Source organism: Xylanibacter sp. (assembly GCF_057607445.1).
Genome location: NZ_DBLZAX010000004.1, coordinates 1 through 83771, shown reverse-complemented (window position 1 = coordinate 83771; position 83771 = coordinate 1). Strand labels below are relative to the sequence as shown.

59 protein-coding genes, 2 tRNA genes and 2 pseudogenes are annotated in these 83771 nt (G+C 49.7%); 34 read left to right on the top strand and 29 right to left on the bottom strand.

Translation table 11 applies throughout. The features are described from left to right. Positions 1 to 720 precede the first annotated feature (720 nt). The 3 genes from nadD to ACZMIG_RS04865 all read right to left on the bottom strand — a co-directional run bounded on the left by nadD (position 721) and on the right by ACZMIG_RS04865 (position 3599). Positions 721 to 1305 (bottom strand): nicotinate (nicotinamide) nucleotide adenylyltransferase, encoded by a 585-nt coding sequence (gene nadD, locus ACZMIG_RS04875; protein WP_021853818.1) that lies wholly within the window; start codon positions 1303 to 1305, stop codon positions 721 to 723. Between the two features lie 587 nt (positions 1306 to 1892). Beyond that, entirely contained in the window at positions 1893 to 2462 is a 570-nt protein-coding gene (gene gmk / locus ACZMIG_RS04870; protein WP_021854027.1) for a guanylate kinase, read from the bottom strand. Between the two features lie 261 nt (positions 2463 to 2723). Beyond that, complete coding sequence (locus ACZMIG_RS04865) at positions 2724 to 3599, bottom strand: YicC/YloC family endoribonuclease (protein WP_021854028.1); 876 nt, start codon at positions 3597 to 3599, stop codon at positions 2724 to 2726. A gap of 90 nt (positions 3600 to 3689) precedes the next feature. Between ACZMIG_RS04865 and tsaB the strand changes: the two genes are divergently transcribed. The 6 genes from tsaB (at position 3690) to rseP (ending at position 9695) form a co-directional block, all read left to right on the top strand. Next, entirely contained in the window at positions 3690 to 4379 is a 690-nt protein-coding gene (gene tsaB / locus ACZMIG_RS04860; protein WP_053398249.1) for a tRNA (adenosine(37)-N6)-threonylcarbamoyltransferase complex dimerization subunit type 1 TsaB, read from the top strand. Between the two features lie 84 nt (positions 4380 to 4463). Next, positions 4464 to 5060: a DUF4290 domain-containing protein gene (locus ACZMIG_RS04855; RefSeq protein ID WP_021854030.1), complete on the top strand. Its 597-nt coding sequence runs from the start codon at positions 4464 to 4466 to the stop codon at positions 5058 to 5060. A 36-nt stretch (positions 5061 to 5096) separates the two neighbouring features. After that, the gene (murA, locus tag ACZMIG_RS04850; RefSeq protein WP_487889169.1) at positions 5097 to 6404 is read left to right on the top strand and encodes a UDP-N-acetylglucosamine 1-carboxyvinyltransferase; all 1308 of its coding nucleotides are present in this window, start codon (positions 5097 to 5099) and stop codon (positions 6402 to 6404) included. Between the two features lie 25 nt (positions 6405 to 6429). After that, entirely contained in the window at positions 6430 to 6954 is a 525-nt protein-coding gene (gene rimM, locus ACZMIG_RS04845; RefSeq protein ID WP_487889168.1) for a ribosome maturation factor RimM, read from the top strand. Between the two features lie 101 nt (positions 6955 to 7055). Then, positions 7056 to 8213 carry a 1-deoxy-D-xylulose-5-phosphate reductoisomerase gene (locus ACZMIG_RS04840; protein ID WP_021854033.1) on the top strand — a complete coding sequence of 386 codons (1158 nt, stop codon included), beginning with the start codon at positions 7056 to 7058 and terminating at the stop codon, positions 8211 to 8213. Between the two features lie 102 nt (positions 8214 to 8315). Then, a complete protein-coding gene (gene rseP, locus ACZMIG_RS04835) occupies positions 8316 to 9695 on the top strand; it encodes an RIP metalloprotease RseP (RefSeq protein WP_418874958.1) in 1380 nt (459 codons plus the stop codon). Between the two features lie 107 nt (positions 9696 to 9802). Here the strand turns inward: rseP and ACZMIG_RS04830 are convergent, their stop codons facing one another. The 3 genes from ACZMIG_RS04830 to ACZMIG_RS04820 all read right to left on the bottom strand — a co-directional run bounded on the left by ACZMIG_RS04830 (position 9803) and on the right by ACZMIG_RS04820 (position 14081). Further along, positions 9803 to 10348 (bottom strand): hypothetical protein, encoded by a 546-nt coding sequence (locus ACZMIG_RS04830; protein ID WP_418874957.1) that lies wholly within the window; start codon positions 10346 to 10348, stop codon positions 9803 to 9805. Positions 10349 to 10717: 369 nt separating this feature from the next. Further along, a complete protein-coding gene (locus tag ACZMIG_RS04825; protein ID WP_125104987.1) occupies positions 10718 to 11041 on the bottom strand; it encodes a DUF4890 domain-containing protein in 324 nt (107 codons plus the stop codon). Positions 11042 to 11303: 262 nt separating this feature from the next. After that, on the bottom strand, positions 11304 to 14081 hold the full coding sequence (locus tag ACZMIG_RS04820; RefSeq protein WP_418874956.1) for a TonB-dependent receptor domain-containing protein: 2778 nt from the start codon (positions 14079 to 14081) through the stop codon (positions 11304 to 11306). Positions 14082 to 14270: 189 nt separating this feature from the next. Here ACZMIG_RS04820 and ACZMIG_RS04815 point away from each other — a divergent pair, with 189 nt between their 5' ends. Together ACZMIG_RS04815 and ACZMIG_RS04810 are read left to right on the top strand one after the other, a co-directional pair. Beyond that, positions 14271 to 15293 (top strand): sensor histidine kinase, encoded by a 1023-nt coding sequence (locus ACZMIG_RS04815; protein WP_021854038.1) that lies wholly within the window; start codon positions 14271 to 14273, stop codon positions 15291 to 15293. 24 nt (positions 15294 to 15317) lie between these two features. Further along, positions 15318 to 16046, top strand: a complete 729-nt coding sequence (locus ACZMIG_RS04810; protein WP_487889167.1) for a LytR/AlgR family response regulator transcription factor — start codon at positions 15318 to 15320, stop codon at positions 16044 to 16046. A 128-nt stretch (positions 16047 to 16174) separates the two neighbouring features. Here the strand turns inward: ACZMIG_RS04810 and ACZMIG_RS04805 are convergent, their stop codons facing one another. From ACZMIG_RS04805 to gltB, 5 genes are all read right to left on the bottom strand, one after another. After that, a complete protein-coding gene (locus tag ACZMIG_RS04805) occupies positions 16175 to 16993 on the bottom strand; it encodes a carboxypeptidase-like regulatory domain-containing protein (protein WP_288949435.1) in 819 nt (272 codons plus the stop codon). A gap of 142 nt (positions 16994 to 17135) precedes the next feature. Continuing rightward, the gene (locus tag ACZMIG_RS04800) at positions 17136 to 19304 is read right to left on the bottom strand and encodes a hypothetical protein (protein ID WP_487889166.1); all 2169 of its coding nucleotides are present in this window, start codon (positions 19302 to 19304) and stop codon (positions 17136 to 17138) included. Next, positions 19282 to 20214 (bottom strand): hypothetical protein, encoded by a 933-nt coding sequence (locus ACZMIG_RS04795; protein ID WP_487889165.1) that lies wholly within the window; start codon positions 20212 to 20214, stop codon positions 19282 to 19284. The genes ACZMIG_RS04800 and ACZMIG_RS04795 overlap by 23 nt, the downstream gene beginning before the upstream one ends. A gap of 440 nt (positions 20215 to 20654) precedes the next feature. Then, positions 20655 to 21995 (bottom strand): glutamate synthase subunit beta, encoded by a 1341-nt coding sequence (locus tag ACZMIG_RS04790; RefSeq protein ID WP_487889164.1) that lies wholly within the window; start codon positions 21993 to 21995, stop codon positions 20655 to 20657. Between the two features lie 283 nt (positions 21996 to 22278). After that, entirely contained in the window at positions 22279 to 26751 is a 4473-nt protein-coding gene (gltB, locus tag ACZMIG_RS04785; protein ID WP_487889163.1) for a glutamate synthase large subunit, read from the bottom strand. A gap of 429 nt (positions 26752 to 27180) precedes the next feature. Here gltB and ACZMIG_RS04780 point away from each other — a divergent pair, with 429 nt between their 5' ends. Next, positions 27181 to 27777 (top strand): hypothetical protein, encoded by a 597-nt coding sequence (locus ACZMIG_RS04780; protein WP_021854045.1) that lies wholly within the window; start codon positions 27181 to 27183, stop codon positions 27775 to 27777. Between the two features lie 1333 nt (positions 27778 to 29110). On the opposite strand, the gene ACZMIG_RS04775 is transcribed toward ACZMIG_RS04780, so the two are convergent. Together ACZMIG_RS04775 and ACZMIG_RS04770 are read right to left on the bottom strand one after the other, a co-directional pair. Next, a complete protein-coding gene (locus ACZMIG_RS04775; RefSeq protein WP_487889162.1) occupies positions 29111 to 31123 on the bottom strand; it encodes a protein-disulfide reductase DsbD family protein in 2013 nt (670 codons plus the stop codon). After that, on the bottom strand, positions 31123 to 32418 hold the full coding sequence (locus ACZMIG_RS04770) for an L-cysteine desulfidase family protein (RefSeq protein WP_487889161.1): 1296 nt from the start codon (positions 32416 to 32418) through the stop codon (positions 31123 to 31125). The genes ACZMIG_RS04775 and ACZMIG_RS04770 overlap by 1 nt, the downstream gene beginning before the upstream one ends. A 710-nt stretch (positions 32419 to 33128) precedes the next feature. On the opposite strand from ACZMIG_RS04770, the gene greA reads away from it, so the two are divergent. Both greA and ACZMIG_RS04760 read left to right on the top strand, forming a co-directional pair. Beyond that, entirely contained in the window at positions 33129 to 33596 is a 468-nt protein-coding gene (gene greA, locus ACZMIG_RS04765) for a transcription elongation factor GreA (RefSeq protein ID WP_021854048.1), read from the top strand. 128 nt (positions 33597 to 33724) lie between these two features. Further along, entirely contained in the window at positions 33725 to 34123 is a 399-nt protein-coding gene (locus ACZMIG_RS04760; protein ID WP_125104994.1) for an HIT family protein, read from the top strand. Between the two features lie 113 nt (positions 34124 to 34236). On the opposite strand, the gene ACZMIG_RS04755 is transcribed toward ACZMIG_RS04760, so the two are convergent. Continuing rightward, the gene (locus ACZMIG_RS04755; protein ID WP_053398255.1) at positions 34237 to 35331 is read right to left on the bottom strand and encodes a mannose-1-phosphate guanylyltransferase; all 1095 of its coding nucleotides are present in this window, start codon (positions 35329 to 35331) and stop codon (positions 34237 to 34239) included. Positions 35332 to 35458: 127 nt separating this feature from the next. Between ACZMIG_RS04755 and ACZMIG_RS04750 the strand changes: the two genes are divergently transcribed. Beyond that, positions 35459 to 35540 (top strand) — tRNA-Leu (locus tag ACZMIG_RS04750). Between the two features lie 141 nt (positions 35541 to 35681). After that, positions 35682 to 36527: a hypothetical protein gene (locus ACZMIG_RS04745; RefSeq protein ID WP_418874504.1), complete on the top strand. Its 846-nt coding sequence runs from the start codon at positions 35682 to 35684 to the stop codon at positions 36525 to 36527. Between the two features lie 415 nt (positions 36528 to 36942). On the opposite strand, the pseudogene ACZMIG_RS04740 reads toward ACZMIG_RS04745, so the two are convergent. Continuing rightward, positions 36943 to 37465: pseudogene (locus ACZMIG_RS04740) on the bottom strand (ISAon1 family transposase); the annotation flags it as partial. Between the two features lie 846 nt (positions 37466 to 38311). On the opposite strand from ACZMIG_RS04740, the gene ACZMIG_RS04735 reads away from it, so the two are divergent. From ACZMIG_RS04735 to ACZMIG_RS04725, 3 genes are read left to right on the top strand one after another with little or no spacing between them, the layout of a single operon-like run. Further along, positions 38312 to 39139, top strand: coding sequence for a hypothetical protein (locus tag ACZMIG_RS04735; RefSeq protein ID WP_302698122.1), 828 nt, complete (start codon positions 38312 to 38314; stop codon positions 39137 to 39139). An 11-nt stretch (positions 39140 to 39150) separates the two neighbouring features. Continuing rightward, positions 39151 to 39549 (top strand): hypothetical protein, encoded by a 399-nt coding sequence (locus ACZMIG_RS04730; protein WP_302698123.1) that lies wholly within the window; start codon positions 39151 to 39153, stop codon positions 39547 to 39549. Between the two features lies 1 nt (position 39550). Beyond that, positions 39551 to 39946: a hypothetical protein gene (locus ACZMIG_RS04725; protein ID WP_302698124.1), complete on the top strand. Its 396-nt coding sequence runs from the start codon at positions 39551 to 39553 to the stop codon at positions 39944 to 39946. Positions 39947 to 40232: 286 nt separating this feature from the next. On the opposite strand, the pseudogene ACZMIG_RS04720 reads toward ACZMIG_RS04725, so the two are convergent. The 6 genes and pseudogenes from ACZMIG_RS04720 to ACZMIG_RS04695 form a co-directional block, all read right to left on the bottom strand. After that, positions 40233 to 40438 (bottom strand): annotated as a pseudogene (locus ACZMIG_RS04720) (site-specific integrase); the annotation flags it as partial. A gap of 117 nt (positions 40439 to 40555) precedes the next feature. Then, a complete protein-coding gene (locus tag ACZMIG_RS04715) occupies positions 40556 to 41221 on the bottom strand; it encodes an ABC transporter ATP-binding protein (protein ID WP_302698125.1) in 666 nt (221 codons plus the stop codon). Continuing rightward, positions 41212 to 42147 carry a hypothetical protein gene (locus ACZMIG_RS04710; protein WP_487889160.1) on the bottom strand — a complete coding sequence of 312 codons (936 nt, stop codon included), beginning with the start codon at positions 42145 to 42147 and terminating at the stop codon, positions 41212 to 41214. Before ACZMIG_RS04710 ends, ACZMIG_RS04715 begins: the two co-directional genes overlap by 10 nt. 34 nt (positions 42148 to 42181) lie before the next feature. Next, on the bottom strand, positions 42182 to 42352 hold the full coding sequence (locus tag ACZMIG_RS04705) for a glycine zipper domain-containing protein (RefSeq protein WP_021854053.1): 171 nt from the start codon (positions 42350 to 42352) through the stop codon (positions 42182 to 42184). Positions 42353 to 42475: 123 nt separating this feature from the next. After that, positions 42476 to 44455, bottom strand: coding sequence for an NPCBM/NEW2 domain-containing protein (locus ACZMIG_RS04700; RefSeq protein ID WP_487889159.1), 1980 nt, complete (start codon positions 44453 to 44455; stop codon positions 42476 to 42478). Continuing rightward, positions 44455 to 51357 (bottom strand): LamG-like jellyroll fold domain-containing protein, encoded by a 6903-nt coding sequence (locus tag ACZMIG_RS04695; protein ID WP_418874499.1) that lies wholly within the window; start codon positions 51355 to 51357, stop codon positions 44455 to 44457. Before ACZMIG_RS04695 ends, ACZMIG_RS04700 begins: the two co-directional genes overlap by 1 nt. Positions 51358 to 51900: 543 nt before the next feature. Between ACZMIG_RS04695 and ACZMIG_RS04690 the strand changes: the two genes are divergently transcribed. After that, complete coding sequence (locus ACZMIG_RS04690; protein ID WP_487889158.1) at positions 51901 to 52050, top strand: hypothetical protein; 150 nt, start codon at positions 51901 to 51903, stop codon at positions 52048 to 52050. 174 nt (positions 52051 to 52224) lie between these two features. Continuing rightward, complete coding sequence (locus tag ACZMIG_RS04685; RefSeq protein ID WP_487889157.1) at positions 52225 to 54486, top strand: TonB-dependent receptor plug domain-containing protein; 2262 nt, start codon at positions 52225 to 52227, stop codon at positions 54484 to 54486. Positions 54487 to 55055: 569 nt separating this feature from the next. On the opposite strand, the gene ribD is transcribed toward ACZMIG_RS04685, so the two are convergent. Continuing rightward, positions 55056 to 56024 carry a bifunctional diaminohydroxyphosphoribosylaminopyrimidine deaminase/5-amino-6-(5-phosphoribosylamino)uracil reductase RibD gene (gene ribD / locus ACZMIG_RS04680; RefSeq protein WP_487889156.1) on the bottom strand — a complete coding sequence of 323 codons (969 nt, stop codon included), beginning with the start codon at positions 56022 to 56024 and terminating at the stop codon, positions 55056 to 55058. 209 nt (positions 56025 to 56233) lie between these two features. On the opposite strand from ribD, the gene ACZMIG_RS04675 reads away from it, so the two are divergent. From ACZMIG_RS04675 to ACZMIG_RS04605, 15 genes are all read left to right on the top strand, one after another. Next, positions 56234 to 57205 carry an SPFH domain-containing protein gene (locus tag ACZMIG_RS04675; protein ID WP_487889155.1) on the top strand — a complete coding sequence of 324 codons (972 nt, stop codon included), beginning with the start codon at positions 56234 to 56236 and terminating at the stop codon, positions 57203 to 57205. A gap of 101 nt (positions 57206 to 57306) precedes the next feature. Next, on the top strand, positions 57307 to 57819 hold the full coding sequence (locus tag ACZMIG_RS04670) for a hypothetical protein (RefSeq protein WP_487889154.1): 513 nt from the start codon (positions 57307 to 57309) through the stop codon (positions 57817 to 57819). Positions 57820 to 57853: 34 nt separating this feature from the next. After that, a complete protein-coding gene (locus ACZMIG_RS04665) occupies positions 57854 to 58387 on the top strand; it encodes a hypothetical protein (RefSeq protein ID WP_487889153.1) in 534 nt (177 codons plus the stop codon). 49 nt (positions 58388 to 58436) lie between these two features. Then, complete coding sequence (locus ACZMIG_RS04660) at positions 58437 to 58640, top strand: type II toxin-antitoxin system antitoxin (RefSeq protein ID WP_021853714.1); 204 nt, start codon at positions 58437 to 58439, stop codon at positions 58638 to 58640. After that, the gene (gene prmC, locus ACZMIG_RS04655; protein ID WP_302023486.1) at positions 58637 to 59470 is read left to right on the top strand and encodes a peptide chain release factor N(5)-glutamine methyltransferase; all 834 of its coding nucleotides are present in this window, start codon (positions 58637 to 58639) and stop codon (positions 59468 to 59470) included. The genes ACZMIG_RS04660 and prmC overlap by 4 nt, the downstream gene beginning before the upstream one ends. A 73-nt stretch (positions 59471 to 59543) precedes the next feature. Continuing rightward, positions 59544 to 60008, top strand: coding sequence for a regulatory protein RecX (locus ACZMIG_RS04650; protein WP_021853716.1), 465 nt, complete (start codon positions 59544 to 59546; stop codon positions 60006 to 60008). A gap of 770 nt (positions 60009 to 60778) precedes the next feature. Beyond that, the gene (gene argS / locus ACZMIG_RS04645; RefSeq protein WP_418874491.1) at positions 60779 to 62596 is read left to right on the top strand and encodes an arginine--tRNA ligase; all 1818 of its coding nucleotides are present in this window, start codon (positions 60779 to 60781) and stop codon (positions 62594 to 62596) included. 196 nt (positions 62597 to 62792) lie between these two features. Continuing rightward, positions 62793 to 63266, top strand: a complete 474-nt coding sequence (locus ACZMIG_RS04640) for an RNase H family protein (RefSeq protein WP_053398226.1) — start codon at positions 62793 to 62795, stop codon at positions 63264 to 63266. Positions 63267 to 63345: 79 nt separating this feature from the next. Beyond that, complete coding sequence (locus ACZMIG_RS04635) at positions 63346 to 63921, top strand: serine acetyltransferase (protein ID WP_418874490.1); 576 nt, start codon at positions 63346 to 63348, stop codon at positions 63919 to 63921. Positions 63922 to 63940: 19 nt separating this feature from the next. After that, the gene (locus ACZMIG_RS04630) at positions 63941 to 64501 is read left to right on the top strand and encodes a sugar O-acetyltransferase (protein ID WP_418874489.1); all 561 of its coding nucleotides are present in this window, start codon (positions 63941 to 63943) and stop codon (positions 64499 to 64501) included. A gap of 54 nt (positions 64502 to 64555) precedes the next feature. Further along, positions 64556 to 65047 (top strand): low molecular weight protein-tyrosine-phosphatase, encoded by a 492-nt coding sequence (locus tag ACZMIG_RS04625; protein WP_418874488.1) that lies wholly within the window; start codon positions 64556 to 64558, stop codon positions 65045 to 65047. A 359-nt stretch (positions 65048 to 65406) separates the two neighbouring features. Next, positions 65407 to 66660 carry a hypothetical protein gene (locus tag ACZMIG_RS04620; RefSeq protein ID WP_418874506.1) on the top strand — a complete coding sequence of 418 codons (1254 nt, stop codon included), beginning with the start codon at positions 65407 to 65409 and terminating at the stop codon, positions 66658 to 66660. 71 nt (positions 66661 to 66731) lie between these two features. Further along, complete coding sequence (locus tag ACZMIG_RS04615) at positions 66732 to 67991, top strand: imelysin family protein (RefSeq protein ID WP_287602644.1); 1260 nt, start codon at positions 66732 to 66734, stop codon at positions 67989 to 67991. A gap of 143 nt (positions 67992 to 68134) precedes the next feature. After that, positions 68135 to 69844 (top strand): di-heme oxidoredictase family protein, encoded by a 1710-nt coding sequence (locus tag ACZMIG_RS04610; RefSeq protein WP_487889152.1) that lies wholly within the window; start codon positions 68135 to 68137, stop codon positions 69842 to 69844. Between the two features lie 310 nt (positions 69845 to 70154). Continuing rightward, a complete protein-coding gene (locus tag ACZMIG_RS04605) occupies positions 70155 to 72395 on the top strand; it encodes a cytochrome c biogenesis protein (RefSeq protein WP_487889151.1) in 2241 nt (746 codons plus the stop codon). A gap of 663 nt (positions 72396 to 73058) precedes the next feature. On the opposite strand, the gene ACZMIG_RS04600 is transcribed toward ACZMIG_RS04605, so the two are convergent. The 7 genes from ACZMIG_RS04600 to ACZMIG_RS04570 form a co-directional block, all read right to left on the bottom strand. Beyond that, on the bottom strand, positions 73059 to 75248 hold the full coding sequence (locus tag ACZMIG_RS04600) for a glutamine synthetase III family protein (protein WP_125105013.1): 2190 nt from the start codon (positions 75246 to 75248) through the stop codon (positions 73059 to 73061). A gap of 281 nt (positions 75249 to 75529) precedes the next feature. Then, entirely contained in the window at positions 75530 to 76765 is a 1236-nt protein-coding gene (locus tag ACZMIG_RS04595; RefSeq protein ID WP_053398219.1) for an LL-diaminopimelate aminotransferase, read from the bottom strand. Between the two features lie 150 nt (positions 76766 to 76915). Then, complete coding sequence (gene dapF, locus ACZMIG_RS04590; RefSeq protein WP_487889150.1) at positions 76916 to 77758, bottom strand: diaminopimelate epimerase; 843 nt, start codon at positions 77756 to 77758, stop codon at positions 76916 to 76918. Positions 77759 to 78171: 413 nt separating this feature from the next. Further along, positions 78172 to 78978, bottom strand: a complete 807-nt coding sequence (locus ACZMIG_RS04585) for a CPBP family intramembrane glutamic endopeptidase (protein ID WP_487889149.1) — start codon at positions 78976 to 78978, stop codon at positions 78172 to 78174. A 73-nt stretch (positions 78979 to 79051) separates the two neighbouring features. Next, positions 79052 to 79990: a riboflavin biosynthesis protein RibF gene (ribF, locus tag ACZMIG_RS04580; protein WP_302330967.1), complete on the bottom strand. Its 939-nt coding sequence runs from the start codon at positions 79988 to 79990 to the stop codon at positions 79052 to 79054. A gap of 22 nt (positions 79991 to 80012) precedes the next feature. Then, entirely contained in the window at positions 80013 to 80645 is a 633-nt protein-coding gene (locus ACZMIG_RS04575) for an HAD family hydrolase (RefSeq protein WP_302023500.1), read from the bottom strand. Continuing rightward, on the bottom strand, positions 80609 to 83221 hold the full coding sequence (locus ACZMIG_RS04570; RefSeq protein ID WP_487889148.1) for a calcium-translocating P-type ATPase, PMCA-type: 2613 nt from the start codon (positions 83219 to 83221) through the stop codon (positions 80609 to 80611). Before ACZMIG_RS04570 ends, ACZMIG_RS04575 begins: the two co-directional genes overlap by 37 nt. 287 nt (positions 83222 to 83508) lie before the next feature. Between ACZMIG_RS04570 and ACZMIG_RS04565 the strand changes: the two genes are divergently transcribed. Further along, a tRNA-Ile gene (locus ACZMIG_RS04565) sits at positions 83509 to 83582 on the top strand. The last annotated feature ends 189 nt before the right edge of the window (positions 83583 to 83771 follow it).

The following is an 83771-nucleotide window of genomic DNA, read 5'->3' as shown; positions in this document are numbered from 1 at the left end:
GTTCTGTCGGATATGCACGTGTTGTTGAGCGCAGCGAAAAATTCGACAGCATCGAATATCAGGATCTGTGATCCGAAATTCATACCTATTAATCAAAAAAATAGGAAGCAAGCGGATTGAAAATTCTGATACTATATTCCGGCAGATTGAAAATCAGCCGGCACATTAGCTTTGTTGGTATATGCCGTTTGTTTTTAAGCCACAAGACATTTGACTTTAACTTCTTTAACTACTCTAACTCCTTTAACTACTAAAATAAACTTTTAACCTCTCCAGAATTGCCATGCTCATCACGAAACCGTGGTTTGGTGCGAAAAATTGCACAAAATTGACATTTCCGGTAAAGTGTTGATATATCGGCTTTTACCAAGATTACGAAGCAAGAAGGCAATAGTTAAAAAACATTACTCGGCCACTTTTCACCCGTAAACGATAGGTTTAGCATCACAAAAGCATACGTTTACGACATTAAAAGCAGGCATTTGTGAACGAAAAAGGGCTGATTTTGATGTTGAAAATAGGCATAAAAATAAACGTATGTTAAAGAAGCGTGGTATCAATGCCATCATCTTTAACATACGTTATAAGTTGATTTTCTAGAATGAAAAATATTTTTGTCCTGAGTTTTTACCTATTTCATGCTGTGTTTTAACAATTAGCAATGCAATAAGAACAATATCAGAATTACGGAAAAACAGCTCCGATATGTTATCCACCGACTTAAACTTTAGGAGCATACAGACCGTTGTCGCTGATATAACGGGCCACGCTGTCGGGCACAAGACCGTTTATCGGACGGCCGGCGGCAATGAACTGCCTTACCTGCGTGCTGCTGATGTCTATCAGACGGGTGTCTACGAGACTGACTCCTTCGGGCAGCGACGCGGCATCTACGGCAGAACCGCCGCGGGGATATATCACTATGCGATAATGACTGAGGATGTCGCGCCAGGCATACCACTCGCTGAAGCGCTCCCAGTTGTCGGCACCTATGAGCAGGACGAACCGGCGGTCGGGATAGTCGCGGCTCATCGACTGAAGGGTGTGCCACATATACGACGGACGGGGCATGCGAAACTCATAGTCGGAGGCATGCATACGCGGCTCGCCTTTGAGCGCAAGCTCTACCATCTTTAGCCGCTGTTCGTCGTCAAGCAGGTCGGCAGCACGCTTAAACGGGTTCTGCGGCGACACGACAAACCATATTTCATCTAGTCCCGCACTTGCCAACAGCAGGCGCGCCAGCTCTACGTGTCCGTTGTGTATGGGGTTGAAAGAGCCCCCGAAGATGCCGGTGGTGATCATTTTTATTCTTTAGGAGTTAGAGTAGTTAAAGAAGTTAAAGTCAAATGCTTTGTGGCTTATTGTCAAACATCAACCTTTAGGTTTTCAAAACTATGGTATGTAACAGCAAGACTAATGTGCCGGCTGATTTATAATCTGCCGGAATTAAGTATAAGGATTTTCAATCCGATTACTTCCTATTTTTTGATTAAAAGGTATGAATTTCGGATCACAGATCCTGATACTTAATGCTGTCGGATAGCATATCCGACAGAACAATAGCATTGTTGCTTCTTGTAGCCTATTGTCAAACATCAACCTTTAGGTTTTCAAAACTATGGTATGTAACAGCAAGACTAATGTGCCGGCTGATTTATAATCTGCCGGAATTGAGTATAAGGATTTTCAATCCGATTACTTCCTATTTTTTGATTAAAAGGTATGAGTATCGGATTAAAAATCCTGATATTCAATGCTGTCGGATAGCATATCCGACAGAACATTAGCTTTGCTGTTTCGAAACAAAGATAGGAGTTTGTATCACCACAAGGCATTTGGATTTTTCACTTTTAACTTTTAGTTTTTTACTTTCGTAAGACGTTATTCACTTAACCGAGCAGAAAGTCTTTAACTATCTTCAGCGCCTCGGCCTTAGCTTTGTCCAGGTCGTCGTTGATAACCACCTTGTCGAACTTCGGGGCGAAGGTAAGCTCGAACGACGCACGGGCTATGCGGTCTTCTATCACTTCCGGGGCGTCGGTGCCGCGTCCTGTCAGACGGTTGCGCAACTCCTCTATCGACGGCGGCTGGATGAACACGCTGAGGGCACGGTCGCCATAATAGTTCTTTATGTTGCATCCGCCCTTCACGTCCACGTCAAAGACAACGTTCTCGCCTTTTTCGAGCTGTGCCTCCACCTGCTGCTTCAGCGTGCCGTAGTAGCGGTCTTTATATACTTCCTCATACTCGAGGAACTCGTCGTTGTCTATCCGGCGTCTGAACTCTTCGGGCGTAACGAAGAAATATTCAACGCCGTTGCGTTCTGTGCCTCTCGGGGCGCGGCTTGTGCATGATATACTGAAGGCCATGCGCAGCTCTTCGTGCGACATCAGCCAGTTGATTATTGTGCTCTTTCCGCTTCCGCTAGGAGCAGAGAAGATAATGAGTTTTCCGGGCATGGTTTTAAAAAGTAGTTAAAGGAGTTAGAGTAGTTAAAGAAGTTAAAGTCATTTGCGTTTCTCATCGGGAGTTAAAAGAGTCAGAAGTAGTTAAAGGAGTTAGAGCCATATGCTTTTATGCTTGCAGGTTAAAGTCATATATTCTTGACTTTATCTATATTTTTAAGCATCATACCCAAAAGCTTTCTTTATGATAAAGAACGTGCAATGGTAATGACTTTAACTACTATAACTACTTCTAACTACTTTAACTCCTAAAATTTAAAGTACATTAAGCACCTGTTCTTTTATCTGTTCCAGTTCGTCCTTCATCTTCACCACGATGTTCTGCATCTCGGCCTGGTTGCTCTTGCTGCCTGTGGTGTTTATTTCGCGTCCCATTTCCTGAGCTATGAAGCCGAGCTTCTTGCCCTGGCCTATGCCGTCGTTCATGGTCTCGCGGAAATATTTAAGATGGTTTGCAAGGCGCTGTTTCTCTTCGTTGATGTCGAGTTTCTCTATGTAATAGATAAGTTCCTGCTCAAGGCGGTTCTTGTCGTATTCTATTTCGGGTATGCTCTTCAGGCCCTCAACGATACGGCTGCGTATCTTCTCCACACGCGACTTCTCGTATGGCTCAATAGACGCCAGCAGACTGCCGATGTTGTCGAGCTTCTCGCTGAACTTGTTATAAAGGGCGGCACCCTCCTGCTTGCGGAACTCCACAAGCGCCTGCAGTGCCTGCTCAACGCCGCCGCGGGCAACGGCCCACTCCTCGTCGGTCAGCACCTCTGCCTCGGTCTTGCTCATAACGTCGGGCATGCGCACAAGTATGCTGAACCAGTCTTGCGGCTCAGGCATGCCGGTCTTGGCGGCAATGTCCTTTATCTGATGATAATAGTTCTCCACCAGCGCACTGTTGATAGGCGTGGCGTCGAGAGACGCGTCTTTCTCTATCCAGATTGAAAAGTCAACCTTTCCTCTTACGAGCGCCTTCGAAATCATCTGGCGCATCTCCATTTCCTTCTCACGGTATAGCGGCGCAATGCGCGTAGACAGGTCTAAGGCCTTACTGTTTAAAGATTTTATTTCTACATTAATCTTCTTCTCATTGAAGGTTACGACCGACTTGCCATAACCCGTCATAGATTGTATCATAACACTTTTGTAGTTAAATTTATGCAAAAGTACATATTTCTTCGGAAAAAAGCGTATTTTTGCACTTTATTTAAGAAGATATTTTTAATTATGTCGTGTATTTTGAATATTGAGACGAGCACCAACGTGTGTTCGGTAGCAGTAAGCCAGGACGGCGCCTGCATATTCAGCAAAGAAGACCACAGCGGCCCGAACCATGCAGTAAGACTTGGAACATTTATTGACGAAGCCATTTCGTTCGCCGACAGCCACGCCATTCCGCTCGATGCCGTAGCCGTGAGCTGCGGCCCCGGCTCATACACCGGCCTGCGCATAGGCGTTTCGATGGCCAAGGGCATATGCTATGGCCGCGACATCAAGCTGATAGCCGTGCCCACGCTCGAGCTGCTCACAGTGCCCGTACTGCTCACCCATGAGCCCGAACCCGGCGCGCTGCTCTGCCCCATGCTCGACGCACGCCGCATGGAGGTCTACTCGGGCATATACGACCGTTCGCTCAAAGAGGTGAGAGGCGTGCAGGCCGACGTGGTGGACGCCGACACGTATAAGGAATTCCTCGACAAAGGCAAGGTGTATTTCTTCGGCAACGGCGCATGCAAGTGCATCGAGGCCATCAACCACCCCAACGCCGTGCTGATAAAAGGCATTGAGCCGCTGGCTAAGAACATGTTCCCGCTGGCAGAGAAGCGCATGGCCGAGGAGAAATTTGAAGACGTGGCCTACTTCGTGCCCTTCTATCTGAAAGACTTCGTGGCCAAGACACCGAAGAAACTGCTGTAAGCCACAGCGCGAAAGCGCACACGGGGCAAGGACAACAGAGACACATATCACACTACATTTAAACGGAATTTAAACAAGAAAGAAATGGAAATCGATGGATTAGACTACAATACACAGCGCAAGAAGCTCACGCTGCCCGAATACGGACGCGAGGTGCAGAAGATGGTAGACTACGCCATGACGCTCAGCGACAGAGAAGAACGTCAGAAATGCGCAGAGACCATAATATGCATCATGGAGCGCATGTTCCCGCAGAACAGAGAGAACATTGACTACAAGCAGAAGCTGTGGGACCATCTGGCCATAATGAGCGACTTCAAGCTCGACATCGACTATCCGGTAGACATCAACGAGGCAAAGAGCATAACCACAAAGCCTCAGCCCATGGAATATCCAAAACAGAAGAACCCCATAAAGCACTACGGCGGAATGGTGTTCGAGCTGTTTGAACAACTGATGAACATGGAGCCCGGACCCGAGCGCGACGAGCTTACGAGGCTGACGGCCAACCAGATGAAACGCAACCTGATACAATGGAGCCACGGCTCGAGCGACGACGAGAAAATAGCCTCTGACCTGGCACGCTTCACCAACGGGAAGATACAACTCGACCTCGACACATTCAAGTTTAATGTGGGAAGTCTGAAGGAGCCCGGAGAAAGGAGAAGGAAAAGAAGATAACGCTAACAGCAACGTTAACCAAATCAAGACCCGAACATGGAATCTTTCATCATAGAAGGCGGACATTCGCTCAGCGGAACCATAACACCGCAAGGCGCCAAGAACGAGGCGCTCGAGGTGATATGCGCATCACTGCTTACGCCCGAAGAAGTAAGAATAAAGAACATACCTGACATTCTTGACGTAAAGAATCTCATTCTGCTGCTAACAGACATAGGCGTGGATGTAATCCGCATAAGCAGGAACGAATATTCGTTCAAGGCAGAGAACATCAACCTCGACTATCTGGAGAGCGACGAGTTTATACGCAAATGCGCTTCGCTCAGGGGCAGCGTGCTGATGATAGGACCGCTGCTGGCACGCTTCGGCAAGGCCGTAGTGACCAAGCCGGGCGGAGACAAGATAGGACGGCGACGCCTGGACACCCACTTCCTGGGATTCAAATATCTGGGCGCAAAGTTTCTGCACAACGACGAAAGAAACACATTCGAGATAAACGGCAACGAACTTAAGGGCTGCTACATGCTGCTCGACGAGGCATCTGTAACCGGTACGGCAAACATCATAATGGCAGCCGTGCTGGCAAAAGGAACAACGACCATATACAACGCGGCATGCGAGCCCTACATACAGCAGCTGTGCCACATGCTCAACCAAATGGGCGCACGCATCAGCGGCATTGCATCAAACCTGCTGACGATAGTGGGCGTCGACTCGCTGCACGGAACCGAGCACAAGATACTGCCCGACATGATTGAGGTGGGCTCGTTCATAGGCATGGCTGCCATGGTGGGCGACGGCATACGCATAAAGAACGTGTCGCTGCGCAACCTCGGCATCATACCCGACGCATTCCGCCGCCTCGGCGTAAAGATAGACACCGAGGACGACGACCTCATCATACCGCATATGGACCACTACGAAATCGATTCGTTTATTGACGGATCGATAATGACTCTGGCCGACGCCCCATGGCCCGGACTCACGCCCGACCTGCTGTCGGTGCTGCTTGTTGTGGCCACTCAGGCAAGAGGCAGCGTGCTGTTCCACCAGAAAATGTTCGAGAGCCGCCTGTTCTTTGTAGACAAACTGATAGACATGGGCGCACAGATAATACTCTGCGACCCGCACAGAGCCGTGGTGGTAGGCCACGACCATAACGTAAGGCTGCGTGCCGGACGCATGACAAGCCCCGACATACGAGCCGGAATAGCGCTGCTCATTGCAGCCATGAGCGCCAACGGCACAAGCCGCATAGACAACATTGCACAGATTGACCGCGGCTACGAGGACATTGAGGCACGACTGAACAACCTAGGAGCCAAGATTGAGCGCATAAGCTAAGCATAAAAGCGAAACAACAACAGCGATGATAAGACAAGAGGAAGTTTTCAAAATCGGCAAGATAGGCAAGCCCCACGGTGTGAAGGGCGAGGTGTCGCTAATGTTTGAGGACGACGTGTTCGACAGAGTCGACGCCGACTATCTCGTGCTGCTCATCGACGGCATACTCGTGCCTTTCTTTTTCGAAGAATACAGGTTCAAGAGCGGCGAGACAGCCCTTGTGAAGTTCTGCGACATCGACACCAAGGAGCAGGCGCAGGAACTCACCGGATGCGACGTCTACTTCAGCCGCAAGCTGGCAGAAGAGAGCCAGGACGCCATGTCGCTCAACGAGGCCGAAAACTTCAGCCTGCTCGACGCCAACAACAACCGCCTGATAGGCACGGTCAAGTCGGTTGACTATTCAACTGTAAACACTCTCTTTAACGTAGAGACACCAGACGGCAAGGAAATAATGATACCGGCATCGGAAGACTTCATCATTGACGTCGACACCGAGAGGCACATCATTGTGGTAGACCTGCCCGAAGGGCTTCTCGACCTTGAATAAGCAGACGCCACAGTCCCACGGCCGCAAGGCGCGCCAAGGACGATACGGAACGACGAAAGACAAGAGAAACAAATTTAGAAGTTGGGAGAATTTAAGATTTTATGAAGAAACAGATAGCCATTCTCGGTTCAACAGGCTCGATAGGCACACAGGCACTGCAGGTGATTGACGAGCATCCTGACCTGTTTGAGGCTTACTGCCTCACGGCCAACAACAAAGTGAAAGAACTGGCCGAACAGGCACGCCGCTACAATCCGGCAGCAGTGGTGATTGCCAACGAAGACAAGTATGAAGAACTGAAAAGCCTGCTCGCCGACCTGCCCGACATAAAGGTGTATGCAGGCAAACAGGCCATAGACGAAATAGTGGAGGCCGGCCCGATAGACATGGTGCTTACGGCAATGGTGGGCTTTGCCGGACTTAATCCGACAATTCATGCCATCAAGGCACACAAGAAGATATGCCTTGCCAACAAGGAGACTCTGGTTGTTGCCGGAGAACTGATATGCGAGCTGGCGCAGAAATATCACGCACCGATAATACCCGTTGACAGCGAGCACTCTGCCATATTCCAAAGTCTGGCCGGAGAAGGCGACAACGAGATTGAAAAGATATTGCTCACGGCATCAGGCGGCCCGTTCCGCAACTTCACCAAGGAACAGCTTGCCACCGTAACCAAGGCCGACGCGCTGAAGCATCCCACATGGAGCATGGGCGCAAAGATAACCATAGACAGCGCCACGATGATGAACAAGGGCTTCGAGGTTATCGAGGCTAAATGGCTCTTCGGCGTTCCGGCCGACAAGATTCAGGTGCTTATCCATCCGCAGAGCATCGTGCACAGCGCCGTACAGTTTGCCGACGGAGCCGTGAAGGCACAGCTCGGAGTGCCCGACATGCGCCTGCCCATACAGTATGCGCTGACTTACCCCGACCGCATTCACCTCAACGAAGACCGTCTCGACCTGTTCAAGCAGCCGCTGGAGTTCTTCGAGCCCGACTTAGACAAGTTCCGCTGCCTTGCCCTTGCCTTCGAGGCGATAAAGAAAGGCGGCAACATGCCGTGCATTGTCAACGCAGCCAACGAGATTGTCAACCGCGGATTCCTTGAGGACAAGTGCGGATTCACACAGATGAGCGACATCATAGAGAAGACCATGAGCCGCGTAAGCTTCAGCAGCGCGCCCGACTATGACACCTACGTAAGCACCGACGCCGAGGCAAGGCGCGTGGCTACCGAACTGCTCGGGGCACACTGATAAAGAAAGAATAAATAAAACAAGTAACATATTTTTATCCAAAAGCAAAACAATCCGACGGCGGCGACCGGCCGCAGAAAGAAAAATTAAGAAAACAGAGACATGGAAATATTTTTGATAAGACTGCTCCAGTTTATGCTGGCAATCTCTATTCTCGTGCTGCTGCATGAAGGCGGCCACTTCTTCTTTGCAAAACTTTTCGGCGTAAGGGTTGAAAAGTTTTACTTGTTCTTCGACCCATGGTTCCACCTCTTTGAATTTAAGCCCAAGAAAAGCGATACGACATACGGCGTGGGCTGGCTTCCGCTCGGCGGCTACTGCAAGATTTCGGGCATGATAGACGAGTCGTTCGACACCGAACAGATGAAGCAGCCGGCGCAGCCGTGGGAGTTCCGCTCCAAGCCGGCATGGCAGCGACTGCTGATAATGGTGGGCGGAGTGCTCGTAAACTTCCTGCTTGCGCTGTTTATCTATTCGATGGTGCTCTACACATGGGGCGACTCTTACTACCGTCTGGACAAGATGACGATGGGTATGAAGTTTAACGACGCTGCCAAGAAGATAGGCTTCAAGGACGGCGACGTGCTGCTGCGAACCAACGAGAACACGCTGACAAAGTTTGACGTCGACATGTACCGCGACATAGCCAACGCGCAGACCGTAACCGTGATGCGCCAGGGCAAGGAGATACAGCTCACCATGCCCGAAGACATGAGCCTGCTGACCATGCTCAAGGAGCAGCCCGTGTTTGTAAAGCCGTTCATCCCGGCCGACATAGACAGCGTGATGCCAAACTCTCCGGCAGCAAAGGCCGGCATGATGAAGGGCGACAAGCTGCTGGCGATAGGCGGCAAGAGCATTGACTCATGGAACGAGTTTGACGACCAGATGGCCGTAATGAGCGACATGCTCAGCGTGGCCAAGACCACAAAAGACAGCATAAAGGTGCGCACAACCACGGTGGTGTTCTGCCATAAGGCCTCGCCCGAAAAGCGCGACACGATGAAAATGGTGCTCAACCCTGACCTTACGTTAGGCATAGGCCGCACATATCTGGCTACATACTACAAGCCCGAAACCGTAGAATACGGCTTCTTTGAGAGCTTCCCTGCCGGAATAAAATACGGTATCGGCGTGCTCCGCGGATATGTAGACGACATGAAATATGTGTTTACAGCCGACGGCGCCAAGTCGCTGGGCGGCTTCGGATCTATCGGCAGCCTGTTCCCGCCGACATGGGACTGGATGATGTTCTGGCGCATGACTGCATTCCTCAGCATCATCCTTGCGTTTATGAACATCCTGCCTATCCCTGCCCTCGACGGCGGCCACGTGCTCTTCCTGCTTTACGAGATGATTACGCGCCGCAAGCCGAGCGAGAACTTCCTTATAAGGGCTGAATATGTAGGCTTCGGCATACTGATTCTGCTGATGGTTGTGGCCAACCTGAACGACATTCTCAGATGGCTGGGATACATGTAATAATATTGATTAGGAGTTAAAGAAGTCAGAGCAGTTAAAGGAGTTAAAGCCATATGCCTTGTGGATTATTATAAACCACTTTGCACATATCTTTCCACTCCTGTATCTTAATCAGCTGACGCAGAACTTCGCCTGCGCTCTGCACATGATCTTAACTTTATTCTGACGCGAATTAAAATAAAACGCCTTGAATATAACGAAACAAGAAAAAATGCCAAGTGGTTGATAATAAACCGCTTGGCATTTTTCTTTTTTATCTGCATGCACACAAATATGCTTAATGAATCTGCCACAGCCGAATGCTTCGGCCCATAACTATATACCATAAATAACGGCAGAATAAAACCAAATCCATGTTTTTTATATATTACGCCCATACGGCACGGACACATAAAATGCCGGAAAGGCACAGCCGACAAACGGCATCGGCTTCTGACAGCATGTAAGCTGCCTGCTGCTTTCATGCGGCAATGTGTCATCACAAAAATGTCAGGATTTTCTGCTGAAATAGAAAAAGCAGAAGCGGAAAACAGGTAGCTGCGGTAAAGTATATTTACATTTATATGCAAAAGGTATGCTTTTGAAAAATTAACCGGCAACTTTTTACTCAAAACCGGGCCACTTTTGCACCTCAAACGACCCTGTTTTTTCATTGAAATAATAGCTTTTTTGTCCCAATCAGGACAAAAATCTTTGCACACATCTACGCATAACGATGTAACACGCTATGCATCTGACACTTGCGCTTGCACACGAAAACGGCACGTTTTTACGGTCAAATATTTTAATTTTTCAAATATCTCAGTATGAGAGCGTCAGGCAAAATCAATGTGAAAGCAAAACCGCGGAAACTGTTACATATAAAAATGGCCGAGAAAAAAAGAATGTACCCGACCGGGATTAACAAAAAAGACACGATAAACCATCCCGTCAGGCACATTCATATACAAGCATCTTAATAATCAGAAGTCAAGGCCGCCACGGCATAATGCCTCTGCATGGCGGCTGTAAGGCATGCGTGCTTAGCGCTTTCTGCCGGCCTTCCGGCTGTTCATCTCGCTGAAAGTCTTTTTCTGGCTGTCGTCAAGCAGATTGCTTATCTTCGTGTTAAGCTCCTCCATCTTGCTCCTGCGCTCCTCGCGGCTTATGTCCTGACTGAAGAAGTCGGTGTAGAGCGACTTTATGTTCTGCTTCTGCTCGTCGCTTAGCTTCAGCTTGCTGTCGAGCTGTTCCATGCGTTTCTCCACTCTCTGTTCAGGCGTAAGCTTCTGCCCGCCCCTTTTCTGTGCGTCGGCGCTGATGCCGAACATGGCCGTCAGGGCCATCAGTAATAATAGTTTCTTCATGAGTTCTCGTTTTTTAGATGTTTAATTTAATCTCAAACAGCCCTTTGGCCGTAAAAGTTTTGCCATATTGCGTTATAGGTTTTGCTCCTTATGTCTGCATTTCTCTGCCGCCGTATGTCAGTCTGCCCCGCCCTGCCGCATCATGCTGCGCCTTAGGAAAGGCAGGCCGACAGCCGCCCGGCATTGATTTACAAACAACTAAAACCTAATTTAATGTCTTTTTACGACGGCATACGCTGATGTCATCGCGGCCTCAGACGGCCTATCTTATCGTATAGACAAAGCTCACCATGGCATAGGGCTGCAGCACGTTGGCCGTAAGATAGTCGTAGTAGTTGCTGCCTACCGACTGTCTGAACGACTGGCTCTGTCCCAGTATGTCATACACATCGAGCCTTATCTCGGCTGCATTGTTCTTCAGGAACTTCTTGCCGAGCGACGCGTTCCACAGGAAATAGTCTTCCGTGTCGGCGCTCAGGCCGCTGTAGCCCGTATAGGTCAGCGTGCTGCGCAGAGTCAGTCCGGCCCAGAAGGTCCAGCCCACGCGTGCCTGTGCTATGTGCGTAACATAGTTGCTCGTGTTCAGGTCGGCAACAGAACTGAGGGCCTTGTTTATCGAGGCTGAATACGACAGCGTGAAGTCGAGCTTGTCGCTGATGTTGCTGCCTATCACCACCTTTGGCACAAACGTCAGTTCGCGCGTATTGCTTTTCACGCCGTTGAATATCGTCGGCACGCTGGCATAGTTGCCGGCAAGGCTCAGGTTGACGTTGCTGCGTATCAGGTCGAGCGGGAATCCGTATGTCAGCATGGCCTGCAGACTGTAGTATCCGTCGAGGTTCACAGGGCGTGTAAGCTGTGCGCCCTTGTCCATCTCTATTCCGCCGGGCAGCGTGATGTCTTCTGTTGCCACGAAGGTGCTGTCAGCCACATATCCGTTGCGCAGCGTGGCGCCGAGCATGGCTATGAAGGTCTGTCCCGACATTGTTGTGAGCATATATCTCAGGTTGAGCGTATGGTTAATCTGCTGGTCGAGCAGCGGGTTTCCGGTAGAGAGGAACAGCGGATTGGTGTTGTCGACAACCGACTGCAGCTGCTGCAGCGTGGGCGACGTAGAACTGCTGCGGTAGCGCAGCATGAACGAGTTGTTGCGGTTGAGCGAGTAGCGTATCATGGCCGACGGCAGCACAGAGAAATAGTTGTGCGATATGTTGTCGGCAACGGGATACGACTGTTCGCCGTCGAGCGAAGCCCACTGGAAGTCGGCACCGAGCGTGAAGCGCCATCTGTCGAGATTCCATCTCAGGCCCAGTCCGGCAGCATGCGTAAGATAGTCGGTCTGATACACGCTCGACATCTGGTCAATGAGCTGTTCGCCCAGGTCGGTCATGCCGTCGCTCTCAAACGTCTTCTTGTCGGCGTCGCTGTTGCTGTAAGAGAACTTATAGTTGGCGCTCAGCTGCACGTTGTCCACTATCGGCTCCGTATACATCAGGTTGGTGCGCAGCGATGTCTGCTTCTCGTCGTTGTCCTTGCGCTGCGAATATTCCGTGGCGGTTGTCGTGCCTTCCTCGGTCTTGCTTTCCTTATAGTCAGTGTAGGTGTCGCTGCGCTTGTCGGTTATCTGTCCGTTCACAGAGAGCGACAGCGTGCGTCCCTGCTTGTTGAAGCGGTGACGGTAGGTGGCGTTAAGTCCGGCGCTGTACGATTTCACGTCGCTCTCCGAGCTGCTGCCTATGCTGCTCTGCTGCTCGCCGTACAGGAGGTTTTCGCCCAGATAGCTGCTCAGCGTGTTGCTGCTCTGATAGCTGAACTTAGGGCGCAGCTGCAGGGTGTTGTCGGCATCTATCTTATATTCGAGGTTCATGTTCACGCGGTGGTTCCAGTTGGTCATGTCCGACTCGCTGTCCTGCATGTACGACATGCCCGGCAGTGCCGACTCGAAATACTCGCGTTGCAGTTTTTCCTGATAGTCGTTAGACGACTGGTTGAAGAAGTAGCTCGACGTAAGCTTCAGCTTGTCGTTCCATTCGTTCACATAGTTCAGGCCTATGCCGTTGGTCTTGGTCACACCGCCGAGCGAGCCCACCATGAAGTTGTCCGTGCTGCCGCGTCGGCCTCCGCCGCGCCTGCCCCCGCGCTTTGAGCTTTGCGCCGACATAACTCCCGACAGGTCTTCCTGCGAGAAGTTCTGCTGGTTGACGTTGTTGCTCATTCCGAGTATTGACAGCCTCTGCGACTCGTCAAATATGTTGATGTTTCCGCCGGCGTTATAGCGGTTGTCCGTGCCGTATCCGCCGTACACCTTGCCAAACACTCCTTCCTTGTAGCCGCTCTTTGTAACGATGTTTATCGTCTTTATCTCCTCTCCGTCGTCAAATCCGGTAAACTCGGCCTGGTCGCTTTTCTTGTCGAACACCTCTATGCTGGCTATTATGTCGGCCGGAAGATTCTTCAGCGCAAGGTTTACGTCGCCGTCGAAAAACTCCTTGCCGTCCACCATCACCTTGCTTACGCTCTCGCCCTGGGCCTGCACCTCGCCGCCTTCTACCACAATGCCGGGCATCTTTGCCAACAGCTCTTCGGCGGTGCTTCCGTCTAACACTTTAAATGCCGACGCGTTATACGACAGCGTGTCGCCTGCCTGCTGCGCACGTGTTGCCCTTCCCTCTACCGAAAGGTTTTCGAGCATGGTGGCGTCCTCGGTCAGACTTATGTTCATCACCTTGTTGTCACTGCTGCCCAGGCTGACGCTCTTCTCATACGTCTTGTAGCCCATGTAGCTCACCTTTATGCGGTATTGTCCTGCTGCAAGATTGTCTATTCTGTATTTTCCGTCCATGTCCGACACGCCAAGACGGGTTTTGCCGCCGTTTGGCGTTATCGACACCGTTGCTCCAGGCAACGGGTCGGACGTCGACTTGTCAGTAATCTTTCCGCTGACAACGGTCTGGGCCATTGCACCGGCCGCCGCCGAGCAGCATATCATCAGAAGCATCAGCAGTCTGACTATAAATCCAGGGGTTCTTTTCTCGTTCATTTTCATATCATTTTAGCGGTTTATGTTGCAAAGATATTGTTAAAACGGGGTTTTCTGCAACACAAATTCGCCGTGTAAGGGTAAACGACATATAAGTGAGGGTAAACGGCATGGCTCATTTTTCACGTTACAGAATATTTACACTATCTTTGCAACGGGAAAGATTTAGTAACGCAATAACGATAATTTATGCTAAGAAAGATACCTCTGATAACCGACCTTCTCTTTGCCTGCGTGCTGTTGCCGGCATTGTGCTTCCTGCTTCCCATAGAGCGATGGATAGCCAACAACCTGACGTTTGTCTGCATACTGGCGTGCTGGCTCTATGCCGTTTATTTCTTCAACCGCTATATCACGGTGCCCATGTTCTTCCAGACGCGCCGCAAGGTGATTATAGCTCTTATCCTGATTCTTGCCACAATATTGATTACGTGGCTCATATCGCAGTATCAGATGGACTTTCCGCACAGGCCGGTGCGTCCACGCCGCGTAAGGACTGTGGCCAGGGCAAGGCTTCATCAGCAGGCAGTGTGGTTCCTGTATGTCGCAACCATCACCTTCAGCACGGCCGTGGGCCTGCTCACCGAACTTATCAGGCAGATAGTGCGCAGCCACGACCTCGAGACTGAGAAGAAGAAAGCGGAGCTTGCCCTATACAAGGCACAGATTAATCCTCACTTTCTTTTCAACACGCTCAACACTCTCTACGGCATGATTGTGATGAAGTCGCAGCAGGTGGAGACAGCCTTCATGCAGTTTATCTGCCTGATGAAATACATGTACACCAACCCGACGAAAGAGGCCATACCCGTTGAAGAGGAGATCGACTACATACGACAGTATATCGAGATACAGAAATACCGCACCGAAAACAAAGACAGCATACAGCTGTCTTACTATAACGACAACAAGCGGCAGGGACTGCAGATAGTGCCCATGCTGCTTATAACCTTCGTAGAGAACGCCATAAAATACGGTCTGTCGTCTACCGACGACCGCCAGGTGTATATCGTCATAAGGATTGAAGACGGCACGCTGTTCTTCTCTACGCAGAACCAGAAGCCGACAGACCGGCGCGGCCACTCTGCCGGCATAGGCATAAGCAACTGCCGCAAGCGGCTCGAACTGGCCTATCCCAAGCGCCACAAGCTCGAGATAAACGACGCTGACGGACTCTACACCGTGCTGCTGAGCATAACCTTAATAAACTAACCACATACAACGACGACAGGAACAATGAGATGTATTGCCATTGACGACGAGCCGATAGCTCTCAACATAATCAGCGAGTTTGCCCGGAGAATGGGCAACATAAGCGTTGAAACATTCACCAACCCGCTCAAGGCGCTCGAAGAGATAAGGCGCAGCAAGCCCGACATAGTGTTCATCGACATCGAGATGAAGGGCATGAACGGACTCGAACTTGCACGTATCATTTCGTCGGACGTGATGTTCATATTCACCACGGCATACGCCCAGTTTGCCCTCGACGGCTTTGAGCTCAACGCCATCGACTTTCTTCACAAGCCGTTTTCGTTCAACAGATTCGAGGTTGCGGTGTCAAAGGCCATAAGGCAAAAGGACCTTCAGGAAAGGGCACGCCATGCAGAGGAAGACTTCTTAATAGTGAAGTCTGAATATAAGAACATCAAGATAAGCTATGCCGACATCTCGTTCATCGAGGCGCTGAACAACTACATCAAGATACATCTTAACCACGAGCGCCCCGTAATGACGCAGATGAGCATGAAAAACATTGAGGAGATTCTGCCTGAAAGCACCTTCATAAGGGTTCATAAGTCGTTTATAGTCAACAAGACGGCAATAATAAGCTTCACCAAAAACGACATAACGCTGGCCGGCAACAACACCATTCCTATCGGGAGGGCATACTCTGCCAACTTCGCCTGCTGCATGAACGGCACAGGCAACGCCGATAAGCAACAGCCGAATGAAAACAATTAGGTTCCGACTTGCCAAAAGCCGGAACCCAAACTAAAAACAGATTGATTTTCAGATACATGCGTCTGCGGCTGTAACAGCCGCCTTATATTTCAGTGTCTTTTATATTTAATTCTGCCTAATCGCCGTTTTCATTCTGCAGCACCAATTTCAAGCCTTACCGACTGCGGCTCGCTTTCGGTTACAAAGACTTTCTTAACCGGCGTAACGGCATCGTAAGAGCCTACTCCACCCTTCATGCAGCCGATGTAAATCATATTTGAGTCGTTGAGCGCACACGGCACCCTGAACGTCTGTTCCCTGTCTGACGTCATCGTTATGGGATAGTCCATTAGCACACGGCCGTCGCGATAATAGGAGTTGAAGGGCAGCTCGTCGCCACCGTAGTTTATCAGATTAGACACGACAAACTTGTCATTAGCGTCTATCTTGCCGTCGCTGACAACGGTTACATCTATCCAGCGCTTTAGCGGAACGTAAAGGTTATGGCTGTAGAACTTGCCTCTTTCGAAGTGAAGATTGTCATAATAGAAGCGCAACTTCTGATCTTTGTTGTCGGCCTTTATGTCTTTCGGCATGATGTATTTTTCTTCTGAGAGCGAAGAAAGGTCGAAAATTAGGTAGAAGTTTCGCGACGCCGACGCGTCGTTGCCGTTGTCCTGCAGCTCGTCGTCACGCAACTCAAAATACAGCCGATAGTTGCCGTCCTTGTCGGTAATGCCTTCTGCCTTGTGGCGTGTCGTCTGCTGACCGAGCCACACCGACTCATTATAATCCACACTCACCTTAACTCCGGCAAGCGGCGTCCCGTCGGCAGTGCGTGCCACACCGCTTATCATAGTGCTGCTCGCGGTAGGTCCTGAGATAAAGTCGTTCTCCTCATCGCACGACACGAGGCAAAGCACACATGCCATCAGCCAAAAGAAATTAATAAAGCTGCAAGTTTTCATATCCGCAACATTTAAGATTTTGTCTACATATTAAACGTTTTTATTTACAAAACCTTGCATCAGCGAATAAAAAAACTTGCAGCTTTGACTATACTTTCACATTATGCCGCACACTGAACGGCGTCGGCGGCACGCAGGCCCACTACTGTCCAGACACACGGGCAAAGGCTTTCAGCATATCGCAGCGCGTGGTATAACCGTCGACATACTGCGGATGCTGCCTTGCAAAGCTATACAGCGCTGTCATTGCCTTATACTGACTTGAGGCAGGACGCGGGATGTAAACAGGGTTATAGTCGCTGTCGTATTTGACATCAAACCACGGATCCTTGTCGACAAAGGCCAGCGCATAGAGCGCCTTGTAGCGCATGTTGAGGTCGGAAGACACAACACACTTGTTGAGATACTCTACGGTCTTGCGCGCAAAGTCGAATTCGCCGTTGCGGGTGCTGTCGTAAATGCTGTGGCCGTAATGCGTAAGGAACCAGCAGTCGCCGTAGCACGAAGCCTGATAATGCATCACGGCAAGCTCATAGGCACGCATATCCTTCTGCTTTCCCTCGCGTGCAAGGTCGTAATTGGCCTGCAGCTGCAGCATGTCCTTGCAATATTTTAGCTTCATATTCTCTTTAGGCTCACCCTTTCCGGGGCCGTCGGTGTCGGGCATGTTAGGCAACTGACGGTTGAACCAGCGCGGAAGGCTATATTTTCGGTTGGCCATATACCAGCTGATGTTCTGCTGCGACAGGAAGCCGAGCGACACTTTCTCGAGATAAGGCAGGGCGTCGGCAAAGCGGCCTTCGGCCATATACCTTGTGCCGATGAGGTCGTTGTAATAGTTTTTGTTGGGATATACTTGCGAAACGACATACTGCTCAAACGGGTCTGACTGCTCCATGCTGATATACTTGAGGTAACCGGCCAGGACGTCGGCGCTGATTGTGTCCATGACAGCAAAATATTCGTTCCACGGCGAATAGTCAGAGTTCCATGCATAATCGCCCTCAATCACATAATCAGGCTGCGAGTGGCGTCCCTTCGTATAGAAATCCCGCTCATTCTCCTCCATCATTCCGAGCAGAGCCAGAGCCATGTTCACGCGGCCAGTGGCCATACATTTGGGCACAAGTGCATTGTAGACCACGCGCTCCTTTACGTCGGTGTAATGGTTCGGATATATGTCCGACGTGCCGCGCTCATCCCTGATAAGCTCGTCGAGCCGCTGCATCTCCTTCAGCAGATATGCCGAATAAGACGGACTGAACATGTTACAGCCCGTTGAAGCCAGCAGGCGTATGCAGCGTGCGTTGTCCTTCATGCGGGGCGTGCCGTCCATAGCCATGGCCTCGTCGAGCTCGGCAACGGCCTCTTCCGACATTCCGAAGAGATAATATATCATGCCTATGGCCGACTTCCACAGGCATGGATACTCGTTCTTGCCGCTTCTCACCACGTTGTTGGCAAAGTCTACGAAGCGCATTGCGTCTGCCTTATACACCACGCGGGCGTCGATGGTCTTAATCCAGTCTTCGTCCGTGCCGGTGCCTGTGGCCTGGTCGAGCGTCTCCTGCACGTTGTTTACAAAGTCCTGAACGAGATATATCAGCGTGGGCGAGTTTGGGTCGTCGAGATATATCTTCTGTATTCCTGCCAGGTTGCGGTAGTTGCGCATGCTCCACTTGATGCTCTGCATGTCGCCCTGCTCGGCGTATATGTTGCATGCCTCGATGCGCTTGCCCGTGTTGAGCAGCGCGCGGGCATATATATTGCGTGCAACCTCGCGCCATACTCCCTTCGGCAGGTTCTGTGCCGTTGAGTTCCAGAAGGATATGTTGGCCTGGTCGTAGCCCAGCATCATGTTTGCGCGCATCACCATCAGCGCGTTTAGCTCACGCAGTCCGGTCTTCATGGCCATCGTGGCGCTGTTGCGTATCGAGTTCAAGGTAGACTTTCGCTTTGTCAGCTGCTCCTTGGTGGGATAGTCCCACGAGTCGTAGCTAACCTCGTCGCACACCTGCAGATAGCTGTCGAGCAGCTTCATGTAGCGCTGCATCAGCACATCGCCGCGGCTGCGTGCCGCCGCATCAATCTTGTCGCGGTTCCACCTGTAATAGTCCGTACTTGTATCAGACATGTCGCCGGCATATCTTTTCCAGTAGGCATTGATGTCTTCGCGGAACGGCGAGTCCATACTCTCGCGCCTGAACACGCTGAACATGTAATTGTTGTGCGTGGGAGCCTCGCTTATGCAGGCCCATGCGTCGGCACACAACGCGAGGGCAAAGAGGCTAACGAAGATAAATTTTTTCATAATCTTCCGGTTTAAATCGGGTTATATTCTGGTTACTCATGTCGAAAAGCAGTATCTCGCCGTTGGCGTCGGCGCGCTTGCGGCTCACGGCGTCCTTGGCTCTCATTATGTCGTCAAGCTCAACGCGGCGCTCTACTATGCTGTCGCCGGCCAGCACTGGCAGGTCGTCGTCGGCATGCATTATGCCAACGTAGCGGCTGCCGCGGAAAAGTATGCGCCAGCTGAACAGCGGATAGGCCGACGCGAGCGGCAGATTGTATGAGGCAAGACTCGACATATAGGGCGCAGCATCGTCCATGTCGAGTATGGGCTTGCTACACTCAAGGTCAGTGAAGTCGCCCGTGTTATACATCATCAGCACGCCGCGGTCAACGGGCGGAGCCGGCTGCGATAGTTGGTGAAGGCGTATTGTGGCCGACAGCCGTATGCCGTCCTTGCCGGCCATGTCGCGCAGCTGCTTCAGAAATCTGTAATAAGCCGTGCGCGTGCGCATGGTCCAGTCGCAGTCTATCTGTATCTCCTTCACGCCGGCCACGTCGTTGGTCTCGTTCATCTGGCGCACGCGCCTGTATATCTTCTCTGCCAGACCGCTTATGTCGCGGCGCATGCAGCTGTTCACGATATATACCACGGGCACCACTTCGATGCCTTTAGGCACTGCCGTAACAAAGCGCAGCGTGGCGTTGGGCACGGGGCGGCCGCTCTCGTCCTCAACGACATCGAAGTATCTGATGTACATGCGACGGACGTTATGCTCGCGCATAAACTGCTCCTTAACGCTGTCCATGCGCAGAGTGGTGCTCCAGTAGTAGACCGAGCGCACCGCATCGCCGCCATGCCTGCCGCCGCACGACAGCAGGGTCACGGCCACAAGGGCCATTGCCATTATTTTGATTATTGTTCCTTTCATTGCGGCAAATATACAGAAAAATAAATAATACGTATATATTAAGCGCAAATTTATATAAAAAAGGCCGGAAATTATTATCCTGCCGGCACCGGGCGCACCGCCTTACGGCATATTTCGGCAGCAAGGAGAACGGCGGGCAGCCCAAGGGCGGAGCAGCACTGAAAAGACGCACGGAATGCATGCGGAAATCAGGGCAAGACTGACGGCCGTGCAAAAGGCCACGTTTCGCATTGCAAAAGGTGCCCTTTTACAGCCTAAAAGACGGCCTTTTGCAAGCTAAAAGGGCATCTTTTGGAAGAGTGTTGCTAAACCATTGATTATCAAGATATTACAAAACAAGCAAAAGTCGGCACGAACATGGCGCCCGACAGCATAAAAAAGCGAGGGCCGGAGCAACATCTGCCCCGACCCTTCACAGAAAAAAAGGAATGTAAAAAATGTTAGTGGAAAAATTTATCTACTTTCTCGGCAGCGTCGCGTCCGCTTGCCATCGCCCTTACAACGAGCGACGGACCGCTGACAACATCACCTGCAACAAACACATTTGGAGCAAGCTCGGGCAACTCGGGCTTCAGAAATCCCATCGCCAGCAGCACCATGTCGGCCTTAATAACCTCCGGACTGCCCACGGCCTCCATTATCGGGCGGCCGCCTTCGGGATTGGGTTTCCATGTTATTTCCTGCACCTCAACACCCGTCAGTTTGCCATCCTTGCCGATAAACTTCAGCGAATTGATGTTCCAGCGCCTTGTGCAGCCTTCCTCGTGCGAGGTGGTTGTCTTCAGCGTGCGCGGCCAGTTGGGCCATGGGTTGGCAGGGTCGTCGGGACCTTCCGCGGGCTTAGGCATAATCTCTATCTGCGTTACGCTCTTGCATCCCTGGCGATGAGCCGTGCCTATGCAGTCGCTTCCCGTGTCGCCGCCGCCTATCACGAGCACGTCTTTGCCCTTGGCGCTTACCAGTTGGTCTTTAGTATATTCGCATCCGGCGAGCACACGATTCTGCTGTGCAAGCATGTCGAGCGCAAAATACACGCCTTTAAGCTCTCGGCCCGGTATGGCAAGGTCGCGCGCCGTAGGCGTTCCCGTGGCTATCACGTAGGCGTCGAAGCCTTCGGGCAGCTTGCTAACGTCGATGTCCTGATTATATTTAAAGGTTATTCCCTCCTGCATCAGCACGTCTATGCGACGGTCTATCACGGCCTTGTTGAGCTTAAAGTTAGGTATGCCGTAGCGCAGCAGTCCGCCGGCGTCCTCGTTCTTGTCGAACACCGTAACCATATAGCCCTTCAGGTTAAGGCGGTTGGCAGCCACCAGTCCGGCAGGTCCGGCTCCTATCACAGCCACCTTCTTGCCGTTGCGCTCCGGATGATGTATGCGCACATAGTTCTCCTCAAAGGCGTGTTCGGTTATCGCAGCCTCATTCTCGCGGTTGGTTGTAGGCTCATGCTCCACAAGATTGAGCACGCAAGCCTTCTCGCAGAGAGCCGGACAGATGCGCCCTGTGAACTCTGGAAAGTCGTTGGTAGAGTTGAGCAGCCTGTAAGCCAGCTCCCAGTCGCCTTTATACAGAGCGTCGTTCCACTCAGGCGGTTTGTTGCCCAGCGGGCAAGCCCAATGGCAGAAGGGCACTCCGCAGTCCATACAGCGCGACGCCTGCATGCGGCGGTCGTTAGAGTTGAGCGTCTGCTCCACCTCGCCAAAGTCATGTATACGGTCGTGCACCGGCCTGTGTCCCGCTTCCTTGCGGTGTATAGTCAAAAATGCTTTTGGATTTCCCATGTCTGTTATATTATAAATTCTTTTGAAATTATTTTGTAGGAGGCAAGAAGTTAAGGAGAAATATCCTTGGGCGCAGCGAAAAAGACAAATGCATTATTCTTTAGTAGTTAAAGGAGTTAAAGTAGTTAAAGGAGTTAAAGTCAATAGCCTTGCTGCTTCTTATCACCACTATGCATTTGGATTTTTCACTCTCGTTCTTCACTCTTCACTTAATCAACATTTGGATTTTTCACTTTTCATTTTTAATTTTTCATTGCGCCCTGCGCCTGTTCTTCACTTAGAATTAATAGTCTCTCTGCATGTCGGCAATCTTCTGCTGGAGCTTTCTTACCTGCTCTTCCTGCAGCACGCGCTTGTATTCTATTGGCACCACCTGCACGAAATCTTCAACATAGCGGTTCCAGTCGTCGAGCATGGTGCGTGCCAGCTTAGAGCCGGTGTAGAGATAATGCTGGCGTATCAGTTCGTGCAGTTCCTTGCGGTAGTTGCTTTCGTCAACAAGGTTGATTTCCACCATGTCCATATTGCAGAAGTAGTCGAAGTTGTGGTTCTTGTCCCACACATATGCCACTCCACCGCTCATACCGGCAGCAAAGTTGCGTCCGGTCTCGCCCAACACTACCACGCGACCGCCCGTCATATACTCACAGCAGTGGTCGCCGGCGCCCTCGATAACGGCTATCGCACCCGAGTTTCTCACTGCGAAGCGCTCTCCTACCTTTCCGTTTATATATAATTCGCCGCTTGTTGCACCGTATAAGCCCGTATTGCCGGCAATTATGTTGTCCTCAGCCTCAAAGTTGCTGCGCACAGGCGGCAGTATGGCTATGCGCCCGCCGCTGAGTCCCTTGGCAAAATAGTCGTTGGTCTCGCCCTCGAGCTTGAAGCTTACGCCGCTTACGAGGAATGCTCCGAAGCTCTGTCCGGCGCTGCCCTTAAACTTTATGTTGATGGTTGAGTCGGGCAGTCCGTCGTATCCGTACTTCCCGGCAATCATTCCGCTGAGCATCGTTCCCACGGCGCGGTCGGTGTTCTTTATGGCGTAATCGAGGTTTACATCTTCTTTTTCCTCTATGGCTTTCTGCGCCGAGCGTATTATCTGACGGTCGAGTATGTTGCCGAGGTCGTGAATCTGGGCCGTGGTGTGATACAGCGAGCAGTTGCCGCTCTCACGGTTGAGCAGACGTGTGAAGTCGAGCATAGACGGCTTGCTGCCCTTCTCGGTTTCTTTCCTGACAATCAGTTCGGTGTGTCCTACTATGTCGTCGAGCCTTGTGTATCCCATTTCGGCCAGATACTCGCGCACCTCGCGGGCAAGGAAGGTGAAATAGTTTACAAGATATTCATATTTTCCGATGAAGTTCTTGCGCAGTTCGGGGTTCTGTGTGGTTACGCCGAGCGGACACGTGTTGAGGTTGCACTTGCGCATCATGACGCATCCGAGCACGATGAGTGCCAGCGTTCCAAAGCCGAACTCCTCGGCACCGAGCAGCGCCATGAGCACAACGTCGCGCCCGGTTTTGAGCTGTCCGTCCACCTGCAGGCGCACCTGACCGCGCAGTCCGTTCTTTACGAGCGTCTGCTGCGTCTCGCTTATGCCTATCTCGGGCGATATTCCGGCAAAACGCATGCTCGATGCAGGCGATGCTCCCGTGCCGCCCTCGGCACCGGAGATTACTATCAGGTCGGCCTTTGCCTTGGCTACGCCGGCTGCAATGGTACCAACGCCGCTCTCGGCAACGAGCTTCACGCTTATGGCTGCCTTGGGGTTGACGTTCTTGAGGTCGAATATCAGCTGCGCAAGGTCCTCAATAGAATAGATGTCGTGGTGAGGCGGAGGCGAGATAAGCGATATGCCGGGTATGGAGTGGCGTGTCTTGGCTATAATCTCGTTCACCTTAAATCCGGGCAACTGTCCGCCTTCTCCGGGCTTTGCGCCTTGTGCCACCTTTATCTGAAGTTCTTCTGCATTGACAAGATATTCGGTTGTTACGCCGAAACGGCCTGAAGCTATCTGCTTGGTCTTGCTCGACAGCGAAATCCCGTCGTATGTTGAGTGGAAGCGCTCGTTGTCCTCGCCGCCCTCGCCCGTGTTAGAACGTGCGCCGAGCTTGTTCATAGCCAGAGCTATGGCCTCGTGTGCCTCGCGGCTCAACGCACCGAAACTCATGGCGCCTACTACAAAATGCTTGACGATGCTCTCTACAGGCTCCACCTTGTCTATGTCAATCGGATTGCGTTTGAAGTCGAGGAAGTCGCGTATGAATATAGGCGCATCTTTCTCATCTACAAGACGCGTAAACTCTTTATATTTCTTATAGCTGCCCATGCGCGTGGCAAGCTGAAGGGTTGATATGGTCTCAGGGTTCCACGCATGCTTTATTCCGTCCTTGCGATAGTGGAAAAGTCCGTGGTTGGGCAGGAAGTCGGTGCATACCGTCTTTGCGAATCCGGCGTCGTGCATGGCTATGGCGTCGCGCGCGATAGTCTCAAGTCCGATGCCTCCTATGGTTGATGTCTCCGTGCCGAAATATGTCTTCAGCAGACTCTCCGACAGTCCGATGCTCTCAAATATCTTTGCTCCGCGGTATGAACGGATTGTGGATATGCCCATCTTAGCCATTATCTTGAGCAGGGCTTTCTTCACGGCCTTGATATAGTTGGCTTCAGCCGTCTCATAGTTTTCCTGCACCTTGCCGCGCTTAACGAGATCGTCGAGTATGGCGAACGTCATGTACGGGCACAGAGCCGAAGCTCCGTAGCCGAGCAGCAGGGCTGCGTGCATGGTCTCGCGTATCTCTCCGCTCTCAACGATAAGTGCCGTCTGAACGCGCTTGCCCACTGATATCAGATAGTGGTGAACGGCACTCACAGCCAGCAGCGACGGTATGGCAGCATGAGTCTCGTCGATGTCGCGGTCGGTAAGTATGATATAGTTGTAGCCGTCGTCAACGCTGCGCTCTGCCTGCTTGCACAGACTGTCGAGAGCCTCGCGCAGTCCGTCTTCTCCCTTTGCGCACTCGAAGAGTATCGGCAGCTTCACAGTGTTGAAGCCTTTGTAGCGTATGTTGCACAGAATGTCGAGCTGGGTGTTGTTAAGTATCGGGTGAGGCAGACGCACCATCTTGCAGTTTGTCTCGTCAGGAATAAGCACCCCTGTGCCCACACGGCCGATATACTCCGTCAGCGACATTACGAGATTCTCGCGTATCGAGTCGATGGCGGGGTTGGTAACCTGTGCAAACTGCTGGCGGAAGTAGTCGAAGAACACCTGCGGACGGTCGCTCAGCACCGCAAGAGGCGTGTCGTTGCCCATTGACGCGGTGGGCTCCTGACCGTTGACACACATTGGTATTATGGTGTTTTCGATGTCTTCCTCGCCGAAACCGAACATAAGTTCGCGGCGCACAAGATTGTCAACGGCGTTGCTCACCTTACGTCCGCTCTTCAGCTTTTCGAGCTGTATGCGGTTGGTCGACAGCCACTGGCGGTACGGATGTTCTGCTGCCAGACGCTCCTTTATTTCTCCGTCATAATATATTTTGCCTTCCTGCGTGTCAATGAGCAGTATCTTGCCCGGCTGCAGGCGGCCTTTCTCAGCTATCTCAGACGGTTCGAAGTCCATGACGCCCACCTCTGACGCCACAACCATCATGTCGTTGCGGGTTATTGTGTAACGTGCCGGACGCAGGCCGTTGCGGTCGAGCATTCCGCCGGCATAGCGGCCGTCGCTGAAGAGCAGCGCCGCCGGACCGTCCCACGGCTCCATCAGTATTGAGTGATACTCGTAGAAGGCTTTCAGGTCTTCTGATATAGGGTTCTTGTCGTTGAAGCTCTCGGGCACCATAAGCGCCATGGCATGTGGCAACGACAGACCGCTCATGACGAAAAACTCGAACACATTGTCGAGACTTGCCGAGTCGCTCATGCCCGGCTGTATTATCGGTGATATGTCTTTTATGCTTCCCAGCGCCTCAGAACTAAGCACACTCTCGCGCGCCTGCATCCATCCGCGGTTTCCGCGTATGGTGTTTATCTCGCCGTTGTGACACAACAGGCGGAACGGCTGAGCCAGGCTCCATGTAGGAAATGTGTTAGTAGAAAAGCGAGAATGGACAAGAGCCAGTCCGCTGGTAAAGTAGTTGTTTGTCAGGTCGGGAAAATACTGACGCAGCTGGAGGCTCGACAGCATACCCTTATATATAATGTTCTTGCTCGACAGCGAGCAGATGTAGAAGTCTTTGTTCTTAACACGACGCTCAATGCGCTTACGGATAAGATACAGCGTGCGCTCGAAATAAGGCACACGGGTGTCTGTAACGCCGGTAACAAACAGCTGCTTTATGTCAGGCTCGCTAGCCAGTGCCGTCTCGCCGAGGCAGTCGGGATTTGTCGGAACGTTGCGCAAGTGCATAAGCGACAGCCCCTCGCGCTCTATCTCCTCAATCATTATGCTCAGTATGCCCTGCTGCTGAGCCTCATCCTTAGGCAGGAAGACGAGTCCCGTTCCGTATTTTCCCTTTTCCGGAACCGGTATTCCCTGCAAGAGAATAAACTCATGAGGTATCTGCAACATTATTCCGGCTCCGTCGCCTGTCTTGTTGTCGGCACCCTCGGCACCGCGGTGTCGCATGTTCTCGAGCACTTTCAGGGCGTTGTCAACAAGTTCATGGCTCTTGTTTCCATGTATGTTGACAACCATGCCCACGCCGCATGCGTCATGCTCGTATTCCGCATTATACAATCCTTTTCCCATAATTAATTGCCTTTAAGTTAATCTAAAAAACTAAATACTTAGCAAAGTGTTTGCAAAAATACAAAAATACTTTCTTTCTGAGAACATTTATCCAAAATAAATTCGACATTTTTTCACCAATAAATTCACAGCGCTTACAATTAGGCGAAACAACACCCATAAATCAAGCATCTGTTAAGCAAAATTCAGAATATTCATTACAAGTTGGAATAAAACCTCAAAAAGTACATTTATGCAAAATGCTTTCAATAAAGAAAGCACGGCAACCTGATGATAAATGAAAAATAAAATTGATGCTGCTATAAGCAATTTGTAATAAAAATAAGGAAACAAAATTGGTTCATTTTGGTTCAAATCATTCTTTGCATCAATTTTTTTATAAAAAAATTAATATTTTTGCAGACACTAAACGTCAATAAGACAAACTAAATGGATACAAAATACACCGAAATAGAGTGCCTTAAACTTGAAATTGAAAAGAGGATGGGTAAGCCGTTGAAATCGCCGACCGACTTCAATCAACTTTCGCTGAGACTACAAAAGGAACTGAAAGAAGAGATAAGCATCTCTACAATAAAGCGAATATGGGGATACGTAGAGGCAAAGCACAACACACGATACACCACCTTATCAATACTCAGCCGCTTTATAGGATACATCGACTGGTATGACTTCTGTTTGTCGCTAAGACGTAGAAACATCATGGAACGCGACGCCATGCCGGAAAAACAGATCCGCACAGCAAGCCTTAAGACGGGCGACAAAATAGAACTGGGATGGGCTCCCGACTGCACTTGCGAGATAGAATACATAGGCGACAGCTGCTTCCGCGTGGAGGAATCGTCAAACAACAAACTCTGCAAAGGCGACACTTTCAAGACACTTATATTCAATCTGAACAAACCGCTGTACGTGTCGGAACTAGAACACGGCGACAGCAAGCAGTGTACTTACATAACAGGAAAGGACAACGGACTGACAACTCTGCAACTTACAATCGGACAGTCAGACGCCAAGGCAAAATAACAACCTGTAAGTCAAAACCGCGCAAAAGCAGCGACTGCATAACACGGACATACAAACGATTAATACGTTCTGAACCGTTATGAACCAAACTGCATGCGCATTATCTTTATATTTATTTATATTTTTGCAGAACAAGAGACGAATAAATGTCAAATACAGAACAAAAAACAACACATGAACGTAAAAAAGATATAGAGGTTAATAAATTTAGGAAATGTTTTTTAATAGTTTAGTAAGACTTGTTTTAACCGATGTTCTTTAGACCGTGAGGCCTGAGGAACATCTTTTTTATGAACCTACGCAACGGCCAGACAACAACGGCGCACATAATAACCAGGATTTTGCCTATCGTCTTTTAACATTATTATATAATAATAGGTGCATCTGCAGCGCACAAAGGCAAGCCTAAGTAAACTTAAAGAAGGAAAAAGCCCGCTTGAAGTCAAACAAATTGGTTTTTCCGCAATTTAGTTGAAGCCTGGTTCACTAAACACCATCTTATAACATTTACAACATAACGCAAAGAGACTATTTCAACTAAATTGCGGAAGAACCACCAAATTCAGGAAAGGTCAACGGCAAAACAACGCAAAAAGATTTTCGGAAGAAACTCGTCACTCGTCACACAGGCGCATAACATTCTGACGGACAAGCCGTTACGGTGTGACGAGTTGAAACTGCAACTCGTCACACCAACGGCAGAGAAACCCGAATGTGACGAGTCCGGCAGGCAACTCATCACCCCATAACGCATTGACAACCAGCGCAATAGACAGGAATGTGACGAGTGATGAGTTTTTGCCGAAACATTTTTCGGCATTTTTCACCTGCTTATCCGTGCGCATTTCGACCTGGCACAAACTACAGACGACAATGGCTGTACAGATGACCGGAAAACATAATACGGATGAGAACGGCTATGCTTATACGGAATCAAGACAGCATATACGGCACAACGGGCAATTTTACGTCAAGCGGTTAATTTATAAAAGCTGTCCTTTCGCACGACAAAAGGACACGTTACGGCATGCAAAAGCTGGCATATTGAAACATGAAAGGACACATACCGCAATGCGGCAATATAGCTCACTGCAAATAAAAACTGATAAACGGGGACTAAAAAGGCACGGAACAAAACGCATCAGCAGACGTAAGGGCATAAAAAAAGGACTCCGCTGAGTCCCTGTCTTTTGTTAACCTTAAATCTAATACTATGAAAAACACAGTGCAAAGATATGAAAGTTTTAACCAAATTGATATCTAAATATGATAAAATATTTACAAATAGGCAGTTTTATTGACATAAATCAACGAAACTGCCTATTAAAATCAATTATTTCTTATAGTTTTTCAAACCAGTGTTGAGGAAGTCGGTGTAATGGCTGATATTCTCGTCATAGCTGTAAGAACCTGCAACAGGCATACCCTTGTTGTCGAGAATAACATAGAACGGCTGTGCATTTGCACCGAACTTGCTGCGCTGCAGATAGCTCCACTTGTCGCCTACGGTGCGGAGCTTGCGCTTACGTCCGTTCTCAACCACCTCGATAGGCTTGTCAAGCGGCTGCTTGTCGTCTACATAAAGTGAGATGAGGATGAAGTCGTTGTTGAGCTTGTCGGCTACCTGAGGATCGGTCCATACGGCTGCCTCCATCTTACGGCAGTTGACGCATCCGAATCCTGTGAAGTCAACAACAACAGGCTTGCCCTCAGCTGCAGCTGCTGCCATGCCCTGCTCGTAGTCCTTATACTTAGGCTCAACTTCGTTATGATAGAGGTTGAAGTCCTGAGTGTTGATAGGAGGAGCAAATGCGCTGACTGCCTTACAGGGAGCACCCCAGAGGCCCGGGATAAGATATACTGTGAACGCAAGCGAAATCATACCGAGCACGATGCACGGAACAGGCATTGCGTCTGTGTTGCCCTGGTCGCTCGGGAACTTGAGCTTGCCGATAAGGTAGAGGCCGAGCATGCCGAAGATGATGATCCAGAGAGCGAGGAACACTTCGCGGTCGAGCAGTCCCCAACCGTAAGCGAGGTCGGCTACAGAGAAGAACTTGAGGGCGAAAGCCAGCTCAATGAATCCGAGCACGATCTTGATGGTGTTCATCCAGCTGCCTGACTTAGGAGCCTGCTTTAGCCATGTGGGGAACAGGGCGAAGAGTGTGAACGGCAGAGCCAGTGCGATGGCGAAGCCGAGCATACCGATGGCAGGACCTGCGATGCTGCCAGATGTGCTGACCTCAACGAGCAGGAAGCCGATGATAGGACCTGTACATGAGAATGAAACGAGTGTAAGCGTGAACGCCATGAGGAAGATGCTCAGCATACCGCTCGTTGACGATGCCTTGTTGTCAACCTTGTTTGTCCATGATGAAGGCAGAGTGAGCTCGAACCAGCCGAAGAACGACAGGGCAAACACTACCAGCAACAGGCAGAAGAATATGTTGAACACGGCGTTGGTGGCCAGCGCGTTGAGCGAGCTTGCACCGAAGATGGCCGTGATGGCAAGTCCGAGGGCAAGGTAGATAACGATGATAGAGATACCATAGGTTATGGCGTCGCGTATACCCTTCTTCTTATCCTTTGTACGCTTCAGGAAGAAGCTTACGGTCATAGGTATGATAGGCCATACGCAAGGAGTGAACAGAGCCACGAAACCTCCGACAAGTCCCATCAGGAAGATATATATCCAAGAGCGGCTTGAACCTGTGTCGCCGCCGTTGAAGTTCTGCAGTTCGTCGATAACAGGCTTCCAGAGGTCGCCCTGTGCGTTTACAGCGGCTGTGTCAGTCTGCAGCGAGTCGGCTCCTGCCATTGCTGCTGCGGCTGTTGTGTCTGTAGCCTCAGCCTCGGTAGTTTCCTCTGCTTCAGGAGCGTCGGCAGGTCCTTCGCCGTTGAATGCGAACTCAACCTGTGTTGGCGGGATACAGTTTTCGTCGTTACATGCGCCATACTCAAGATATCCGCTTACTTTGTATGTCTTGCCGACAATCTTGAATTTCTGCACGAAAGTAACGCTGTTTTCGAAGTAGCGCAGGTTCATGCCGAACATTTTGTCAAACTGGCTTATCTCCTTTCCTCTGTGTGAGAGTTTGCCGGCAGCCTTAACGCCTTCGGCCTTCTCTGTGTGCAGAGAGGCAGAAATAGGACCGTCAGCAGGCAGTCCGGTTGAATACACGTGCCATCCTTTGTCTATCCGCCCTGTAAAAATAACTTCAAGCTCTGTGGGCGACACTTTTTTCTGGCTCACCTTAAAGTGAACCGGGTCTTGCATCTGTGCTGCAACGGCCAGTGTGAACATGGCGAGCAGCGCTGTCAGGAATGTTGTTTTTAAAAGTTTCATTATTTTTTCTGGGTTTTATGTGTCATTATATCAAGCACGAATCGGTCTGTCTCGTCCATGCCTCTCTTGCCTATTTCTGTAAGGTTGCGTATGCTCTGGTCTACGTCGTCGTCGATGATGCCCTCTACCGAGGTTACATGCTTGTTCTGTATGGCGAGCATGGCGCTCATCACTGCCGTGCTCACGCCTGTAGTAAGCTTTAGCGCGCAGCTTGGCTTAGCGCCGTCGCATATCATGCCCGTGAGGTTGGCTATCATGTTCTTCACGGCATACGACAGCTGCTCATAGCTGCCTCCCATAAGGTAAGTTATACCGCAGCTGCTGCCCGTGCTGGCAACCACGCATCCGCAGAGGGCTGAAAGTGAGCCCAGATGCTGCTTGATGTATATGGCAGTAAGGTTGCTTATGATGAGGGCGCGTATTGTTTCTTCTTCAGTGTTATGGTTTTCGGCTGCAAACACTACCACCGGCATGGTGGTGCAGATGCCCTGGTTGCCGCTGCCGCTGTTGCTCATCACGGGCACCATGGCGCCGGCCATACGTGCGTCGCAGGCGCAGCTTGTGGCCGAAAGTATCTTTGAGAATATGCTGTCGCCCATTATGCCCTTGCCCAGCGGGCTGCACATGGTCTTGCCCAGGGTGTGGCCGTAGTTCTCGCGCAGGCCTGCTGCTGCGGCAGTCTCGTCCATGCGCTTGGCGTCGAGGATAAATTTCAGCTCCTCGATGTCGGTCTCGGTGGCAAACTCGTAGACCTTGCGCAGAGTGAGCTCCACTTCAACCTGCTTTGCCTCCTCTTCTCTCGGGGCCATATTGTCGAGCATCACGTCGGCATCCTTGCGCAGATAAACGAAGTTGGTGTGCATGTGCATGATTCTTGCCTCGGCCTCATGACCGCCGGCGCTGCACTTCACGGCTATATAAAGCTTGTCGGGCGCATCCTCCTTCAGGCTTATGTGTATTCTGTCTTCGGCGATATACGCCTTGCCGCGCTCAACGGCCTCCTTGTTGCTGTCCTGCAGCACTTCGAGCTCAAGCTCCGGACGGCCTACTATGGCACCAAGAGCCACGGCTATGGGCAGGCCGATCATGCCTGTTCCCGGTATGCCCACTCCCATTGCGTTTTTCAAGATGTTGGCACTAAGCTCTATGTCTATGCTCTCAGGAAGAGTCCCGAGCAGCACTCTGGCCTTTGCCACACAAAGAGCTACGGCTATAGGCTCTGTGCAGCCTATTGCCGGCAAAACCTGACTGTGAATCAGGGCTATAATAGATTTTCTTTCTTCTGTTGACAACATTGCTAAGATTTTTAGGTTATACTTACAAGCTGCGAAGTTACAAATTTAAGTGGAAAAAATTTATTTTTAACAAGGAAAATTACGCAAATGTTACAAAAAAGTTGGGCTGCAACACGTCTGCGCCACTAAAACTGCTTACATTTTGTAAACTTTAAGCATAAAAATACATTTTCAGACGGAATGCTCACGCCAACCGTAAGCCGGCAACACCCGGCACATACACCGGCAAGGCGTTTTGCAAAAGGCCACGTTTCGGACTCTGAAACATGGTCTTTCATCATGCAAAAGACCATGTTTTGCAAGGCAAAAGGGCACGTTTTGCAACACGTCTGCTAACACGCTGACAATCAGAAGGATAACAATATGTAAGCTGTCCGCCCGTACCACAGCATCTGACGGCCTTTGCAGCACGACAAGATACAGACCGGCATGATAAAAACATGACAGAAGCGGCGCGCCACGAGCCACGCCCGAAACACGCCGACGAGACGGCATAGAGAACAAAATTTAGCACGACTGGAGGCAAGAACTAACTATTTTTAGCACTAAAAAGTTGTTGATTTGAAAAATAAAGCCTACCTTTGCCAACAAGAATAAAATGAATTAACATAAGGAAAGGCAAGATCAAGGATTCCGACATTGAGAAACATGCCGGAATCTTTCGTTTTGTCTGTCCCAAAAATAATAATAATCTTTAAAACCAATAAATTATGGCTTACATGTCACAAGAAGGCTACGACAAGTTAGTGGCCGAACTAAAACATTTGGAAAGTGTCGAACGTCCCAAGGCGTCAGCGGCAATTGCAGAGGCCAGAGACAAAGGCGACCTGAGCGAAAATTCAGAATATGATGCAGCTAAGGAGGCACAGGCACATCTTGAAGACAAGATCAACAGGATTAAGCTTGCTATCTCTGAAGCCAAAATTGTTGACACATCGCGCCTGAGCACAGACTGCGTGCAGATTCTGTCAAAAGTGGAAATGACCAACCTGGCAAACAACGCCAAGATGAGCTACACCATCGTGAGCGAGAGCGAGGCAAACCTGCGCGAAGGCAAAATCTCGATAAAAACACCTATTGCACAGGGACTGCTCAACAAGAAGGTAGGCGACGAGGTTGAAATAAAGATACCACGCGGAACCATAAAGCTGCGCATAGAAAAGATTACCGTAGAATAAAGCTCATGAGATACAGCTGTCATGAGGCTTTAAGGCAGGCAAGCCGAAGACTCCTGACACTGAAGCCTCATCACACACGACATCCATAAGCCCTAAGGACCTTACATACAATAATATAAAAACATAACATCATGGATATTTTCTCAAAAATAGCTGCAGGCGAAATACCCAGCTACAAATGCGCCGAAAACGACAAGTTCTACGCATTTCTCGACATCAACCCGCTTGCAAAGGGACATACGCTGGTGATACCGCGCCGCGAGGTTGACTACTTCTTCGACCTCAACGACGACGAGATAGCCGAAATGATGGTGTTTGCAAAGAAAGTGGCCGTGGCTATAAAGAAGGCCTTCCCGTGCCGCAAGGTGGGCATGGCCGTGCTCGGACTCGAAGTGGCACACGCACACATACACCTCGTGCCCATGCAGACAGAGAAAGACATGCTCTTCTCTAACCCCAAGCTGAAACTTACAGAGCAGGAGTTTAAAGAAGCTGCAGACAAGATATATGCCGCTTTCTGCGAGTAATACGGCAGAAGCATGAAGCCACGAAGGCGGCACAAGAAAAAAAGAGTGAGGAGCGTCAGGCACAAACAAAGCCGGGCGCTCCTCACTCTTTTTATACATAATAGGCGGCAGGACTAAATAAACTCGTCGCCATACTTTACCTGCACCTCATTGATATACTTGCGTATAAGCGCTGACGAATCCTCCTTCTTGCATATAAGCAGCACGTTGCCCTTCTCGGCCACGATATATCCGTCGAGCCCGTTTATTATGCCCATGTGGTCGTCAGGCAGCTTAATGATGTTGTTGCGGCTGTCGTCGGCTATAACGCGCGAGCCGATAACCACGTTGTCGCCCTCGCCCTTGCTCATGCTCTCATATATAGAGTGCCACATGCCAAGGTCGGCCCAGCCGAAGTCGCATATCATCACATACACATTCTCGTTGTGCTCAAGTATGCCGTAGTCTATCGACAGGTTGGGATACGACGGAAAGTTCTCCCTGACAAACTCAAGCTCGCGCTCCATGCTGTATTCAGCCCCCGAAGCCTCAAGCTTTCTCAGCACAGGAGGGAATATGCGCTTAAGACACTCGCAGAGATAATTAACGTTAGAAAGAAACAGCCCTGTGTTCCAGTAAAACTCGCCGCTCTCCATGAACATTCGCGCAAAGTCGCGGTCGGGCTTCTCCGTAAACGACTTAACCTTAAACACATCGTCGCGCTCAGAAGGCTCGCCCGTCTGTATGTAGCCATAGCCGGGCTCAGGTCTCGTAGGCCTTACGCCCATTGTCAGCAGGCAGTCGTGGCTGCCGACAAAGTCGAGACCGTTGATAACGTCAGTCTTGAACACATCCTCCTTGAACACAGCCTGGTCCGACGGCACCACCACGAGACGCGCGTCGCGGTCGGCCCTATGCAGGATGCGGTATGTAGCCCAGGCCACGCTCGGAGCCGTGTTCCTGAAGATAGGCTCACTGAGGATATGCTCCTCGGGCAGCTCGGGCAGCTGCTCCCTCACCAGGTCGTGATAGATGTGGTTTGTACTGATATAAATATTTTCAGAAGGAATAAATCCGGCCATGCGGTCGTAAGTCTGCTGAAGAAGCGTGCGTCCTGTCGAAAAGAAATCCAAGAACTGCTTAGGACGGTCTTCGCGGCTGCAAGGCCACAGGCGGCGTCCTTTGCCGCCGGCCAAAATAAGACAATAATTGTTTTTATTCACACTCATTGTATTTACAGATTGTTTTACGAATACGAAGATAAGCATTATTGTCTGTATAACCAATTATTTTAAGTTTTTTCAATTAAAAATTTGTCAATTCAGAATTTATATTTATCTTTGCAGCCGAAAAGAAGCCCAGATGGCGGAATCGGTAGACGCGCTGGTCTCAAACACCAGTGGGGCAACCCGTGCCGGTTCGACCCCGGCTCTGGGTACAAGGATAAAGGATAAGTAGTTGGCAATAAACGACTTATCCTTTTTATCTTTTAAGAATGTTCCCATTTTGTTCCCATATAGCATTCTATTAAACGGCATTTACTTTGGCGCAAATTCTATCTTATGAAAAGATATATATTATGGACAAGCAAACGATTATAAACCGTTTAGAAGCATTAGACTTAAGCCAATACCCTTATTTTGAAATAAGAGAATTGATACGTGAGTTTGGTAAAGTCGGATTTATTATTTTTACGTTACATCCAGGCAAAACAATCACAAGGGCACGTTGTGATGGAAACTTAAAAACGGTTTCAGATTTATCATATAAACCTCAACAGTATAATAAACAGTGCCAAAGAGCGAGTACGCCTATGCGAACTATGTTTTATGGATGTATTGTTCCAGAAGAGCAAAACATTATAGATACCCGATTTATTTCTGCATGCGAAAGTTCTTCCTTAATAAGAGAAGGTGTGGAAACAAGCGGAGAACAAACAATCACATTCGGGAAATGGGAAGTTATTGAGGATATACATCTCTTAGTTGTTATACATAAAGATTATTTTCACGATGCAGATAATTCTTTGCTTGGAGAACTTAAAATAGCATATGAAGATTTTCTAATGAAATATCCTGATGCGGCTAAGGATATAGACATTTCAGCTAAGTATTTTGCCAAAGAATTTTCTAAAAAGAACGAAGACGGTTTCGATTATAATTATCTTATATCTGCAATATTCACAGAAGTGGTTACGACAGATTATGCTTTTGATGGCGTTATGTATCCATCTGTTCAAACAGGAGGACAATTAGGATTTAATGTTGCAATAACGCCCGATGCAGTAGATAAGAAAATGAAATTAGTTGTAACCTATGAAACTCAAATTAAAAAGATTGGTGAAAAGGTACATATTGGCGGTAAGAGCAAAAAAGGAACAATCTTGCAAGATTACACCATTTTATATGAGAATATAATTGAATAGGATTATTTTTATTTATATCGTTAAAATCCAGTTTTTTGCACTTTTATTGCATACATTTTGTACCTTTGTAGCCGGAGTGAGGAAACTCTCTCCTAGACATATTAGAAAAGAAAGAAGCGTTATGCTTGACTCGTATTTGAAAACCTGAGAAACTTTCAAATAGTGTATGAGAAAAGGCATAGTGGTTCTCACGCTATAGCGTGAGCTGCTGTTACTACATCTATACACAAGGATTTTCTCAGGACCTCAAATACAAGACGTGGGCATTGCAGTTTCACGTTTCGTGGTTAATTAAAACATCAATGGGGGCCGATTGATATAATTATGAATCAAATGAAAAAGTTTTTTATTGCTATTTTGAGCTGTTTTTATACAGCAAATGTAGTTTATAGGGCAACAACATGGCAGTAGAAATTTAATGGGGGTATCCGTAGAGCTTTGCGATTCTAAAGAGGAAAAACTTTTTATCCGTCACTCCATGAAGATTAGCTCTGAAGAGTTTTATTTTAGCATCGAATGATTCAGCCGCCGCATTTGTGGAACGATTGTTATAAAAGTTCAATATTTCATCATAATGTTCATAAAAGGTGGCAGCAATCACGTTAAACCGCTTCATACCTGCACGTTCCACTTTATCGTACCATCTTGCCATACTGAGCCTTGCGGCATCTTTGACAGTGTTTTTTTGAAAATATCATTCTCAGTGAGTGGGACAGCCCGTATGCGACCTTAATATCCGGGTATTCGTCAAATAGGATCCCAGCCCTTTCTTTTTTTCTTTCTGTCCATTTGTCCGCTGATTTAAACAGCAGGTAACGGCTTCTTATAAGCAGTTCCAATCGTGTATCTCCATTGGGAAAGCGAAATGGCACATAGGTCTTGCCCGACAGTCTGCATTCCTCCATTTCCTCATTGCTCTCCTGCAGCGCATCCCAACGAATTGGGAGACTGAAACTTTTGCCGGTGCGAAGGTCTGTCCACCTTCGACAACAGATTACCAATACGACCTTATGATCACGGATTGGAAAATTAGTAACGTTGACAGGATCCATAAAACCTTTTGACTCAAAATGAATATCATCACTTTATTCAGGATTCATTAATTCATCAAGGTGAATATGAATCTCACTCAAAGACTGTTCTACACTTGATATGCTAAAATAATCCAGTATTTCTGAAGGCAGCACTATGCGGGCTAACATTTCCAGTTAATTCGTTTTCATATTGCAAATATCGCAATTTCTATGGAATCTTAAAATTAATCCCCATTAAATTTCTAATGCCCCCATCAGGAATATCCGCAATGAGGTGGAAGATTTTGAATACCGTACACGGGTAAGGGCTGAGAAGTTAGAAAAGGCAAGGTTATTGCAACGGAAAGCGGAAGAGTTGATAAAGTAATAAATTCACTGAAAAGGAATGCGAAATTAAGTTTTTAAGAACTCTCCTCCATCTATAGATGGTTAAATATCAATCCTTTTTGTAGTATTCTAATTTAAATTTATTACTTTTGCAGTTGGATTGAGGAAACTCTATCCAAAACATGTTAGAAAAAAGAGGCGTTATGTCTTCTTCTTGTATGTACGAAGCCTGAGAAACTTCTAAAGTGAACAAGAGAGGTCGTGATGGTCTCCACGTATATGCGTGGGGCTGTTATTTACACATCTGTTCACGAAGGTTTTCTCAGGGCCTGTACATAAAGAAGTGTGGCATACAGCACCACGCTTCTTCGTTAAATAACAGCCTCGTTTAGGTGCTATCGGGCATAGAACAAAACTACACGTATGACAATTCTAATTATTATTCTTATTGTTGTAGCAGTAATCTTCATCATCAATTATAATGGTAATAAACATGATGAGGAAATGAGAAAACTTGCTGAGCAAAAAAAAACGACACAAAGTTCACTTAGCCAACATGATATCAACAACAAAATCATGGATGCAGTCCACGCTATGGGCGATGGTCACAATGCTCAATACTGGGAAGGTTTTAAGCGCAGAAAACCAAACGAAGCAAAAGCCATAGTTGCTGCTTCTAGATTGAACATGGACTCTTTGAGTGATAAGGATGCCTTTGAGGTCGTGAGCACATTCCTTCGCTGGTCTGAGAATGCCGGAAAACCAATTTCTAAACTTAAAGAAGACACTATTTCACAACTCTCTGAATTTCTCAATGAAGTTTCTTTTGAAATGTTGGAATCCAAGCTTAAAAATGAGATACCCAAGGAAGCTAAGACATTCAACATTTCTCCAAACCATACAGTCAGCTACTTTATGCTAATATACTTGAAGGAAGCACAAAACTGCCAATCTAAGACAAGTGTTTCAACTGGCGACATCCGCTCTTTGGTAGAGCAGTTGTTAGACACCGTCTTTACACATGAGATGAAAGCAAAGATGAACGAGGATATGGCATATGTATTCGGTAATTTGGTTGTTGATATGGTTAAGAGTGGCGACGTTGATTCACAACTTCAAATGATGTTGTCAGCAATGACCATTCAAAACATCAAGATGATGAATAAATTGTATGAGTCGGGTAAGGTGGATAAAAATGAGTTCGACAAAATACTTGAAGAAACACTTGATAAGTTTGCACATCAATTCTAAAACAGTATATTATGGGGTGGATAATAATTGCGATTATTGCTTTTGTGGCATTTAAGTTCATTTTGGACTCTAAAGCTCAATCAAATGCTGTTGCCAAGCAAGGTGGCATGAGAAAGAAATATTCGATATTGGTTGATTATTTTCTCACAGAAAATGAGAATTGTCGAATTATTCAGGAAAATAGTACATTCATTCGTGTCGGTGCTGCCAATCCCGCTGCGAGTACATATTTTGACATCGCCCAAACCTACGGAACAGTTACAATACAATGGAGTTCTAAAAGCATACTTCTTGGAAAACATAAGTTAGAATGGCAGTTCAATGAGTTTGCAAACCAACACGAAATGATACGTCAAATTGAGCATGACGTAAAAACCTATATGGGTAATGTACTATCTAAATTTCAGTAATATGGGACTGTTCTCTAAAATATTTGGTGGGGCGAAAGAGCTCACAAAAATCTCCAATGGCGTTGCTAATGTCACCAACATGCTTGATGAATACGAAAGCAATCCCGATTTAACATATCTGTATGTGTCGGCATGGATTACACGTGTTGCAGTTATTGATGTAGTGGAAGCAAACGAATTTCCCTCACACTACGCTCTTTATGCCCCGATTCATGGTAATCAGACAAAAATGACCATCATGGAAGCATACGGATTAACTATCACAAGAGTTGTGTCCAAAGCACTTGAGCGTTCCTCACGCATTCATGATTATGTGCAAGACATCTTAGACAAAAAGGAAGCTTTCTACGAGATAGACAGGCAATTGCCCGAAGAACAAAAAAGAATATTCAGATAACATAAACATACATACAACAATAAAAATACATCTTGACTCTATTCCTATGTTTTACGGCTTTTTAAATGCACAAACCATCGCCTAGAATGCTGCCATAAATTCTTATATAGGCGAAAAGGTGTGTGAGAAAGGAATAGTGGTCATGACACTTGCTATTGAAAAAGTGGAGTTTATTCCTTTTTTCCTTTCTCAAATAAGGTTAGTTTATGGCTTTGTATATATCCAAACTAAACCTATTTCTGTTAGCTGCAAAACATATATGTTGGCGAAAAGAGAAACAGCCTTTTTCTTTTCGCCTGTGGTGCTTGACAGCAAACTTTGGATTTCCTTGCATCTTACCGCTTTCGTAATACACCTGATTACCGTTTTCATCCAATACGGGCTTTTCCTCTCTACCTAAATAATACTCTAAGTAAAGGCTGATTCTGCCATCCGAAAGTTTATTTTGTCCAGTTTCGGATTTTCTTTTGTTTTATTTTCTAACATTTCTATGCCTTGTACCGGCTCTGGGTACTAGAAAGCAGCTAAGTATTTGGTTATCAATACTTGGCTGTTTTTATTTTATGTAAATAATGTTCTGCTTATATTTTAAACAAAGTATTTCAAAGCCTACATCCCGCCATGAATGTCGGCAAGTATGCTCCGTTCTATATTTTCCACCGGTTCATCAGTGTATCTCTTCACGATGGTGTGACGGCTCAGATAGTCGATGCTGTCGCACAGTTCGCGCAGGATGGTTATCTGGTGTGAGGACAGCAGCAGGGTTTTGCCTTTGTCTTTCAGCGAGCGTATGATTTTCTTCAGCTGAATACAGCCGTATAAGTCGACACCGTTGAACGGCTCGTCAAGTATATACAAGTCGTTGTCCTGCAACAGCAGAGCCATAAGCGCCAGCTTCTTTTTCATGCCGGTAGAATATTCCGATGCATACCTATGCAACGGCAGCTGAAACATTTTATTCACTTCTTCCACCCTTGCTCTGTTGATCTTCTTGCCTTTTGCTTTTATGCAAAAATCGAGATACTCATATCCGGTAATCAGCGAATAGAAATGAGTCTCGGCCGGCAGATAACCGATTGAGATGCCTGACGCCTTGTCTATGCTGCCGTCATAACCGGTAAGTCCCATGATGCAGTTAAACAGCGTTGTCTTGCCTGCCCCATTCTCACCGACAAGTCCATAAATCATCCCCGACTGATAGGCTACCGACAATCCATGTAAAACCATTGTCTTGCCGTAGCTTTTTGACAAATCTGTTATCTTTATCAGTTCCATATATTTTTTAAGTTGTTTTTAAGGAATATACAGCATAATACGTTTATCAGAACAAACGGAACTAGCAGAAGCGGAATAAAACAAGTAAAGAAAAACAGGGGTATAAGCACTATCAACTGATAGACGGCCAGTGATGCTGATGAAAACGACATATGGCGCACCATGCCCATATTGCACAAATATAATATGCTTCCCGATATTACGGAAACAGCAAACAGCAGATTATCACCGCTGAAGGAAAACGAAAGTATAATTCCGACAAAAGGCACGGCTGTTATTACGGCGTTCCAGACGCTTGACAAGACAAGATGCCGCTGAAAAGCTGAATAATTGAGATAAAAGGTTAGCTCCTGCCGCTGCGGAACGGATGCAAACGACATTGTCTGAACTATGCCCCATACAATCAAGGCTACCTTTCCGATACGGATATTGGCATGCAGCGCCCCTATGACTGTAACTATGAGCAAAAGAAGATAAAACCAGCCATACATGCGGAACATGCGGATATACTCCAGACCGCCTTTGTAGAGAAAAGGCAAGGGGACGGGCACAGACTTCATCTTTATGGTTTTTAGCTTAGGCAAAAGAACGGCAGTTGCCATGATGACTGCGGCAGCGGCAAAATGACTTCTGAGACATTCAATCACAACAAACGGCAAACCTATCAATATATATTCAGCCATGAGGAGTAAGGCTGGACATTTAACTTGCTGCGACAGAAAGTCTTTGTCCTTACGTTCGTTATGATAGCATAGCAGGCATAAAATGACGGCAGCGGGCATAATCCAGCTGTAGTTTGTCTTTATCAGCACATAAAGAGCCAAAAACATAAATGCCGCAAAAAGCAGACTTACGGCAACGCCCAGTCGCCTTAAAATCCGCCAAAGCTGTTTCAGGCGTAATGCGAAATAGAGAACCGCTATCATTGTTTCCTCATCAATTCACGAGTTTAATCTCTTCTTATTTTTGTCTACAAGTTCCAAAAAGGATTGCAAGTGTGCTTAAAGCCACGCCGACAGCTATTCCTAAAGCCACTCCGATCTTAATATTATCCATAGCTGCGCCGGCTGCTGTGCCAGCCATAATCCCCAATGCCATAATCGGGCCGCAAATCAAATAATATTTCTTCATGAACTTTATTATTTTGTTGTTATTTTAGAAATGCAAATATACAAAAAAGGAGCGATTCTTGTTATTCAATCGCTCCTTTTCTTAGGTTATGTTTAATAATAGTATAAAATTATGCTGTTGTCATTATTTATTCTCACCAATCTCAAACGGCTTCGTTGCCGTGGCGTTGCCGTACTGGATATAGAGCTGATATTTGCCCGGTTTCATGTCGGTAACATCTATAAGATATGGTGCAATATACTTCACAGCCTTAACCACTCGCTCCTTGCTGTCGAAGATCACCACCTTTGCCGGATCCTGCGTGGGCAGAGTGAGGCGTATGCCCGAATTGTTAGGATTGAACGTAACGCGGGCCTCTTCAAGAGCGTTGGCATAGTTGACGGGCAGCTCCGTGATGTCCTTCGGAGAGAATCTTACCATCACCCTCAGCGGCGCTCCCTTCACACCGTCCGGTCTTACATATACAGGAATCTCCGTACCGGGTTCCACCTGCATCATGTTAAGTTCTACGTTGAGAGAGCCATTGTTTGAAGCATCCATGCCCAGCGTAGTATTCTCGAACACGAAGGTTACTTCCACGGGCTTGTTGTCAGGATTGTCAGCCGAACGGGCCACACCCATAATATAGCCTTTGTTCTTAACGACGTTGTCTGTCTGCATCTTCACCCACGCTGTCTTGCCGGGCTGCTCTGCACGCGAGCGTGTGCTGTATTCGCATATATAGAATGCCTTCTTAGAGTCATTCAGGCTATAGCCCAATGAGTTGAGGTCGCTTATCTTTGAAAGGCTCACGTTGGCCGGGAACGATATAAAGTTCCACTCACCCGGCTTGAAAGTATATTTCAGTATAAGCTTCTTAACCGTTACAAAGCCTTTGTCGACCACCACCTGTCCGCGTGACTCCGGATCGGCATACACTGTCAGCTGGTCTATCTCGTCACCATCGTTCAGGACAAGTTTTCCGTCTTTTGCCACAGTCTTATTATTGCGCACATAGAAGCGGCACTTAGTTATAGGCGAGGTAAGATATTCGTCTGTACCTGGCTGCACGGCCGTAACCTCTATATATGCCGACTTATCCACCGGTATGGTATGAACGTTCAGCACATTTCCCTCTATGGTTGCATATTCGCTTCCGGCTGTTATATAGTAGAGCCCGGTGCCGCCAGAAGTGAACCCTGCGTCAAGCGTATGTGTAAACGGCTTGTTATAGGCCAATATGTCAGTTTCAGGCCATGTAGCATTCTGAGCTTTTCTTACATCTTTCTTAAGATAAACACGTCCAAGCGGGAAGTTCATGTGATCCTGAGCGTTATCATCAATAACATCACCTGTTATAACAATATTCGTCTGTCCGTCAATAGGCACTTCATACTTACGCAGATATATACCATCGGCCGGTTTCACCGGATTGGTCTTGGCATACATTGTCTGTGTCTCCTTTACTTCACCGTTTACAGAAAGAGAAAAACGGATGTCGCCGCTGCTCTTATTATCTTGTATTCCGTAATACGTAAAAAAGCGTGAATACGGACTGTCTTCAGCAAAGTTGAACGTGAAGCTGCCGTTGGCATGAGTGCTGAAACTCTTATAGAAATTAATACCGTCAACAGGGAACGGATTTCCGCCATCAATGCCTTCGTCAAACTTTATTCTATTATCATATCCGCTTGTAGCAGCATTCCACTTGACATCTTGTCCGATCCATTTAAAACGCTCGACGCCATTGTCCTCTATCAACTCAGAAAGATACTGTGCTCCGGTTGCAGTGATAAATTTAGCACGATATGCATATCTGTCAGTTGTGTCAAGCAGAGGCACCGTGAAGTTACGGTCGAGCGTCTCCGGTATTGGCAGCAGATAATATCCGTCTGACAATGGTATATTGTCTGAAGACACTGTGCTTTTGCCGTCACGCAGACTGAAGGACACTACCTGAACATTCTGTATTTCCTCGCCTCCGGCATTGACCTTAGCCAATATCATACGGCCCGAGACACCGCCGTCGGCACTTGGAACAAGTCCTATCAGCTCAATGCTCTGGGCCTGTGCAGACAGGCCGAGCAATGAGAACAATAAAACAATTATATATCTTGCTTTCATTATCTTACGTTTATTTTGTTTGTATAATCCTTGTTAGATGTGCGCACACGCACGATGTATGTGCCTGAAGGCAACTGATTAGAGTAGCTGTCTGAAGACGTTGTCGTGTAGACGCATCGGCGTCCGGCTGTGTCGAACATTTCTATTACCGACTTGCCTGAGAGGCCTTCTATGCGGCATGTGTTTCCGTCGATGCTTACCGAAGGCTTGCCGCCGGCAACCTGACCTACGCCAGTGGTCTCCTCATGTACACTAAGCACGAGTGCAAAGCGCGACTTGGCTTCATCAACATTATTGACGTCGAATTCATATCCGTTGCCGTCGAGCAGACTCCATCTCTGACCTGTTGACTTGTCAAGCAGTTCTGCCTTGTCGTTAAGGCCATAGCCATAAGATTTTATTGCAGCTATACGGAACTTTCCTGTAGACGAGAGTCGCAAGTAAAGCGGTATCTCAACCTTCTTGCCCGGAAGCACGTTTACCGACAGGTTGCGGTTTCCGCAGACAGTGGCAATCTCGTTGGTCTTAGAGTTGAGTCCTCCCCACATCTTCACGGCATCCTCACCGAGAACAAATCCGGCAGAAGTTTCATCCTGCAGCTTCACCTCCGTGCGGTCGGCCAGCTTGTCTGAGTCGCCTTCATAGAGACCGATACGCAGCATCTTGCTTTCATGCAGCATGTAATGGTCGAACACGCGGCGGCTTATGCTCGTATTCTTAGCCTCTGGTGTTATCACAAGACTTGCACCCGCCTGACGTGTCTGCACGAAGAACGGCTGGAACGGCATCAGCTTCTGAGTCTCGTCATAGTTCTCAACCATATCCCAGGCTGTATATGTGTCGCTCTCAGGATTATACTGGTAAAGATATTTCACCACCTCATCCTCATTCAGCACGACATTATGCTCCTTCGTAAGGTTTATGTTAGACAGATACGGATTACCAATGAGGTTCCATCCTGCGTCAAACTCGCTCTCGCTCGGATAATATTCAAGCATATCTGCATAAGCTGCGTTGCCGTTGCTGAGCAAGCTGCCGAGAGAGGTATTCACGATACCCTCCGCACCTCCGTCAGAGTCAATCTTTATCTTAACGCCGTCGCTGAGCACACCCTGCAACAGCTTAGCCTTTACGCCAAACGACACGTATGGCGATGTAGCCTCTATCACATTAGCTCCGTCTTCATTGTCAGCCAGCGACAGCTCTACAATAGGCTCGAGCGCAACGTTGAGCTTAAGTTCGCTATTGTCGGTAACTCCCGAAAGCTTTATCGTAACAGGATTAACAGCCAGACTGTTAAGGTTGTCACGATTAATCGTCACAATGATATCCTGTTCTGCCGGACCGTTAAGGTCGAGCTCTGATATGTTTGCAGAAGCATATTCTGACTCAACTACAGACACCTGCACCTTGCTTGTCGGATTCTTGCTTATCACGCGGCTCTTTACAGTTATCTTGTTGTTTACGTCGCTTATAATTATAGTGTCGCCGTCAGCATGACCGTCAACCGACAGATTTACCTTTACAGGATATTCACCCGCAGCACCGTCGTACATCAGCATCATCTCACATCCGTCATTAAGAGTTGTGCCGTCAACCTCAAACTTCATTCTGCCGTTATCCTGACTCGACATCGGAACAAACGTTGAGAATGGTTCTGTAGATCCTATCGGACGCAGAGCCAACGTAACCGCCGGTGCCGATTCAGCCTGCTGCATTGCGAAGCTTACTGTTGCCTTCTGGCCTGATGAGAACACCGACGCCTTGCTCATGGTCAACGTATAGAACGAGTTGCTCAGCGGCGTAAGCTCTGCATGGTCAGCATTTGCATAGTTATAAGGTGTTCCGTTCATCACGCCAATGCCGAAGCTTGCGCTTACTCCCTGCGGAGCTGCCACATGAACGGCCTGACCTGCCTCTGTATCCTGACTGTTCTGGCTGAACGTAGCAGTGGGGTGATATGGCATGTGAGAGAAGTCTTCGTTAGACGTTGTTCCATACAGAGTGAGCTGAGTGCCCGTAACAACATCATAAACTTTTCCGTCCTCGTTCGTATGATCCATATCGATGAACGACACCAAACCCGGCTCGTCAAGACGCGGATTGTTCAGCATATACTTGCGTATCTCGTCAGACGAGAGCGCACGGCTCCACAGCATCACCTGGTCTATTGCACCCTTAAACCACTTGTCGCCCTGATAATTCTGTCCAAGAAGCAATGCCGAATTTATCTTGGCAGTAGGCACGCCTGTCGAACGGAAATACTCTGCTCCGTTAAGATATACATGGAATCCGTCTGAAGCTGCCACAAGTGCCACATGCATCCAGCGGCCTACATCCGTAGACTTGAAATAATGTGTGGTAGACCATCCGTAATATCCGTCATTCCAGTGGAAACGCAGATTCTTGTCTGCAATATGTATTCCGCAAACTCCACCGTTGCTGCCGCGGAAGAATATCAGAGGCTTAACGCTCTTGAGCATATCCTCGTTGTCCACACGCACCCATCCCATCATGGTGACATTGTTGAGTCCGTTAAGACTTCCGCTTATCTGAGACGACTGCACAGCAGCTCCGCCACTTGTAAATGTCATGGCCTTACCCGGATCCTGTGGCAGCATCTTGTTGTTTACAGTGATCACCAGCGGCACCATTGTACCGTTCTTGCTTTCGATGGTATCCTTAAGTGTCTTGCTACCTTTCAGCATTTCTACGTCAAGCTGCAACTTTGCCACAGCCTTGCCGTTGACAAACTTCATGTTATCAGCAACCTTGAACAGTCCTGTTCTCGAGCTGATTTCATAAATTCCTTCAGGCTCATTCATTCCGCCTACAAGGCGCGCATTTACATCATAGGCAACATCGCTTTGATCATAAACGTCGATTTCGTTTCCTTCCCAGTTTCCGGCGAGCGAAGGCTCTACCGCAGCCTTATTCTCAAGCACGGCGAGCATCTTATCTGCCAGTCCGGCAGCTTTCACGCCTTTGGCAACAAGCGTCTTTCCGCTTTCGCCAGCCTCCATGTCGGCCACTTTCATCCACACCTTCTGGTCTTCATACAAGCCGCAGGCATAGAGCTGATACTGCTTTCCGCTATGCCATGACAGAGGCAGCTCTATATCAAGAGTCAGCTGACCGGCATCAGAGAACGGACGTATCTGGAACACCTCGGAAGCAGCAACATAATACTGAGTGTTGACACCCATGCTGTCCGGATGCAGGTTTGCATAACGATAGACACCGAATTCAGGCGACTGATCACCCGAAGGCGTAAGATATATCGCAGTACCGTTGCCTGTGTCATAGGCTGTACGTCCCTGAGGAGTCTTCACCTCTGACTTGACTGCACCTACAGCCACTGGCATCTTCACATAAGAAGTAACGGCCTGAGTACGCGGAGCCATTCCTGCACGCGAGAAGAGCTCATGCTCCTTGTCAAGCGCTCCGGCATTGAAGTCGTTGTAGTAAACCAAAGCGTCAGCCTCCGATGTGTCATGAGAGAACATGGCGCGCTTAACATCGTTCGCGTTGAGCGCACGGTTCCATATCTTCAGTTCGTCTACACTTCCCTTCATCGCCATGCTCTCAAATCCGTCGGCAAAGAGCGACAGGTTGACAGCACTGTTGAGCGGAGCCCACTGCACTATGCGCGGAGCCGAAGCTACCTCGCTGCCATTTATATATAATGTAACATTTCCGTCACGGTCTTCGCTCAAGGCTACATGCGACCAGCGTCCCTTAGTCAGCGCTCCGCCTACAAGGTCGGTCTGCTGAGTCTCGTTTGTGTCGTATGTTGCACGGTCGAACAGCTGTGCTGGCGCATAGCGGAACTTCAGCTTGCCCTGATCCAGGAGCAACGCCCATCCGCGCGTATCGCGCTGCTGCTCTACAGGACGGTTACACAGAATGACACCGTCGTTCTCCGGATTAATCCAGAAGTCTATGGTAAAGTCATTAAAGAAGTAGTCAACATTTCCCAAGTCTATACGGCCGCTACCGTTGCTGTAAAGAGCCTGGCCAGGCTTCGGAGTGTAATCAACAGCCGTTGCCTTTGCCGAAGACGACTTGACTGTATATTCAGCCGACTCTGTTGTTACGTCCGGCGACTCGCGCAGGGTCAGCTTCAGCTTAACTCTGTCTCCGTCCTTCAGGTTAGACGTGAAATACTGATACGGATTGTTCACGTCTGTTCCGTTTACATACCATGTATAGTCATAGTAAAGCGGAATAGTCCACTTTGTATCAATTCCGAATGTACGGCGTCCGTTGACATTAGAAAGTTCTTTCAGCGCAAAGCCATTCTTGAAGTAGCGGTCAGCCGGATGCTCAAGGTCAGCCACCCACACGCCACGTCCGTAATCGCCTATCACCATTTCCTGGGTGGTATAGTTCAAGGCGAGACGCTTTGCCGAAAGCGGATTATATCCCTTAAGCCACAACGACCATTGGCCAGTATTGTGGTCGCGCAGATATATACCTGACGAAGAGCTGAAGAAATACAGGTCTCCTGTTCCCTCATGGAAGAATATATCGTCACACGAAATTGACGGCAGGCCCTGCGAGAGGTTTTCGCTGTCTCCTGTTGTAAGATCATATTTAAGCACCTTTCCGGTCTGTGCAACATATATAACGTTGCTGTTATTCGGATCAGCAGCAATCCAGGCATTAGTAAACTTAGCCGGAACTTTAGAGCCGTTAGAACCGATCACCTTGACAGTCTCAAACGTATTGCCATTGTCTGTCGACTTGACAATTGTGTGGTTGGTGTTCAGCACAAACAGTGTAGGCTTGTCGCCGTCACGTGTTATCGCAAAATCACGCGCACCTGTTCCCGCACCGGTCTCATCCACTGTATTTGCAGACAGGTTTATCGTCTTGCGGCCGAAGTCCTCTATACGGAAGAACGACTGGGCATTGTTTCCCGGATTGTGAATCAGATACCAGTAGCCTGTACATACATCAGCCATCGAATAGCCTTCATACCAAGAGCTGAGCGATACGCCTTCAAGGCCTCCGCCTCCGCTTCCTGAGAAATAGCATGTTCCGGCATAAGGATTAAGGAAGGCTTCCGTACCCTCATATCCGCGCCAGTTGCCCCAGCGTCCGTAGCGGTATGTCTGAGCGTCCACATCCTGCGTGTTGCCAAGCATTGTCTGGTCGCCAAACTCGTTTACCTTAATAGAATAGTGCAGCTGATTGCCCATCGAGCTGTTTATGTTAGTCCACTCATGATTGTTTATGTCCTTATCCTTTACCAGAAGCCCCGCATCAGAGCCGCGGAACACACGTCCGCTGCGATGAGACACGATGCAGTGGTTGTCTGCATTATGACGTGCACTCGTAGTTGTATAGTACTGTCCGTTGTCGGCCAGAGCCTTAAGGCGGTTACCCCATCCGAACTCTCTGAACGTATGTCCGCCGTCACTGCTTATTGCAGAACTCATTGAGCATCCGTAGAGCCACTGGGGATCCTTAAAGTTTACGCCAAATCCGCCGAGCCAGCCCCATGGCGACTCGTTTCCGAAGGCCAGTCCGCTGCCGATACCATTTATAGGCTCCTGCAGCGTGCGCCATGTCTTTCCGCCGTCGTCTGAACGGTAAACAGCAGAATATACGCCATAGCTGACGTTACGCGACGCTGTTGCAAACCACATCTGCAAAGGGTTGTCGGGATTCACTTCAAGGAAACTCTGGGTTGTAGCCTTAAACGGGAACTCGTTCACCTGACTGTAACGCAGTTCTGTTCCGTCCTGATTATACACGTCGAACGTCATGCGCTTTATGTCAAAGCTTCCGTCGCTCTTCGGGGTAAGTCCGTCTTCAGAGTAATATATACTGCGTGATGTCGGTATATATATAATGTTGCGGTTTATAGGATGGAAGGCAAAGTTCTGAAAGAACGAGCCCTTCATTCCTGTCTCAGGGTGTGTCTCCTTGAGGTTATCCGGCAGCACAATCTGCTTCCAGTTGACGCCCTTGTCCTCGCTGTACCACAACTGACTGCCAAGATAATTCGCGCCAGACTGTATTGCGCCGATAAACTTCAGTTTTCCCGACGCATCTTTAAAGGCGTAGCCGCGCTTAAACGACTTATGCGTAGCGCCCTGCACTCTGGTCCAGCTCTGTCCGCCGTCCGTAGTTTCATAGACAGCACTACTGCTGCCGTTCTTCATGAAGGCAAAGAAATGGTTCCAGTCATCCGGGTCTACGGGTATAGCCGAATGTGAGCAGATCTTGCGGAACTCACGGTCGGGTATTCTGTCCGTAACGCAGTCCCATGTCTTGCCAAGATTATCCGTACGGAATATTCCGCCTCCGTCAGGGATAACCATCAAGGCATCAGGGTCAGTAGGATGCACTACTATCCAGTGCACACGGCCCGTATAGGGCTTCTGCTGCACGGGGCGGAAGTAGCCGGGATTACGTATACCCCTCATCCTGTCTTCAGGCGTATAAGGTATTTCGGGATAATATGTCTCAAGCTGTTTTGAATAAAGGCGACGAACCGACTTCATTGTCTCGCCGTAATAAGCCGTATCCACAAACTGATAGATAGAGTCGCTGCCCGGCGTGTGGCCAAAAGTAGGAAGCCACTGCTTGGCATACATACCATACTCGCGCGAACCGCGCACCTTTCCACGATTCGTTTTTATGTATCGGTCCATAATCCTTGTTATTTCCTGCGGGAACCATCCGTCGCGCGCAAGCTTGATGTAGACCTCATCATTCAACAAATCCTCCTTTTTCACCTGTTCATAAGCAGAATCGGGTAATGTGGAAACAGCACGTTCCATCTTCGAACGCTTCTTGTCGTCAACGTTCTTCTCGCGGCCCAGATGTGCCTGCATGAACACGAACGGCAGCAGAAGCGCCACTAATCCTGTCAATCTTTTTCTAACCATAATACCTTTATTTCTGTTTATATAAGTTTTTGCATCAAATAATCTATTATCTGTTTCTCTGATGTGTGTGCAAAATTATACATTTGTAGCCAATTTAAAAAATAATTCGGATTATATTTGGCATAAATTAATAAATTTCCCGTTTTTTGTTCTATTTTAAAAACTTTTAAACAATCATGTCAACAAATACAAAATAATTGACTAACATCAATTCTTACAATTTGTAAGCTATATTAACCAATATTTTGCCATATCTGAAAAATAGAACTATTATTTTGATAAATAAAACAACCCATTCGTAACATATAGAAAGAATTGACTTATATCAAGAAGGCAGCATACAGGAAAGACAGATTCTTGATTTTATAACATTATTTCATTATGCTTAATAGGCATTTCACCCATATTTTTACTATAAAAATCATAAAATATTGACGATTACCGGCCAAATTAAATAATAAACATTAAAAAAATTATGTTCCATTTGTATTATTGCATACATATTGTGTATCTTTGCACCCGAATCAAAAATACATTTAAATTATGAAGATGAAAAAAGAATACGTTTCACCCTCAATTCAAGTGTTACAGATAGAGTCGGAGAACATCCTTAGCGGAAGCAGTATTGACAATATGGACCCGCTTCCATCAGATCCAAGAAACTCATATTTTGATGAAGACGAAGAGTATTAACAATACAAATGAGCATTATTATTTAATCAGATAGGACCGTTACATCAGATAACGGTTTTATTTTGTCTGAAACATTGCTCCATAAAGATAAAATCCATTAGTAGCAAAAACAGCAACAGCGTTTACAATTATAATATTACAGGATAACAGCAATTTAAGAAATTAATCACCGACATGAAGAAGACTATTATTGCGGTTGCGTGCATCATTGCAGGCTGCACGACAAAGGCTAAGGCAAACACGGCCGACAGCGTCAACACATTCCGCTCTGTCAACCTGCAGGAGGTTGTTGTGTCTGTAAACAGAGAGCAGACACGCAAAATCAACACTCCGCAGCACGTTGTGAGCGTGCCGAAGAGCTTTATCGACTATGCCAACAGGCAGTCGACAGCCGATCTGCTCAGCGAAACGGGACAGGTGCTCGTGCAGAAGAGCCAGCAGGGCGGCGGAAGCCCTATCCTGAGAGGATTTGAGGCATCGAGAATACTGCTCGTTGTCGACGGCATAAGGATGAACAACCTTATATATAGAAGCGGACACCTGCAGAACTGCCTCACCGTTGACCAGTTTGCGCTGAAGAACATGGAGGTGCTTTTCGGACCGTCGTCGCTCAATTACGGCTCTGACGCCCTTGGCGGAACCATCACTTTCAACACGCTCTCTCCTACCCTTGCCGCCGACGGACAGACACACACAAGCGAAGGGCATGCCGTGCTGAGATACGGCAGCGCAAATCAGGAAGGCACGGCTCACGTTGACTTCAACTACGGAACAGAGAAGTTTGCGTCGCTCACATCGTTCACGTTCAGCAACTTCGGCGACCTGCGTGCCGGAACAACGCGCAACCCCTTCCTGCCAGACGACGACAGCTACATTGAGAGCAACATATACGTACAGCCGCAGGACGGCAAGAACGACATAATGCTGTATAACGACAAGCCGCAGCTGCAGAAGCGCTCGGGCTACCTTCAGTATGACTTCATGCAGAAGCTGCTCTACAAGCCCAACGCCAACAGCCAGCACATGATTAATTTTCAGCTGTCTAACACCAACAACTTCAACCGCTACGACCGTCTGAGCGTAACGGAGGTGAAGGACGGCGAGCTGCGCCCCAAGTTTGCTGAGTGGTACTACGGACCGCAGTTCCGACTCCTAGCTGCTTACCATTACGACGGACGCAACCAGCTCGGAGCCGACAGAGTGCACATGGCCGTGGCATATCAGAACGTGAAGGAGAGCCGCCACGACCGCAAGTTCCAGAAGGAGGAGCTTTACAACAACTGGGAGAACGTAAACATCGTGTCGCTCAACACCGACTGGATTAAATTCATGGACAACCACAAGCTGCATCTCGGAATAGACGGAACGCTGAGCTTCCTCAAGTCTACCGCCAACACCGAGAACGTGCTGACAGGCGAAACATCATACAACACCACACGCTATCCCGACGGAAGCAACAGCATGCACACCATCGAGGCATTTGCCACACACGTGTGGAACATCAGTCCGAAGTGGAGCATGCACGACGGAGTGCGCCTCGGCTATGCCACCACTTATTCGAGCGTGCTCAACGTTGACGAGTTCCCCTTCTTCGGCGGCGACAGTCAGCGCAAGAACAACCTTACATACAGCGCGGCGATAGGCATGAACTGGCTGCCCACAAAGACATGGAAAATCGCCCTCTCTGCATCGACTGCTTACCGCGTGCCCAACATCGACAACACGTCAAAGGTGTTCGACTCTAAGGTAAGCACCGTTACAATACCCAACAAGGACATCAGACCGGAGAAGACCGTGTCGGTTGACCTCAACATAACAAAGCACATCGACAACGTGCTGACATGGGAGAACGTTGTATACGGCACCTATTACTTCGACGCCATAACCACGGCGCGCGGCACATTCATGGGCGAAAGCCAGATGGAATATCAGGGCGAGATGTGCGACGTCTACACATACACCAACGCCAAGACGGCCGTATTGTGGGGTTTTTCGTCGAGCCTGACCGCCACACCGACAAGACAGACCGAGCTTTATGCCTCGTTCAACTATACCTACGGCCGCATTCTGAGCGGCGAAAAGAAGCAGCCGCTCGACCACATTCCGCCAATCTACGGACGCGTGGGAGCAGCATTTCTGACCGCCGACGGCAAGGGACGCTTCGACATGTATGCCCTCTACAACGGCAAGAAGTCGGTTGACGACTACAACATGGACGGCGAGGACAACATCGACTACGCCACCGTAAAAGGTACCGACGGCGAAGGCATGCCGGCATGGTTCACCCTCAACGTAAAGGGCAGCTACAACCTTAACAAGAGTCTGACGCTGCAGGCCGGCGTTGAGAACATCCTCGACACCCAGTACCGCGTGTTCTCGTCTGGCATCAACGCTCCGGGACGCAACGTATATGCAGCCCTGAGAATGACATTCTGATGCATGTCGTGCAAGACAACGGCTGCATAAGGCAGACGAAGCCGCATTAAGGCGGCCGCCCCGGCAGGAACATCACAACAAGAACAATGCTGACCGGGGCCGCTAAAACTAATTTCCAATCGGCCATTAAGCCGCATAAGGTCTAACTATACAAGCAAACCGATGCTTTCATCCGTTCAGGACGAAACAGCGATACGGCCGAAACTTAATGACTGATTTGGACCAAACAGAAAAATAGGGGTTAAACATAAAAAAGTTTTTTCAAAAAACTCGTCACTCGTCACATCTCGACATATCAACTTGATATACAGAGACATACGATGTGACGAGTTGTTTTTTCAACTCATCACACACCGCTTCTACACCATATTTTTGTACTTTCCTGACTTAGGTTGACTTCAAGCAGGCCTTCTCCTGATTAGAGTTGACTTCCGCATGGTGTGCACTTCTCATTTCGGTTGACTTCAAACAAATTCTGAAAGGTATCCTTTCATCATGCAAAAGGACACCTTTCAGAATACAATATGTGGCCTTTTAGCTTGTAAAAGACCACATATCAGAAACCGGCTCTAAACATGCCTGTATGTAAGTATTATATTTCCGTCGTATTCCTTGCGGTCGCACAGCTCTGCCGAGGCAGGTATCTGCGGTGCGGCAGTGCCTCCGCCGACGGTGCGCGGCGATATTTCTACACGCAATTCGTCCCAGCATCCGTCCTCGGCGAGGAAACTCCGGTGGGTTTCGGCTCCGCCTTCAACCAGCAGCGACTGAACGCCCTGACCGTAAAGCCATTTCATCAGCTGCGGCACAATGGGCTTGCTAAAGTCGGCTTCGGGCGCAAACGGCCTGTTGCGGTCGATTACTATGCGCATCGGGTCACGTCCCGCCCACAGTCTTACGTTAAGCTGCGGCTTGTCGCGCTCCGCCGTAACACGGCCCACGAGTATGGCGTCGTTCTCCGCCCTGAGCTTATGCACGAGCATCTGGGTGAACGGCGTTGACAATGCCACAGGCCTGAAGTTGTCGTCGATAAACCCGTTTGCCGTCTGACACCATTTCAGCGTCACATAAGGACGGCTGTGAGTGTTGAACGTCATGAAACGGCTGTTCAGCTCAAGACATTCTTTCTCAAGCACGCCCACCGTAACCTCTATGCCTGCGTCGCGCAATTTCTGTATGCCGCGGCCCTTCACCTTGGCAAAGGGGTCTACGCATCCTACCACCACACGCCTTACGCCCTTGCTCACAATGAGGTCGGCACACGGCGGCGTGCGGCCGTAATGAGAGCATGGCTCGAGGCTCACATACATGGTCGACTTGCTGAGCAGTGCCCCATCCTGCGGCTTCACCGAAGCAAAGGCGTTCACTTCGGCGTGGCCTTCGCCGCATCTTATATGATATCCCTCGCCTATTATGCGGCCGTCTTCGCTCACAATAACGGCCCCCACCATAGGGTTTGGCCTTGCCGTAAGCCGTCCGCAGCGTGCCAGTTGAAGGCACCGGCGCATATACATTTTGTCTTTTTCAGTCTGTTCCATGCTGCAAATATACTTCAAGTGAACGAGAAACAGAAATTTACGGGTGCGAGATTCTCCCTTTACTTCATTCCTGAGGCACTGCAGGTTTATAAAAAAATCTTAAAAATACAGTTCTTTCTATACGACATAAGGCCAAAAACGCTTATATTTGTAATATCATTTTGATATCATAATAAACTCTTATTTATAACCCAAAAAACACCTTATTTATGGAAAACAAGGAATTCATTTTCAAAGGTATGACACTCAACGGCATCGGCATGCTCGTTCTCAACCTGTTTCTCTACATTGCGTCGGTAGGTCTGATTGCTCTTTCGCCCACGATATTCAGTGGCGCCACGGCCATAGCTTCAGGCGTGGCAGGCGGCATTCTGCTCATTGTCAATATCATCGTCAGCTGCGGTTTCGTGAAGGTTGAGCCGGGCGAGGCGCGCGTGATGATGTTCTTCGGAAAGTACCGCGGTACGTTCAACACTCCCGGTTACCACTGGATTAATCCGTTTATCACCACCAAGAAGCTGTCGATGCGCGCACGCAACCTCGACGCCGAACCTATAAAGGTCAACGACAAGACGGGCAACCCGGTGATGATCGGCATGGTGCTGGTGTGGAAGCTGAAAGATACATACAAGGCAATGTTCGAGATTGACGCGCAGACCATGGCAGAGTCGAAGGCTGCCGGCGACGCTGCTGCGGCAAGCGCAAAGACTGCCAACATAATGAACGCCTTTGAGAAGTTTGTGCGCATACAGGCAGACGCCGCCCTGCGACAGGTGGCCGGACAGTATGCCTACGACGACGGCGAGCAGGACAACGGCGAACTGACTCTGCGCGACGGCAGCGACGAGATAAACAAAGAACTTGAAGCCAAGATTGACGAGCGCCTTGCAATGGCAGGTATTGAGGTAATTGAGGCCCGCATCAACTATCTGGCCTATGCTCCCGAGATTGCGGCTGTGATGCTGCGCCGCCAGCAGGCAACGGCAGTTATTGCCGCACGCGAGAAGATTGTTGAGGGTGCCGTGTCGATGGTGAAGATGGCTCTCGACAAGCTTTCGGACGAAGAGATAGTAGAACTCGACGAGGAGAAGAAGGCAGCCATGGTGAGCAACCTGCTCGTTGTGCTCTGCGGCGACGATACGGCACAGCCCGTAATCAACACCGGAACGCTGAACCACTGATGTAATTCATAATTCACAATTAAGAATTCATAATTGGGAGTGCGCTGTCATGCCGACGGCATAGCTCCCATAACTCCCATATCTCCCACAACACCCATCCCATGCTAAAGAAGAAAAGCAAGAAACAACTAATGGAATTCAGCCGTTCGCCAAAGCTGTCGGGCAAGGTCAATGTATGTCTCGGCCTGCCGCTGACAGCCCTTTGGCTGCTGCGCTGCTGGAAGATTGACTGCTGGTATAACGGCACAACGATACTTTCATACATCGTACTCCTACTGATGCTGAGCACAGGCATCTACCGCTGGGCATTCCGCAAGGGTGCCATAAGCGACACGGTTACGCTTGGAGGCTTCAGCAACCGCATGTACCTGCGCTACAGACAACTGTATATGCCGGTTGGCATTGCGGCAGGCTTTCTGCTGATATTTGTCTTCACGGCGCTACTAACATTCATAAACGACGGCATTGACGGACTTACCATCCAGAGATTATCTGAAGAACTGGCCACTTTCGGATGGATGTTTATCCTGGTTTTGTATAAAGTTCTGAAGTCATATGTCGACTTCTACGAATATTACCGCTCGCCCGAAGCATCGCGGAAGAAGGTCGACTGATATTGATTATACGGCAAACAAAGAGGAATGAAACATGATTAAACAATATCTAAGCAGCATAAGCATAACGAAATACAGCTGCAGCGCAAGGCTTTATGGCAAAATACATATCGGCATAGGGCTGCTCGTTGTGCTGTTCACCCTTGCATGTATAGCCATTGAAGGAATGCCGGAGCCGATGATTTTGATTATTATGAGTCTGATAGCCATAGGCATCTTAGGCTATGGGGCTTATTTCACATGGCTGCGCGGAAAGCCGCTGAAACGCGAAATTACGCTCGGCTCATGGTCCAACAGACTGTATCTGCGCAGCAGATGGCTGTTTATCACGGCAGGCATAATCACCAGCCTGGCAGGATATGTCGTCACTATAATGATTCTATCGCTGATTTCCAACGGCTATGAAGGCATGATTTCTGTGATGATAAAGAAGATGAACGACTGGTTCGCACTGCTGATTCTGCTCATATACAAAGTGTTTCATTCTTACATGAGCTATTATCTGTACTACCGCTCGCCCGAATACAGGGCTTCGCTGAACAAAGATAAAGACACAATACGGGCATAAACGGCAGCAAGCCGTAAGGCCGCCGGAAGCAAACCCGCAAACATAGAAGATGAAGAAAGACAACAACACCAAGAGCTTTGTCCTGCGTGTGGACTCAGAGACGATGGCAGCCATAGAGAAATGGGCTGCCGACGAGTTCCGTTCCACCAACGGACAGCTGCAATGGATAATATCGGAGGCGCTGCGCAAGAGCGGACGACTGCCGAAGAAAAAGCGCGCACGCAAAGATGAAGGAAAGGAGAATGAAGAATGACATACCGTGAACTGTGGCGCACACTCGAACCGCTGTATGGCAACGGTGAGGCGCGTGCCATTACCGACTATGTGCTAGATGTCTGCTTCGGACTGTCGAAGGCCGACATCCTGTGCGGAGCCGTTGAAGAGATGACGGCAGAAAAGACTGCAGAACTGAACAAGATATTCGGGCGTCTTATGAAAGGCGAGCCTGTGCAGTATGTGCTCGGGCGCGCCGAATTCTGCGGGCGCTGGTTCAGTGTCCGCCCCGGTGTGCTCATACCCCGCCCCGAGACCGAGGAGCTTTGCGCGTGGATAACAGCCGACAGCAAGGCTTCGGCCAGCCCGAAGGTGCTCGACATCGGCACGGGAAGCGGCTGCATAGCCATAACGCTGCAGCTCGACATGCCGGAAAGTAAGGTTACGGCGTGGGACATTTCAGCCGATGCGCTCGACGTGGCACGCGAGAACGCACAACAACTAGGCGCCAACGTAAACTTCGTAAAGCTGGATGCGCTCAACGCAAAGCCTGAAGGCGAATGGGACGTGATAGTGAGCAATCCGCCATATATCTGCGAAAAAGAGAAGAAGGACATGGCCGTCAACGTGCTGGAACATGAGCCTCACACGGCCCTATTCGTGCCCGACGCCGACCCGCTGCTGTTCTACCGCGCCATAACGCGCCTTGCGGTGCAGACGCTTAGCAAGGGCGGACGGCTGTATTTTGAGATTAACCCGATATATGCCGACGACACTTGCCATATGATGCGAGCCGAAGGCATGACGGCAGTAGAGCTGCGAAGCGACATGTACGGCAAGCAACGCATGGCAAAGGGCGTAAAGGCATAACGACAAAACAGAGCAAACAGACAACACGGCAACATACACATAGCCGGCAGTGCCGGCACAACATGACAAAGAGATGAAACAGATAACAGAACAGGAGGCATTCTTCAAGCTGTCGGCCATGTGCGCCGCAGCAGAGCACTGCCGCCACGAGATGAGCGAGAAGATGGCGCGCTGGCAGCTGCCCGACGACATGCAGGAACGCATAATGCAGCGGCTTGTTGACGAAAAGTATATCGACGAGGAGCGCTACTGCCGCTTCTTCGTGCGCGACAAGATACGATACAACAAATGGGGACGCCGAAAGGTGGAACAGGCGCTGATGATGAAGCGCATACCACGCGACATAATATCAGGCGCGCTCGGTGAGGTTGACGCCGAAGAATACATCGCCGTGCTGCGCCCCCTGCTGCAGAGCAAGCGCAAGACGATAAAGGCGGCAAGCGAATATGAACTTAACGCCAAACTGATAAGGTTTGCCATGGGCCGCGGCTTCGACATGGACATAATAAGAGAGTGTCTCGACTGTGAGGAGTTTTAAGCCATACCATCCGCCACGATATGGCTTCACGGTATGCCAATGGCCATGACACGCGTTGGAAATATGACTCACAGAAAGTGTTATATGGGCAATCCTGCATGCCATGAGCGGAGATTAAGGCATACGGGAAACGGTAAAAAGTCAGGACAAAATTATTTTTCAATCCAGAAAAACAAAGTATAATGTATGTTAACAGACATACGTTATACCATGCAATAAATTAACCTTTCTTTACTTTCCGACAGTTTTTAGCCGCCGAAACTTATGATTTCGGCAGCCAAAAGCATGCCTTTCAGCATGCAAAAGGCATGTTTTCGCACTGTAAAAGGGCACCTTTTGCAGCGCAAACAGCCGTATAACGGCAAGCAGAAAACCGCAAGGCGGCACACAACCGGCGTAAATCACGGCATATCAACACATTACACAAAACGTTCATTTTTCGCCATTTTTACGGCAAAACCACGCTGCAGCGGAGAGCACCGCTGCTCTGAGAGCGTCAAACGGACGGCGAACGGTAAAATTATTTTACATATCACATCAAGCCGCAGCATAACCACAGGCGCATAACCGGCCTGCGCCCTGACGCCCGAACGCCATGGCCGGCGGCAACATCAGAGCGTATTTTGTATGCCGTGCGGCAGATTTCGGCTCACGCGGCAAACGGTTTGCCCTTATTTTTTATTGTTCATGCCGCGTATAGTTCTTATTTTCAAACAAATTGCTTACCTTTGCAAAGCAAAAAGATGAAAGAGAAATAACAAACTAAAGAAATGAATATAGCAGGTGAGATTAGCAGCAGCGTGATAAAGGCCGTGAAGGAGCTTTACGGAGCCGACATCACAGAGAACATGGTTCAGCTGCAGAAGACAAAACGCGAGTTTGAGGGTAGCCTTACCCTGGTGGTTTTTCCGTTCCTAAAGATATCAAGACAGAAGCCCGAAGCTACGGCCGAGGCCATTGGCAACTGGCTGGTTGAAAACTGCGAGCACGTTGAACGCTTCAACGTGGTCAAGGGATTTCTTAACCTCGTGCTGGCACAGCAGTCATGGATCAAGCTGCTCAACGCCATCAGCGCCGACGAGCACTACGGCGAGCGCAAGGCAGGAGCCGACGCTCCGCTGGTGATGATAGAATACTCATCGCCCAACACCAACAAGCCGCTCCACCTGGGACACGTGCGCAACAACCTGCTGGGCTGGAGCCTTGCACAGATTATGGAGGCAAACGGCAACCGCGTTGTCAAGACCAACATCGTGAACGACCGCGGAATACACATCTGCAAGTCGATGCTGGCATGGCTGAAATGGGGCAACGGCGAGACACCCGAGACAAGCGGCAAGAAGGGCGACCACCTGATTGGCGACTACTATGTGGCCTTCGACAAGCACTACCGCGAGGAGGTTAAGGAGCTTGAGGCTAAGTTTAAGGCTGAGGGCATGACCGACGAGGAGGCCGAGAAGAAGGCCAAGGACGAGGCTCCGCTGATAAAGGAGGCTCACGACATGCTCGTGAAATGGGAAGCCAACGACCCCGAGGTGCGCGCACTGTGGGAGAAGATGAACTCATGGGTTTACGCCGGATTCGACGAGACTTACAAGGCTCTGGGCGTAGGTTTCGACAAGATATACTATGAGTCGCAGACTTATCTGAAGGGAAAGGCAAAGGTGGAGGAAGGACTCGAGAAGGGACTCTTCTTCCGCAAGGACGACAACAGCGTATGGGCCGACCTCTCTGACGAGGGCCTCGACCAGAAACTGCTGCTCCGCTCTGACGGCACATCGGTGTATATGACTCAGGACATCGGTACGGCAGAGATGCGCTTCAACGACTACCCAATAGACAAGATGATATATGTTGTGGGCAACGAGCAGAACTATCACTTCCAGGTGCTGTCAATATTGCTCGACCGCCTCGGCTTCAAGTGGGGCAAGGAGCTTGTCCACTTCTCTTACGGCATGGTGGAGCTGCCTAACGGCAAGATGAAGAGCCGCGAGGGAACGGTGGTTGACGCCGACGACCTGATAGCAGCGATGATAGACGACGCACGCCGCACAAGCGAAGAGCTGGGCAAGTTTGCCGACATGAGCGACGAGGAGCGTGCCGAGGTTTCGCGCATGGTAGGTATGGGTGCGCTCAAATACTTCATCCTGAAGGTTGACGCCCGCAAGAACATGCTGTTCAATCCTGAAGAGTCAATCGACTTCAACGGCAACACAGGTCCGTTCATTCAGTACACTTACGCCCGCATACGCAGCATCCTGCGCAAGGCCGAGGCTCAGGGCATAGCAATGCCCGAGGCATTCAGCGGCAACGTAAACCTGAGCGTCAAGGAGACAGAACTGATACAGAAGATGAACGAATATGAGGCTGCCGTGCGCCAGGCCGGCATCGACTACAGCCCGAGCGGCATAGCCAACTATTGCTACGAGCTGACCAAGGAGTTCAACCAGTTCTATCATGACTTCAGCATCCTCGGTGCCGACACTGACGACGAGAAGGCTCTGCGCCTGCTCATCGCCAAGAACGTGGCCAAGACTCTGAAGAACGGCATGCGCCTGCTCGGAATTGAAATGCCGGAACGTATGTAATAATTGTTGAGGAGTTAGAGTAGTTAAAGTAGTTATCGCTCACGGTGTGAGCTTAGTAGTTAAAGTCAAATGCCTTCAAGGCGTGATTTTAGTTTTGTTCAACTGCTCTAACTCCTTTATCTTTCATGATATCAACTTATCTTATTTCATCAGCCAAGGTGCTCAATATAAACTGCTCCACTAAATACCAGTTATTATGAATTATGAATTAAACAACTGCAATCCGCCTGATTACAGAAACGATACTGTGTTGCCATTGCCTATGGAAGTTAAGGCTGACGCATGGGCTGTTGACGCGGCGTGCAGCGGCAATCCGGGACAGATGGAGTACAGGGGCATCGACCTTACTACGGGCGCTGTGGTGTTTCATTACGGTCCGGTGTTCGGAACAAACAACATTGGCGAATTCCTTGCCATCGTGCATGCGCTGGCGCTTATGGAGCAGAAAGGCATCAAGAAGACCATATACAGCGACAGCTTCACCGCCATAACATGGGTAAGGAAGATGCAGTGCAAGACAAAACTGGAGCGCACGGCCAAGACCGCACAGCTGTATAACGTCATAGCAAGAGCCGAAAACTGGCTGCGCACGCACACGTTCCGCACGGAACTCATCCAGTGGGACACGCGCAAATGGGGAGACATTCCGGCCGACTTCGGACGAAAATAGCCCCGCGTCTGCAATGCAGGCATACAAATAAGCCGGCATGACGGCATAAAAAGTTATAAAAACATCAACCTGAAACATCATGAATCCTTACACACAATGCGCCCTGCTCTCGGCCTCAACGTTGAGAATGTTGCCGCACATACTGCTATATCTGCGCTTCAGGAAGACCATTGACGCCGACCTTGAGTCTTACGGAGAAGGCAAGGGCGGCATACTTACCTTTATTAAGGTATGCACACGGCAGAAGGTGTTCCGCAACCTGTTCTATTATCGCCTTGGCGAATACCGCTCCGTGTTCATCAAGTGGCTCATGCCCGAGGACAAGTCGCTCCACATAACGTGCCCGTCGATAGGCGAAGGATGCCATCTAGAGCATTCTTATTCAACCTATCTCAACGCCGACAGCATAGGCCGCAACTTCTATTGTCTGCACCTAGTTACGCTCGGCAACGGCAAGGACGGACGCCCCACCATAGGCGACAACGTGAGCATATACACAGGTTCGATGGTGTTCGGCAAGGTAAAGATTGGCAACAATGTCAAGATTGGCGCCGCCACAGTTATATATAAGGATGTGCCCGACAACTGCACCGTGGTGGGCAATCCGGCCGTTATAGTAAAGAAGGACGGCAAGAAAGTGAATATTCCATTATAACAAAATATCAACAAGACACATGACCGAATTTGAGAAAATGCGCAGCAGCCAGCTCTACAACTTCTCCGACCCGGAGATATTCAAGAGTCTTGACCACGCAAAGAAGCTGTGTGCCAGGCTGCAGACAGTCACCATAACAGACGACTGCTACCGTGAGATGATTGAAGACCTCATACCCGGCATACCAGAGGACAGCGTGGTGTGCCCGCCGTTCCACTGCGACCACGGCAACGGTATAACCATGGGGCGCAACGTGTTCGTAAACTACAACTGCGTGATGCTCGACGGAGGCCGCATTACCATAGGCAACAACGTGCTTATAGGCCCCAACTGCCAGATATACACGCCGCAGCATCCGATGGACTACGTGCCGCGCCGCGGTACGATAGAGACGGCTTATCCTGTAACCATAGGCGAGGACACATGGCTCTGCGGCAGTGTTATCGTGTGTCCAGGCGTAACGATAGGCAAGCGATGCATCATTGCTGCCGGCAGCGTGGTTACTAAAGACATACCCGACGACTCGCTCGCGGCAGGCAATCCGGCAGTGGTAAAGCGCCGCCCGGTGGTTGACAAATAAGCCACGCGCGGCCCATCTTCATCACTATACAACAACAAAGATTATTTTCTGATTATGAAACCAGTTGACAAGAAGTCTCTTCTCTTTGTGTGTCTCGGCAATATATGCCGCTCTCCGGCTGCCGAGGCAATACTGAAATATAAGCTCGAAGACAACAAGCGCCTGGCAGGACGCATTGAGGTAGACTCTGCCGGCATCGGTTCATGGCACGAAGGGCAGCTGCCCGACCGCCGCATGAGAAGCCACGGAGCAAGCCGTGGATACGACCTGAGCAGCAGGGCAAGACAGATTAAGCCTGCCGACTTCAGCCGCTTCGACTATGTCTTCGCGATGGATCATCAGAATGTGGCCGACCTTAACCGCGTGGCACGCAACGACGACGACCGCAAGAAGATAATGTGTACGGCCGACTTCATGAGCCGTCATCCGCAATACGACACCGTGCCTGACCCATATTACGGAGGCGATGCCGACTTCGAGCTGGCTCTCGACCTTATAGAAGATGCCTGCGACGGCATCATTGCATGGCTCGAAAAACAGCTGTAATGCTCTGACAAGCAATGCCTAAGCCATAGCAACGCTGACAGCATACCCATTTATTATTAGCGCCGCATATACCTGCAAATAGGTATATGCGGCGCTCTGTTTTCACACCCCAGCACACTTAACGCTGCCAAACATGGCTCATCGTGCCGTGCAAGACGTGAAAACAGGCCGGCCATCACCCTTTTTGGTGATTCGAAACGCACATTCATTTAATCTTATTTTACCGATTTTTAAGTATTGTAAACATTTTTACAAGCCATTACCTTTGCATCGAAAAATCAAAAAATAAGACATAAATGAACTTAACGGGAAAAACTTTTCTGACATGTGCCGCAGCCATTCTGTTCACTTCCGCACAGATGCAGGCACAACATTCGGCTGCCGACAGCGTGTATCAGCACGCCAAGGGCAACCGCCTGAGCATCGGCGGATATGGCGAGGTGGCACTGACACGCAACTTCTACAGCGACAACGTTTATCGTTATTCTAACGCAAGCCAGTATAAGAACGATCCAAGCCACGGACGCTTCGACATTCCGCATGCCGTGATATACATAAGCTATGACTTCGGAAAGGGCTGGAGCATGTCGAGTGAGATTGAGTTTGAGCACGGCGGAGCAGGCGGTGCCGTTGAGAAAGAGTTTGAAGAGGCCGGCGAATGGGAGCAGGAAACCGAGAAAGGCGGTGAGGTGGAGCTGGAGCAGTTCTGGATTCAGAAGTCGTTTGCACGCTGGGCAAATATCCGTATCGGACATATAGTAGTACCCGTAGGCCTCACCAACGCCCATCATGAGCCGCTCAACTTCTTTACAGTCTACCGCCCCGAAGGCGAATCTACCATTCTTCCATGCACATGGCACGACACAGGCATCAGCTTCTGGGGCCGCTCGGGCGACTTCCGTTATGAGCTGCAGTTCATCGCCGGACTCGACGCCTTCATGTTCGACCGCGACAACTGGGTGCAGAACGGTGCCGGTTCGCCATTCGAATTTAAGGTGGCCAACAAGTATGGCTTTGCCGCACGCATCGACAACTACACAATTCCGGGCCTGCGCATCGGTCTTAGCGGATACTACGGACAGTCGATGCACAACACCTATCCGCACGACATGGAAGGCGAAGGCAAGGCCAACGACAAGGTTAAGGGCAACGTATATATCGGAGCTTTCGACCTCACCTACTCGGGCCACAACTGGATTGTAAGAGGTAACGCCGACTACGGATATGTGAGCGACGCATCGAAGATAAGCGCCATAAAGCGTAACCTTGTGTCGAGCGGCGCGCCTTATAAGAAGTCGCCCGTAGGCAAGAATGCCGTAGCAGCAGGCATCGAGGCCGGATACGACATTTTCTCACAGATACCCAAGCTCAGAAACAAAAACCAAAAACTGTATGCCTTTGGCAGATATGAGTACTACGACTCATACATTCCTGCCGCCGACCAGGCCGACTACGAATATACCGACCGCAACCGCATGGCCGTAGGCCTCAACTACTACCCTGTTCCGCAGATTGTCGTGAAAGGTGAATACTCAAAGAGATTCCTCAAATCAAAATACAACGACGAGCCTTCGGTGTCGATAGGCGTGGCATATCAGGGATTCTTCCTGTAAGACGACGAAGCCGGAGACCCTGAATGTATAGAAGAAACGATACAAGTATTAATATAAAAACAAAGTAAGCTATGGAAAAAATCTTTAAATTGCCCCTTGCCCTCATGCTCGGAGCAGCAGTAATGTTTGGTTTTTCGTCATGCAGCGACGATGACGACATCGACGACGGCAGTGCGTTGACAGAGAAAGAAGCCTTCCTGAAAGAGGCGGCAGGCGTGTATGTGAACGACGTTGTATATTCAACCTACGGAAGTCTGGCAGCAGAGACAAACAGTCTTTACGAACAGCTGTATGCCGTTAAGGAGAAGTTTAAGACAGACCCGAACTCGGTTACGCAAACTGAGATTGACAACATCTGCGCCACATTCCTGAGTGCGCGCGCCTATTGGGAAAAGAGCGAGGCATTCCTGTTCGGCGCAGCAACCGACTTCGGCATCGACCCGCACATCGACACATGGCCGCTCGACCTGGAAGGACTGGCTACTGAACTGAAGAACACCGACAAAGTGGCCAACATGGACGGCGAAGACGGCATATCCTATGCAGCCAACAAGCTGGGACAGGAGCTGCTGGGATTCCACGGCATTGAGTTTATCATCTTCCGCGACGGCGCCAACCGCAAGATAGAGAAGCTGCGCGGCGTTGAAGACGACCCTGATTTTGTTAAGGTGGCAACAAACGTTACAGGTCTTGAAGAACTGATTTATGCCACAGCCGTTGCCGGCGACCTGCGCGACCGCTGCTATCAGCTCAACGTATCATGGAACGCCGACGCACCCGAAGAGCAGCGCACACGTGTCGTAGACGAGTGTGAACTGCCTTGCACCGTGGGCAGCGGCAACAACTCTTACGGCACAAACATGCTCAATGCCGGTCAGGCCGGAAGCACCTATGCCATGTGGCGCGAGGTGGCAAGCACCATCCTGCTGAGCGGATGCGAGAATATTGCGAAAGAAGTGTACTCACAGAAGATGGGACTTGCCTACAGCGGCGAAGACCCCAACTACATTGAGTCGCCCTACAGCAAGCGCTCCTTCTATGACTTCTACGACAACATCATAAGCATAGAGAACAGCATATACGGCGGCGTTGAGGGCAACCGCAACGAAAGCAAGTCGATCATGGCGTACTTGAAAAAGTATAACCCGGAACTTGCCGCCACGGTTGAGACAAACATAAAGAACTCTCTCGATAAGCTTACGGCATGCCAGAACAGCGGCACTGCCTTTGTTGACAATCCCAAAGCTCAGTGTGTGGCCGACGCCATAGCTGCCATAGAAGCGCTCGACGCAAGCCTGACGGCAGCATCAACATGGATTGCAGCCAACTGACAATACTTTTTAAAGGTTATTAGAAGTTATGCCACGGCAAGCCGTCACACGGTCTGCGTGGCGTAACTTTACGCCTGAAAGGCAAAAGCAATCGCTGAACCGATAAAGAAAGCAAAGACAAAGTAATCTTAAAACAGCATATTATGAAATTTATAAATATCAGAAACTGTCATTTTGCCGCCCTCGCGGCGTGTGCCTGTCTGTCGTTTCAGGCCTGCACTGACGATGAGCGCCTGCCGGAGAACACGGGCGACATTGAGTATGTCGGACAGGATGTGGGCAACTTCTCGGCCGACGAATGGTATCCGGGCGGCAAGCTCGGCACTACCGAAAACGTAGGCGCGGGCTGCTATGAAGACGACGCCCCTATAGTAGACGAAATGGGACTGCTAAGTGAGTTTCATCTCGGCGAGGTGTTCTTTGAGCGCAACTTCAACACGAGCACTCCGCCGTTCAACGGTCTCGGACCGGCATCGGTCAGAAAGTCGTGCATCGACTGCCATCCGGGTTACGGTCACGGCAAGCGGCAGGAGTCATACAAAGCAGGCTTCGGCAACGGCTACCTGCTCGTGATATATCATCCCGAAGACGGAGCCAACAGCAACGACGGCCCCTACATCAGCGAGGTGACGGGCATGCCGCAGACACAGGCCGTGTCGCCGTTTCTTCCGCCCGTTGACGAGGACAAAATCTGCATGACATGGAAAACCGTGGAAGGTACGATGCCGAGCGGACTGTCGGCAACGGAGTTTCCCGACGGCGAGAAATATCAGCTCATATATCCCGAAGTGACCATTTCGCAGGATGCGTTCAACACCGACCCGAAGCCTACCAACATTGCCGTGCGCCTGGAGTCAACGATAGGCATAATGGGCACGGGACTCATTGACGCCATACCCGAGGACTCGCTCAAGAAGCAGTATCAGGAGGAAGCTAAATACATAGAGCTCAACCCTGCCATGTGGGACAAGGCCGCCAACGACTGGGCATCTACGGCCTACTACACCAACTGGACTTCGCCGGGCGCGCTGGCCGACGGCACTCCCGTCACGGGGATGATAAAGCGCTATACCTATGCGCTGACACGTGCCAGCCTGCAGGACGGCGCCGGCGCCAACGCCATGTGGAACATTCCGAACGTGAGCCGTCCCGACCGCCCGAAGCTCTACACCACCGACGCGTGGGCTTTGGCCATGTCGAAGAATCAGGATGTGATTGCTGCGATAAAGAGCGACCCTACGTCGCCGTATTATGCAGACGGAACTGACAGCGGTATTGCCGACGCCGTGAAGAATCTGCTGTCACCAAGCACCAACCAGTTTGACAACCAGTGGCACAACTTTGAGCCGGAGATGAGCAACGACAACTTCTACGCCTTCATGGTGTGGCACCGCGGACTGGCCATACCTCGCGCCCGCAACCTTAACGACCCTGATGTGCAGCGCGGCAAGAAGCTGTTTATGGAGATGGGCTGCGCAACATGCCACCGTCCGTCGTGGACAACGGGCGACGACAACTACTGGACGCCCGACGTGATAAAGGGCAAGCCGCTGCCTAAGTATCCGCGCCAGAAGATTTATCCTTACTCTGACTTTGTGCAGCACCGTCTGCATATGATCAACGACATTCACGGTTCATGGTGCCGCACCACACCGCTGTGGGGCCGCGGTCTGTCGCTGATTAACACCGGTGCGCAAGACCGTCTGCACGACTGCCGCGCACGCAACGAGATAGAGGCCATAATGTGGCATGCCTACAGCAAGGAGAGCGACGCATACGCCTCGGCAGCAAAGTTCTATAACCTCAGCAAGGCCGACCGCGACGCCGTGGTGAAGTTCCTGCAGGCGATATGATTATTATTTGTAGTTAAAGGAGTTAGAGTAGTTAAAGGAGTTAGAGTAGTTAAAGGAGTTAAAGTCATATGTCTTGTGGCTTTACTCCTTTTGAATATTGTGAATAAGTAATTCAATAAATATTTTTGCTTTGACTCCTAAAGAGCAATGCTATTAACTTTAACTCCTTTAACTACTCTAACTCCCGTCTTACAAAAGTGAAAAATCCAAATACGTAGTGGTTGATAAGAAGCAACAAGGCTATTGACTTTAACTCCTAGCCAACTTGTTGGCGATAACTACTTCTAACTCCTTTAACTCCTAAAAACACATGACCCTTTCCCGTTCCCTCCTTGCTCTTTACGTGAGCATAATAACGATAATGGCTGCGGCCACGATAACAGAGAAATACATGGGCAGCGACTATGTTGGCGACGCCATATACGGCTCATGGTGGTTTGCCGCCATGTGGGCACTGCTGGCGGCAGCGGGCGTGGCGTATATCGTGAAGAGGCGCATAAGGCGCGCGTCGGTGGTGCTGCTCCACGGCTCGTTCGTCGTGATACTGCTCGGCGCCCTGCTCACCCACGTGTCGGCATCGCAAGGCACGGTAAGGCTGCGGCTCGGCGAGACAACCGACACGTATGTGGTCAGCACGAAAGACGGCGACATACAGCACAAGCTACCGTTCAAGCTAAGGCTGAAGTCGTTCGACATACACTATCACGACGGCACAAAAGCCGCGGCCGACTATGTAACAAGGCTCACCGTTACCGACGGCGACAAGACCACAGAGGCACTTGTGTCGATGAACAACATATTCAGCTACAAGTCTGTAAGGCTCTATCAGATGTCTTACGACCCCGACATGCGCGGCAGCGTGCTCTCGGTCAACCGCGACCCGTGGGGCATACCCGTAACCTACTGCGGCTACGCCCTGCTCTTTATTGCAATGGTGTGGATGCTCATCGACCCCAAGGGGCCTTACCGCCGCCTGCTGCGCAGCGACATCGTGAGAAAGGGAATGATGACCTTTGCGCTGCTTGTCGCCACTACGTTCATGGCTCACGGCGCAACAACGCTGCCCAAGGAGACTGCCGACAAGTTCGGACGGCTGTATGTTCTCTACAACAACCGCGTATGCCCGCTGCAGACTCTCGCCATAGACTTCACGAAGAAGCTGTGCGGCAGCGCAAGCTACGGCGGCTACACGGCAGAACAGGTGCTGATGGGCTTCGTGATGTGGCCCGACGAGTGGAGCCGCGAGCCGCTGCTCAGACTGAAGGGCGGCGCCCTGCGCGACAGGCTGCAGCTGCCCCGCCACTGCGCCATAAACACCTTCTTCAACGACATGATGGGCGGATACATCATTGGCCCCTACCTGAACGAATACTACAACGGGCACGACGACGAATTTCACCGCCAGGTGGCCGACGTAGACGCGCGCATACAGCTCGTGATGGACCTGCGGCGCGGCAAGCTGCTGAAAGTGTTTCCGTATACCGTCAACGGCAACACCACATGGTATGCCCCAACAGACCTCATGCCCGACTCTGCCGTAGCCCCGGCCGACAGACAGTATATGCAGAACGTATTTTCGCTGATATATCAGGAGGCGCTGGCAGGCAACATGGCTTCTGTGGGCAACATAGCCGACAAGATGCTGCGCTATCAGCACAAAAACGGCGGCAGCTCGCTGCCTTCGGACATGCAGACGCGGGCCGAACGGCTGTATAACGCCGTGCCCTTTGCCACCATCCTCTTCATGCTCAACCTCGGCATGGGCTTCGCCACGCTGTTTGCCGTTCTCTGGCTTATGACACGCCCCACAAGGCGCACCTTACGCGGCAGCATGCTAATGAAAATTGCAGTAGCTGTCATGCTGTTTTCTTTCGCGGCGCTCACTCTCTGCGTGGCTCTGCGCTGGCTGATAAGGGGCACCGCACCCATGGCAAACGGCTACGAGACGATGCTGCTCATGGCATGGATAATCATGGCGGCGTCGCTGCTGCTGTGCCGCCGTTTCGCCATAGTGCTCACCTTCGGCTTCATCATGTCGGGCTTCTTCCTGCTCGTGTCGCACATAAGCCAGATGGATCCGCAGATAACCCACATCATGCCGGTGCTGCAGTCGCCCCTGCTCAGCATCCACGTGTCGGTGATAATGATGGCCTTCGCCCTGCTCTCGCTCACCTTCATCTGCGGCATCACGGCCCTGCTGCTGCGCGCCATGAGGGGCAGTCGTGCAGAGGGGCTCGCCGCGCAGCTTGCAGCCCTGCGCGCCCTGTCGCAGCTGTTCTACTATCCTGCCATGACAGCCCTGGCCGTAGGCATATTCGTAGGCGCGGTGTGGGCCAACGTGTCGTGGGGCACCTACTGGAGCTGGGACGCCAAGGAGGTGTGGGCGCTGATAACCTTCATGGTGTATGCCGCGGCTGCACACGGGACGTCGCTCCCGATGATGCGCAGGCCCATGCCGTGGCACGTGTTTATGGTGGCGGCCTTTGCCACAATACTGATGACATACTTCGGCGTGAACTATTTTCTCGGCGGAATGCACTCGTATGCATGACGCCGGGACAGAGCCGATGCACCCGGCGGCAGCAAAAGGCCATGCTGCCCGGAATGCCGTTTTGTAAAATAATCGGATAAATTCCGTCCGTTTGACGCTCTCAGAACAGCGATGCCCGTGGCAAAGCCATAGTTTGGCGCAAAAAACACGAAAAACATTGCAGTTTTGCCATCTTCCTTATTATCAGCACTTTATGCCCAAGAAGAGACAAAACTGCAATGGTTAAAAAATATTACTATGCCGTTTACGGTGCAAAAGTGGGCCACTTACGCTGCAAAACATGCCCGATTTTCGTCCGTAAAGCATGCTTTCAGACTCAAAAAACCATGCTTTTATTCCTTTAATAGTATGATAAAAGTAAATGTATGTTAACCATGCAACATTTTTATCCAATAAAATTAACATCCGTTGTATTTTAATTTTCCAGAACGGAAAATATTTTTGTCATAAGTTTTTACCACGTAGCAAAGCCCATGAGCTGGACGGAAAACATGATAAAACACAAAATAAAACGGGAGGCCTCTTCACAGAGACTTCCCGTCAGTTAACTTAAAACAATCAATAAAAGAAATAGATTGTCACGTTAAAATTATATGTTCGGCGGCACACACGGGGCACATCAGCCCCACTGCCGTCAGTCTTTATATTGATAATGTCTGGCTATTATCTTATGAAGAGCAGTTCACGATACTTAGGCAGAGTCCAGAGCTCGTCGGCAACGATAAGCTCGAGCTTGTCTATGTGGTAGCGTATCTCCTCCATCTTTGGAGCCACCGTGTCGTGATATGCTATGGCTTTCTCGCGCTCGCTCTCAATCTTGTTGGCCACCTTGCGCGCGTTGATAAGCTCGTCAACGCCGTTCTCTATGATCTGCGTGCGCTCGGCAATCTCCTCAATAATCTTGATGTTGCGCGAACAGAGCTTCTCAACCTTCTCCTTAGAGAATATCTGCAGCATGTTCTGGACGTTCTTGGCCAGCTGGCTCTGATAATGGGTTGCCACAGGTATGATGTGGTTCATTGACAGGTCGCCCATTACACGTGCCTCAATCTGTATGCGCTTGGTGTATGTGTCCCATTTAACCTCGTTGCGGGCAGCAAGCTCTTTCTCGCTCATCACGTTCATGTCTTCAAACATCTTTATCGACTCCTTGCTCAGGTAGTTGTCGAAGATAAGCGGACAGCTTGTCTCGCAGTCGAGTCCGCGGCGCTTTGCCTCCTCAACCCACTCGTCAGAATATCCGTTTCCGTCGAAGCGTATGGGCTTGCAGGTCTTGATGTCCTCACGCAGCACGTCGATGATGGCGCTTGTCTGGTCTTGTCCCTTCTCGATGAGGGCGTCAACGCGCTTCTTGAAGTCGGTCAGAGCCTCAGCCACGGCTGTGTTGAGGGCTATCATGGCCGAAGCACAGTTGGCCTCGCTGCCCACTGCACGGAACTCGAAGCGGTTACCTGTAAAGGCAAACGGACTTGTACGGTTGCGGTCGGTGTTGTCTATGAGCAGTTCGGGTATCTCAGGTATGTCGAGCGTCATGCCCTGCTTGCCTGCCACGTTGAACAGGTCCTTGCTGTTGCTGTTCTCTATATGGTCGAGCAGTTCTGACAGCTGCTTGCCGAGGAACGAAGATATGATTGCCGGAGGTGCCTCATTGGCTCCCAGACGATGGGCGTTGGTAGCGCTCATGATAGAAGCCTTGAGCAGTCCGTTGTGTCTGTATACGCCCATGAGAGTCTCAACGATGAAGGTAACGAAGCGCAGGTTGTCTTCAGGAGTCTTGCCCGGTGCATGCAGCAGCACGCCGGTGTCTGTAGACAAGCTCCAGTTGTTGTGCTTGCCCGAACCGTTGATGCCTGCGAAGGGTTTCTCATGCAGCAGTACTCGGAAGCCGTGCTTGCGTGCCACTTTCTTCATGAGCGACATGAGCAGCATGTTGTGGTCGATGGCCAGGTTGGTCTCCTCGAATATAGGAGCTATCTCAAACTGGTTGGGGGCAACCTCATTATGGCGTGTCTTACAGGGGATTGACAGTTCGAGAGCCTGCACCTCAAGGTCTTTCATGAAGGCCTGTACGCGGTCGGGGATGGTGCCGAAGTAGTGGTCATCCATCTGCTGGTTCTTGGCAGAGTCGTGGCCCATCAGGGTGCGTCCTGTAAGCATCAGGTCGGGACGTGCGCTGTAGAGTCCCTCGTCAACGAGGAAATACTCCTGCTCCCATCCAAGGTTGCATGTAACCTTTTTTACTCTCTGATCGAAATAATGACAAACCTCAGTTGCGGCAGTGTTCACAGCGTGAAGGGCACGCAGCAGCGGAGCCTTGTAGTCGAGAGCCTCGCCGGTGTAAGAGATGAAGATAGTAGGAATACACAGCGTGTCGTCCATGATGAACACGGGTGATGTGGGATCCCAGGCTGAATATCCGCGTGCCTCGAAGGTGTTTCTGATACCGCCGTTGGGGAACGAGCTTGCGTCAGGCTCCTGCTGTACGAGCAGCTTGCCCGAGAACTCCTCTATCATGCCGCCCTTGCCGTCGTGCTCTATGAAGGCGTCGTGCTTCTCGGCAGTGCCTTCTGTAAGCGGCTGAAACCAGTGAGTGTAGTGTGTAACGCCGTTCTCCTCGGCCCACTGCTTCATGCCGGCAGCCACTGCATCGGCTATAGAGCGGTCGAGTCGCGAACCGTTGTCAATGACATCAATGAGCTTGTCATATACATCTGCAGGCAGGTACTTATACATCTTTGCCCTATTGAAGACATACTTGCCGAAGTATTCTGACGGGCGTTCCAGCGGAACCATTACTTCCAGCGGCTTTTTCTTGAAAGCCTCTTCAACAACCTGAAATCTTAAGTTTGTCATTGTTAAAAAGTTTTATTTATTATACTTATGCCTATTCTTTATCTGAAAACATATGCAAAGATAATGCTAAATTTCATTATGACACCTTTTTATGAGATAAATGTTGCTTTTTTTTACATTCATAGCGCAATTTATAATACAAAGTAAGTCTTTCGCAGACTTAAATTGGCATAGCATGCGCCACACGCCATCACTCACCCACATTTCAATGACGCCACGTCGCCCGGTGTGTACTTACGCCCGTCAAGCAGAAACCTTACGGCCCGGCGCCCTGCCGCATTCTACTTCTGCATCCACAGACTTATGCGGCGCATGGCCTCCTTGCAGTCTTCACGCTCACCGAAGGCCGTAAGCCTTACGAAGCCTTCGCCGCTCGGACCGAAGCCTACGCCCGGCGTGCATACCACCTGCGCTCCATAGAGCATCTGCTCAAAGAACTTCCAGCTGTCAATGTTGCCCGGAGTCTTCACCCAGAGATACGGAGCGTTTACGCCGCCATACACCTTCAGTCCTAAAGATGTCAGCGTCTCACGCATTATCTTGGCGTTGTCCATATAGTATTTTATAGTCTCCCTTACCTGCTCCTTGCCTTCGGGGGTATATATTGCCTCGGCTGCGCGCTGGCTTATATAGCTTGTGCCGTTAAACTTGGTGCACTGCCTGCGATACCACATCGGATTCAGCGGATAGCGCTCCTTGCCGTCTATGCTGGCAGCCGTAAGTTCCTTGGGCACAACCGTATAGCCGCATCTCACGCCGGTGAATCCTGCCGTCTTCGAGAAGCTTCTGAACTCTATCGCAACCTTGCGCGCCCCTTTTATCTCATAGATCGAATGGGGAATGTCGTCGTCCTGAATATAAGCCTCGTATGCAGCGTCATAGAATATCAGAGTGTCGTTTTTCAGCGCATAGTTCACCCATTTGCGCAGTTCTTCCTTCGTTATAACTGTTCCCGTAGGGTTGTTCGGATAACACAGGTATATTATGTCGACACGCTGGTCAGGTATCTGTGGCACAAAGTTGTTCTCTTCCGTGCATGGTATGTAGGTAACGTTGCTCCACTTGCCGTCAACAAGCGCACCAGCCCTGCCGCACATCACGTTAGAGTCGACATATACGGGATATACCGGATCGGTAACGCCGAAGTTGTTGTCCCAGCGCACCAGCTCGCCAATGTTGCCCGTGTCGCTCTTTGCACCGTCGTTGACGAACACCTCACTCGGGTCGATATGTATGCCGCGCGAAAGATAGTCGTTCTTCACGATAGCCTCACGCAGGAACATGTATCCCTGTTCAGGACCGTATCCGTGAAAGCCTTCCCTGGTGCTCATCTCGTCAACGGCCTTGTGCATGGCCTTGATAACAGCAGGACACAGCGGACGCGTAACGTCGCCGATGCCAAGGCTTATCACGTTGGCCTTCTGATGCGACACCTTAAAGGCATTCACCTTTTTCGCAATGTCGGCAAACAGATAGTTTTTTGTCAGTTTTAGATAATGTTCGTTTATTAATGCCATATTTATTTTTATTGATGTTTAAGTTATTTTCTTTTCTATGTTGTGACTGTTCCTAATTCCGGCCTCTGCCTGTTTCTAAAAATTCCTGATACAATCTTTTGTCTTTAAAAAACTCACCTAATCTGATTTATGCTTATATCCGCAACCTTATCAGGGAAGCGGTATCTCGCCGTCAAACACAAATTCGGCACCGCCAGTAAGATAAACATGATTGTCAGTTTCTCTCCATTCAATTTCGAGCGTGCCTCCGTCCATCACGACCTTACTGCTGCAGCCTGCCACTCCGAGCTTTGCCGCCGCAACAGCCGTGGCACATGCCCCGGTGCCGCATGCCATCGTTATGCCGCTTCCACGCTCCCACACCCTTGTACGCAGCGTGTCTTTCTCAACGAGATGGGCAAACTCTATATTACAGCGTGCAGGGAAAGCCTCGTGATGCTCCAGCAAGCGCCCGTAGGTCTCTACGTCGGCAAGGCCTTCAGCGTCAGTGAATATCACGAAATGCGGATTACCCATCGACACAAACATGCCTTTAAAGAGTTTGCCGCCGGCTTCAAGCATGCCTCCCGCCTCGGCGGCTGTCCTAGGCACAAACTGTCCGGCCACATCAAAGCGCGGCTCAAGCATATCTACGGTTACGCTGTCAACCTTCTGTCCGCAGACATGCAGCTTCAGAGTCTTTATTCCCGAAAGAGTTTCGAGGCGTATAGTACGACTCGACGTCATGCCTTTTTCATAAAGATACTTTCCAATACACCTTGAGGCATTGCCGCACATCATTGCTTCAGAACCGTCGGCATTGAATATGCGCATGGAAAAATCGGCATCGGCAGACACAGGACGCCCTATCAGCACCAGTCCGTCGCTGCCTATGCCCTTATGGCGCGAACTCCACTTTATGGCAGCCTCAACAGGAGAAGGAATATTATACAGCAACGTATTAACATAAATATAATCATTCCCGGCTCCGTGCATCTTCGTAAATCTAATCATTGTTGGTGTCATTATGATTATCTTTTCACGTTAATGTTTTCTTTTTGCATGATCTTCAATGCAAATTTACAACATCTTGTGCAACATAATAACACTTTCATCAATTTATTACATTACTTTATACAAAATATTACGTTTTATCGATAAATATACATTATTTATTATAAATCATTACAACAAACAACCATATTCAATACAAATCGTCAGTAAAGCAAAAAGTTTAGATTACCGAAAAAACAACATCAAAAATCCAAAAATATCCATTAAAATTAATGGGTTATAATAACAAGGTTACACGAACAGGCTTATTGACAAAAAACCGGCTCTTGTCCAAAGCGAGACAAGAGCCGGTTGTATCTTATAATAACGCTATATTACTAAGGCGTTAAACGTACGGAAATTATCAGTTTTCTTTACTTTTTCATCCGCATGTTGAGCTGATAGATGGCGGGCAGGAATATGAACATAGAGAATATCAGCGACAGCACCACACTCTTCTGATTGCCGCCGAAAAGTCCGTCGAGACTGCTCATCGAGGCTATATGCGGGAACAGCGTGCACAAGACATACACCACGGTGTTGTTTACCCAATGGACGGCCACACCGGGCAGGATGCTCCCCGTGCGATAATACATCCAGCCGAGCAACAGACCAATGAGGAAGGCATGGGGCATCTGGGCTGGATTTAGATGGATGACGGCAAACACGGCGGCTGATATCAATATGGCCACCCACGGACGCGAGAAGCTGCCGAGAAGCGACTTGAGGATGGCGCCGCGGAACACGGTCTCCTCAACAAACGGAACCAGCAGGCAAAGCACAAAATAGCCATACTGGCTGCTCATGAGCTGGCGGAATGTTTCTTCTGACGTGTTGGCCAAGTCAGGCATAAGGCTCTGAAGCCACACCGAAGGCAGCAGAGTGCCGAGCGAGGCTATGCCGCTCCAGAAGAATATGCCCCACTTGCCTGAACGCAGATAGGCAGGCGAGAGCACGGCCCACTTGCGCCAGACAAACAGCGCAAGCGTGAGGCCACTGTAAACAGCGCACGAAAGTATCTGCATGGGGGCGGTTATCAGCTCAAGCTTCTGACCGTTAAGCACGGCGAGCACGTCTGACGAGGAATGGCCGGCGGCGAGAAGCCACACGGCAAACACCGCCCACGACACGAAATACTGTATGCAGATGAATGCAAACAGATATAATAATGCTTTCTTCATTTCTTGAATTTATGTGATAAAACTATGTTTTAACAGGAAAAATATGTGCGAATGGGTGCATCGCACTTAGCAATCACGCCCTTTCGAGTATCTTTTCGGCAGCTTCGCGGTCGAGCCACAGCTGGTCTACGAGCTTTTTTATTGAGCAGAACTTTTGCTCGTCGCGCAGGCGGTGATAGAACAGCACGTCTACCTGCCGGCCGTAGATATCTTCCTCAAAGTCGAAGATGTTAACCTCGAGCGTGGTTTCATGGCCGTCAAAGGTTGGCCTTGTGCCGATGTTCATCATGCCGTTGAGCAGACCGTCGCAGCCCTCCACCCTTACTTTCACGGCATAAACGCCATGCTCGGGTATCAGCTTCTGCGCATCGTCCACCTCAATGTTGGCCGTAGGAAAACCCAGTTTGCGTCCCTCACGGTAGCCGCCCTTCACCTTACCTGAAAAGAAGTAAGGATAGCCAAGGCACATGGCAGCCATGTCGGCCTCGCCTCCGGAAAGGAACGTGCGTATAACCGAGGAGCTTACGTTGACGCCGTTGAGCACGAAAGCATTGCCGCGCACCACCTCGATGCCTATCTCGCGGCCATAGCCCACATAGTCGTCAAAGCCTTCGGTGCGGCTATGGCCGAAGCGGTTGTCGTAGCCCATGATGAGTTTTCTTACGTTCAGGCGGTCGCGCAGCACGTCGCGCATAAAGTCGTAGGCAGTCATGGCAGCCATTTCGCGGTCGAAGTGGAGCACTACGCAGTTGTCGGCACCGGTTTTTGACAGCAGTGCCAGCTTCTCGTCGAGCGTAGACAGCAGCTTGGGCTGAAACTCCATGTTGAGCACCTGGCGCGGATGTCGGTCGAAGGTTATCACCGTCGACTGCAGTTCTGGGCTGGCCGCCGCGCAGTCGGTTACAGACTTTATGAGATACCGGTGTCCGCGGTGAACGCCGTCGAAGAATCCGATGGTGGCCACGCAGGGCGCCATCTCAGCGCTGTCGGTATCTGTAAATATAGTTCTCATAAGCTACTTTACGGTTATTATTTCACACACGATCGAGCCATTCGTCGCCCGTAAGGTTAAGGCTCATCATGCCCAGCTGGCTGGCAGCAGCACAGTTTACGGGCGAGTCGTCGATAAACAGTGTCTCATAGGCCGCCATGCCCGAGTCCATGAGCACCTTGCCGAATATCTGCGGGTCGGGCTTCAGCATGTGCATGCGGTACGACAGATATGTTTTCTCAAAATAGTCGTCAACATCCATGCCGTCATTCCTGAACATGCCGTCCAGGGCCTTCTGCCAGTGTATGGGGTTGGTGTTGCTCAGCAGCACCATGCGGTAGCGCCCCCTGAGGCTTGCCAGTTTCTCGAGCCGCTGGCGGGGTATGCCTGTCAGCAGTGCGTTCCATGCCTCGCAGATGTCTGCATCGTCAGCATTGCAGCCGGTGCAGATGCGTCTCACCTCGTTGCAGAACTCCTCAACGCCGGTGTTACCCACCTCAAGGTCGTGAAACAGGTCTTCCTGACGGCACTCGTCAACGTACCTTACTATCTCGTGTGCTCCAATCTTGTCGAAAGCCTCGATGCAGCGATGCTTGTCAAGATTGACAAGCACGCCGCCGAAGTCGAATATTATGTTCTTTATTTCTTGCATCTCAGCCTCTTTATTCCGCGCCATATCTCACCTACCCACATTACTATGGATGTTGCGCCGATTATGGTTATCCATTCCATGGCCGACAGCGGTTCCGTGCGGAACATCTTGCCGCCGAAGGTTACGATAAGCCACTGGCCCGCAAGGATGAACAGCAGGACGAGCAGCAGACCGTTGTCGTGCTTGAAGTCGTGGAACGCCGAATGGTTAGAGCCGAACGACTTGGCGTTGAACAGATTCCAGAACTGCAGCATGACGAACGTGGTGAAGAATATCGAGAGTTCATGTATATGAAGGTCGGCACCGCTCGACAGACTGTGCAGGAGCAATGCGAACAGCACGGCAAAGAATGCCAGGCCGCAGAACACGATGCCCTTGGCCATGCCGCGTGTGATGATAAAGTCGGTGCGCTTGCGCGGTTTTTCCTTCATCACCTCCTCCGACGGTGGCAGAGATGCCAGAGCCAGTGCGGCAAAGGTGTCCATTATGATGTTCACCCACAATATCTGTGTAACGGTGAGCGGCATTTCTGTTCCTATCACTGAGCCGCAAAGCACGAGCAGCAGAGCCGTAACGTTTACTACGAGCTGGAAGAACAGGAAGCGCTGTATGTTGCGGTAGAGCGAGCGGCCCCACATAACGGCGTTGACAATACTGCGGAACGAGTCGTCTATCAGCGTCATGTCGCTGGCCTCCTTGGCAACCGACGTTCCCGAACCGAGCGACAGGCCCACATGGGCGTGGTTGAGCGCAGGGGCATCGTTGGTTCCGTCGCCTGTAACGGCCACCACGGCGTCGTGCTTCTGCAGCAGGTTCACAAGGCGCTGCTTGTCGGTCGGCCTTGCACGGCTCATCACTTTCAGCTTCATCACACGGTTGAAAGCCTCATCGTCGCTCAAAGCGGCAAAGTCGGGACCTGTTATCTGAGCCTCGGCTGGCGTATCGGCATCCCAGATGCCTATCTGGCGGGCTATCTCGATAGCTGTGGCCGATGTGTCGCCGGTTACTATCTTAACGGTTATACCTGCGTCGATACATTCCTTCACGGCTGCGGGCACGTCGGGACGTATCGGGTCGCTTATGGCTGCCACGGCCTGGAACGTAAGGTGAGCGTCGGGCGTAAGCTTGGCAGTGTCTATGTCATCGCCGTTGCCGAGCACCTTATATGCAAACGCCAGTGTACGCATGGCCTGGTTCTGATATCCCGTAAGGCGCGCGCGTATCTCGTTGCGGCGCGCGTCGTCTATGTCGCAGAACTTGGCGACAATCTCGGGCGCACCTTTCACGAAGAGCACTCGCTCAGAGCCGCGTTTAACTATTGTTGCCATATACTTGCGTTCGGTAGAGAACGGCAGCTGATGCTCTATGTTGTCTGCCAGGCGCAGCGCCTTATAGTCAGTCTTGTTCTTCTCGAGCCACAGCAGCAGGGCCACTTCTGTAGGGTTACCAATGCCCTTGCCGCCTTCTTCGTCGAGATGTGCGGTTGTGTTGTATGCTATGGCTTCGTTAAACAGAGCAGCGTCGTCGGCATACATTGCCATGTCGGCCACCTGCATCTTGTTTTGCGTCAGCGTACCCGTCTTGTCGGTGCATATCACCGTAACGGCACCCATTGTCTCGCAGGCATGGAGCTTGCGCACAAGGTTGTTGTTCTTGAGCATGCGGCGCATGTTGAGAGCCAAGCTGAGCGTAACGGCCATAGGCATACCCTCGGGCACAGACATCACGATGAGCGTAACGGCCATCATGAAGTATTCGAGCACCACCTTCACCATGCCGAGATAGTTGTCCGAATGCCACAGGTTGTGCGGATCGGTCAGTATGTCGCGGCCGAGGAATATCACAAATGCTGCCACAGATATGCCCACACCAAACTTGCTTATCATCTTGGCAAGCTTGTCGAGCTGCATGTTCAGCGGAGTCTTAACCGAAGTCATCTCCGTACTTGAGCGTGCCACCTTGCCTATTTCAGTAGCATCGCCAACCTCAGTAACCTGATACACGCCGCGGCCGTTCATCACCATAGTGCTGCGCAGCACCTTCGACGAGGGATAAGTGGCCTCCTTGTCGTTCTTGTCGGGGTCGGCATGCTTTGTTATTATAGGCTCGCCGGTGAGCGACGACTCATCAATCTGCAGGTCGGTCGACTCGATAAGCGTTCCGTCGGCAGGTATCTCGTCGCCGACTTCTATTATAACAATGTCGCCCACGACAATGTCCTTGCGTGCCACCTGCACCACCTTGCCGTTACGGCGCACCTTTACGGGCGACTCCTCGCCTAGAGCCGTAAGCACATTAAACTTCTTGGCTGCGTCCATCTCGAAGTAAAAGCCGATGGTGGTGGCAAGGATTATGGCAAGGATAATGCCTATCGACTCAATGTAGTTATTCTCGATGACGGCAAGTCCGAGCGATATAACCGCTGCAAAAAGTAAGATTTTGATTATCGGATCCTTGTATTTTTCAAGATAAAGTTTCCACAAGGGTGTCCTCTCCGGGGGTGTAAGCACATTCTCGCCATGCGCCGAACGGCTCTTTTCCACTTCATTATCCGTCAGCCCGGGCTGATTGGTGAATAATGGGTTAAATTCGTTACTCATTTAAGACGTATAAATAATGAATTGATATTATAATCCGACTTGAACATCACAGACCCGTCAAGACCCGTAAGCCTCATTATGAGTCCGTTAATTTTACATTCTGCAAAGTTAACATAATTCGCTGAATTGTATCAACGAGACGCCCACAATCATGGTTTTTTAACGAATATTTTACCGCAAAACAACTTTTCTTCGTCGTTTAAAGCATATTTTGCAAAAAATATTTGGTTATTTGAATAAATAGCTATACCTTTGCACACGAAAACTTAACACCGCAAGGTTTAAGAGGGCTTTTAGCTCAGTTGGTTAGAGCAACAGACTCATAATCTGGAGGTCCCAGGTTCAAGCCCTGGATGGCCCACCGAAAAGAATCAGCGACTTAGATATTTATCTTAGTCGCTGATTTAATTTTTAATAATACGAGGCGAAAATGTCGATATTCTAAATAAAATGGCTCACCCGATAAATAGTGGGGAAAGAAAATATTACGCATAAATTTTAGTCAGCCTAAAGAGGAAGAATGGTATGTCAATAACTCCTCGGAGCAATG

Coding starts and splice junctions, on each gene's coding strand:
- ACZMIG_RS04675 (WP_487889155.1), top strand. CDS start 56,234: ATGGAAAACAAGGAATTCATTTTCAAAGGTATGACACTCAACGGCATC.
- ACZMIG_RS04570 (WP_487889148.1), bottom strand. CDS start 83,221: ATGAGTAACGAATTTAACCCATTATTCACCAATCAGCCCGGGCTGACG.
- prmC (WP_302023486.1), top strand. CDS start 58,637: ATGACATACCGTGAACTGTGGCGCACACTCGAACCGCTGTATGGCAAC.
- ACZMIG_RS04605 (WP_487889151.1), top strand. CDS start 70,155: ATGACCCTTTCCCGTTCCCTCCTTGCTCTTTACGTGAGCATAATAACG.
- ribF (WP_302330967.1), bottom strand. CDS start 79,990: ATGAGAACTATATTTACAGATACCGACAGCGCTGAGATGGCGCCCTGC.
- ACZMIG_RS04640 (WP_053398226.1), top strand. CDS start 62,793: ATGAATTATGAATTAAACAACTGCAATCCGCCTGATTACAGAAACGAT.
- ACZMIG_RS04830 (WP_418874957.1), bottom strand. CDS start 10,348: ATGAAAAAACAGGGTCGTTTGAGGTGCAAAAGTGGCCCGGTTTTGAGT.
- ACZMIG_RS04575 (WP_302023500.1), bottom strand. CDS start 80,645: ATGGCGCGGAATAAAGAGGCTGAGATGCAAGAAATAAAGAACATAATA.
- ACZMIG_RS04770 (WP_487889161.1), bottom strand. CDS start 32,418: ATGTTGTCAACAGAAGAAAGAAAATCTATTATAGCCCTGATTCACAGT.
- ACZMIG_RS04615 (WP_287602644.1), top strand. CDS start 66,732: ATGGAAAAAATCTTTAAATTGCCCCTTGCCCTCATGCTCGGAGCAGCA.
- ACZMIG_RS04695 (WP_418874499.1), bottom strand. CDS start 51,357: ATGGTTAGAAAAAGATTGACAGGATTAGTGGCGCTTCTGCTGCCGTTC.
- ACZMIG_RS04725 (WP_302698124.1), top strand. CDS start 39,551: ATGGGACTGTTCTCTAAAATATTTGGTGGGGCGAAAGAGCTCACAAAA.
- ACZMIG_RS04710 (WP_487889160.1), bottom strand. CDS start 42,147: ATGATAGCGGTTCTCTATTTCGCATTACGCCTGAAACAGCTTTGGCGG.
- ACZMIG_RS04665 (WP_487889153.1), top strand. CDS start 57,854: ATGATTAAACAATATCTAAGCAGCATAAGCATAACGAAATACAGCTGC.
- ACZMIG_RS04800 (WP_487889166.1), bottom strand. CDS start 19,304: ATGAAAAAATTTATCTTCGTTAGCCTCTTTGCCCTCGCGTTGTGTGCC.
- ribD (WP_487889156.1), bottom strand. CDS start 56,024: ATGGAACAGACTGAAAAAGACAAAATGTATATGCGCCGGTGCCTTCAA.
- gltB (WP_487889163.1), bottom strand. CDS start 26,751: ATGGGAAAAGGATTGTATAATGCGGAATACGAGCATGACGCATGCGGC.
- ACZMIG_RS04620 (WP_418874506.1), top strand. CDS start 65,407: ATGCAGGCACAACATTCGGCTGCCGACAGCGTGTATCAGCACGCCAAG.
- greA (WP_021854048.1), top strand. CDS start 33,129: ATGGCTTACATGTCACAAGAAGGCTACGACAAGTTAGTGGCCGAACTA.
- nadD (WP_021853818.1), bottom strand. CDS start 1,305: ATGATCACCACCGGCATCTTCGGGGGCTCTTTCAACCCCATACACAAC.
- argS (WP_418874491.1), top strand. CDS start 60,779: ATGAATATAGCAGGTGAGATTAGCAGCAGCGTGATAAAGGCCGTGAAG.
- ACZMIG_RS04610 (WP_487889152.1), top strand. CDS start 68,135: ATGAAATTTATAAATATCAGAAACTGTCATTTTGCCGCCCTCGCGGCG.
- ACZMIG_RS04825 (WP_125104987.1), bottom strand. CDS start 11,041: ATGAAGAAACTATTATTACTGATGGCCCTGACGGCCATGTTCGGCATC.
- ACZMIG_RS04715 (WP_302698125.1), bottom strand. CDS start 41,221: ATGGAACTGATAAAGATAACAGATTTGTCAAAAAGCTACGGCAAGACA.
- ACZMIG_RS04625 (WP_418874488.1), top strand. CDS start 64,556: ATGAAACCAGTTGACAAGAAGTCTCTTCTCTTTGTGTGTCTCGGCAAT.
- murA (WP_487889169.1), top strand. CDS start 5,097: ATGGAATCTTTCATCATAGAAGGCGGACATTCGCTCAGCGGAACCATA.
- ACZMIG_RS04630 (WP_418874489.1), top strand. CDS start 63,941: ATGACCGAATTTGAGAAAATGCGCAGCAGCCAGCTCTACAACTTCTCC.
- ACZMIG_RS04660 (WP_021853714.1), top strand. CDS start 58,437: ATGAAGAAAGACAACAACACCAAGAGCTTTGTCCTGCGTGTGGACTCA.
- ACZMIG_RS04670 (WP_487889154.1), top strand. CDS start 57,307: ATGCTAAAGAAGAAAAGCAAGAAACAACTAATGGAATTCAGCCGTTCG.
- ACZMIG_RS04775 (WP_487889162.1), bottom strand. CDS start 31,123: ATGAAACTTTTAAAAACAACATTCCTGACAGCGCTGCTCGCCATGTTC.
- ACZMIG_RS04730 (WP_302698123.1), top strand. CDS start 39,151: ATGGGGTGGATAATAATTGCGATTATTGCTTTTGTGGCATTTAAGTTC.
- ACZMIG_RS04635 (WP_418874490.1), top strand. CDS start 63,346: ATGAATCCTTACACACAATGCGCCCTGCTCTCGGCCTCAACGTTGAGA.
- ACZMIG_RS04805 (WP_288949435.1), bottom strand. CDS start 16,993: ATGAAAACTTGCAGCTTTATTAATTTCTTTTGGCTGATGGCATGTGTG.
- ACZMIG_RS04855 (WP_021854030.1), top strand. CDS start 4,464: ATGGAAATCGATGGATTAGACTACAATACACAGCGCAAGAAGCTCACG.
- ACZMIG_RS04815 (WP_021854038.1), top strand. CDS start 14,271: ATGCTAAGAAAGATACCTCTGATAACCGACCTTCTCTTTGCCTGCGTG.
- ACZMIG_RS04840 (WP_021854033.1), top strand. CDS start 7,056: ATGAAGAAACAGATAGCCATTCTCGGTTCAACAGGCTCGATAGGCACA.
- ACZMIG_RS04735 (WP_302698122.1), top strand. CDS start 38,312: ATGACAATTCTAATTATTATTCTTATTGTTGTAGCAGTAATCTTCATC.
- ACZMIG_RS04810 (WP_487889167.1), top strand. CDS start 15,318: ATGAGATGTATTGCCATTGACGACGAGCCGATAGCTCTCAACATAATC.
- rseP (WP_418874958.1), top strand. CDS start 8,316: ATGGAAATATTTTTGATAAGACTGCTCCAGTTTATGCTGGCAATCTCT.
- ACZMIG_RS04780 (WP_021854045.1), top strand. CDS start 27,181: ATGGATACAAAATACACCGAAATAGAGTGCCTTAAACTTGAAATTGAA.
- ACZMIG_RS04595 (WP_053398219.1), bottom strand. CDS start 76,765: ATGGCATTAATAAACGAACATTATCTAAAACTGACAAAAAACTATCTG.
- dapF (WP_487889150.1), bottom strand. CDS start 77,758: ATGATTAGATTTACGAAGATGCACGGAGCCGGGAATGATTATATTTAT.
- ACZMIG_RS04865 (WP_021854028.1), bottom strand. CDS start 3,599: ATGATACAATCTATGACGGGTTATGGCAAGTCGGTCGTAACCTTCAAT.
- ACZMIG_RS04820 (WP_418874956.1), bottom strand. CDS start 14,081: ATGAACGAGAAAAGAACCCCTGGATTTATAGTCAGACTGCTGATGCTT.
- ACZMIG_RS04585 (WP_487889149.1), bottom strand. CDS start 78,978: ATGAAGAAAGCATTATTATATCTGTTTGCATTCATCTGCATACAGTAT.
- rimM (WP_487889168.1), top strand. CDS start 6,430: ATGATAAGACAAGAGGAAGTTTTCAAAATCGGCAAGATAGGCAAGCCC.
- tsaB (WP_053398249.1), top strand. CDS start 3,690: ATGTCGTGTATTTTGAATATTGAGACGAGCACCAACGTGTGTTCGGTA.
- ACZMIG_RS04700 (WP_487889159.1), bottom strand. CDS start 44,455: ATGAAAGCAAGATATATAATTGTTTTATTGTTCTCATTGCTCGGCCTG.
- ACZMIG_RS04690 (WP_487889158.1), top strand. CDS start 51,901: ATGAAGATGAAAAAAGAATACGTTTCACCCTCAATTCAAGTGTTACAG.
- ACZMIG_RS04745 (WP_418874504.1), top strand. CDS start 35,682: ATGGACAAGCAAACGATTATAAACCGTTTAGAAGCATTAGACTTAAGC.
- ACZMIG_RS04705 (WP_021854053.1), bottom strand. CDS start 42,352: ATGAAGAAATATTATTTGATTTGCGGCCCGATTATGGCATTGGGGATT.
- ACZMIG_RS04790 (WP_487889164.1), bottom strand. CDS start 21,995: ATGGGAAATCCAAAAGCATTTTTGACTATACACCGCAAGGAAGCGGGA.
- ACZMIG_RS04600 (WP_125105013.1), bottom strand. CDS start 75,248: ATGACAAACTTAAGATTTCAGGTTGTTGAAGAGGCTTTCAAGAAAAAG.
- ACZMIG_RS04755 (WP_053398255.1), bottom strand. CDS start 35,331: ATGAGTGTGAATAAAAACAATTATTGTCTTATTTTGGCCGGCGGCAAA.
- ACZMIG_RS04795 (WP_487889165.1), bottom strand. CDS start 20,214: ATGAAAGGAACAATAATCAAAATAATGGCAATGGCCCTTGTGGCCGTG.
- ACZMIG_RS04685 (WP_487889157.1), top strand. CDS start 52,225: ATGAAGAAGACTATTATTGCGGTTGCGTGCATCATTGCAGGCTGCACG.
- gmk (WP_021854027.1), bottom strand. CDS start 2,462: ATGCCCGGAAAACTCATTATCTTCTCTGCTCCTAGCGGAAGCGGAAAG.
- ACZMIG_RS04650 (WP_021853716.1), top strand. CDS start 59,544: ATGAAACAGATAACAGAACAGGAGGCATTCTTCAAGCTGTCGGCCATG.